101 protein-coding genes (2 of these 101 running past the window's edge) are annotated in these 115,343 nt (G+C 48.9%); 63 read left to right on the top strand and 38 right to left on the bottom strand.

Annotated elements, in window-relative coordinates; all coding sequences use genetic code 11:
* Positions 1–2,441: the 3' portion of an isoleucine--tRNA ligase gene (gene ileS, locus EFB08_RS11030; protein ID WP_123126994.1), read on the top strand. Its footprint begins 1,120 nt before the window's first position; the window shows 2,441 of its 3,561 coding nt (coding positions 1,121–3,561); its start codon lies off the left edge, out of view; the stop codon is at positions 2,439–2,441.
* Between the two features lie 97 nt (positions 2,442–2,538).
* Complete coding sequence (locus tag EFB08_RS11025; protein WP_123126993.1) at positions 2,539–3,156, top strand: lipoprotein signal peptidase; 618 nt, start codon at positions 2,539–2,541, stop codon at positions 3,154–3,156.
* 58 nt (positions 3,157–3,214) lie between these two features.
* On the opposite strand, the gene EFB08_RS11020 is transcribed toward EFB08_RS11025, so the two are convergent.
* Positions 3,215–3,829, bottom strand: a complete 615-nt coding sequence (locus tag EFB08_RS11020) for a hypothetical protein (RefSeq protein WP_123126992.1) — start codon at positions 3,827–3,829, stop codon at positions 3,215–3,217.
* Positions 3,830–4,031: 202 nt separating this feature from the next.
* Between EFB08_RS11020 and EFB08_RS11015 the strand changes: the two genes are divergently transcribed.
* From EFB08_RS11015 to EFB08_RS10995, 5 genes are all read left to right on the top strand, one after another.
* Positions 4,032–5,855 (top strand): ABC transporter ATP-binding protein, encoded by a 1,824-nt coding sequence (locus tag EFB08_RS11015; RefSeq protein WP_123126991.1) that lies wholly within the window; start codon positions 4,032–4,034, stop codon positions 5,853–5,855.
* Between the two features lie 188 nt (positions 5,856–6,043).
* A complete protein-coding gene (gene rnr, locus EFB08_RS11010) occupies positions 6,044–8,389 on the top strand; it encodes a ribonuclease R (protein ID WP_123126990.1) in 2,346 nt (781 codons plus the stop codon).
* Positions 8,390–8,577: 188 nt separating this feature from the next.
* Entirely contained in the window at positions 8,578–9,552 is a 975-nt protein-coding gene (locus tag EFB08_RS11005; protein WP_123126989.1) for a polyprenyl synthetase family protein, read from the top strand.
* A gap of 251 nt (positions 9,553–9,803) precedes the next feature.
* A complete protein-coding gene (locus EFB08_RS11000; RefSeq protein WP_317125596.1) occupies positions 9,804–10,436 on the top strand; it encodes a rhomboid family intramembrane serine protease in 633 nt (210 codons plus the stop codon).
* A 102-nt stretch (positions 10,437–10,538) separates the two neighbouring features.
* On the top strand, positions 10,539–11,039 hold the full coding sequence (locus tag EFB08_RS10995; protein ID WP_123126988.1) for a fasciclin domain-containing protein: 501 nt from the start codon (positions 10,539–10,541) through the stop codon (positions 11,037–11,039).
* Positions 11,040–11,159: 120 nt separating this feature from the next.
* Here EFB08_RS10995 and EFB08_RS10990 read toward each other — a convergent pair whose 3' ends face one another.
* Positions 11,160–11,966, bottom strand: coding sequence for a DUF4249 domain-containing protein (locus EFB08_RS10990; RefSeq protein WP_123126987.1), 807 nt, complete (start codon positions 11,964–11,966; stop codon positions 11,160–11,162).
* Between the two features lie 20 nt (positions 11,967–11,986).
* Positions 11,987–14,359, bottom strand: a complete 2,373-nt coding sequence (locus EFB08_RS10985) for a TonB-dependent receptor (protein WP_123126986.1) — start codon at positions 14,357–14,359, stop codon at positions 11,987–11,989.
* Positions 14,360–14,715: 356 nt separating this feature from the next.
* On the opposite strand from EFB08_RS10985, the gene EFB08_RS10980 reads away from it, so the two are divergent.
* Together EFB08_RS10980 and EFB08_RS10975 are read left to right on the top strand one after the other, a co-directional pair.
* A complete protein-coding gene (locus EFB08_RS10980; RefSeq protein WP_165864863.1) occupies positions 14,716–15,444 on the top strand; it encodes a head GIN domain-containing protein in 729 nt (242 codons plus the stop codon).
* Positions 15,445–15,826: 382 nt separating this feature from the next.
* Positions 15,827–16,822 carry a hypothetical protein gene (locus EFB08_RS10975; protein WP_123126984.1) on the top strand — a complete coding sequence of 332 codons (996 nt, stop codon included), beginning with the start codon at positions 15,827–15,829 and terminating at the stop codon, positions 16,820–16,822.
* A gap of 67 nt (positions 16,823–16,889) precedes the next feature.
* On the opposite strand, the gene EFB08_RS10970 is transcribed toward EFB08_RS10975, so the two are convergent.
* Entirely contained in the window at positions 16,890–19,205 is a 2,316-nt protein-coding gene (locus tag EFB08_RS10970; protein ID WP_123126983.1) for a patatin-like phospholipase family protein, read from the bottom strand.
* Between the two features lie 309 nt (positions 19,206–19,514).
* Positions 19,515–20,888, bottom strand: coding sequence for an HTTM domain-containing protein (locus tag EFB08_RS10965; RefSeq protein WP_227006301.1), 1,374 nt, complete (start codon positions 20,886–20,888; stop codon positions 19,515–19,517).
* 793 nt (positions 20,889–21,681) lie between these two features.
* On the opposite strand from EFB08_RS10965, the gene EFB08_RS10960 reads away from it, so the two are divergent.
* Positions 21,682–23,493 carry a CotH kinase family protein gene (locus EFB08_RS10960; protein WP_123126982.1) on the top strand — a complete coding sequence of 604 codons (1,812 nt, stop codon included), beginning with the start codon at positions 21,682–21,684 and terminating at the stop codon, positions 23,491–23,493.
* 302 nt (positions 23,494–23,795) lie between these two features.
* Here the strand turns inward: EFB08_RS10960 and EFB08_RS10955 are convergent, their stop codons facing one another.
* Together EFB08_RS10955 and EFB08_RS10950 are read right to left on the bottom strand one after the other, a co-directional pair.
* Positions 23,796–24,773, bottom strand: coding sequence for a sulfatase-like hydrolase/transferase (locus EFB08_RS10955; RefSeq protein ID WP_123126981.1), 978 nt, complete (start codon positions 24,771–24,773; stop codon positions 23,796–23,798).
* 261 nt (positions 24,774–25,034) lie between these two features.
* Positions 25,035–26,411 (bottom strand): M20/M25/M40 family metallo-hydrolase, encoded by a 1,377-nt coding sequence (locus tag EFB08_RS10950; protein ID WP_227006300.1) that lies wholly within the window; start codon positions 26,409–26,411, stop codon positions 25,035–25,037.
* A 228-nt stretch (positions 26,412–26,639) separates the two neighbouring features.
* Between EFB08_RS10950 and EFB08_RS10945 the strand changes: the two genes are divergently transcribed.
* The 7 genes from EFB08_RS10945 to cls all read left to right on the top strand — a co-directional run bounded on the left by EFB08_RS10945 (position 26,640) and on the right by cls (position 35,256).
* The gene (locus tag EFB08_RS10945) at positions 26,640–28,088 is read left to right on the top strand and encodes a Glu/Leu/Phe/Val family dehydrogenase (RefSeq protein ID WP_394342967.1); all 1,449 of its coding nucleotides are present in this window, start codon (positions 26,640–26,642) and stop codon (positions 28,086–28,088) included.
* A 199-nt stretch (positions 28,089–28,287) separates the two neighbouring features.
* The gene (locus tag EFB08_RS10940) at positions 28,288–28,776 is read left to right on the top strand and encodes an RNA polymerase sigma factor (RefSeq protein WP_262707478.1); all 489 of its coding nucleotides are present in this window, start codon (positions 28,288–28,290) and stop codon (positions 28,774–28,776) included.
* On the top strand, positions 28,760–29,398 hold the full coding sequence (locus EFB08_RS10935) for a hypothetical protein (RefSeq protein ID WP_125077711.1): 639 nt from the start codon (positions 28,760–28,762) through the stop codon (positions 29,396–29,398). Before EFB08_RS10940 ends, EFB08_RS10935 begins: the two co-directional genes overlap by 17 nt.
* A gap of 735 nt (positions 29,399–30,133) precedes the next feature.
* Entirely contained in the window at positions 30,134–31,621 is a 1,488-nt protein-coding gene (locus EFB08_RS10930) for a DUF5687 family protein (RefSeq protein WP_123126977.1), read from the top strand.
* A gap of 38 nt (positions 31,622–31,659) precedes the next feature.
* Positions 31,660–32,352, top strand: a complete 693-nt coding sequence (locus EFB08_RS10925) for an ABC transporter ATP-binding protein (RefSeq protein ID WP_123126976.1) — start codon at positions 31,660–31,662, stop codon at positions 32,350–32,352.
* A 291-nt stretch (positions 32,353–32,643) separates the two neighbouring features.
* Positions 32,644–33,690 carry a metal-dependent hydrolase gene (locus tag EFB08_RS10920; RefSeq protein WP_123126975.1) on the top strand — a complete coding sequence of 349 codons (1,047 nt, stop codon included), beginning with the start codon at positions 32,644–32,646 and terminating at the stop codon, positions 33,688–33,690.
* A 90-nt stretch (positions 33,691–33,780) separates the two neighbouring features.
* Complete coding sequence (cls, locus tag EFB08_RS10915; RefSeq protein ID WP_123126974.1) at positions 33,781–35,256, top strand: cardiolipin synthase; 1,476 nt, start codon at positions 33,781–33,783, stop codon at positions 35,254–35,256.
* A 58-nt stretch (positions 35,257–35,314) separates the two neighbouring features.
* On the opposite strand, the gene EFB08_RS10910 is transcribed toward cls, so the two are convergent.
* The 3 genes from EFB08_RS10910 to recF form a co-directional block, all read right to left on the bottom strand.
* Positions 35,315–35,890: an acyl-CoA thioesterase gene (locus tag EFB08_RS10910; protein ID WP_123127063.1), complete on the bottom strand. Its 576-nt coding sequence runs from the start codon at positions 35,888–35,890 to the stop codon at positions 35,315–35,317.
* A 110-nt stretch (positions 35,891–36,000) separates the two neighbouring features.
* Entirely contained in the window at positions 36,001–36,327 is a 327-nt protein-coding gene (locus EFB08_RS10905) for a DUF721 domain-containing protein (protein WP_123126973.1), read from the bottom strand.
* Positions 36,328–36,646: 319 nt separating this feature from the next.
* Complete coding sequence (recF, locus tag EFB08_RS10900) at positions 36,647–37,765, bottom strand: DNA replication/repair protein RecF (protein WP_123126972.1); 1,119 nt, start codon at positions 37,763–37,765, stop codon at positions 36,647–36,649.
* 137 nt (positions 37,766–37,902) lie between these two features.
* On the opposite strand from recF, the gene pdhA reads away from it, so the two are divergent.
* The 3 genes from pdhA (at position 37,903) to ribH (ending at position 40,397) form a co-directional block, all read left to right on the top strand.
* Entirely contained in the window at positions 37,903–38,949 is a 1,047-nt protein-coding gene (gene pdhA, locus EFB08_RS10895; RefSeq protein WP_123126971.1) for a pyruvate dehydrogenase (acetyl-transferring) E1 component subunit alpha, read from the top strand.
* Positions 38,950–39,046: 97 nt separating this feature from the next.
* Positions 39,047–39,751, top strand: coding sequence for a tetratricopeptide repeat protein (locus EFB08_RS10890; RefSeq protein WP_123126970.1), 705 nt, complete (start codon positions 39,047–39,049; stop codon positions 39,749–39,751).
* A 163-nt stretch (positions 39,752–39,914) separates the two neighbouring features.
* Complete coding sequence (gene ribH, locus EFB08_RS10885; RefSeq protein WP_123127062.1) at positions 39,915–40,397, top strand: 6,7-dimethyl-8-ribityllumazine synthase; 483 nt, start codon at positions 39,915–39,917, stop codon at positions 40,395–40,397.
* Between the two features lie 276 nt (positions 40,398–40,673).
* On the opposite strand, the gene EFB08_RS10880 is transcribed toward ribH, so the two are convergent.
* Positions 40,674–41,207, bottom strand: coding sequence for a DUF3575 domain-containing protein (locus EFB08_RS10880; RefSeq protein ID WP_123126969.1), 534 nt, complete (start codon positions 41,205–41,207; stop codon positions 40,674–40,676).
* A gap of 309 nt (positions 41,208–41,516) precedes the next feature.
* Here EFB08_RS10880 and EFB08_RS10875 point away from each other — a divergent pair, with 309 nt between their 5' ends.
* The 10 genes from EFB08_RS10875 to EFB08_RS10835 all read left to right on the top strand — a co-directional run bounded on the left by EFB08_RS10875 (position 41,517) and on the right by EFB08_RS10835 (position 52,706).
* Positions 41,517–41,900, top strand: coding sequence for a TraR/DksA family transcriptional regulator (locus tag EFB08_RS10875; protein ID WP_123126968.1), 384 nt, complete (start codon positions 41,517–41,519; stop codon positions 41,898–41,900).
* A 16-nt stretch (positions 41,901–41,916) separates the two neighbouring features.
* The gene (gene scpB / locus EFB08_RS10870; protein ID WP_123126967.1) at positions 41,917–42,480 is read left to right on the top strand and encodes an SMC-Scp complex subunit ScpB; all 564 of its coding nucleotides are present in this window, start codon (positions 41,917–41,919) and stop codon (positions 42,478–42,480) included.
* A 53-nt stretch (positions 42,481–42,533) separates the two neighbouring features.
* Complete coding sequence (locus tag EFB08_RS10865) at positions 42,534–44,360, top strand: pseudouridine synthase (RefSeq protein ID WP_123126966.1); 1,827 nt, start codon at positions 42,534–42,536, stop codon at positions 44,358–44,360.
* Positions 44,361–44,375: 15 nt separating this feature from the next.
* Complete coding sequence (locus EFB08_RS10860) at positions 44,376–45,092, top strand: type III pantothenate kinase (RefSeq protein ID WP_123126965.1); 717 nt, start codon at positions 44,376–44,378, stop codon at positions 45,090–45,092.
* Entirely contained in the window at positions 45,085–46,425 is a 1,341-nt protein-coding gene (locus tag EFB08_RS10855) for a PorV/PorQ family protein (protein WP_123126964.1), read from the top strand. The genes EFB08_RS10860 and EFB08_RS10855 overlap by 8 nt, the downstream gene beginning before the upstream one ends.
* A gap of 100 nt (positions 46,426–46,525) precedes the next feature.
* On the top strand, positions 46,526–47,092 hold the full coding sequence (gene lptC, locus EFB08_RS10850) for an LPS export ABC transporter periplasmic protein LptC (protein ID WP_123126963.1): 567 nt from the start codon (positions 46,526–46,528) through the stop codon (positions 47,090–47,092).
* Positions 47,089–47,247, top strand: a complete 159-nt coding sequence (locus EFB08_RS23485) for a hypothetical protein (protein WP_165864862.1) — start codon at positions 47,089–47,091, stop codon at positions 47,245–47,247. The genes lptC and EFB08_RS23485 overlap by 4 nt, the downstream gene beginning before the upstream one ends.
* A gap of 13 nt (positions 47,248–47,260) precedes the next feature.
* Positions 47,261–48,526, top strand: coding sequence for a hemolysin family protein (locus EFB08_RS10845; RefSeq protein ID WP_123126962.1), 1,266 nt, complete (start codon positions 47,261–47,263; stop codon positions 48,524–48,526).
* A gap of 83 nt (positions 48,527–48,609) precedes the next feature.
* Positions 48,610–50,715: a peptidylprolyl isomerase gene (locus EFB08_RS10840; RefSeq protein ID WP_123126961.1), complete on the top strand. Its 2,106-nt coding sequence runs from the start codon at positions 48,610–48,612 to the stop codon at positions 50,713–50,715.
* Positions 50,716–50,882: 167 nt separating this feature from the next.
* A complete protein-coding gene (locus EFB08_RS10835; protein WP_123126960.1) occupies positions 50,883–52,706 on the top strand; it encodes a tetratricopeptide repeat protein in 1,824 nt (607 codons plus the stop codon).
* 92 nt (positions 52,707–52,798) lie between these two features.
* Here EFB08_RS10835 and EFB08_RS10830 read toward each other — a convergent pair whose 3' ends face one another.
* Positions 52,799–53,236, bottom strand: a complete 438-nt coding sequence (locus EFB08_RS10830) for a PH domain-containing protein (protein WP_123126959.1) — start codon at positions 53,234–53,236, stop codon at positions 52,799–52,801.
* A 335-nt stretch (positions 53,237–53,571) separates the two neighbouring features.
* Between EFB08_RS10830 and recJ the strand changes: the two genes are divergently transcribed.
* From recJ to EFB08_RS10810, 3 genes are all read left to right on the top strand, one after another.
* Positions 53,572–55,281, top strand: a complete 1,710-nt coding sequence (recJ, locus tag EFB08_RS10820; protein WP_123126957.1) for a single-stranded-DNA-specific exonuclease RecJ — start codon at positions 53,572–53,574, stop codon at positions 55,279–55,281.
* 520 nt (positions 55,282–55,801) lie between these two features.
* A complete protein-coding gene (locus tag EFB08_RS10815) occupies positions 55,802–58,723 on the top strand; it encodes a S9 family peptidase (RefSeq protein WP_123126956.1) in 2,922 nt (973 codons plus the stop codon).
* 158 nt (positions 58,724–58,881) lie between these two features.
* Entirely contained in the window at positions 58,882–59,244 is a 363-nt protein-coding gene (locus EFB08_RS10810; protein WP_123126955.1) for a spore germination protein GerW family protein, read from the top strand.
* Positions 59,245–59,321: 77 nt separating this feature from the next.
* Here EFB08_RS10810 and EFB08_RS10805 read toward each other — a convergent pair whose 3' ends face one another.
* Complete coding sequence (locus EFB08_RS10805; protein WP_123126954.1) at positions 59,322–60,080, bottom strand: glycoside hydrolase family 25 protein; 759 nt, start codon at positions 60,078–60,080, stop codon at positions 59,322–59,324.
* Positions 60,081–60,262: 182 nt separating this feature from the next.
* Here EFB08_RS10805 and lptB point away from each other — a divergent pair, with 182 nt between their 5' ends.
* From lptB to EFB08_RS10790, 4 genes are all read left to right on the top strand, one after another.
* Positions 60,263–60,994, top strand: coding sequence for an LPS export ABC transporter ATP-binding protein (gene lptB / locus EFB08_RS10800; RefSeq protein ID WP_123126953.1), 732 nt, complete (start codon positions 60,263–60,265; stop codon positions 60,992–60,994).
* A gap of 185 nt (positions 60,995–61,179) precedes the next feature.
* Positions 61,180–61,347 carry a hypothetical protein gene (locus tag EFB08_RS23480; protein ID WP_165864861.1) on the top strand — a complete coding sequence of 56 codons (168 nt, stop codon included), beginning with the start codon at positions 61,180–61,182 and terminating at the stop codon, positions 61,345–61,347.
* 75 nt (positions 61,348–61,422) lie between these two features.
* Entirely contained in the window at positions 61,423–62,910 is a 1,488-nt protein-coding gene (locus EFB08_RS10795) for a GH3 auxin-responsive promoter family protein (protein WP_123127061.1), read from the top strand.
* Between the two features lie 522 nt (positions 62,911–63,432).
* Positions 63,433–64,056: a c-type cytochrome gene (locus EFB08_RS10790; protein WP_123126952.1), complete on the top strand. Its 624-nt coding sequence runs from the start codon at positions 63,433–63,435 to the stop codon at positions 64,054–64,056.
* 78 nt (positions 64,057–64,134) lie between these two features.
* On the opposite strand, the gene EFB08_RS10785 is transcribed toward EFB08_RS10790, so the two are convergent.
* The 3 genes from EFB08_RS10785 to gltX form a co-directional block, all read right to left on the bottom strand.
* Positions 64,135–64,896, bottom strand: coding sequence for a TIGR00266 family protein (locus EFB08_RS10785; RefSeq protein WP_123126951.1), 762 nt, complete (start codon positions 64,894–64,896; stop codon positions 64,135–64,137).
* A gap of 14 nt (positions 64,897–64,910) precedes the next feature.
* Complete coding sequence (locus tag EFB08_RS23690) at positions 64,911–65,276, bottom strand: hypothetical protein (RefSeq protein WP_193553966.1); 366 nt, start codon at positions 65,274–65,276, stop codon at positions 64,911–64,913.
* A 233-nt stretch (positions 65,277–65,509) separates the two neighbouring features.
* Positions 65,510–67,048 carry a glutamate--tRNA ligase gene (gene gltX / locus EFB08_RS10775; protein WP_123127060.1) on the bottom strand — a complete coding sequence of 513 codons (1,539 nt, stop codon included), beginning with the start codon at positions 67,046–67,048 and terminating at the stop codon, positions 65,510–65,512.
* Positions 67,049–67,256: 208 nt separating this feature from the next.
* Here gltX and EFB08_RS10770 point away from each other — a divergent pair, with 208 nt between their 5' ends.
* The gene (locus EFB08_RS10770; RefSeq protein WP_123127059.1) at positions 67,257–68,225 is read left to right on the top strand and encodes a YihY/virulence factor BrkB family protein; all 969 of its coding nucleotides are present in this window, start codon (positions 67,257–67,259) and stop codon (positions 68,223–68,225) included.
* A 136-nt stretch (positions 68,226–68,361) separates the two neighbouring features.
* On the opposite strand, the gene EFB08_RS10765 is transcribed toward EFB08_RS10770, so the two are convergent.
* Positions 68,362–68,745: a RidA family protein gene (locus tag EFB08_RS10765; protein WP_123126950.1), complete on the bottom strand. Its 384-nt coding sequence runs from the start codon at positions 68,743–68,745 to the stop codon at positions 68,362–68,364.
* 48 nt (positions 68,746–68,793) lie between these two features.
* On the opposite strand from EFB08_RS10765, the gene EFB08_RS10760 reads away from it, so the two are divergent.
* Complete coding sequence (locus tag EFB08_RS10760; RefSeq protein ID WP_123126949.1) at positions 68,794–69,207, top strand: hypothetical protein; 414 nt, start codon at positions 68,794–68,796, stop codon at positions 69,205–69,207.
* 204 nt (positions 69,208–69,411) lie between these two features.
* Here EFB08_RS10760 and EFB08_RS10755 read toward each other — a convergent pair whose 3' ends face one another.
* From EFB08_RS10755 to EFB08_RS10735, 5 genes are all read right to left on the bottom strand, one after another.
* The gene (locus tag EFB08_RS10755; RefSeq protein ID WP_123126948.1) at positions 69,412–70,677 is read right to left on the bottom strand and encodes a DUF1501 domain-containing protein; all 1,266 of its coding nucleotides are present in this window, start codon (positions 70,675–70,677) and stop codon (positions 69,412–69,414) included.
* A 28-nt stretch (positions 70,678–70,705) separates the two neighbouring features.
* The gene (locus tag EFB08_RS10750) at positions 70,706–72,706 is read right to left on the bottom strand and encodes a DUF1800 domain-containing protein (protein WP_123126947.1); all 2,001 of its coding nucleotides are present in this window, start codon (positions 72,704–72,706) and stop codon (positions 70,706–70,708) included.
* A 592-nt stretch (positions 72,707–73,298) separates the two neighbouring features.
* Positions 73,299–75,137, bottom strand: coding sequence for a glutamine--fructose-6-phosphate transaminase (isomerizing) (gene glmS, locus EFB08_RS10745; protein ID WP_123126946.1), 1,839 nt, complete (start codon positions 75,135–75,137; stop codon positions 73,299–73,301).
* A gap of 40 nt (positions 75,138–75,177) precedes the next feature.
* Positions 75,178–76,584, bottom strand: coding sequence for a DUF4270 family protein (locus EFB08_RS10740; RefSeq protein WP_165864860.1), 1,407 nt, complete (start codon positions 76,582–76,584; stop codon positions 75,178–75,180).
* On the bottom strand, positions 76,568–77,380 hold the full coding sequence (locus EFB08_RS10735; protein WP_123126944.1) for a glycogen/starch synthase: 813 nt from the start codon (positions 77,378–77,380) through the stop codon (positions 76,568–76,570). The genes EFB08_RS10740 and EFB08_RS10735 overlap by 17 nt, the downstream gene beginning before the upstream one ends.
* Positions 77,381–77,522: 142 nt before the next feature.
* Here EFB08_RS10735 and panC point away from each other — a divergent pair, with 142 nt between their 5' ends.
* The 7 genes from panC (at position 77,523) to EFB08_RS10700 (ending at position 83,582) form a co-directional block, all read left to right on the top strand.
* Positions 77,523–78,362 (top strand): pantoate--beta-alanine ligase, encoded by an 840-nt coding sequence (panC, locus tag EFB08_RS10730; RefSeq protein WP_123126943.1) that lies wholly within the window; start codon positions 77,523–77,525, stop codon positions 78,360–78,362.
* An 87-nt stretch (positions 78,363–78,449) separates the two neighbouring features.
* Positions 78,450–78,797: an aspartate 1-decarboxylase gene (gene panD, locus EFB08_RS10725; protein ID WP_123126942.1), complete on the top strand. Its 348-nt coding sequence runs from the start codon at positions 78,450–78,452 to the stop codon at positions 78,795–78,797.
* An 11-nt stretch (positions 78,798–78,808) separates the two neighbouring features.
* A complete protein-coding gene (locus EFB08_RS10720) occupies positions 78,809–79,822 on the top strand; it encodes a lysylphosphatidylglycerol synthase transmembrane domain-containing protein (protein ID WP_123126941.1) in 1,014 nt (337 codons plus the stop codon).
* A 117-nt stretch (positions 79,823–79,939) separates the two neighbouring features.
* A complete protein-coding gene (gene rfaE2, locus EFB08_RS10715; protein WP_123126940.1) occupies positions 79,940–80,431 on the top strand; it encodes a D-glycero-beta-D-manno-heptose 1-phosphate adenylyltransferase in 492 nt (163 codons plus the stop codon).
* A 40-nt stretch (positions 80,432–80,471) separates the two neighbouring features.
* Positions 80,472–81,131, top strand: coding sequence for a zinc metallopeptidase (locus EFB08_RS10710; protein ID WP_123126939.1), 660 nt, complete (start codon positions 80,472–80,474; stop codon positions 81,129–81,131).
* Positions 81,132–81,353: 222 nt separating this feature from the next.
* Positions 81,354–82,493, top strand: a complete 1,140-nt coding sequence (locus EFB08_RS10705) for an acyl-CoA dehydrogenase (protein WP_123126938.1) — start codon at positions 81,354–81,356, stop codon at positions 82,491–82,493.
* Between the two features lie 168 nt (positions 82,494–82,661).
* Entirely contained in the window at positions 82,662–83,582 is a 921-nt protein-coding gene (locus tag EFB08_RS10700; RefSeq protein WP_123126937.1) for a helix-turn-helix domain-containing protein, read from the top strand.
* Positions 83,583–83,715: 133 nt separating this feature from the next.
* Here the strand turns inward: EFB08_RS10700 and EFB08_RS10695 are convergent, their stop codons facing one another.
* From EFB08_RS10695 to EFB08_RS10675, 6 genes are all read right to left on the bottom strand, one after another.
* Positions 83,716–84,156 carry a SpoIIAA family protein gene (locus EFB08_RS10695; RefSeq protein ID WP_123126936.1) on the bottom strand — a complete coding sequence of 147 codons (441 nt, stop codon included), beginning with the start codon at positions 84,154–84,156 and terminating at the stop codon, positions 83,716–83,718.
* A gap of 198 nt (positions 84,157–84,354) precedes the next feature.
* Positions 84,355–84,762 (bottom strand): nucleoside diphosphate kinase regulator, encoded by a 408-nt coding sequence (gene rnk, locus EFB08_RS10690; protein WP_123127058.1) that lies wholly within the window; start codon positions 84,760–84,762, stop codon positions 84,355–84,357.
* A gap of 216 nt (positions 84,763–84,978) precedes the next feature.
* Positions 84,979–85,122, bottom strand: coding sequence for a hypothetical protein (locus EFB08_RS23475; RefSeq protein ID WP_165864859.1), 144 nt, complete (start codon positions 85,120–85,122; stop codon positions 84,979–84,981).
* 60 nt (positions 85,123–85,182) lie between these two features.
* Positions 85,183–85,962 (bottom strand): geranylgeranylglyceryl/heptaprenylglyceryl phosphate synthase, encoded by a 780-nt coding sequence (locus tag EFB08_RS10685; protein WP_123126935.1) that lies wholly within the window; start codon positions 85,960–85,962, stop codon positions 85,183–85,185.
* Positions 85,922–86,578 carry a hypothetical protein gene (locus EFB08_RS10680; RefSeq protein ID WP_123126934.1) on the bottom strand — a complete coding sequence of 219 codons (657 nt, stop codon included), beginning with the start codon at positions 86,576–86,578 and terminating at the stop codon, positions 85,922–85,924. The genes EFB08_RS10685 and EFB08_RS10680 overlap by 41 nt, the downstream gene beginning before the upstream one ends.
* 14 nt (positions 86,579–86,592) lie before the next feature.
* Positions 86,593–86,964 carry a phage holin family protein gene (locus EFB08_RS10675; RefSeq protein ID WP_123126933.1) on the bottom strand — a complete coding sequence of 124 codons (372 nt, stop codon included), beginning with the start codon at positions 86,962–86,964 and terminating at the stop codon, positions 86,593–86,595.
* A gap of 220 nt (positions 86,965–87,184) precedes the next feature.
* Between EFB08_RS10675 and EFB08_RS23980 the strand changes: the two genes are divergently transcribed.
* From EFB08_RS23980 to EFB08_RS10655, 4 genes are all read left to right on the top strand, one after another.
* The gene (locus EFB08_RS23980; protein ID WP_123126932.1) at positions 87,185–88,291 is read left to right on the top strand and encodes a DnaJ domain-containing protein; all 1,107 of its coding nucleotides are present in this window, start codon (positions 87,185–87,187) and stop codon (positions 88,289–88,291) included.
* 631 nt (positions 88,292–88,922) lie between these two features.
* The gene (locus EFB08_RS10665; RefSeq protein ID WP_227006298.1) at positions 88,923–89,696 is read left to right on the top strand and encodes a metallophosphoesterase family protein; all 774 of its coding nucleotides are present in this window, start codon (positions 88,923–88,925) and stop codon (positions 89,694–89,696) included.
* Between the two features lie 2 nt (positions 89,697–89,698).
* A complete protein-coding gene (locus EFB08_RS10660) occupies positions 89,699–90,292 on the top strand; it encodes a hypothetical protein (RefSeq protein ID WP_123126931.1) in 594 nt (197 codons plus the stop codon).
* Between the two features lie 425 nt (positions 90,293–90,717).
* Complete coding sequence (locus EFB08_RS10655; RefSeq protein WP_123126930.1) at positions 90,718–90,993, top strand: hypothetical protein; 276 nt, start codon at positions 90,718–90,720, stop codon at positions 90,991–90,993.
* A gap of 1 nt (position 90,994) precedes the next feature.
* Here the strand turns inward: EFB08_RS10655 and EFB08_RS10650 are convergent, their stop codons facing one another.
* Together EFB08_RS10650 and EFB08_RS10645 are read right to left on the bottom strand one after the other, a co-directional pair.
* Positions 90,995–91,387, bottom strand: a complete 393-nt coding sequence (locus EFB08_RS10650; protein ID WP_123126929.1) for a nuclease A inhibitor family protein — start codon at positions 91,385–91,387, stop codon at positions 90,995–90,997.
* 132 nt (positions 91,388–91,519) lie between these two features.
* The gene (locus tag EFB08_RS10645) at positions 91,520–92,392 is read right to left on the bottom strand and encodes a DNA/RNA non-specific endonuclease (RefSeq protein ID WP_227006297.1); all 873 of its coding nucleotides are present in this window, start codon (positions 92,390–92,392) and stop codon (positions 91,520–91,522) included.
* Positions 92,393–92,806: 414 nt separating this feature from the next.
* Between EFB08_RS10645 and EFB08_RS10640 the strand changes: the two genes are divergently transcribed.
* The 4 genes from EFB08_RS10640 (at position 92,807) to EFB08_RS23775 (ending at position 97,560) form a co-directional block, all read left to right on the top strand.
* Positions 92,807–93,949, top strand: coding sequence for a putative sensor domain DACNV-containing protein (locus EFB08_RS10640; RefSeq protein WP_123126928.1), 1,143 nt, complete (start codon positions 92,807–92,809; stop codon positions 93,947–93,949).
* 88 nt (positions 93,950–94,037) lie between these two features.
* Positions 94,038–94,424 (top strand): (deoxy)nucleoside triphosphate pyrophosphohydrolase, encoded by a 387-nt coding sequence (locus tag EFB08_RS10635; protein ID WP_123126927.1) that lies wholly within the window; start codon positions 94,038–94,040, stop codon positions 94,422–94,424.
* Positions 94,421–96,169, top strand: coding sequence for a DEAD/DEAH box helicase family protein (locus EFB08_RS23780; protein WP_227006296.1), 1,749 nt, complete (start codon positions 94,421–94,423; stop codon positions 96,167–96,169). Before EFB08_RS10635 ends, EFB08_RS23780 begins: the two co-directional genes overlap by 4 nt.
* 14 nt (positions 96,170–96,183) lie before the next feature.
* Positions 96,184–97,560: a DUF3427 domain-containing protein gene (locus tag EFB08_RS23775; RefSeq protein ID WP_227006295.1), complete on the top strand. Its 1,377-nt coding sequence runs from the start codon at positions 96,184–96,186 to the stop codon at positions 97,558–97,560.
* Positions 97,561–97,574: 14 nt separating this feature from the next.
* Here the strand turns inward: EFB08_RS23775 and EFB08_RS10625 are convergent, their stop codons facing one another.
* Positions 97,575–98,528: an HNH endonuclease gene (locus EFB08_RS10625; RefSeq protein ID WP_123126926.1), complete on the bottom strand. Its 954-nt coding sequence runs from the start codon at positions 98,526–98,528 to the stop codon at positions 97,575–97,577.
* A gap of 276 nt (positions 98,529–98,804) precedes the next feature.
* Here EFB08_RS10625 and EFB08_RS10620 point away from each other — a divergent pair, with 276 nt between their 5' ends.
* Together EFB08_RS10620 and EFB08_RS10615 are read left to right on the top strand one after the other, a co-directional pair.
* The gene (locus EFB08_RS10620; protein ID WP_165864858.1) at positions 98,805–99,212 is read left to right on the top strand and encodes a cupin domain-containing protein; all 408 of its coding nucleotides are present in this window, start codon (positions 98,805–98,807) and stop codon (positions 99,210–99,212) included.
* A gap of 242 nt (positions 99,213–99,454) precedes the next feature.
* Positions 99,455–100,597 carry a tyrosine-type recombinase/integrase gene (locus EFB08_RS10615; protein ID WP_123126924.1) on the top strand — a complete coding sequence of 381 codons (1,143 nt, stop codon included), beginning with the start codon at positions 99,455–99,457 and terminating at the stop codon, positions 100,595–100,597.
* A 127-nt stretch (positions 100,598–100,724) separates the two neighbouring features.
* On the opposite strand, the gene EFB08_RS10610 is transcribed toward EFB08_RS10615, so the two are convergent.
* Complete coding sequence (locus EFB08_RS10610) at positions 100,725–102,980, bottom strand: cold-shock protein (protein WP_123126923.1); 2,256 nt, start codon at positions 102,978–102,980, stop codon at positions 100,725–100,727.
* A 547-nt stretch (positions 102,981–103,527) separates the two neighbouring features.
* On the opposite strand from EFB08_RS10610, the gene EFB08_RS23890 reads away from it, so the two are divergent.
* From EFB08_RS23890 to EFB08_RS10585, 6 genes are all read left to right on the top strand, one after another.
* Entirely contained in the window at positions 103,528–103,959 is a 432-nt protein-coding gene (locus EFB08_RS23890; RefSeq protein ID WP_262707477.1) for a DNA/RNA non-specific endonuclease, read from the top strand.
* 2 nt (positions 103,960–103,961) lie between these two features.
* The gene (locus tag EFB08_RS23885; RefSeq protein WP_262707476.1) at positions 103,962–104,285 is read left to right on the top strand and encodes a DNA/RNA non-specific endonuclease; all 324 of its coding nucleotides are present in this window, start codon (positions 103,962–103,964) and stop codon (positions 104,283–104,285) included.
* Between the two features lie 28 nt (positions 104,286–104,313).
* Positions 104,314–104,712, top strand: a complete 399-nt coding sequence (locus EFB08_RS10600; RefSeq protein ID WP_123126922.1) for a nuclease A inhibitor family protein — start codon at positions 104,314–104,316, stop codon at positions 104,710–104,712.
* A 222-nt stretch (positions 104,713–104,934) separates the two neighbouring features.
* Positions 104,935–105,438 carry a hypothetical protein gene (locus tag EFB08_RS10595; protein ID WP_125077710.1) on the top strand — a complete coding sequence of 168 codons (504 nt, stop codon included), beginning with the start codon at positions 104,935–104,937 and terminating at the stop codon, positions 105,436–105,438.
* Positions 105,422–105,844: a hypothetical protein gene (locus EFB08_RS10590; RefSeq protein WP_123126920.1), complete on the top strand. Its 423-nt coding sequence runs from the start codon at positions 105,422–105,424 to the stop codon at positions 105,842–105,844. Before EFB08_RS10595 ends, EFB08_RS10590 begins: the two co-directional genes overlap by 17 nt.
* Positions 105,845–106,554: 710 nt before the next feature.
* Positions 106,555–108,039, top strand: coding sequence for an RNA-binding domain-containing protein (locus EFB08_RS10585; protein ID WP_165864857.1), 1,485 nt, complete (start codon positions 106,555–106,557; stop codon positions 108,037–108,039).
* Positions 108,040–108,138: 99 nt separating this feature from the next.
* On the opposite strand, the gene EFB08_RS10580 is transcribed toward EFB08_RS10585, so the two are convergent.
* The 3 genes from EFB08_RS10580 to EFB08_RS10565 all read right to left on the bottom strand — a co-directional run bounded on the left by EFB08_RS10580 (position 108,139) and on the right by EFB08_RS10565 (position 110,313).
* Positions 108,139–109,140: a DUF3871 family protein gene (locus EFB08_RS10580; RefSeq protein ID WP_123126918.1), complete on the bottom strand. Its 1,002-nt coding sequence runs from the start codon at positions 109,138–109,140 to the stop codon at positions 108,139–108,141.
* A gap of 483 nt (positions 109,141–109,623) precedes the next feature.
* Entirely contained in the window at positions 109,624–109,899 is a 276-nt protein-coding gene (locus EFB08_RS10570; RefSeq protein WP_125077709.1) for a hypothetical protein, read from the bottom strand.
* Between the two features lie 78 nt (positions 109,900–109,977).
* Positions 109,978–110,313 (bottom strand): hypothetical protein, encoded by a 336-nt coding sequence (locus tag EFB08_RS10565; protein WP_123126915.1) that lies wholly within the window; start codon positions 110,311–110,313, stop codon positions 109,978–109,980.
* A 344-nt stretch (positions 110,314–110,657) separates the two neighbouring features.
* On the opposite strand from EFB08_RS10565, the gene EFB08_RS10560 reads away from it, so the two are divergent.
* Complete coding sequence (locus EFB08_RS10560; protein WP_123126914.1) at positions 110,658–112,202, top strand: S1C family serine protease; 1,545 nt, start codon at positions 110,658–110,660, stop codon at positions 112,200–112,202.
* A gap of 383 nt (positions 112,203–112,585) precedes the next feature.
* Here EFB08_RS10560 and EFB08_RS10555 read toward each other — a convergent pair whose 3' ends face one another.
* The 3 genes from EFB08_RS10555 to EFB08_RS10545 all read right to left on the bottom strand — a co-directional run.
* Positions 112,586–113,863, bottom strand: coding sequence for a VapE domain-containing protein (locus tag EFB08_RS10555; RefSeq protein WP_123126913.1), 1,278 nt, complete (start codon positions 113,861–113,863; stop codon positions 112,586–112,588).
* 168 nt (positions 113,864–114,031) lie between these two features.
* Complete coding sequence (locus EFB08_RS10550; protein WP_123126912.1) at positions 114,032–114,217, bottom strand: hypothetical protein; 186 nt, start codon at positions 114,215–114,217, stop codon at positions 114,032–114,034.
* A gap of 359 nt (positions 114,218–114,576) precedes the next feature.
* Positions 114,577–115,343, bottom strand: the 3' portion of a protein-coding gene (locus EFB08_RS10545) for a hypothetical protein (RefSeq protein ID WP_123126911.1). 145 nt of this gene lie beyond the right edge of the window; only the last 767 of its 912 coding nucleotides appear in the window; its start codon lies beyond the right edge, outside the window — the gene reads right to left on this strand; it ends in the stop codon at positions 114,577–114,579.

Genomic DNA, 115,343 nt, shown 5'->3' with positions numbered 1-115,343 from the left:
TCCCAGCCCTCACTATCAAAGACGAATTGGGTAATGAACTCCCTACCGTTGACCGGAGAGGAAAGTTCATTGATGAAATAGGCGTAAGGCTGCAGGAAGGCGTTGCGAAGTATAACATCAAAACCCACAAACCGCTTGGGCCCGATGACTTCTATGTAAAGAATTACACCAATGAAGATGAGAGCCATCCGGATTATAAAACCACGGATGTCATCATCTCCATCATCCTGAAGGAAGAAAACAAAGCTTTCAAGGTTGAGAAGTACGAGCACACGTACCCGCACTCCTGGCGCACCGATAAACCGATTCTCTATTATCCGTTGGATGCCTGGTTCATCAAAACCACCGCGGTGAAGCAGCGGTTGATTGACCTGAACAAAACCATCAACTGGAAACCAGAGTCCACCGGCTCGGGCCGTTTCGGGAACTGGTTGGAGAACCTGGTGGACTGGAACCTGTCACGCTCCCGCTACTGGGGAACCCCGCTGCCTATCTGGCGCACCGAAGAAGGTGATGAGGAAATCTGCATCGGCTCAGTGGCTGAGCTTGACCGCGAAATAGAGCGCAGCATCAAGGCTGGGGTAATGACCGAGAACCCGCTACGCTTGGCCAAGAAGACTACCGAAAAACCAACCGGAACTCCGGAGGAACACCAAGCCAACACCCTGCTGGAATTTGCCGGCGAGTTTGCCTTGAGCCCAACCGGAACTGAGGAACCTCGTTCTGAATTAGGCATCACTGATTTCAACTACGAAGGCTTTGACCTGCACCGTCCGTACGTAGACAACATCATCTTGGTGAGCCCAAGCGGCAAACCGATGAAGCGTGAGACCGACCTCATTGACGTTTGGTTTGACTCCGGTGCGATGCCGTACGCGCAGTGGCATTACCCGTTTGAGAACAAAGATAAATTTGACGCCAACTTCCCGGCAGACTTCATCGCCGAAGGCGTGGACCAGACCCGTGGTTGGTTCTTTACCCTGCACGCGCTGGCCGTGATGCTGGAAGACAGCGTGGCGTTCAAAAACGTCATTGCGAACGGCCTGGTGCTGGACAAGAACGGAAACAAGATGAGCAAGCGCCTCGGGAACGCTGTAGACCCGTTTGCGACCATCGGCCGCTTTGGTCCCGATGCCACCCGCTGGTACATGATTGTGAACGCGCCACCTTGGGATAACCTCAAGTTCAACCTGGACGGCGTGACCGAAGTACAGCGCCGTTTCTTCGGTACGCTGCAGAACACGTACTCGTTCTTCGCGCTGTACGCTAACCTGGACGGTTTCACGTTTGAAGGCGCAGAAGTACCCGTAGCCCAGCGTACCGAAAGTGACCGTTGGATTATCTCCCGCCTGAACACGTTGGTGAAAGAGGTAGCCGGCTACTTTGACGACTACGACCCAACCAAAGCCGCCCGCGCCATCCAAGACTTCGTGGCCGATGAGCTGAGCAACTGGTATGTGCGCCTCAACCGCAAACGTTTCTGGAAAGGCGAGCTGAACCAGGACAAACAGGCCGCTTACCAAACGCTGTACACTTGTTTAGAGACTGTAGCTAAGTTGGCTTCACCAATTGCACCATTCTACATGGACCGTCTGTTCCTGGACCTGAACCTGGTGAGCGGAAGAAGCAAAGCTGAGTCTATCCACCTGGAGGCATTCCCGCAGGTACATGAGAACCTGATTGACGTAGACTTGGAGCAGCGCATGCAACTGGCGCAAAGTGTTTCTTCATTAGTACACTCGCTGCGCAAGAAGCACATGATTAAAGTGCGTCAGCCGCTGGGCCGTATCCTGATTCCAATTCTGGATGAGAAGATGAAGATGCAGCTGCAAGCGGTGGAAGACCTGATTCTCTCTGAGGTGAACGTGAAGAGCCTGGAGTACCTGGAAGATACCACCGGCATTCTGGTGAAAAAAATCAAGCCTAACTTCAAACGTCTGGGCCAGGTGTTCGGGCCGAAGCTGAAGTTGGTGGCTGCTCAGATTCAGCAGATGAGCCAGGAAGACATCGCCAAGATGGAGCGCGAAGGTTTCTTCGAGATTCCGGTGGAAGATGACACGACCGTGCTGAGCCGCGAAGACGTGGAGATCATGAGTGAGGACATTCCAGGTTGGTTAGTAGCTTCGGAAGGTGCCTTGACCGTAGCACTGGATATCACCGTGACGGAAGAACTTCGTCTGGAAGGCATGGCCCGTGAACTAGTGAACCGCCTGCAGAACCTGCGCAAAGACAGCGGCTTGGATGTTCAGGATAAAATCAGAGTGTTCCTGCAGGATGGCAATGAAGAAGTGGCCGCTGCCGTTCAAGCTTTTGGAGGCTATATCTCCGAGGAAGTACAGGCGGTGGAACTGACCGTGGTGCCAAGCCTGGCAGACGCCGAAGCTGCCGTGCTGGACATGGAAGGCTTCAGTTTGCCAGTGCGCTTAGAAGTTGCCCGTTAAGCCGTAGTTTAGCAGGAATTGAAAGGAAGATTGAACGCCTGCCGTTTCTGGCCTATTTTCAGAAAAGAAGCCGGAAACGGCAGGTAAAACCATACTCATGAAGTACGCAAAATACTATCTGGTTGCCTTGGTGGTAATCGTCATTGACCAAGCCGTGAAGATGCTGGTGCACAATAACATGCAAATGGGCATGCCCGGCCAGATTCCTGTTTTCGGGGACTGGTTTAAGCTGCATTACACCCTGAACCCCGGCATGGCGTTTGGCGTGGAACTAGGATCGGATTACGGTAAAATCATCCTGACCGTCTTCCGGATGGTGGCAATGGTAGCTATTGGGTATTTGGTGTACTATCTGGTGCAGAACCGGTATCATAAAGGGTTGATCTGGTGTGTGGGCCTGATTCTAGGTGGAGCTATCGGAAACCTGATTGATAGTATTTTTTACGGGGTTTTCCTGGATAATGCGCCTTACGGAGTGTCCACCCCCTGGCTGCACGGCCAAGTGATTGACATGTTCTACATTGATATATGGGAAGGCATTGTTCCCAATTGGGTACCCATCATCGGGGGGACGGCAATGTCTCTGTGGCCCATCTTCAACGTGGCAGATGCCGCCATTTTCCTGGGCGTTCTAATCATCATTTTCAACCAGAACCGGTTCCTGAACCAACCTCCCGCCAAAGAAAAGCACGAAATCAATATAGTGGAGGCATAAAAAGAGGGCTGTCTAGATAGGCAGCCCTCTTTTTATGGGGTGATTTTGAGAAAAGGACCTAAAAAGAATAGCCCATGTTTAAGCCAATCGCGAAAATGGAAGTGCCTTTGTTATAGAAATACCCTGCCGCCCGCATTCCGAAAAACAGACGGGTGTCGTCAAAGAAGTCTGTTTCAAAGACGGCCTTGCCTCCGAAGTCTTTCTCCCGAATGTGTACGAAAACCTCATCTGCACTTCTGCCTGGCGTAGTGACCGCATCATCATCAGTGCCCCCTCTTACCAAATCTAGTTCTGAGCGTCTCCGCACGGCTGGTCCGGCTCCAAATTTTATAGTGTACTTATCTGTTTCATACAGGTCGTAATAAAAGGAGGCATCAAACATCACGAAGGCCTTTCTGGAAGTGAAAAGCTGTATCTGTTTATCGTACCGGGAAGAACTGAGGTATTCCCCTGAAACCGTAAAATGAAAATGGTCGGTGAGTTCGCGGGTATATTGCTGGGAGAAAAGGGCACCGCTGTTGTCACCGTCCAGGATATAGGCAAAATTTACGCCCGTCCTGAAATGGTTTGGATAACGATACTGCGCAGACGCGTTCTGGGCTAGAAAAAGAAGAAAGAACCCCGCTAAAACGCATTTCAGCAAAAGGGTGCCTGGATAGTTTATGTGTTTCATATAACGGCCTTAAGTACGAAAGAAGGGGATGTGGGCTGAATGTATTGTGAATACTTAGGTTTAATTATTTAAGTTGTGCCGATAAATAACTTTTTGCCTATATAGATTACCCAAAAAGCGTCTCTCCATACGCATACATAACCAAAGTGCATCTACATAGCTCTTTTACAGGGTATCAGGCGTACCACAACTTAGATTTCCCATGTCCTCCACTGCACCCTTGCTTCAGGTAAACCAATTGAACGTCACCTTCCAGGCAACGGGAGAGACCGTACCGGCAGTTAAGGGCATTTCCTTTCAGGTCAGAAAAGGCGAAGCCGTAGCAATTGTGGGGGAGTCCGGATCGGGGAAGACGGTAACCGCTTTGTCATTGATGCAGTTGTTGCCCTCTTTGGGCGTACATACCTCCGGATCAGCTTTGTTGAACTCCCCGCAATTAGGATCAGTTGATTTGATATCGCTCTCTGCCCGGCAACTGCAGCAGGTAAGGGGGAAAGAAATCTCCATCATTTTCCAGGATCCAGCCTCTTCTCTGAACCCTGTCATCTCCTGTGGAAAACAGGTCGCAGAGGCCCTCCTGATCCACCTTCCCATATCTAAAAAAGAGGCTTATGCGCGTACCATCGAGCTTTTAAGGCTGGTAAAACTCCCTGAGCCGGAACGGATTTTCAGAAGTTACCCACATGAACTTTCCGGGGGGCAGAAGCAACGGGTCATGATTGCCATGGCCATGGCCTGTGAGCCCTCTCTGATGATCGCCGATGAACCTACTACTTCATTGGACGTGACTGTACAAGCCGGGATTCTACAATTATTGCAGGAACTCCAACTCAAGAAAGAGATGGCCCTGCTATTTATCTCCCATGACTTGGGGGTGGTGGCAGAGATAGCAGACCGTATTCTGGTCATGTACCAGGGCGAGGTGGTGGAAGAAGGTTCGGTCACGCAGATTTTCGGGAACCCGCAGCATCCGTACACCAAAGCCCTGTTAGCCTGCCGTCCTACTTTGAAGACCCAGGAAACCGTTTTACCTACTCTCTCAGACTTCTTACCTAATGAGTTTCAGAGCCGTTTTCAGGAAAACAAGCCTGAAACCGAAAACCGCTTGGAAGCCGTGGAAAAACAGAAGAATCTGGTCTCAGAAAGCAGCGATTTTACTAACGGAAAAGCCTTTCACCAACCTATTCTACAGGTGCAAGATATCCACGTGGAATTTACCAGAGGAAGGCTGTTCTCCTGGCAGAGAAAAGAGCGTTTAAAAGCGGTGAACGGTGTTTCCTTTAACCTTTTCCCCGGAGAGACATTGGGCATTGTGGGCGAATCCGGCTGTGGGAAAACTACGTTGGGGCGTGCCTTGTTGCGGTTGATAGAGCCTACCTCGGGAAAGGTGGTTTTCAACAGGAAAGATTGGGCCGTTTTACCGGAGGAAGAACTAAGGAGAAGCCGGAAAGATTTCCAAATGATCTTCCAGAATCCCTTGGCTTCGCTGAACCCGATGATGAATATTGGGGAGTCTATCATGGAACCCATGCAGGTGCATCGGGTGTTACATAACCAGCAGGAGAGAAGGCAGCGAACCATAGAACTACTAGAAACCGTTAACCTTCTTCCTGAACATTTTCACCGTTATCCCCATGAATTTTCCGGCGGCCAACTACAGCGTATCTGCATTGCCAGAGCGTTGGCGCTGGAACCCACGTGTATCATCTGTGACGAGATCGTCTCGTCTTTAGACGTATCCGTGCAGGCCCAGATCCTGAACCTGCTCAACCGTCTCAAGCGCGAACTCAACCTCACGCTCCTCTTTATTACCCATGATCTGTCTGTGGCCCGGTTTATGTCTGATCGCCTGTTGGTGATGGACAAAGGCCAGGTGGTGGAACAGGGAACCGCGCAGCAAATTTTCTCTTCTCCGCAACAACCCTATACCAAGGCGCTGCTTCAGGCGGTGCCTTCCGGTGAGCTCGAAGATATTTTACTTGCGCAACGGAAACGAAAAGCGTACAAAGCAAGTATAGACGAATAGATATATTTGCACGTGCTCTTTCCTCAAGAGCGTTTTACCCGTGTTTTCCTAAAATCAGACCGAAAACAGCAGATGACAAATGCTTTCTAACGTACAAGGAAGCATGAAAGAAATAGAATAAGCGGTTATAAAAGGCTGCTCCGTAGGTACTGCCCCAGAGGATAGGCCTACTTAATTGAAAAGAATTAATGGAAAGAAAAAGAAGAGGCCCGGGAGCCGGCAGAGATTCAGCCCCGCGGTCTAGTAATACTAGAAAAGACAAAGGCGCCCCAAGGGGCGAAAGAAACAGTACTTCCGGTAGACGCAGCGGCCGTGGCCAAAACGCAGGCCAAGCGTCAAGGGAAGTGTTGTTAAATATTTTCGGGCAGGAGCCCAAGAAGGTTTTCACGTACCGTCAGCTGCATCGCCGATTAGGCATTACAGACAAAGAAGGCCGCGAGGAAGTGTCTGGTCTCCTGAAAAAAATGAGTAAGAACGGCGAGTTGATTTTTCTGCCGGATGATTCCTATATCCTTAACCCAGAGTACCGGGGTAGCACAGAGCGAACCTTTGACCGCCCGGAACGCGGTAGCCGCAGAGACTCTGACCGAGGTGCGACTGTCTCCAGAAGGGGCGGCCCTACCATCATCGGGAAGGTAGACTTGGCCAACGCCCGCCACGCCTATGTGGTAAGCGAAGAAAGCGAGCAAGACATCAGGGTACCGGTAGAAAGACTTCGGTTTGCCATGGACGGCGATACCGTGCGCGTACAGATGCGCAAAGGTCGCCGACCCAATGATCGGCCCGAGGGTGAAGTGGTAGAAGTCATCAAGCGCGAGCGCGAGGAGATCGTAGGTCGTCTGGAGATGTCCAAAGGTTACGGGTTCATCGTGCCCGATCAAAAGAAAATGTACTTCGACGTTTTCGTAGGCGAGCGTGGCCTGGCCGATGCCAACCATGGAGACAAAGTACTGGTGAAGATCACGGAGTGGCCCGAAGATCCGCAGAAAAGCCCGACGGGTGAGATCATCCGGGTGTTCGGCCCGGCTGGAGAGCACAACGCTGAGATCCACGCCATCATGGCCGAATTCGGTTTACCGTTCGAATTCCCGGAATCCGTGGAAAAAGAGGCCAACGCCATTCCGGAGGAAATCACCCGCGAGGAAATTGCCAAACGCCGTGACTTCAGAGATGTGACCACGTTTACCATTGACCCCGCAGATGCCAAGGACTTTGACGATGCCCTGAGCATGCGCCAATTGGAGAACGGCAACTGGGAGATTGGCGTGCACATCGCAGACGTGACGCACTACGTGCAGCCTAACAGCAAACTGGAGAAGGAAGCTTACCGCCGCGCCACCTCGGTGTACCTGGTAGACCGTACCATTCCTATGTTGCCCGAGCGCTTGTCAAATGGCCTGTGCTCTTTGCGGCCCAATGAAGACAAGCTCACGTTCTCGGTGGTGTTTGAGATTGATGAAAACGCCAAAGTCCAGGATTACTGGGTTGGTCGCACCATCATCCACTCAGACCGCAGATTCTCTTATGAAGAAGCCCAGCAGGTGATTGAAACCGGCGAAGGCGACTTTAACCAGGAGATTCTGAAGCTGAATGAGCTGGCCAAGAAATTCAAAGAAAAACGCTTCCAGAACGGAGCCGTGAACTTTGAGACCATTGAGGTGAAATTCAAGCTGGATGAGAACGGCAAGCCGCTGCACCTGTACGTGAAAGAGCGCAAAGACGCGCACAAACTCATTGAGGAGTTCATGCTGCTAGCCAACAAGTACGTGGCCGAGCACGTGTACAAACTCAAGAAAGGCGACAAGAAGCTGACCATGGTGTACCGTACGCACGGCGCGCCAGACCCAGAGAAACTCATGAACTTCTCGCTGTTTGCCCGCAAGTTCGGGTACAAGGTAGACCTGGAGGAAGGCCGTGATATCTCCAAAGAGCTGAATAAACTGGCTGACCAGACCGAGGGCAAACCCGAGCAGAGCGTGCTACAGAACCTGGCCATCAGAACCATGGCCAAGGCGAAATACAGCACCGAGGCCGAGGGTCACTTCGGGTTGGCGTTCGCGCACTACTCGCACTTCACCTCGCCTATCCGGAGGTACCCAGACATGATGGCGCACCGTCTCATTGACCGGTATGCCCAAAAAGACTTCACCGCCGAGAAGGAAGAGTTTGAAGAGCGCAGCCTGCACTCCTCAGACATGGAGAAACGTGCCGCCGATGCGGAACGCGCTTCCATCAAATTCAAGCAGGTGGAGTACATCAGCGGGTTCATCGGGCAGCAGTTCAAAGGTATTGTCTCGGGCTTGACCGATTGGGGCATGTACGTGGAAATTGAGGAGAACAAATGCGAAGGCATGGTTCGCCTGGCAGACCTGCAGGACGATTTCTATGAACTGGACGCCGCCAACTACCGCATCATCGGGCAGAACAACAAACGGATGATCTCGTTTGGCGATGAGGTGATTGTAGAGGTGAAAGCCGCCAATGTGCTGGAACGTACCATTGACTTGATTTTGATTGATACGGTGAAGAAGTAAGTTCTTCTTCTGAGAAGCGTTTACGGCCTCTTTTCACAAAAGGCGGCCGTAAACGCTTTTAAAACCTAGCTATAAAAACTAAAATGCGGTTTCTTTATTTTACTGTAGCTTTGACGGTAAGTAAGGAAACCGCATTTTCATCTACTAAAGTATAAGGACATTTGCCTACTCGCTTAAAAAATATTCCTGTGGATATCTCCCAATTCTCGGAACGTATAAACCAGACGCTGTCCACGCTTGAGTACGGGCAGAACCCCGATGAGCTGTACGCCCCCATCCGGTATATGATGGAACTGGGAGGGAAAAGAGTGCGTCCGCTGCTCACGGTATTAGGCGCTTACCTCTTCCATGACGATGTGGAGAAAGCCATCATGCCCGCCATTGGGGTAGAGGTTTTCCACAACTTCACGCTCATGCACGATGACATCATGGACAACGCCCCCTTGCGCCGGGGCAAGGCCACCGTGCACGAGAAATGGAATACCAGCACGGCCATTCTCAGCGGAGATGTGATGCTAGTGCGCGCATATGAATTCTTTTTAGGAATTGAGCCCCAAAAACTACCCACGGCCCTCAAGCTATTCAGTACCTGCGCCGCCGAAGTATGCGAAGGCCAGCAACTGGACATGAACTTTGAGACCCGGCAGGATGTGCAGATTCAGGAATACCTGAACATGATCCGGCTGAAAACGGCCGTGTTGCTGGGCTTCAGCCTGGAGTTAGGGGCGCTGCTGAACAATGCTCCCGCTGAGGACGCCCGGCACCTGAAAGAGTTCGGGATCAACATGGGCATTGCCTTCCAGCTCCGCGATGACCTGCTGGATGTGTATGGTGATCAGGCCAAATTCGGGAAGCGCGTAGGCGGCGACATCGTCTCTGATAAGAAGACCTATTTGCTTCTGAAAGCCATGGAACGTTCCTCGGCCACGCAGCGCAAAGAGTTGAAGAAGTGGCAGGGCCAGGGAGAAAACGGGCAGGAAAAGCAGAAAGTAGAAGCCGTTAAATCCATCTATGATGAGCTAGACATCCAAGCCACTACCCACAGCCAGATCAACCACTACTTTCAGAAAGCCCTGCACCACCTGAATGAGGTCAACGCCCTGAACAGCAAAAAAGAGCTACTCCGGCAACTGGCCCTTCAATTGATTGAACGAGACAGCTAAGCGTTTTCTGCCTGTTTTAACAGAATTGGGCAGAAAACGAAACCGCAAGAACTTTACAGGTTTAAAGCCGACCAAGCTAAACAGGAAGTCTCTGTTTTCGGTTTAATTTTACGAAAGTACCCTTATAGCAGCGCTTCGTTTCTGACAAGTAAGATTATTTAAAAGATACCTTTCCCGAAATGTGGGATTTATCAGTTGGTACACCACCTTTCTGATTTCCCAACAGCATTTTATTTACCTATTTGACCATTATGCCCATCAGTATCACCCTCATCATCATAGCAGTCACTGTCCTGGTTTCTTTATTCGCTTGGCAAAACCAGAACCTGATGGAGAACTGGGTGCATCACCCACAGTCGGTGGCACGCAATAAGGAATGGTGGCGTCTGCTGACCTCGGGCTTTCTGCACGCAGATTTCATGCACCTCTTCTTTAACATGTTCTCGCTGTACTTCTTCGGGGGGGTGGTGGAGAATCAGTTCATGGCCGTTTTCGGGTTTACCACTGGGGCCGTTTTCTACGTGTTGCTTTATCTGGTGGCCATCATCGTGTCAGATTTGCCTACCTATTTCAAGCACAAAAATGACAGCCGATACTATTCATTGGGTGCCTCGGGTGGGGTGGCGGCCATCATCTTTGCCAGCATTTACTTCAATCCGCTCACTGAGATGATCATTTTCCCAATTCCCATTCCTATCAGAGGCTACATCTTTGGGGCGCTGTATCTTTTCTATTCTTATTACCTGAGTACCAGGGGTAATGACGGAATCAATCACAGTGCCCACTTCTACGGAGCGGCTTTCGGGTTTTTGGTAAGTATCCTTTTAGTGCCCGGTCAAATCCTTATTTTCTTCCAAACCATCATGCAGTCCCTTATTGGATAGTAATTTTTGGTATTTGCCCCAGAAGCTTGGCTTCATCCTTTCTTTAAAAAGAAACGTATACTATTGTAATACAGGGTTTTTAAAGAATAGGAGGGTAGATGCATGTTGAATTTTACAAAGATATGTCTGGTGTTTTGCCTTTGCTTTGGTCTGCTAGCGAATGGCTGGGCACAGTCCATGGTAGCCAAGGTAGCTTCTGCTACCAAGGTAACTAATATGAGTTTAGCCGAAGGTATTGCGCAGAAAGACAGAACCCTCCTGGATCTGGTCACCAAAGCCGGATTGATGCCAGTTTTATCCGGTGCCGGCGAATACACGTTCTTTGCCCCTTCCTCCGCTACCATAGCACAGCACCAGAACGATTCCCCAGATCAACTGAAAACGTTTCTGGAACAGCACATTGTGCAGGGAACCCTTACCAGCGATGATCTGCGGGACGGGGCTGACCTAAAAACCCTGAACGGAAACAACCTGCGCATCTGCCGCAAAAAAGGAAACCTGATGGTAAGCGGAGTGCGCCTTCTGACTACCGACCAACAATACATGAATGGTGTCTGGCACCAGTTGAACGGAACCATCCAATCCAGCACCTCTAACCTATAAATGATACGTGTGAGTGCAAAGAGGGTCTGCCACCAGCGGCAGACCCTCTTTGTTTAGGCTAATCCTAAGGATTGTTTCATACCCGGTTTCCTGAAAATGGTCTTATAACGAAAGTCGTTTCTATTCCCTGATGGTGCCATTCTGAACCTTCTGTTCGATGATAGAAATTGCAGAGGCGCCAAAATACCCAAGGGCTCCGTTGCTTATGTTTCCCGGTGCATTGGCCGGTGGAGAGTCAAAGGGGCCGCCCGTGTAATACTGCATGCGCGAGAGAACCCGGAAGAACTCATAGCCGGGCCGGTCTAGGGAAAGCATCTCCACCTTCATCACATCGCCTTCTTCCAGTTCAATGCCAATTTCAGGGTCTCCGTAGTTGCCATCGTACAGGTCATCGTTGATGGCGATGATCTCTTTGTCGCGCTCGCCGTTCACATAGATGTTGAACTTGTAAAGGTCTCCTTTTCCGGCAGGTTCTCTGAAGTAGAAAGTACCGTAGTAGCCTTCCTCCACCTGGGCATTGCCTTTCTTGAAGCGGTACACCAAAGAATCAATGGTGCTTACGGGTTTCAGGTAGCTGCTGGCGGTGTATTCCTGTCCGTTCAGTTGTACTCTCAGGGAATAGGTGTTGCCGCGCTTGCCTTGCAGTTGGCTTGTCTGGTACAAACCGTTGCCTTTGGCTTGCAGGATTTCTTCAAACCCTTCATTATCTGAGATGCGCACTACGGCATTGTCAAAACCAGAGGAAGGTCCTTGGTTCAGGTAACCTTTAGACGAAGAGAGGCGCACGGAATAGGGACCCGGCTGATCGGTAACTAAGCCCTCGATGACCACTTTGGCGGCATCCTCGGGTAAATCGTATTCTATGACTTCCTCACAACTGCTGAACAGGAGAGCAGAGTAAAGCAGGAGAAACAGATACTTTTTCATGAGCTGTACTTAGGATATTCTTAGAAATTGAAGTTGTAAGTAAGCGCCGGAATAATTCCAAATAGATAGGTTTTCACGGCTTCGGTTTGGTTGGCGTTGTCCTCGTTTTCCCGGAAAGCAATGGAGAAGGCATTCTTGCGATTATAGGCATTGTAGAGCGAGAGGCTCCAACTGCTGTCATGCTTCTTCCCGGTAAGGCTTCTGGGGCGGTCATACGTTACGGCCAAGTCCAGACGGTGGTAAGCGGGCAGGCGGAACCCATTGCGCGAAGAATAGATAGGGTAGGAATGTCCCTCGTACTCAAACCGACCGACAGGCATAGTAGTGGCCCCGCCTGTGGCGTAGGTCCAGTTGGCACCAAAACTCCAGCGTGGGTTCAGTTGGTAGGTGGTCACCACATTCACCGAGTGGCGACGGTCATAACGCACTGGGTAGGCCCTTCCACCATTGATGCCCGGCACTTTGCGGTCGGTTTTAGACCAGGTATAGCCAATCCAGCCGGTGAAGTCGCCTTTCTGTTTACGGACCAGGAATTCTGCGCCGTAAGATGTGCCGGAACCGCGCAGCAAGACCGTGTCAATGCGGTTGTTCAGGAACACATCAGAATTGTCTTTGTAGTCAATCTGATTGTGCATCCATTTATAGTACACCTCCATAGAGGCCTCAAACATATTGTCTTTGAAGTTACGGAAGTACCCGGCAGCCACTTGGTCGGCGATTTGCGGCCGGGTGTACTGGTTGCTGGGAACCCAGACATCAAATGGGAGCGAGGCCGTGGAGTTAGACAGCAGATGCAGGTACTGGCGCATTCGATTGTAGGAAGTTTTCACCGAGCTCTTTTCATCAACCTGATACTTGGCCGAGAAGCGAGGCTCAAAGCCCATGTAGTCTTTGATCACCTCCAAGGAACCGTAGTCTTTGCGCCCGATTTTGGTGAAACCATCCTGAGCGTACTCATACACTGTTCCCTTCCCCACATTGGCGAAGTAGGAGAAGCGCAGGCCATACTCCATGGAGAAGCGCGAGGTGATCTCATACTGGTGGCTCAGGTACGCAGCAGCTTCTATAGCGTTGGAACCATCTAGCCTGATCTCGTTGAAGTAAGACTCGGGCCCTGGTTTCACTACCCCCGGCTGAAACCGGTGGAACGTGCCCACCAGACCAAACTTGAACTGGTGCTTCGGATTCAGGTAGTAGGTATAATCGTTTTTGAGGCTGTAGTCAATGATGTGCGAGGTCCAGGTGAACTCCGATGATTTTTCTTTGGAGCCCAGCGAGTAGTCAAAGTCTGAGAAGATGAGCGTGGTATTGGTGAAGAGTTTGTCATTGAACAAGTGGTTCCAGCGCAGGGTAGCAGTAGCGTTACCCCAGTCAAAAGCGCCGGAGTTGTTACCTGCCACATCACGCCCGAAATAGCCGCTCACGAACAGCCTATCTTTCGGGCCAAGGATGTAGTTGGCTTTCAAATTCAGGTCGTAGAAATACAGCTGATTGTCTTTGATGCCTTCGTCTGAGCTAAGCTTGAAGAACACATCGGCGTAGGTTCTCCGGCCCGAGAGGATGAAAGAGCCTTTGTCTTTCACAAGGGGAGCCTCCACAGTCAGACGGCTGCTCAATGTTCCAATTCCGCCGGAGGCAGCAAAGCGTTTGCTGTTTCCTTCTTTCATTCTGATGTCCAATAGAGAAGATAACCTGCCCCCGTGTTCGGCCGGAATGCCGCCTTTGTAGAGCTGCACGTCCTTGATGGCATCGGAATTGAAGACCGAGAAGAAGCCCATGAGGTGAGAGGCGTTGTAGACGGGAGCCTCATCCAGCAAAATCAGGTTCTGGTCCACGCCGCCGCCCCGTACATAGAAGCCACTGGTACCTTCACCGGCGGTCTGCACACCCGGCGTCATCTGGATGGCCTTGATCACATCCACCTCACCCATCAGGGCGGGCATTTTCTTGAGCTCGGCCACCTGCATCTTCATGGTGCTCATTTCCATGCTGCGCACGTTCTCATCTTTCACATCGGTGCTGGTCACCACTACTTCCTGCAGGGCGGTCTGGTCACCTTTAAGCTCGATGTTCAGTTTCTGTGGAGATGAAAGTGCCACGGTCTGCGTGTACGTGGCAAACCCCAGGTAGCTTACCACCACCGTGTAGGTGCCCTGTGGCAGGGTGAGGGAGAAGAAGCCGTACTCGTTGGTAGCCGCGCCCACGCCCGAGAGTTCGCGCACGCTTACGGTGGCGCCAATGAGACCCTCGCCGGAGGACTGGTCTTTCACGTAGCCGCTAAGCGTGAGTTTCTGTTGAGCATTTCCTGCAAATGGAAGAAGCGAGAAAAGAACGCAGAAAGAGAGCAACAGCAGGCCTCTGCGATAGAAGAAGGTTTGTTCACTGGAATTCATATATAGGTAAACAGGTCTGGTACATTGGGTATATGACCGCAAACCTATCCGTTACCCCTATATATGCCTTTCTATATGTGATGGAGCAGGTGTATTTTTCTCCCAAACAGGATAAATAAAGCTTGAATCAACTTTAGAAGGAAGGCCAACAGCAGAAAAAATGGCCTAAACTGCCCTATTCAATATCGGTACCTCCTATTTAAGTAAGCATCTCCGAAGGAGCTTAGAAAGGATAGCACAAGGGTAGGGTATTGGGTTTTAGGGCTGTTTTAGGGAAAACGACAAATAAATTGAGGTGCCCATGCAACCCTTACGCACGGCTTCTCATCTTTAAGATGAAACGTAACGCTACTCCCATGAAAAAAACCAACATCTTTCCTTTGCTGGCTGTGCTGGCCCTTATCGCTTCTTTGACTTCTTTTAAGGCAGCCAACCTTGCTGCGGTGGCAGATGAGCAAACCCGTAATGTGGGTCCTTTCCAGAAAATAGGGTTAGCATACCCCGCCGATGTGATTCTGCGGCAGGGCAGCACCCAGAGCGTGAAGGTGGAAGGAGATAAAGAGCAGTTGGAGCAATTAGTGACCGAGGTATCAAACGGACGTCTTTCCATCAAGCAAAAAAACCAGAACTGGAACAAAGAGTGGGCTTCAGGCAAAGGCCGCGTGACCATCTACATCACCGTGCCGCAAATCAATGAACTGGCCGTGAGCGGATCTGGCAAGATCAAAGGCGAAGGCATGTTCAAGAGCAATTCCCTGGATCTGGCCGTGAGTGGGTCTGGCAGTATTTTGCTCAGCGCCAATGTAGAAAATGTCTCCAGCCGCATCTCGGGCTCGGGCAGCATTGAGTTGAAAGGACAGGGGCAGCAAAGCACCATCTCGGTGAGCGGCTCCGGCTCCATGAAAGGATATGAATTCAAGACCAGCGACGCCAAAGTAAGTATCAGCGGCTCTGGTTCCTGCGAGGTAAACGCCACCTCCTCCCTGAAAACCAGCATCAGCGGAAGCGGCAAAGTGTTGTATGAAGGCTCCCCCAGCGTAGACAGCCGGGTAAGCGGAAGCGGCTCGGTTAGAAAACGCGGCTAAGCTTCTTATTAAATAGCTGGGTTGTTCGCACAGGCAGACTTCCGGCATATGGTGTTTTAGGTGAGCTTTTGGGAAATGGGCCGGAAAGCGGCAAGTCAAATCACATTTCCCATGTTTAAAGCCAGAGGGTAGGGGAAACCAGACTTCATTTATTCAGGGTGTTTGGAGAGAGACATAGAATAAAGTCCAGGTTTCCCTTTGCCTCGGGTGATACCTTTCTCGGTAGAATCAGATACAACGTAATCCTCTGTCAAGCGCCGCCCCCAGAAACTTGGGAACGGTGCTTTTTTATATTTAAGCCAAGGAAAGAATGAAAATGGAGAAGTAGGGGTAAACGGGAATTCTCCTGTCTGAAGAGAAGATTTCCTGACCCTCGTTCTCTATGAAAACATTTTCCTATGCGCTGTTGCTGGTAGCAGTTGCCCTGCTGAGTACTGCCTGTATGAGTTCTTACCAGTCACTTTCTGATAACCGTTTGTCTTCTATTCCAACGCCGGTGCAGCAACAGGAAGTGGAAGTGTTTTTTCCCGGCGAACGGCCCACAGATACCGCCTATGTGAAGATATCGGTGCTGGAGCAGAAAGTAGAGGGAGAGGTGGCCTATGCGCAACTAGTAGAGCAACTCCGGAAGAAAGCCCAACTAGAAGGCATGGATGCCCTGCTGCTGTTGGGCAAGAACCAGAGCACCCGCCTCAAGAGCGATGCCGGTCTGCTGGAGGTACTGGTGGAGATAGCCTCCGGCGAGGAAATCGAAGACTCGTACTCTTCCGTGACCACCCATGAATTGAGCGGAGTAGGAATCAAATACAAGCGGAACCTCCGGTACCTGCCAGATTTCATCCAGCGAAAGCGCATTTTCATCCTGGAGCAAGGACAAGACTCCCTGTTAGCCACCGTGACATTAGACCATGAAGGGATGGATAAAAAGGTAACGTTACAGCACGAGACCGCCGGACCTACCTACCGGCGGTTTGTGCATGACTATAACCTGAACCATCTGCTCAAAGAACAGGGGCCTACCTGGTACTACACAGCCGTGGCTGGGCAAGTGCAGAAACGGAAGCTAATGAGTGGCGACGGAAGCGGTGCCCTCAAAACCATCAAAATCACCTACAATGCGGCCCAGTTACCCGAGAAACTGGAAATACGCCGTCCGGGCTTGCCCCAGCCTGAGGTGCTCACTATCTCCTACAATGCCCAGAAACAAGTGACCCAGAAGTGCCTGTACCGGGGCAAACAGTTGTTCCTGAAAGAAACCAACACCTTTGATGCATTGGGTAAACTGGAAAGCACCCTGCACGAGAAAGTGCAGGAGGGGCACTCTGTGCCTTTCCTCAAAACCGTGTATGATTACTACTCCTTACTTTCCTTTAACTAGCAAACTTTCCGTTTAAGGGCAGTTTTAGTCAAATCAGCCCTTAAACGCAATTCCTTTATCCTGAAGATCAATTAAGGGTGCGGGACCGGAACAACAAAAAGCCCACGTGCCCGAAGACGGTCCATCGGTTTTCTTCATTGTCATAGTGGATGACATGAAGGGCGGCCGGGCCGATGGGTAACTGCAGGATAATGCCGGTGCTGGCCGTCAGCCGCGGACGGTCAAAGCCGCTGGCCCTGATGGCTTCCTGCAAAGGCCCTTCCTCCAAGGGGCCGTGAATCAGGTGCACAAATGCCTCGGTGCGCCACTCAAATTTGGTAAGCAGGTTCTGGGAGTAACGCAAACCAGCGGCCCCATACCGGGTAGCTCGGTACCGGTCCAGGAACAGGGTGCGGGTGTCTGGCAGGGGAGTGAAGGCCGGGGCGGTGTTAAGTGAGGAGCGGTAGTTAGAGAAGGTGCCCTGCGTACTGACCATCCCTTCCAGGAAATAGCCCCACGAGCTTCTATCCTTATTGAAAGGGAAGTATTCTTCCAGCGTACCCGATACCTGCAGCCATTTGTGGTCTGCGGTGCGGGGATCGGTTATCAGAGAGGTAGTACCCGGCTTATAGGCCTCTTCCCCCATCACCCCGCGTACGCCCATCACGGCACGGCGGCCGCGGGTAGAGTACATTTTGCGGTTCAGGGAATTGCGCTCAAAACGCAGGGCGGCAGTGATTCCGTTGAAGTCAGTTTCGTCCAGAACATCTTCAGAAGACACGTTGCGGAGGTTGGTGTACTCGTCTTCGTTGGAGAAATAGGCGCCCTCCAGTACCACGCGGCTTCTGAAGTTGTGGCTGAAGCCCGTTTGCAGCCCCACCTTGAAATCGCGCTGCCGCACCTGGGTACTGGCCGCATCGCGCTTCAGGAAATCGTTGACGTCGCTGTAATTAAGGGAACTGTACATCACCGAAGGTTCCACGTAGAAAGGCAGCTTGGTAGGTACGTTTACCCTGAACCCAAACTGACCGGCGGCATAGAACCGGCCTATGTTGGCATTGCCCCCTATGGTGTACAAAAGCCGATTGAGGTAACGGTATTCCAGCCCAATGTACAGGTTGTCTACCGGACGGGTACTGAAAACCGCGCCCACCTCAGCGGTGGCGTTGTTGCTCTGCTGGGCATCAATGCTGAGTTCATAGCCTTCGGTGAGGCTGTCAAACCTGATGCGCGGGTAAATGCCCTTGAAAAAGTCATTGGCGGCCAGCCGATAATAGCCTTCCTCTATGTTCCCGATCTCATATTTGTTGTCTTCGCCCCTCCTGAAGAAGTTACGGACGTAATTGTGCTGGTTTTCTTTCAGGCCCTGGATTTTGACACTGGTGAAACGGGCAGGCGGCGCTTTCTTCTGAAACTCCTGCCGCCGCTGCTGCAAACTCACTGAGTCTACCTCGCGCCGGATGCGCTGCTTCATAAGCGGAAGTTTCTCTTCGGCGGCTTTCACGCCCAACTCAATCAGGTCTTGCACGCGGTCAAAGGCCGTAGTGCCATAACCTTCCAGATCGGGTTGGATAAGGATGCCGTTAGGACCCACGGCCAGGGTATCGGCTACGTCAAAGCCCAGGAACACCAGGGAGGAACTCAGCAATTCGTCGTCTTTCTCGTGCGGGTATTTCTTGAAGGAGACATCGCCCACGTTCACGCCTATGATCACATCTGGCTTGAACTCAGAACGCATGACATCGGTAGGGAAGTTGTTGAACAGGCCTCCGTCGAACAGATACCGGCCATCAGCTTGCCGAATGGGACGAAAGGCCAGCGGAACCGCCATGGAATTACGCACGGCATCTGCCAGGGAGCCGCTGCGCTGCACAATCTGCTGGCGGGTGAAAATCTCGGCGGTAAGGCTGCGGTAGGGTACAAACAGCTTGTTGAAGTCGTATTTAGAAATAGCTCCGCCAGCTGCCAGGGTAGACGCCAAGGCGTAGTTCAGGTTCACATCGCTCACCAAGCCGCTGGTGGTCTGTACTTTGATGTTCTTATTCAGGGAAATAGGCAGACGCAAGGCCGCCGGTGAAGGGTCTAAGCTGAAGTAGTTGAAGGCGTGTTCCTCCAACTGCCGCCCAGACACCCAGTACTGAAACTTAGGGGACAACACCAAATCCTCAATATCCTTGGGCGAGTAACCGGCGGCGTACAGCGCACCCACCACGGAGCCCATACTGGTGCCCACAATGTAATCAATAGGGATGTTGTTTTTTTCCAACACCTTCAGGACCCCTACGTGGGCCAATCCCTTGGCTCCGCCGCCACTGAGCACCAATCCAACTTTCTGCCCCTTTGCCTGTAAGGAAACAAGCACCAGCAGGAGCAATGTTACCCTTAAATGGAGTAATCTAAACATATGAATAACACTAGAAATAGAAGCGTAGCTACAAGGCCAGGAGTTTTGCTCTGTTTTCTTCAGGCAGAAGTGAGGGGCATTTCTGGTCAGTGAAGAAGCGTCAATGAAGAACCCTAAAAGCCATTCGTCAAGCCGATTAGGTGCACTTACTACTTGTTCAAAGAAAAGGTTAGTATAAATACCTGAAAAGAAACAGAAGAGTTGCTGCCTTCAAAAAGAAGCAGGAACGAAGGGCCATCCGGCCGATGTCACCTATGTTTTATAGAACTCGGCAGAGCGTTGATTGTTTAAAGCAATAAAATAGGAGTATTACTTTTTCTCCTGTAACGGTACAACCCAGGGCGAAGGTGTGTGGGGCTGCCACGGGACTGCCGCTAGGTTCACGGTGGAGTCTACCAGCAACTGAGCCGGCCGGTTGTTGAGGCTGACGTTGGTATGCGCAAACACCTCTACCTGACGGTACCCCAGCTTTTGGTATTTACGGGCTAAAAACTGGCTATACTGCCATAGAAGATCAGGGCGGGTAGCCACGGTACGGGTTTGCTTTGAAGTAAGATGCGCCTCTGGATTCTCCCAGAACACCTTACCGTCTGCCACTACCTTGAAACGCGCGAACCCCGTTTTAAACCGAAGCATCATGTGCCAGGACATCCGGTGTCCTTCCTCGCTCCAGTTGGTATTGCCGGGGAACCACCACTGCCGCATGGGCAAGGCTACCTGCAGAAGGAGGTGCACGGCCAAAAGCAAAAGAAGGCTACGTTCTGCCAACCCCATTGTCTGGGAGAGAGGCTGCGCCGAATCAAAAACTGGTTTACGGCGCAGGAACTTCCTTCTGATGGTCTCGGGCGGGAAAAAGAAGACGCACAAGGCCAGGGCCAGATACGGGAAAATACCGATGTGAAACACCGCTGAGTTGAACCCGTGGAAGAAGATGGCCATCAGAAAAGCCAGAGGACGGGTGTAGCGCCAGAGCAGCAAGGGCACAATCAAGAGGTCGAAGAAGATGCCGCCGTACACCACTATTTTCTGAAACCAGGCTTGCTGCAGCAATCCACCGATAAGCCAGTAGTGGCTTTTATTCGCAAACCACGTCCGGATTGGAGTGCCGGCCAGCCAATCTACGTTGATCTTGGCAATGGCCGCGTAGGTGTAGACAATCCCCATCTGAACCACGAAGATGGTGAGGCACCAGCGCGGGCAGGAAAGCGACCGTAACGCTGGGTTCCGCCGGGCATCCAGGGAGGCGTATGCGTGGGCAGGCACCAGCAGCATCAGGAAACAGAGTACCAGCAGCAGGTAGTAATGGTTGTTGTAGCTGGATTTCTGCATGAGGTACGCGCCCCACCACAGCAGGGTGAAAGCCGCCATGCTAGCCCGATAATAAAGCCCCACCATCACCAGAAGGCCCAACACCGCCATGGTGCCGTAGTAGAAGTACATCCCGTTGCCCGGCAGCGGCCTTACCCATTCAAACCCGATGAAGGGAAACAGAACGGTAGGTTCTATCATGTTCTTCTTTACCCAGCCCGTGGCAATAGCACCCGCGGTTTCCAGGAACAGGAGCAGCCCAAACATCCACCGGAAAACCACCAGCGGCGCATTGTCTACCGGTTGCCGGAGCCACGTCAGAAGCGAAGGTTTCAGGGCTGATGCCGTGTTGGTGGTGGAGAGCATGGGAGACATTTCTCAAATGAATATGGAAGTTAATTTATACTCGTTTTTAAAAATTATGAAAGTTACCAATGACACTAATTCAGAGTTTTGTCATTACTAATATCAGACTTTTAAATTTAGTGAAGCTGTTAGTCAACTGTGTTGGATGATCTTGAGGCTAAGCTAGACGGAAAGAGCCTAGAAGTGCAGGTTAAACCAATGTTGAGTTTTAATTTTAAAACCAGATGAGTAAAGCCTAAATGTCTAAAGCCGTCACACCTGTTTGAACCTGAATAAGTCAATGTACTGGTCAGTCCATGGGCAACTAAAGGTCAGCATTCGCCTTCTAGGGCCGACTAAAAGCAGACTGTTGTAGCTAATGGCGATAACCGATGCCCTGACTACCGCCATTAAAGGCTATCTATTGATTTCATAAATAAACTTTGCTGTTTAATAGAATTGTATTTAACTCAATCGCTAAATGGTAAGAACCATTCTAAAGTTATATAGTTAAACCTAGTTTTATTAAATGTTTCTCTCAGGATATCATAATGCTATTTCTGTTAGTTAGGTCTATTTTAATAAAATGGTAACATCTATAGAAAGATGTTTATCAAAAGTCCTGTCTATGTGAGTGAAAAAGCATCATAAAAATTTTATGACGTAAAATTTAAAAGAAGGTAAATACCTTATTAATTTAATTTTTTTTTTTAATTAAAATTAGAATTATAGTATTATATACCAAAGTTGAAAATTATTTTTATTTTTGTAATTAATCCTATATATCCAGATTAAAGTCCCTTATATCCATACGTTTATATTAATGAAAAAACAATTATTATTCTTTGTTTACATTTTCTTCCTTATTAGTAGTTGTCAACAAGACCAAGAAAATTCTTTTAACGAGATCATTAAGTTCCAGGCCTTCAACGAACAGAATGCACATTCATTAAAAGAAATCATAGATTTTAAGATCCAAGATCAGCTAATTGAAGCAGTTGTGCCTTATGGAACAAAACTTACCAATATGGTTGCCACTTTCTCTACAACTGGGCACGTTGTGCGGATCAAAGATGTGGTGCAGGAAAGTGGCGTTACGATCAATGATTTTTCCCAACCATTAGAGTATACGGTTGAAGCAGAAGACGGTAGTACAAGAGTTTATCGTGTAGTAGTAAAACAAGAGAGCGGAAGCTCTAACGCAACTTTTACTTCATTTAAGTTTGAAGTAAAAAACAATACTACACAGTTACTAGAGGATGTGGTTTGTCAAATCATTGATGATAAGATCATAGGAATTATACCTTATACAAGCTCAGTTGAATCAATGGTGGCAACTTTTACTACAAATGGTAAAGTAGTGAAAGTAGTAGACGCCTTGCAGTTGAGTGGTGTGACACCTAACAATTTTACCCATGGAGTACAGTACGCAATTGAAGCTGAAGACGGGACCATTAAAAACTATACGGTTGAACTTCATGTATTCACTGGTCTACCTTTAGTGTACATAGATACTGAAAATAGGGCTCCTATCTTAAATAAAGAGAACTACGTTTCAGGGCAAATGAAATTGTCAGGAGTTGGTGCCTCTTTTAAAGGAGACATCCAGATTAAAGGTAGAGGCAACAGTACTTGGAATATGCCTAAAAAGCCCTTCAAGATAAAGTTGAAGGAAAAAGCTTCTCTATTAGGAATGCCTGCTGATAAAGAATGGGCCCTACTAGCCAATTACGCAGATAAATCTTTAATGAGGAACGCTGTTGCTTTTGAACTCAGCAAAAGGTTTGGTTTAGCTTATACTCCCAAAGCCCAATTTGTAGAGGTAATTTTAAATGGAGAGTATTTGGGTAATTATTTGTTGACTGAAACAGTTAAAGTATCTAAAGACAGAGTCAATATCACTGAGATGAAATCAGGTGATGTCTCTGAAGAGGCAATTTCTGGGGGATATCTATTAGAGGTAGATGAAAGACTTGATGAAACTTTCTGGTTTAGATCATCCCGGAATGTTCCAATTACGATTAAATCCCCTGAAGATATTGTGCCTCAACAGCTCAACTATATAAAAGATTACATCGGAAATACTGAGAAGGCTATTTTTTCTGCCACGTTCACGGATCCTGTAACTGGTTACGCAAACTATATTGATGTAGAAAGTTTTATTAACTGGTACTTAGTCAATGAATTACTAAAAAATAGGGATGCAGCCTTTTACTCAAGTGTTTTTTTATATAAAGAGCGGAACAAGAAGTTATTCTTAGGACCAGTTTGGGACTTTGATATAGCTATGGGAAACGTGACTTATGATAACAACGATAAGCCTGAAGGTTGGTGGATTAAAAATTCAATTTGGATGAACCGTTTGTTTGAAGATCCTGCTTTCAGAAAAAAAGTAAAAGACCGCTGGAGCGAGTTAAAGCGGGAAGAAGTAAACACTATTTTTACTTATATTAACAGCACTGCTGGCAAACTGAAATATTCACAAAAAGAGAACTTTGAAAAATGGGATCTTTTAGATAATTATACTTGGCCAAATGCAGTTGTTACAGGTTCGTATGAAAATGAAGTACAATACCTGAAAAGCTGGCTTCAGAGACGAATAAATTGGCTAGATTCTGAAATCAACAGAATGTAAACTGATCTTATTTATGTTGATGTAAACTGCTCAGAGATGTCAACATAATTACAATGCCCCTTGTCAGAATACTTCGGTTTCTGGCAAGGGGCATTCATAATAACAACTTTGTTCCCAAAATGCAACACCCAGCACCCAGTTACCACTGCCTTGCGGAAGGTACATGCAATAATTAGAGAATGGGTGAAATCTCAAAATTAGTCGCTGGCCTACCCTTTTTCCTTTACTTGGTAGGTTAAGTTTCTTTATAATAGATTAAATAGAATATGGAAGAATGATTTAACCTATAGAAATAACTTTCACTATTTCCTAAAAAGTTCTTTCATCATTTCACCTTCAGTTACCATTTCTATGCGCATTAGTTCTGCTACAGTAGCGGCAATGTCCCTTTGCCTGTAATATGTATCTATAGTAGCGTTCTTTTTGAAGTCTGGTCCTGCAGCGAAGAGCGTAATATGCCGGCAACCTTCGCACCCATCACCATGTGATACAAAACCATCTGCCATACCATCTAAGTGACGACCATGATCATTGGTGACCAATAAGGTAACTTTGTCTTTATAAGCTTTATCTTTATTGAGATAAGTCCATAATTCTGCCACCAAGCTATCTGCCCTTTTAATTCCCTGTAAGTATCCAGACCAGTTGTTTGTATGACCACCTACATCCGGATCCTTGAAGTTGATTAGCATTAATTTAGGGTGGTCTGTTTGCAGTACTTTCATGGCAACCTCAAAAGTAGTGAGATCACTCCGGTAGCCTGAACCAGAATTTGTGCCACAATTAGTACTTGGCATGTACTGGTTATGCCATGCACTATCACTAGAGTTAGCAAGTATTTCCAATTTACCCTTACTGGCAATTATCCAGGCACTGTTAGCCGGGCTTTTAGTTTGTTGCCGCCATGCTTGAAAAAAGGAGGGGTTCTTTGGAAGCTCTTTCCCAGAATTTTCAACGTTTTGACGGTAACCTGTGGTAATAGTGCCATGTCCTGGGTTAGTAAAGGTAACCCCGTCATTGTAGAAGTTAGTCAGGGCAATTCCGCCTTCTGTAAGGAATTGTTTAGTAAGAAAAGGAGCATAAGTATGATTACTATCCCCAAGGGTCTCTGTAAAACGGGGTCCATCAATCACAACAATTATGACACTTTCCGTTTTATAAGCTTCCTTTAGTTTTGGAGGTGAAACTTCATCTGTAGAAGTACAACTCTGTTGGCAAAAACAAGCTATTATCAATAGACCTAGTATAAAAGAGAACCTCTTGGGTAAAAGCCTTTTCATAGAAATGTGGTTAGAGCAATTTCTTACGATGGAATCAAATCATTAGTTAATTACAGGTAAGGTTTGACAAAAAAACATTTGATAGTAGAAGTTTTAGAAGGAAGTGTTTTTTTCACCGTTGAATGGTCCTATATGGGCGGTGAACATCTAAGAACTTCTATATAGATTTACGTAAAAAGGATTAAAAAAGCGGACCATTTCCTCCAAAGGTAAATGGTCCGCTTTTTTAATCAGTTATTGGAAAATGAGTCTAAAACGCGCTTACCGCAACGGCTTAGGCATCACCGGTAGGCTCTCGTGGCCCTCAGCGTCTACGGCTTGCACGGCAAAGAAGTAGTTGTCTTTGGAGTAGGGCAGGGTAGTGGTGGTGCCTTCCACGTAGATTTTCTTTTCCCACATAGGCATTGACGTATCACGCATGAGAATGTAGTAACCGGCTGGTCTTTCACCCTTAGATGGAGCCTTCCAGCGCAGTTCGGTCTGGTTGGTGAGGTTGCTGGTGACTACGCCTACTTCCTCAGGAGAGGCAGGGGCCAGGGCTAGGTTAGACAGGGTAGCCAGGTTCATGGCCGTGTTCTTGCGCACGTATTCAAAGTCTACGTGTTCTGGGAAGTCGCCGTAGTTGATGCCGTTCTCGGTACGAACATCCTGGTGCTGGTAGCGGTAGTTCTCGTTCATCTCGCACACCCGGATAGCGGTGAAACCAGCCTGGCTGAAGGGAGTATGGTCGCCCCCACGCAGGAAACGATCAGTGCGGTAATTGAGGACTACTTCCAGTTGGGGAATGTAGCGTGCCGTGATTTCTTTCATGTAGCGGGCCAACTGGCGGCTGCGGCTGTCGTTCTCGCCACCGATGCTTTTGCGCAGGGCTGTCATCTCGGGGGTTTCAAACGCGGGTACGCCCTCGGAGAAAATCCGCACGCGGGTATTGTCTTTCAGGTTGGTTTCGTCTGAGAAGGAGTTGCCAATCATGTCATTGTTGAGCATGGCTACCAGGTTCCAGTTCTCTTTCTTGGCGCGCTCGGCTAAGTGTTTGGCTCCGTAGAGACCTTGTTCCTCGCCCTGCACGCAGACAAAGATGATGGTGGCCGGAAACTGTTGTTTGGCCATAACACGAGCCAGTTCAATCACGGCAGCAGTTCCTGAGCCATCGTCATTGGCGCCAGGGGCTTTGCCTTTGGCGTCCATCACGTCGGTGTTGCGGGTATCAATGTGGCCGCTCACGATGAACACGCGGTCATCAGTCGGATCGGTGCCTTTTAGGGTGGCCATGACGTTGGCGAACTCAGTGTCCTGCGGGATGCGGCGGCCATCGGCTTTTACGATGTATTTGTCCTGGGTCACGATCATGCGACCCCCAGAGGTGGCAGCAGCTTTCTGCAGCTCGGCCTCGGCCCAGTTGCGGGCGGCGCCTATGCCTTTCTTTTTGTCTTTGACGGTGCTGAGGGAGTGGCGGGTCTCAAAGCTTACCAGGCCGCGCACCAATCGTTCCAGTTCCTGGGCAGACACCTGCTCGGTCATGGTTTTGATTACGGGGTCTACTTTGACAATGCTTTGGGCCCAGGTAAGGTTTGGTAAGAGAAGCAAGCCCAGGGCTGCCGCACTGACACGGGCAAACGAGGAAATTGGATAAAACATAAAAGGGGAAATGGCTTTGTTTGTATAATCAGACTTGTAATTTCCGGATTATTCTGCAGAAACCAATGGTGGCAGGCGGGCAGCAAAGGAAAAAACGGTTTTCGGCCTGTTTTGGGTAAACCAAGTGAAAAACACCGGGTTGAAAATGTTCTTCGTGGAACATTTCAGGAGGAAAGCAACGTGGACCCGCCATAGTACGTTTTACTTACACCACCAATTGCAGAAACTATGAGTCAATCCGTGTCATCCATTATGAGCCCCGCAGTGTCACCGGGCAGAGAATTTCTGGACAGCGTCCATTACTACTTTGACCAGGCGGCCCAACATTCTAAACTGCACCCTGGTATCCTGGCGCAGATCAAAATCTGCAACAGCGTGTACAAAGTCAATTTCCCGGTAGAGGTGGACGGCAAGATCCAGGTAATAGAAGGAATCAGGGCGCAGCACAGCCAGCATAAATTGCCTACCAAAGGCGGAATACGGTACAGCATGCACGTAGACGAAGACGAGGTTGTAGCCCTGGCTACCCTCATGACCTTCAAATGCGCCGTGGTAGACGTGCCTTTCGGGGGAGCGAAGGGAGGCGTGAAAATCAATCCCAGAACGTCATCGGTGGAGACCCTGGAGCGGGTTACCCGTCGTTTTGCCTCTGAACTCATCAAGAAAAACCTCATTGGGCCGGCCGTAGACGTGCCCGCGCCAGACTACGGAACCAGCGGCCGCGAGATGGCCTGGATCGCTGATACCTACCATGCGTTCAAATTCGGGGAAACCAACGCCTTGGGCTGCGTGACCGGGAAACCGGTAGGTCAGGGAGGTATCCGGGGCCGGAACGAAGCCACCGGGTTGGGAATCTTCTTCGGTTTGCGGGAAGCGTTGCATGACGAGGCCGTTCTGAAACCACTGGGGCTTTCCAGCGGATTGGCCGGAAAGAGAATCATCATCCAGGGGATAGGAAACGTGGGGTACCATGCCGGTAAGTTCCTGCAGGAAGAAGGGGCCATCATCATTGGCGTGGCCGAGCGCGAAGGCGGAATCTACAACCCAGACGGATTAGACATAGACAGTATCTTCTATTACCGCAAGCAGAACGCCAGCTTTGAGGGGCACCCCGGCGGCACGTTCATCGCCAACTCCGTGGAAATGCTGGAGTATGACTGCGATGTGCTGTTGCCAGCTGCCCTGGAAAACCAGATTCACCACAGCAACGCCGAGCACATCAAGGCCAAGATCATTGCCGAAGGAGCCAATGGACCTATCACTCAGGAAGCCGAACGCATTCTGCATGCCCGCGGCGTGGTCATTCTCCCAGATTTATACCTGAATGCCGGCGGGGTAACCGTCTCCTACTTTGAGTGGCTCAAGAACCTCTCCAACGTACGGTTCGGGCGGATGGGCAAACGAGCCGAGGAAGCCAGCCTCAAGCGTTTGGTGAACACTATTGAGAAAACAACCGGAAAAAGCCTCACCGCCGAGGAAAAGCTGCTGATCATCCACGGGGCCGATGAAAAAGATTTGGTGTACTCGGGCCTAGAAGACACCATGATCACAGCGTACCAGGAAATGCGCGAAGTAACCCACCAAATCAAAGGCATCACTGATCTGCGCACCGCCGGTTTCTACGCCGCCATTGAGAAGATAGGCGTGAGCTACCAGTCACTGGGTATTTTCCCGTGATGGAAAAAAAAGCTTTTCGCTTTCTTAAACCATATACCCCGTTTTCAGGCTGTTTTCAGAAAAACAGCCTGAAAACGGGGTTCTTTTTAAACCTTTCCCGATTTTAACGCCCGGTTTGTAATTTACCCACAGCGGCTGCTACTAATACCCTAAACCTTTACGTACCACGTTGGAGAACCCGGCCTTACGCGCAGAATTTGTGAAGCTCATTGCCCAGGATCAAGCCTTGATCCATAAGGTATGCAGCATGTACTGCCGGGACCCGGAGGAGCGGAAAGATCTGTTCCAGGAAATAGTGCTGCAACTCTGGAGGTCCTATCCTACGTTTAAGCACGAGTCCAAGGTAAGTACCTGGATGTACCGGGTGGCGCTGAACACGGCCGTCTCCAGTTTCCGGAAAGAAAGCCGCCGCCCCCACCACGGCTCCCTCTCTGACATGGACCTGCAGATTCCGGCCGCGCCAGATACCTCCGCCGAATATGAATTAAAGATCAAATACCTCTACGCCGCTATTGACCAGCTCTCGCAGGTGGAGAAGGCCATCGTGATGCTGTACTTAGAAGACCGAAGCTACGATGAAATGGCCGAGATCATAGGAATCACCAAGTCAAACGTAGGCGTGAAGTTGAACCGCATCAAAGCGAAGTTAGAGAAGCTGTTAACCCCGGTGTATGATGAAATTAGATAGCCTCAAAGATACCTGGAAGGTGTACGCGGCCCAAGCCGCTGCTGCGCACCAGGTGACCGAGCACCAGATTGCAGGCTTACTGAAAGTCCGTACAGAGAATGCCTTGACCAAGCTCAAGCGCAACATCTATTTTGAGATGGTGGTGCAGGTCATTACGATTATCTTGTTTGGGGCGTGTGCGGTGCTGATGAAAGAGGACCTGGCGTTTCAGGTGCTGTGTATGGTGGTGATGGTGGTGTGTCTGCCCTTTCTGGGCTATTTCTGGGCAAGATTGTCTTACGTGAAAAGCCTGAACGTAACCACCGAAAATCTCCGGGCCACCCTCCGTAACCTCATTGAGATGCTCACCGGCCTCACCAAGCTTTACTTCTGGACCAACATGCTGCTGGCCCCCATCGGGTTAGCCGCCGGGCAATTGGCTTACCTGAAACTGGCCAAAGGCATCAACATCTCGCACCTTCCCTGGGAACAAATGTACCTGCGCCTGATCATCGGGTTTGTGATTGGGGCAGTATTGGGCTATTTCTTTCTGAAGTGGTACATCAAGCAGATGTTTGGTGGGCATTTGAAAGCGTTGAAAGCGGCGTATTGTGAGTTGGAGAGTGTGGAGGTAGCGGCATAGAGTTGTCTTAGTTCCTTTTGTTTTTTTGTTTCAGCCGTTTTTATTGTCTCCTGGAGTTTTCTTAAAGGTTTGATATGAACTTTTGCGCTAGTTGTGCACGCAATCTGATTTTGCTGGCGTAGCTTCTGCTTGTCTATTGCTTTAAGAGCTTGGTTGTTTCATAATTGAGCTCCGAGCGCTCACGGCCGCGAGGCCCCGTCTTCCGGGTTCGCGCTGTGCCAGCTTCCTTTGCTCCCTTTGGTCGCAATGCCTGTCGGCACCGGAACCTGCCTAGGCGCTCACCAGAAAGACTGGAAAAGGGTTCTTCCAACTGGTGCGTTGTATAGTAAAGCCCGGCTAGGGTTAAAAGCTCTCTCTCTTTCCAAATACCTCTTTCCGAATATTCATGGTTCAAGTCTGTGACTTGGACCTATATTGACCTGCAGTTTGCAAACCAGTTAGGCGAAAGCCTCTAATCCTCGTTTGCTGATCCGCTGGCGCGAGCTTCCATCTCGGCCTTCATCCAACAAGAGAATCCTGTTTCGTTTTCAGCCATGAATGACGTTGTGTTTGTTCCCACAACAACCTAAATACCGCTTCTTCCACAACTATTCGTTTCTAAATCAAACCTGAAAGGCACTGCGCGTCCATGAGGTAAGTTGTAGGGTTCCTGAAAAAAGCGGTCCAACATTGTAATATTTAGGTACATCTGTAGACTAACAGAGAGAAACGCCTTCCTACTAACAACAAACCTTTATGATTAGATTACTACTTTCTCATCAATGGAAAGAAGCTACCCGTTCCAGTGTATGGCAGAAGAACCTTGCTGTGAACCTGGTGCTGGGCTTTTTCATGGTTCTCTTGTTGCTGTATGTAGTGGCGCTCAGCATTTTCCTGGACGAGATCATTGCGTGGGGATGGCCGGGCAATGATCCGGTGGTGGTGGTGAATGAGGCCCTACTGTATTATTTTCTGATTGATCTGGCATTGCGGTTTTTCATGCAAGAACTTCCGGTGCTGGGTATTCAGCCGTACCTGCATTTGCCGGTGGGCAAGGGAAAACTGATCCATTTTGTGCTCTGGAAATCCATTACCAGTCTTTTCAACTTCCTCCCGCTGTTGCTGTTTATTCCGTTCGCACTCAAAATGTTGCCGGGAGTGTACGGGATGACGGGTGCCTGGCTGTGGGTGGTAGGCCTCTTCCTGCTCACTTTGGTCAATAACTTCCTGACCATGTATTTCAAGCGCCAGCTGGTGGAAAAACCTCTGGTGACTGTTGGTTTCCTCTTGGCGGTAGTGATTCTGGCTACGCTGGACTACCTGAACTACATCTCCCTGGGAAAAGCATCGGGGGTGTTCTTTGAGGGGCTTGGCCAAAGCTCTGCCTGGGTACTGGTGCCGTTGGTGCTTCTGGTGGTAGTGTACCTGATCAATTACCGGTTTCTCATGGCGCACACTTATCCAGAGGAAATGCGCGTTGGGAAGCAGTCTAAAGTGGGTGATTCTACCGAGATCGGGTTTTTACAGCGTTTTGGCGAATTGGGCACCTTAATAGGACTGGAATTGAAACTGATTCTGCGCCACAAACGCCCCAAAACCACGGCTACCATGTCTCTCTTCTTTCTGGCCTACGGGTTTATCTTCTACACCAATAAGATGTACACCGATGGCTTTGCGATGCTCATTTTCCCGGGCATTTTCATGACTGGGTTTATGATGCTGAGCTACGGTCAGTTTGTGCCCGGGTGGCAAAGCGCCCATTTTGATGCCCTGCTCACCAAACGCCTGAGTCCTTACACCTTTTACCTGGCTAAGTTCTGGATGTTTGTGCCCGCCTGTGCCTTTGCGTACCTGGTCACACTACTCTACGGGCTCATGCCCGGCCATGGAGGCAAGATCATGCTCATCAACACCGCCTGCTTTCTCTATAACATAGGCATCAACACGTTTGTGGTGCTGTACCTGAGTACCTACAACAAGAAACGGATAGACCTGAGCAAGAGCGCTTCCTTTAACTGGCAGGGCGTAGGGGCTTCGCAGTTCATCATGATGTTGCCTGCTTTGCTGCTGCCTATCCTCATCTACCTACCATTTAGCTTGATGGGCAATCCTTGGTGGGGCATTGCAGCTATGGGCTTGGTAGGTTTGCTGGGATTCATTTTCCACAAGCAACTTTTGGGTGTGGTGGTGAAGCGCTTCCAGCAGGAGAAATACGCCATCGCAGCCGGTTTTCGGCAAGCCTAGTTTTACTCTTGATTTCTGATAAATAGCCTCAAAACGATATGATAGAAGTACGCGACCTTCAAAAGAACTACAACGGGGTGACGGTGGTGAACATCCCCGGGCTTACCGTGCAGAAAGGCGAAACCATTGGCCTGGTAGGAAACAATGGGGCCGGCAAGACCACTTTCTTCCGGATGATCCTGGACCTGATCAGACCTAGCAAAGGCGAGGTGTTCAGCAAAGGCGAGAACGTGCGCGCCACCGAAGACTGGAAACAGTACACCGGCTCGCATCTGGACGAAGGCTTCCTCATTGATTTCCTCACGCCCGAAGAATACTTCGCCTTCATCGGGAAACTGAACGGCCTGACTCCCGGCGATGTACAGGCGTTCCTGGACCGTTTCCGGGACTTCTTCAACGGCGAGATTCTGGAGCAGCGCAAGTACATCCGGGACTTCTCCAAAGGGAACCAGAAAAAGGTAGGAGTGGCCGCCGCCGTCATGTCAGACCCTGAGCTGCTGATCCTGGATGAGCCTTTCGCCAACCTTGACCCCAGCTCTCAGATCAGGCTCAAGAACCTGTTGAAAGACCTTAAACGTCAGGGCATGACCCTGCTCATCTCCAGCCACGACCTCAGCCACGTGATTGAAGTTTGCGACCGCATTGTGCTACTGGAAAAAGGCAGAGTCATTGAAGACATGAAAACCGATAATACCACACTACAGCAACTGGAAAGCTACTTTACGGTGTAGTTATCCACAGGAAGAAGCGGTGGGAAAGTGGTGCCTCCTAAGAAAGTAATCCACAGAAAATCTTACAAATATTAGCCCCTGTTTTCAGATCGTTTTAAGCAAAACGATCTGAAAACAGGTTTTTTTTGTGCCATACTGAGAAGAGAATTGGTTATTGCAATAAGCGCAAATATCTGGTTCGAGCTTGGAATAACGAAGATTGTAGGTTTACCGGTTTTAAGGTCCATTTCCTGAAAACTACCTGAAAACGCCTTTTCTGCTTGTGCGTAGAGAGATACCATACCACATGAAATGGATTCACTCACGCACGCTGCTTTAGGTGCCTGTCTTGGCGAGATCATGCTTTCCCGCAAATTGGGGAAACGAGCTTTGCTGTGGGGCGCAGTGGCTCAGAACCTCCCCGACATAGACGTGGTGGCGGCCCTTTGGCTACCTCCCTCAGAAAACGTATTGGTGCACCGTGGAGGCACGCACTCCTTTCTTTTTGCATTGGTAGCAGCTGCCCTGTTGGCTTTTTTAGCAAGGAAGTGGTACAAAGACCGACAAATTCCCTGGGGACAGTTCTTCCTGTTTTTCACGGTGCAACTGTTTGTCCATGACCTGCTGGATACCTGCAATGCCTACGGCACCGGCCTTTTGGAACCCTTCAGCCACGAGCGCTTTTCTTTCCACCTGCTGTACGTAGCCGACCCCTTGTTCACGTTATGGCCGTGCCTTGGCTTGATTGCGCTGCTGATGCAGAAAATAACCAAACCCGCCCGGTGGCGTTGGGCATTGGCAGGATTGATACCAGCGGGACTGTACTTGATATTTGCGATGTACAACCAGTCTAAGGTGAGTAACCAAATTGAGGCTTCACTCACCAGGCAGCAGTTGTCCCACACGCGGTATTTCGTCACACCCACACCGTTTAATACATTGCTTTGGTACGCGGTAGCAGCTACTGATGAAGGCTATTACGTGGGGCACAGGTCGGTTCTCGCACCGAAAGAAATGGCAACAAAGTTTACCTATTTCCCCAGAAATCAGCACTTGCTGACCTCGGCGGTGAGCAAGGAGGAAGTACAGGAACTGATTCGGGTGGCTAAGGGCTACCACACGGTAGAACGCTGGAACGACACGCTGGTCTTCAATGTGCTCAGGTACGGCCAGATACTGGGCTGGCAGAATCCCAGGGGGAAGTTCACGTTCCATTATTTCCTGAGTCCGCCGGGAGTGGATAACAAACAGGTGATGCAGCGCGGCCGCGTGAAAGGCTGGACCCGAGAAACCATAGACAACATGTTCCGGGCAATTTTCGTGAAACCTGAGGAAGAAGCAGGAGCAACATCCAAGTAAAAGCGTCTTCTGGTTTCGGATATGAAGGGAGCGGTTATTTGGCCTTAGCTTCTGAGATCATCAGGGAACAATAATCAAATACTATCAAAAGTGACCTACCTGCTCCATAGCGTAGACTGGCTGCTGATCTGGAACATCGTGTATTTTACGGTGCTGGTTCTGGTGTGCCTGCGCATCATCTATGACACCGGTTCCACGTCTAAAACGCTGGCGTACCTGCTGCTGGCCATCTTTGTGCCATTTGTGGGCATCCTCATTTACTTCTCCTTCGGGATCAATTACAAAAAGCGGAAGATCTACACCAAGAAACTGGTAGAAGACGAGATTTTTCTGCAGGAACTGGAAGAGCGCGTGCAGACGTACTCGGCGCAAACTTTAGCAGCCAGCAATGACACAGTGCAGGGATACAGAGAACTGGTGAACCTGCTGCTCAACGACGGGCTGAGTCCGTTAACCGGTGGCAATCGGGTGAAGCTGCTGCGAAACGGCGAGGAGAAGTTTCCAGAGGTGTTGCAGGCACTCCGTGAGGCCCGGCACTACATCCATCTGGAATACTACATCATTGAGAACGATACCATCGGGAACCAGATCAAAGACATCCTCATCCAGAAAGCCCGGACCGGGGTGGAGGTACGTTTCATTTATGACGATTACGGGAGCCGATCTATCCGGCGCGGATTTGCCGCCGAACTACGGGCTGCCGGGGTGGAGGCGTATCCTTTCCATAAGGTGCATTTCCTGCTGCTAGCCAACCGCCTGAACTACCGGAATCACCGCAAGATCATCATCATTGACACCCAAACAGCCTTTGTAGGCGGGTTGAACATAGCCGACCGTTACATAAACCAACCCCAAGGCGAAAACCGGAGCCTCTACTGGCGTGATACCCACCTGCGCATTGACGGCCCCGGCATTTACTACCTGCAGTACCTGTTCTTCTGTGACTGGAACTTCGCCTCGGGGAAACTGCTGCCCCCGCACCATCGGTACTTTGTGGCCCCGCCGCAGCCGCAGGCCCACACGCCGGTGCAAATTGCCGCCAGCGGACCAGATTCCCCCATGCCCACCATCCTTTTTTCTATGTTGCAGGCCATTTACCTGGCGCAGGAAGAAGTGCTCATCACCACGCCTTACTTTATTCCTGGCGAAAGCATTCTGCAGGCGCTTACGGTGGCAGCTTTAGGCGGAGTCAAGGTGAAACTGCTGGTGCCGGGCATCACAGACTCGGCGCTGGTGAACGCCGCTGCCTGGTCGTATTATGACGATATGCTCCATGCCGGGGTAGAGATTTACTTGTACCAAAAAGGGTTTATCCATGCCAAGACCATGGTCATTGACGGGGCTGTGAGCATGGTGGGCACTGCCAACATGGACAACCGCAGCTTCGAGCTGAATTTTGAGGTGAACGCCGTGGTCTACGACACTGATACCTCACAACAACTGCGGGAAATGTTTTACCAAGACCTCAGGCACGCTGATAAAATCAACCTGGAGGTTTGGCGGCAACGCTCCCACGTGAAACAGTTCTTCGAGAAACTGGCGCGGCTGCTGTCTCCGCTGCTTTAAAAGGGAAGAGGATAGAAACGTTTAGGACCTGGTTTTCTGAAAATGGTCCTAAAATGACTTATAAGTCAAAGCCTAACTGACACCGTTGCCCCATCAAAGCGGAGATGTTCTCCCGAAGCTCCAGATTGGTGGTAATCTCTTTGAACTCCTGCTCAGAACGGGTTTTGATTTGCTTCCGTTGGATGGCTTCAATAAAGCGACGGGCGTCATCAGGGGTTTCCAGTAACAAGCCAGGTACTTTGGCGGGTTTGTCGTCTTCGCCCTTGGCCACCATGGTGAGGTAGGAAGTGTTGGTATGCTTTACAATCCCGGATTTCACATTCTCCGCGATGACCTTGATGCCTACCAGCAGCGAGGTTTTACCCACGTAGTTCACCGATGCCAGCAAACTCACCAACTCGCCTACTTCCACTGGCTGAAGGAAATTCACCCCGTCTACCGTCACTGTCACGCAATAATTTCCCGCGTGCTTGGCCGCGCAGGCATACGCCACCTTGTCCATGAGCGAAAGCAGAATTCCCCCGTGGATTTTCCCCCCGAAGTTGGCGTAACTAGGAATCATCAGCTCGGTGAGCGTGGTGCGGGAATAGGAAACCGGGCGGAATAAATCGGGCTCAAGTCTGGGTAGCTGCATGGCCGTTTTTACGCAGTTTTCAGAAAAAGTGCCGAAAACAGGAGAACCCGGGGCAAACTCAGAAGGCAACGTGTTCTGCCGATACTTTGCCTACGTGAATAGAAAGGACCTTACAGGAAGATAACGTCGTCTACTACCTGTTCGCCCATTTCCAGATTGATCAAGGTCATGACTTTTCCTTTGGCCATGTTTAACTCGTGTTTAAGCGGGGCCGAGGTAAGACGCACGTACAGTTTGCGGTTGCGTACAAACACCTCCTGCGTTTTCATGGAGATGGCCTTGCCCATGATCTTTTCCCAGGAGCTCACCAACTGCACCTCGCTCAGTTTTCCGTTCAGTTTATAGGCTTTGAGCATGGCATCAATACTGTCTTTCAGGGAGATAGTATCGGCTTTGCGCATGAACGGACTTCTGGGATTAAGCGGACGCAGGGACATAGGAGGCTCTTTTAGGTGATGCTACGGCGCTAAGGTACTGCAATTGTACACGGGTTAGTGAGGTTTCGGGCAGATGAATTTACCCACTCGGTTATCCCCATTAAGGTACGCAGTTATGCACCTTTGCTTTTAGCCTGATTATCAGAAAACGAGCTTAAAACATTTTTCCTTCATACGAGACTTCTCTTCTTTTTACGGTGATGTAGAAAATTTTTTTAAGTGGATCGCTAAGGTTTTTTGGTAGAGCATCAGTGAAATCCTTAGCCTTTACTAATGCCTTCGCTGACGCCAGCGGCACAAAAAACTGACAACTAATTAACTATTCTTCGTCTTCTTCAATCGTCACGGCAGTGCCTTCAGAGATTCTGAACCGGCGGATGTTATTAGACAAGGGTTGCAGGATTTTGTCGGTGCGTTCTAGGTGGGTGTCGGTGAGGAAGATCTGGCCGAAGGTGTTATTAGCCACCAGTTGCATGAGCTGGGTGATGCGTTTCTCGTCCAGGCGGTCAAAGATATCATCCAGGAGCAGAAGCGGTTTTTGGCCGTTTTTTGAAGAAAGCACCTCAAACTGCGCCAGCTTGAGCGCGATGACATAACTTTTCTGCTGTCCCTGTGACCCGAAGTTCTTCACGCTCTTGCCGTCCATCAGGAACACGAAATCGTCTTTGTGCGGGCCCACGGTGGTGCGTTGCAGGAGCAGGTCTTTGCGCTGGCTCTGGTCAAGCAGGTAGGCGTAGTTCTGCCGGATCAATTGGCTCTGGTAACTCAGCGTCACCACTTCATGGGAGTCTGAGAGGTGGCGGTAATGGCGCTGGAAAACAGGTTCAAAGGTCTCCAGGAAGGCGGCCCGCCGAATGCTCAACTCTGTTCCCAAGGGCATGATTTGCTCGTCCAGGATCTGCAGGTACTCTTTGTCAACGTAGCTTTTCTCGTAAAACTGCTTCAGAAGCGAGTTGCGCTGCTTGAGAATATAGGTGTATTGAATGAGCAAATCAAGGTAGGAGTGGTCCAGTTGGGCCATGAGGCTATCAAAGAACTTGCGGCGCTCCTCGCTTCCTTCCCTGATCAGATCCGTGTCATACGGCGAGATCAACACTACCGGAAACTTACCCACGTGCTCGCTCACGCGGTCGTAAGGGGCTTTGTTTAAGGTGATAATCTTTTTCTGACCCGTCTTTAAATAACACTGAACAGCGCTTATTTTCTCTTCGGTTTTAAACCGGCCTCGTACAATGAAATAGTCTTCGCCCTCTTTGATGTTCTGCAGGTCTGAGGAGGTAAAAGCACTTTTGGTAAGCGAGAGATAATGGATGGCATCCAGCAGGTTGGTTTTGCCGCTGCCATTGTCACCAATGAAACAGTTGATGTGCGAAGAAAAAGGCAGGGTGGCTTCCTCGTAATTCTTGAAGTGCAGTACGTGTAGATTTTCGAGGAGCATGAACTTGTTTACAGATTTTTACTTAATTTCGCATGATATAATATCTTACAGAACTGAGCCCGGGCTAAATCTACTCTGAAAAAGCCGGTTGCCAAGCTCTGAATTTTTGACTTAACCCTTACGAATACACATACAGTATGGCAGAGACGAAAGCAGCGAAAGCGAATGATGCGAAAAAGGCAAAGGTAAACGCTGCCCCAGCATTTTCAAAAGAGACCTACATGCGCTGGTATGAGATGATGCAGCTCATGCGCAAATTTGAGGAGAAAGCCGGTCAGTTATACGGCCAGCAGAAAATCAAAGGTTTCTGTCACCTTTACATTGGGCAGGAAGCCTGTGCGGCCGGTGCCATCACCGCCCTCACCAAAGACGATAAATGGATTACCGCGTACCGCGACCACGCCCACCCGCTAGGGTTAGGCACCTCGCCAAACGCCGTAATGGCCGAGCTGTACGCCAAAGCCACCGGTTGCTCTAAAGGCAAAGGCGGTTCCATGCACATTTTCGATAAAGAAGTGAATTTCGTAGGAGGTCACGGCATTGTAGGCGCGCAGGTTCCGCTTGGCGCTGGTCTGGCCTTCGCTGAGAAATACAACAAAACCGGTAACGTGGCCATTACTTACATGGGTGACGGAGCCGTTCGCCAGGGTGCCCTGCACGAGGCCTTCAACATGGCCATGCTGTGGAAACTGCCCGTGATCTTTGTGGTAGAAAACAACGGCTACGCCATGGGTACCTCCGTGCAGCGTACCTCAAACGTAACTGAGCTGTACAAACTTGGTTTGTCTTATGACATGCCTTCTGAAGCCGTGAACGCCATGCGTTGCGAAGATGTGCACGACGCTGTATCCCGTGCCGCTGAGCGTGCCCGCGCTGGTGAAGGCCCTACCTTCCTGGAGTTCCGCACTTACCGCTACAAAGGCCACTCTATGTCTGACCCGGCTAAGTACCGCACCAAAGAAGAACTGGAAAGCTACCGCAACCAAGACCCAATTGAGAGCGTGCGTTTTACCATCCTGGAAAACAAATTCGCCACAGAGCAGGAGTTAGAGGAGATCGACAACAAAGTGAAGGCCCAGGTTCAAGAGTCTGTGGAGTTCGCCGAGAAGTCTCCTTACCCAGCCCCAGAGGAATTGTACACCGATATCTACGTAGAGAAAGACTATCCTTACGTGATGGACTAAAAAACCGCGGCCGTGGGAACCTGAGGTAACAATTTGGGGTTCAACGGGCAAGGCTTTTTCTGAGAACAGCATCTAAATCCTTTTTTTATAATTACTGATGTCAAATAACACAATCAAGCGCGAAGGCGAATTCGAGCTATTAGAAAACCCGGATGCGCTGGCTGACCGGCTGTTGAAGTCGGAGAGTTTTGTGGAGCGCCACAAAAACCTGTTCATCGGGATTTTTGTAGCCATTGCTGCCGCCGTAGTAGGAGGGTTCCTGTATTACCAGAACCAGCAGACGAAAAACCAGGAAGCGCTGGCTGCCATGTTCCAGGCCGAATATTACTTAGAAGCTGATTCCCTGAACAAAGCCCTGAACGGCGATGGCCAAAATGATGGTTTCAAAGCGGTAGCCGATGAGTACGGCAGCACCAAAGCCGGTAAACTGGCCAACTTCTACGCGGGTGTTGTTTCTCTAAAGCAAGGCAAATACCAGGAAGCCCTGAACTATCTGGAGGAATTCAAATCTGATGACCTTCTGCTTCAGGCCCGTGCCTACAGTCTGCAAGGCGATGCTAATTTGGAGTTAGGTAAAAAAGAAGAAGCCGCTGCCCTTTACAAGAAAGCCGCTGAGCACAAAGCCAACGATTACTTCTCACCGCAATACCTGATGAAGGCTGCTGTGGCCCATGAGTCGGCTAACCAGTACTCAGAAGCGATAGAAGTGTATGACCGCGTGATCAATGACTACCCATTAAGTCCAGAGGTAAACGAGGCCAAAAAATACAAAGCCCGTGCCGAAGGATTAGCCAAGAAATAAGGCTCATTAGAGCTAAACAAAAACAGAGCGGCCTGCCGGAAATAAAATTCGGCAGCCGCTCTGTTTTTTTATGCAATTTTGCGTACAACCGTTTCCGGGCAGTTTTCCGCAAAATCAGCCGAAAACCCGTACGCTCAACCCCACCTATAAACTCCCTGAAAAGATGGCAAGCGCCCTTAAAAACCTCAGTTCCTATAACTCCGATAACCTCCCGGATATCTCCGGCAAGAAGTTTGGCCTGGTAGTGGCAGAATGGAACAAAGAAATCACCGATACCCTATGCAAAGGTGCCTATGAAACGCTGCTGCAACACGGGGCCAAACCCGAGAACATCCACCGCAACACCGTACCCGGCAGTTTCGAATTAACGCTGGGCGCACAGTTCCTGGCCCAGAGCAACGAGATAGACGCGGTGATCGCCTTAGGCGTAGTAATCAAAGGCGAAACCAAACATGATGACTATATCTGCCACGCTGTCGCGCAGGGACTCACCCAAGTAGGTCTCAAATTCAACAAACCCGTGATCTTCGGGTTGGTGACCACCAATGATGAGCAACAGGCCTGGGACCGCGCCGGAGGCAAACACGGCAACAAAGGCGTAGAAGCTGCTGCCACCGCCATCCAGATGCTTAATTGGGTGAATTAAACGCCATCTTTCCGCTAGAAACAAATCTTGTGCTGCGGAGACGAATTGCTTATTCGCTACAAAGATGAACTTGAAATAAAAATCAAAGACCTCCTTTAGAAGTATAAGTCTTCAGCTTCATCAGCAGAAAGGGCCACCCCAGTAACGGGTGGCCCTTTCTGCTGATGAATTTTTGAGAAGTTCTTTGCTTGAAATCCAAGACATTTTAGGCCTGTTTTCTAAAAAGAAGGCCTAAAAGAGAGGTTAGAATTGGAATGCCCTGCAAGAAAGAAAAGCTTAGAACGCCAAGCCAACCGACAAACCAGCCCTCGGGCTAAATCCACCGAAGGTGCCCAGATCAAAATCCTTTTCTCCACCTCCGCCTTTCACGGTGGCAGCATTGAAGCCTGGCCCGGCAAAAGCATCTAGGACAAAATGCTTGCTGATGATAAGCTGATACCCTACCAAAGCCCCGCCTCCAAAGGAGGTGAGAGTGCCTTTTGCTTCGGTATCTTCGCGGGTGAGGTCAAAGTCCTGGTAGCGCAGGTAACCGGCACCGTAGAACCCAGACGGGGCGTTTCCCATAAAAAAATACCGAACTTCTGGTGTGATTCCGTATCCGTCAAACTTGGTGTCCTTCACTTTCATGCCGCTTTTGAAATACCCGATCTGGGCGCTCATCTGCGGAGAAAAGGCAAACTCGCCAAAAAAGGAACCGGTTTTCACTATCGGGCTGAACACGTTGGCCTTTAGGGTAACGTGCTGGGCCTGCAACATCTGAGGAACTGAGATCAAAAAGAATAAGGAGAACACCACGAAGAGCTTCTTCATAAAGGCAAAAGTTAAGGTTTAGAAGCCCTAGTCAGAAATGATGCCAGCTTTAAATAGAGGGTTGGAGAAAAGTAAAATAGCTTCTAAACGGGGTGAAATTGTAAAATTTGGCTACGATTTTGATCTTCAGTTTAGATTTACAAAATATTAACTGTATTTTTGCGCAAAAAATAATTAGGCAGTTCTTTTATAAATCGGAGGAACGTATAAATTCTGCGTATTTTTACGCAGAATAAACTTTCAGAAAAGAAGACTGTCTAAGATTAAATACTAACAAACTATAGCCTAACCGTTACGAACCCTAAAGCCATGAGTGAAGAAAAACAGCGGTATTCCCAAGAGGAATTGAACGAATTTCAGGAAATCATCATTGAGAAGCTAAATAACGCCCGCAAAGAGGTTGGCTTTATAAAAGAAACCTTGAGCCGTCGTAATGACTCCGGAACTGACAATACTGCCTCAACTTCTAAAGTGCTGGAAGATGGAGCAGATACTCAGGAGAAAGAAAGCTTGAACCAATTGGCCTCGCGTCAGTTGAAGTTTATCCAGCAGTTGGAGAACGCCCTCATCCGCATCAAAAACGGAAGTTACGGCGTGTGCATCAAGTCTGGTAAACTGATCCCGAAGGAGCGTTTGAAGGCGGTGCCGCATACGCAGCACACCATTGAGGCCAAGATGAGCCGCAACGACTAACAAAACCGAATACAATTTGAACCTGTTACTGAATCATCTTCAGGCGCTTATTTTTTGCGCCACTTCGCCGGTGTCAATTGAGGAATTGCAGAAATGCCTTTCTGAGGCGCTGGTCACCGAGGTGAGCGTAAGTGATGTATTGGAGGGAATTGAGCAGTTGAATGCTCAATTCTCTACCGATGCCTTCGCTTTTCAGATCTATGCCATTGGCGGGGGATACCAGTTCCTCACCAAACCTGCTTACCAAGACTCAGTCAGTATTTTATTGAAGCATAAATCCAAGAAGAAGCTCTCTGCTTCGGCTCTGGAGACCTTGGCGATTATCGCCTACAAACAACCCATTACCCGCTCACAGATAGAGCAGATCAGAGGCGTTAGCTGTGACTACGCCATCCAGCGGCTTTTAGAGAAAGGCTTGTTGGAAATCAAGGGCAAAGCCAACACCATTGGCCGCCCGGTGCTGTTTGGCACCAGCCAGAAGTTCATGGAATATTTCGGCATCAACCACCTCAAAGACCTTCCGCAGCTCAGAGACCTGGCCCCGGAAGAGAACACCATCGGCGAAACCGCTGACCTATAATCCAGAATCACATCTTTTGATACAGTAGCGATACTGCAGTTTTTCACAACAACATGGCTAGAAACGAAGACACGCCTCAAGAAGGCAACGACCGCGCACGGGATAATTCCCGCGGCGGCGAAAGAAAAGTATTTGGCAGAGGCACCCGCTTTGACCGTCCGGCACCCGGCGACCGCGAAGGAGGCTTCCGCAACAGAAACAGAGATTCAGACAATTCAGATAGACCTTCGTCAGACCGCGACCGCTCAGAAAGACCCCGCCGCGAAGATGACCGTGACGGAGACATCAACACCCGCCGCGAGGACAGAGAACGCGCACCAAGAAGAGAGAATGACCGCCGTGGCGGCGATTTCCGGCCGGCCCGTGGCTTTGAAAGACCAGACCGTGGCAACAACGACCGTCGTGACGAGAGACCTCGTGGCGAAAATGACCGCTCAGACCGCAGCAGACCAGCCAGAGAAGGCGGCTTCAACCGTTCTGAAGGCAGAGACAGCCGAGGCGGTGGTTCTTTCCAGGACCGCCGTGAAGGTGGCAGAGGCCCGGCTCGGGGCGGTGAGGAAAGAGGCGGCGAGCGCCGTTCTTTCGGGAACCGTGACGAGCGTGGCGGTGACCGTCGCGAAGGTGGCCGTCCGTCTTTTGGCGGTGGTAGAGAAGACAACCGCGGAGCACGTGGGGGTGACCGCCGCGAGGGAGGATTCTCCTCTGACCGCAACGACCGCGGCTTCAATCGTGGTGGTGATGACCGCAGAGAAAGAGGCGGAGACAGAGAAGAACGGGGCTTTAACCGGGGCGGTGAGCGCCGGGATGACAGAGGCTTCAACCGTTCAGACGACAGCCGCAGAGATGCTCCGCGCGAAAACAGGCCGTTTTCCGGAAATCGGGACGAAAATCGTTCTGAGCGCCCGGCTCGCAGAGAAGGCGATCGTCCGTTCGACCGCAATGCTCCACGTGAAAACCGCGGCCGGGATGAGCGTCCTTCTTTCCAGAGACGCGATGACCGTCCTGAGCGTGGTGCTGCCCGCCCAGACCGCAACAGCCGCCCTGAAAGAGACAACAAAGGCTTCAAAGAAGGCCGCTTTGGCCGTTCAGACGAGGAAACCCAGGAGGCTCCGGCTTACAACCTGAAACGCTACGAAGAACGCCAAAAACGCAAAAACCCAGAATACGGCACCGAAGACCTGCGCCTGAACCGCTACATCGCCAATGCGGGTATCTGCTCACGCCGCGAAGCCGACGAACTCATCGCCGCCGGCGAAATCAAGGTAAACGGACAGGTGGTAACGGAGATGGGCTACAAAGTGGCGCCTTCAGACACGGTGCAGTATGGCCGCAAAACGCTTAGTCGCGAGAAAACGGTGTACGTGCTGTTGAACAAACCAAAAGACTTCCTAACCACCACCGATGACCCAGAAGGCCGCAAGACCGTGATGGATCTGGTGAAGAATGCCTCCAAAGAGCGGTTGTTCCCGGTGGGCCGTCTGGACAGAAATACCACTGGTTTGCTGCTGTTCACCAATGACGGTGAACTGGCCCAAAAATTGACGCACCCTTCCAATAAGGTGTCTAAAATCTACCAGGTTGAACTGGATAAGCCGATCACGCAGGAGCATGTGAAGCAGATTCAGGAAGGCCTGGAACTGGAAGATGGCAAAGCCGAAGTAGATGATGTCGCTCTTCTGGGAGATAGCAACAAGTTCCTGGGTATTGAGATCCACATTGGCCGGAACCGCATTGTGCGCCGTATTTTTGAACACTTGGGCTACGAAGTAGTAACGCTGGACCGTGTGCAGTACGCTGGGCTTACCAAAAAAGACCTGCCAAGAGGCAACTGGCGCTTTCTGTCAGAAAAAGAAGTCGTGCGCCTGAAATACTTTATGTAATCTGTCGTTCCTAGAATGCTGAATCTGGCGATAGACCGGGGGAATACCCGCATCAAGGCCGGTCTTTTTAAAGACGGGCTTTTGGTGCAACAGCTCACCTGCCCAGACTTTCCCGCATTGGGGAAAGAACTGGCAGGAGTGTCCCTGCAGAACGCCATCATGTCATCGGTAAGCCAGGAGTCGGCGGAGTTGGTGCAGCACATTACGGTAACGGGGCAGCGGGTCTTGTTTGATTCCCAAACTCCGGTACCTGTGCACAACAACTACGGAACACCGCACACGCTGGGGGTTGATCGGCTGGCTGCCGCGGTGGGGGCGCAGTACCTGTTCAAAGGGCACCATTGCCTGATCATAGACGCGGGAACCTGCATCACCTATGACCTGCTGGAAGCCGATGGCATGTTCCAGGGCGGAAGCATCTCTCCGGGGGTGACCATGCGCTACCAGGCGGTGCACACCTTTACCGGTAAACTGCCCCTTCTGGAAGGCCACGAGTTACCGCCCAGGCCCGGCAAAACCACCGCCGAGGCGATCAAAGGGGGGATTCTCTACGGGGCAGTGGCTGAGGCAGAGGGTATGATTCAACATTATGAACGTCAATACAAACCGTTGACGGTTATTCTGTGCGGCGGTGACGCCCCGTTTTTTGAAAGTACAGTAAAAGCACGCATCTTTGTCATTCCCGAATTGGTTTTAATCGGGTTAAACCGAATACTTGAGTATAATGTATAAGCCTTTCCGCGCACTGTTATTGATCTCTGGTTTAGCAATTGGGTCACAGCAACTACAGGCGCAACAGCTCTCCAACTCTCCTTATTCCCGCTTTGGCGTAGGTGACCTGGTGCACGGCACCGGGTCTATCCGTAGTGCCGCTATGGGGCAGGTAGGGGTGGCCAACGGGAGCGCTGCTCTTGTCAATGATATCAACCCGGCGCTGCTTTACTATAATAACTCTGTGACGTTTGAGGCCACTGTGGCTTCTGAACTGAAGCGCTTGTCAGATAAAAACACCTCGCAGGTAGACGGAACCGCCAACTTGGGCAATCTTTCCCTGGTACTTCCTATTTCCCGCCGTTGGACGACTGGCTTGGGGTTGAGACCTTACAGCCGGGTGAACTACACTACCATCTCCTCTGCTCCCGTAACCGGGGCCGAGAGCACGGTAACCTCTTATAGCGAGTATACCGGTAGCGGTGGTATCAACGAGGTTTATTTTGCCCATGGTGTACGCATTGCCAACGGCTTAACGGTAGGGGCTTCGGGGTCTTTTCTGTTTGGGACTATTGACCGGCAGGAATCTACCATTCTGGTAGACTCAGAGGACTCCACCAGCGCGCTGCAGAAAACCCTCATCCATACCACTTCCAAGTATTCTGGCCTAATGTTCAAAGGAGGGCTGCACTACCGGAAGAAGATCAGCGACAAAGCAAGCCTGGGTTTCGGGGGTACCTATACCACCAAAGCCAACATCGGCACAAACCGTCAGGTGGCTCAGGAGCGCCGCTTCCTGGATGAATCGGTTATCTCCAGCCTGGTGACAGATAGCCTGGAAGGATATACCACCGTACCGCAGATGCTACAGTTGGGACTGTCTTTCGACAATAACCGGAACTGGTCTGTAGGGGCAGATTTCACCCAGGTGAAAGGATCTTCCTTCAGAGGGTTCAGCCTAGAAAAAGAAGGCGGCCGCCAGGAACTAGGTGATGGGTTCCGGGTAGGTATCGGGACGGAGATCACCCCAGACGCGGGATCAGTGAGTTCTTACCTTAAGAGAGTAACTTATCGGTTTGGGGGCTATTTCGGCAGCACAGACATCAATGCCATTTCACCGGGAAATACCACACCCACTACCCATGACCTGAAAGACATGGCCGTTACTTGGGGTTTCTCCCTTCCTCTGGGAAGAGGGGTTCGTCCGCCAGACTATACCCAGGCACTGTTGAATACCAGTTTTACCGTAGGTCAACTGGAAGCCAAAAACACAGGGCTTAAAGAACAGTACTTCAGGGTAAACTTGGGGGTGACCTTCAACAACCGGTGGTTTGTAAAACGTAAGTTTGACTAAGCTGCCGCTTTTCTACCGGTACAGATAAAAGAAAGACAGATACCAGGTCCCTAAATCAGACTTTGATTTTTGGGGTCTGGTATCTGAACCGTTTAAAGGAATGAGTAATTTGTCTCAAGTTCTGCTGCGTAAACAAGGGTGGAGGAATCCACATCTCTTTTGGGTGCTATTTTTGGCGTGTTTTAGCTGGAGTTGCCAGAAAGCAGATGAGAACATCAAACCCATTCAGTACAATGGGCCAACCTCCGAAACCTACAACCAGGTCACCATCTACAGCGACTCCGCCCAGATGAAACTGAAGCTGAGCGCCCCGGTAGAGCAGCAGCTGCAGAACGGTGACATCATTTACACCAAGGGCATGTACATCACCTTCTATGAAGAAAACAAGCCTACCACCATTATTACCGCTAAGTACGGCCGCTATGACAAAGCCAAGGACCAATATGTGGCCCGCAATGATGTGGTAGTGAAGAACATAGTGAAAAATGAACAACTGAACACCGAGGAACTCTTCTGGGAGCGGCAGAAACAATCTATCTTCACAGACAAGTTTGTGCGTATCACCAGTACCGAGGAAGTAGTGACCGGCGTGGGCCTTACCGCCAAACAAGATTTCTCAGACTATACCTTAAAGCAATTCTCCGGTTCTTTCGTTTTGAAGCAATGAACTTAAAGCAAACCATATACATGGCGCTGGCCGTCGCTTTCCTGGTGATAGGCGTGCATCAATCCATTGTGAATGGCGTGGTGGAAAGTTACTGGATCATCATGCTGTCTATCATCTTTCTCATGCTTTTCCGTATGAATAAGGCAAAGCCTTAATTTTACCCGCTGCATGGACCCTGTCATTCTGTATATAATTGCCGCGGCAGGATTTCTGCTCTTTTCGCTGTTTGGCCTAGCCGAAGTGGCCGTGCGGCAGATAGGCCGGTCCTACATCCGGTTGCAGGTTTCAGAGCATCCCCAATCTATTTCAGGCTTTTTACTGAAGCGTGAGAAGCAATCGCTGCTGACTATCTACGTTGGAACGGGGCTGGCCCTTATTCTCCAGGGGTTGGGTGGCTTCGGGAGCCTTTCCTTTCTGCTGCAACGCTTTCTTCAGGAGGGCATAGCAAGCCTTTTGGCGGGCCTGGCCACCTTTTTACTTATCGGCGCGCTGTATGTGGTGACGGGTATGCTGGCCAGCCTGATTTCGCCCATTCGGTTGTTCAGGGGAGTGGCTCCGGTGCTCGCTTTCTTCTTTGTGCTTTTCTATCCGCTTACGTTTCTGGTACAAGGCATTTTTGGCCTGTTTTCTGAAAAAGAAGACGAAAACGAGACCGAGGTAATGGCCAACGCACTGGCTTTTCAGCCCTTTTCCGTCAGGATCCAGACTCCCGATGAACTGGTGTTGACTCCCAACAGCGAGGTAGACAGCAAAATCTTCAACAATGCCCTGGAGTTCAAGAATGTAAAGGTGCGAGAATGCATGGTGCCCCGTACCGAGATTGACGCCATTGAACTGGAAGATGGGGTAGAAGCCTTGCGGCAGGCGTTTATTGACACAGGCCACTCCAAAATCCTCATTTACCAAGACTCCCTGGACCACATTCTGGGCTACTGCCACCAATTCTCTCTGTTCAACAATCCGGCTACGGTAGAGGAAATGCTGACGCCCATGGAAGCCGTGCCTGAGAACATGCTGGCGCGTGAGCTTTTCGTGAAGTTCATCACCGAGCACCGCAGTATTGTGTTGGTGCTGGATGAGTTTGGCGGCACCTCGGGCATTGTGACCCTGGAAGACGTGATGGAAGAAATACTGGGCGATATTAACGATGAGTACGATGAGGAAGATCTCCTGGAGCAAGCTTTGCCCCAACCAAATTCCTATCTGTTCAGCGCCCGGCAGGAGATTGATTACCTAAACGATAAATACAACCTCAACCTGCCCGAGGGCGACTATGAAACTTTAGGCGGTTTTATCTTGTCTGTACTGGAGGAAATACCCACGGCGGGCGATGTGGTGGTGGTTCCGCCCTTTGAGATCAGAATCCTTTCCATGGATGAGCACCGCATCAATACGGTACATCTTTCGGTAAGGTTGGCCTCTCCAGAAGAATAACCTGCTCTATAGACACTTATATTTTGATTTTATCACTTATTGCGATTATTTTGCATAACGCTTAAAATACGTCTAATACTTACATGGCATTAATTAACAAGATTCGGGAGAAGTCAGGGTTCGCCATTGGCGCAATTGCCATTGGCTTGCTCATTTTCATTGTGTTGGGAGACCTGCTGGGGCCAAATTCCCGGTTGTTCGGAAGCAATACAACAGTAGGGGAAGTTGCCGGGCATGAAGTGTCTGTGCAGGAGTTTGAAGCCATGTTTGAGGAGGCGAAAAACAACTACGCCAACCAGTACGGCCGCCAGCCTTCTGAAGCTGAACTGGCTTCAATCCGGGAGCAAACCTGGAACCAGTTAGTATTCAAATATGCCTTTGAAGGTGAGTTTGAGAAGGTAGGTTTAGGCATTTCCGCCGATGAGCAGGTAGACATGGTGCAGGGACGCAACGTGCACCCGGCCCTGAAGCAAATGTTCACCGATCCACAGACCGGTCAGTTCAACGTAGAGCAGGTAAAACAGACCTTGCGCAACCTGGGCAGCATGCCTCCGGAGCAACAAGCCGCCTGGCGTAAATACGAGCAAGACCTGGCCACCGACCGTCTTCGTAACAAATATTACAACCTGTTCACGTTCTCAAACTACGTGACCACTGAGGAAGCCAAGCGTTTCAACGCTGAGCAGAATACCAAAGCCACCATCAAGTCTTTGTTCGTTCCTTATTTCAGCATCGCTGATTCAACGGTGAAAGTAACCGATGACCAACTGAGCGAATACCTGAACAAAAACAAAAAGAAATTTGAAGTAGAAGAAGGCCGTTCCATCACCTACGTAACCGTACCGGTAACTGCTTCTAAAGACGATAGCGCTGCTTACAGCACTGAGACTGCTGAATTGGCTTCGCGTTTCGCTACCGCTGAGAACGACTCTCTGTTTGTGAAAGCAGAATCTGAGACTCCGTTCAACGCGGCTTACTTGCCCGCCAACGAATTGCCTGAGGAACTGAAAACCCAAGCTCTGGAAAAAGGAAAGCTTTATGGCCCTTTTACCCAAAACGGTGCTTTCAGCCTGTACAAGATCATAGACGTGAAGGAAGGTGGCCAAGCCTCTGTACGCGCCAGCCACATCCTGATCAAACCAGAAAACACAACTCCAGAAGGCAAAGCTGCCGCCAAAGCCAAAGCTCAAGGCATCTTAAACCAGATCAAAGGCGGTGCTAACTTTGCCCAATTGGCAAGCCAGCACGGTACCGACGGAACAGCCTCTCAAGGCGGTGACTTAGGTTGGTTCACTGAAGGCCGCATGGTGCCAGCATTCGAGAAAGCGGTATTCGCCGCTCCGGGTGTTGGTCTGTTGCCTAACCTGGTAGAGACCGAATATGGCTACCACATCGTGAAAATCACAGAGCCTAAAACTACTAAGACGTATCAGGTGGCCCAGGTGACCAGAGCGATGACGCCAAGCGATAACTCCCGTGAGTTCGCTTTCAGCCGCGCCGGAGCCATCGCCGCCAACAGCTCTGACCTGGAAAGCTTCAACAAAGCCGTTGCCGCTGAAAAAGGAGTAATCAAAGCCGAAGCCAAAAACATCACTTCCGCAGATCGTTCCATAAACAACCTGCAGAACGCCCGCGAACTGGTACGTTGGGCTTTCTCTGAAGACACCAAAGAAGGTGCCGTATCTCCGGTGATCACCATGGATGACCAATACGTAGTAGCCGTGTTAACCGGCAAACGCGAAAAAGGAACCGCCAAGGTAGCCGATGTACGTGATGAATTGACTGCCGCCGTTCGCAATGAACTGAAAGCCAAGAAAATCAAGGAGAAGTTAGCTTCTGCTACGGGCTCATTAGAGCAAATTGCTGCTAAATATGGTCCAGATGCACTGGTTCGTCCGGCCAATGATGTAACCTTAGGTGCTGCCACTATCCCAGGCTTGGGTCTGGAGCCAGTAGTAGTAGGAAGAACCTTCGGCCTGAAACCTGGTCAGCGCTCCGCACCTATTGATGGCGAAGGTGGTGTTGTCATCACTGAACTGGTAAGCCTGAGCCCTGCTACCCCAGTGGCCGATGTGGCCTCTGTGAAGCAGCAGTTGCAAGGAACCCGTGCCGGACGTGTGCAAGGTGCCCTGTATGAAGCTGTTCGCAAGAACGCCAAGATTGAAGACAACCGCGTTCGGTTCTTCTAAGACCAAGCGTTTTACAGACATACCACAAGAGCCGCGCTACCCAGCGCGGCTCTTGTGGTTTCAGGCAGATCCATCGTTTAGAGAATGTTTTTCAAAAACGAGGCAAAAACGGTATATTGAACAGGCAGAGAATACGTTAAGGGAGAAGAGCTTAGCTGACAGAGATCATGAAGAATAAATTACTGTTGATTTGGCTATTAGTGATAGGGTGTATAGGCTTTTCTGCGCCGCAGGGTTGGGCCCAAAGCACAGCAGAGAAAATGGCCCTGGCCAAGGAGTATCTGCGCCAGAGCGATTACCCCAAAGCCGAAGCCCTTTTCATCCAACTGGCGGAACAGGAAGTACAGTTTGGTCTGGTCTACCCAGATTACCTGAAGACCCTGCTGGCTCTGCGCAATTACAAAGAAGCCGAAAAGCTGGTAAAGCGTGCCCAGAGGAAATATCCCGATGTACCAGCCTATACCATTGACGAAGGACGGGTGCTACAGGCCTCGGGCAACGGGGCCGCCGCCGAGAAGAAATGGGCCCAGGTAATACAAACCACTACCCCAGAGAACGTCTACGGCGTGGCCACTGCGTTTCAGCAGGCAGATATGTTCCCCTTTGCCGAGCAAGCCTATCTGCGCGCCCGGCAGTTAAGCGGAAGTGAAAAGACCTTTGCCGCGCAGTTACTTCAGCTCTATGCCTATCAGCGCAAAACAGACCAGTTGGTTGAGGAAGTACTGCGCCAGGTAAAAAGTGATAACGTGCCGCTTACGTATGCCCAGAACCTGTTGCAGAATGCCCTGCGCGACGAAGAATCGTTGAACATGCTGGAGCAGCGCCTCATGACCGCCGTACAGGCCGAGCCAGACGCCACGCCCGTTCAGGAACTGTTGATCTGGACCTTGCTGCAACGCAAAGACTTCGGGCCGGCACTTATGCAGACCCGTGCCCTGGACCGCCGTACGCAGGGAGGCGGTGCCCGCGTCCTTTCTATGGCCGACATCAGCCTGCGCAACAAAGATTACGCTACCGCCATTGAGGGCTACACCTACGTGATGGAGCAGTACCGCACCGGTGAGTTGTACCCCATCGCGCGGCAGCGCATCATCCAGGCCCGCGAGGAACAGGTGAAGAATACGTTTCCGCTGGACAAAGAGAAGATCAAGCTGCTGGCCCAGGAATATGAAACCCTGTTGCAGGAACTCGGGCGCACTGACCGCACCGCCGAGGTCATCAAAGAACTAGGCGAGTTACAGGCCTTTTATCTGGGAGCGCAGGAGACCGCCATCAAAAACCTACAGGAGGTGATTGCCATGCCTCGGGCCCAGCCCAACGTAGTGGCAGAAGCCAAGCTCATTCTAGCCGATGTGTATTTGCTGCGCGGAGAGCCCTGGGAGAGCACGCTTCTCTACAGCCAGGTAGAGAAAACCCACAAAGAGCAGCCGCTGGGCTACGAAGCCAAGCTCCGCAACGCCCGCTTGAGTTACTACAAAGGAGATTTTGAACTGGCCCAAAGCCACCTGGACATCCTGAAGCTAGCGACGAGCCGGGAGATTGCGAACGATGCCCTGGACCTGAGTCTGCTGATTATTGACAACACCGGCATGGACACCTCGGCGGCGGCGCTCAAAGAATACGCCGCCATTGATTTCCTGGTGTTCCAGCACAAATACCCCGAAGCCCTTGCCGCTCTAGACAAACTGATTACCAAGTATCCCGGCCACAGCCTCACCGACGAAATCTATTTTCAGAAAGCCGAGCTGCAGCAACAGATAGGTCAGTTTCCAGAGGCCGCTAAAAACCTGCAACTCATCATCGAGAACCCCAAATACGACATCCTCTCAGATGATGCCCTGTTCCTGCTAGCCAAACTGAACGAGGAAAACCTGAAGCAGCCCGAGAAAGCCCAGGAACTCTACAACCAATTACTGGTGAAACACCCCGGCAGCGTGTTTGTAGCCGAAGCCCGCAAACGCCTCCGGAAATTGAGGGGAGATAAAGTCTAAAGGAAGGCTTTGCTGTGCTTTGGGGGTCTTTTCTGATAAGTAGCCTTAAAACTAGGATCAGTTAAAAGAGGAGAAAACAGGCTACTAAGAAATTAATTTTTCACCACAATCTCAGGCTTCACCTGTTGCAGCTCCCAGAGAAATTCCTGTTTCTGAGCGGGGGAGAGATAAACCGTATCCCAGCGGTTATAATGAATGATCAGGCCGTTCAGCCCCAGTGCTGGCCGAAAGCCAGACCAGGGCGACTGGTTCTGGTGTATTTCCCTGATCTGTTGGATAAGGATCTTGCCGTGTAGCGGGCCGCACCTAAAATGCAGCATCTCCCCGCAAGTGCGGTAGTAAGTGCCAAACCACATCCAGAGCAGCAAACCGCTGAGCAGCACGCAAAACAAGGCCAGGCCAATCTTTCCGGGCAAAGGCAGGTTGCTTTGCAGTTCCTGAACCATCACCGCACTTAGCAGCGCAATGGTGCCCCAAATCCCTAGGGCACTCACCCAGCTTTTAGAAGAACGGAACGTAAGAGAAACCATGGGCTAATCTGTGGGTTTCCTCCAAGGTAGCAAAGTGCTGGTTGTAGTTCAGCGGCTTTAAGCGTGTTTTCCTTAAAATATGCTTAAAGCTTAGTCCCGGAAGAAAATAAACAAAATAGCCAAGAACAGAAAGAAAGACAAATACATAAGGCCGTCTACCAGGCCGTAATCTTTGTATTTGTGGTAAAACTCTTTTAATCTTTTCACGGGATCAACGCTAGTAAAACAGGTTCTGTCGTTTAAAAACACCAAGGTACCGAAACGAGTGCCGGGTTCTCTCACAGATTTCGTATTTTTGTGACCTCATTTCACAGACCAAGCCGCAGCAACAACCGATGCAGAAACGATGGGTAGTAAAGGACGCGCCGGACGCCGCAAAAGTACAGAATCTTGCCAATAGCCTGAACATGGGCCCCACGCTGGCGGGCATTCTCTGCCAGCGCGGAATATGCACCTTTGACGAGGCCAAAGCTTTTTTCCGTCCTTCGCTGGATAACCTGCATGACCCGTTTCTGCTCAAGGACATGGACAAAGCCGTGGACCGGTTGGTGGAGGCTTTGCACCGCCAGGAACGCATCCTCATCTACGGCGACTATGACGTAGATGGCACTACCTCTGTGGCGCTGGTCTACGGCTTCCTGCAGACCTATTTCGAAGGTCGGATTGACTACTACATTCCGGACCGCTACTCAGAAGGGTATGGGATCTCCTTCCAAGGCATTGACTGGGCCCAGGAGAACGGCTATAGCTTGATCATCTCCTTGGATTGTGGTGTGAAATCCATTGACAAGATCGCGTACGCCAACACCAAAGGCATTGACTTCATCATCTGCGACCACCACTTACCCGATGATGAATTGCCCCAGGCGGTAGCCGTACTGGACGCCAAACGTGCCGATTGCCCGTACCCGTACAAAGAACTGGCCGGCTGCGGCGTAGGCTTCAAGTTCATGCAGGCGTTCTGCCAGCAACAGGGCTTTGACGAGGAACCTCTTTTTCAATTACTGGATCTGGTGGTGGTGAGCATCGCCGCTGATATTGTGCCTATCACGGGCGAAAACCGCATACTCGCCTACCACGGGCTGCAGCGGCTGAACACTGGCGTATTACGTCCGGGTTTGCAGGCATTGAAGGAACTGGCCGAGTTGCGGAGTGAGCTGGATATTACCCAAATCGTTTTCGGGTTTGCGCCGCGCATCAACGCCGCCGGCCGCATGGGCGATGCCAAACGATCGGTGGCCATGCTGCTGGCCAAGACCAAGGAAGAAGCTTTTGACAAGGTGCAGAAGATTAACGTCTCCAACTCTGAGCGCCGCGGTCATGACACCAGCATCACCAAAGAGGCCCTGCAGATGATTGAAGACGATGATTTCCTGCGCAGTGCCCGCTCCACGGTCTTGTTCAAGGAAACCTGGCACAAAGGCGTAGTGGGCATTGTGGCTTCGCGCTGCATTGAGAAATACTATCGACCTACCATCATCCTCACCGAATCGAACGGGAAAGCTACGGGTTCTGCCCGCTCGGTCCATGGCTTTGATGTGCACCAGGCTATCCTGGCGTGTTCTGATCTGCTGGATCAGTTCGGAGGGCACATGTACGCCGCCGGGCTCACCTTGCCGGTGGAAAACGTACCGGCGTTTCGGGAGCGTTTTGAGCAAATCGTGACTGATACTATTCTGGAGGAGCAATTGGTACCCATGGTGGAGATTGACATGCCGTTAGAGCTTTATCAGATCAGACCCGGGTTCTTCAACATCCTCAAACAGATGGAGCCCTTCGGTCCAGGGAACATGGCACCCGTGTTCATGAGCACCTGTGTGTATGACACCGGATCAGCGAGAGTGGTAGGAGATGCCCACCTCAAGCTTCGCCTCACCCAAGACGGAGAAACCTTCTTTGACGCCATCGCCTTCGGGATGGCCGAGTACTATCCGCGGATCCAAAAAGGCATTCCATTCGATGTCTGCTACTGCATTGAGGAGAACGTTTTCCGGGGCAATGTGACCCTGCAACTGCGCATCAAAGACATCCGCTTTGCGGAATAGACAAACCTGTATTCTGTTGTTTTAAGCTTGTTTTCCTACCATCAGGCTTAAAACAAGAATCCTGAAGGGGCAATCCCTTGTGGTTACCCATTGCCGTTCCTCCTGACTTAGGGCGCAAATTTTCAGCCCGACCATTCCAATTTGTAGCTTATTTCACAAGATATCCAGTTGAGCGGGCTGCTGTTTAGGGCCACCACAAGAGATTGCCCCTACATTTCCTTCCATTGGCGCAGAACTCGAAGGACCTCCAGACACTGCGAGGTCTTTTGAGCAAACGGTACTGCCAACGGAGAACCCCGCCGTTGTTGGTGTTTTCACCAACAACCAAAATTGCGGCTCACCTACTTCCCAACGCATTGTGGAAATCTCCCTTCTTGAAGAGGCATGGGTAGGTTATCGTTTCAGGGCTAATTTCTTCTAAATGGGCCTAAACCAGCATTTACCTGTGGATAATTTCGCATGATAGGGGTAGATAGTGTATTTTTAGAGGTACATACACTACCTAACTACTTCCCCTATCATGAAACCCAAATTCCTTTTGGCCGGGCTCTTGTTGAGTGCAGGAGCGTTGACGGTACAAGCGCAGACGCCCGCCAAAAAAGTATTGACCCATGACGTCTATGACCTCTGGAAAAGCGTAGAAGCCGATTCACTTTCCAACGATGGAAATTACCTGTTGTATGCGGTGAATCCGCAGGAAGGCGACGGCGTGCTGCACTTGAGAGACCTCAGCCAGAACTCAGGCAAGACGTTTCCGCGCGGGTACCGCAGCGCCTTTACCTCTGATAGCCGCTTCGCCATTTTCCAGGTTAAACCTACCTACGCCGCTACCCGCCAGGCCAAACTGAAGAAAAAGAAACCGGAGGAAATGCCCAAAGATTCCCTGGTCATCCTGGACCTGGGCAAAGGCAACACGCAGTACGTGGCGCGGGTGAAATCCTACAAACTACCCAAGCAGAACGGCGAGTGGCTGGCCTACCAAATGGAGGCGCCGCTGGCCACCAAAGGAGCTAAAGACACTACTAAAACCTCGGCTCCGGCCGCCGCTAAAACAACTGCAAAAGCCTCTAATGGCGGCACCGGTAAAAAGGAAGACGGCACTGAACTGGTGTTGCGCCACCTGCCAACCGGCCAGGAATATCGCTTCGATCGTGTCACCGATTTCCTGTTCTCAGACAAAGGCAACCGGCTGTTCTTCGTGAAGGCAGCGAAAGATTCACTGAGTAAAGGAGGGGTGTTCTCCTTCAACATGGCAGCCCGCAAAACCATGCCGGTAGACAGCGGTCGGGTTACCTATAAGAACCTGGTCGCAGATAAAGACGGCGATCAGTTGGCCTTCGTGTCCAGCAAAGACAGCGCGGGCAAGGACATCCGCTACTTCCAGTTGCTGCACTGGACCGCCAAAGATAACCAAGCCCGCGTCATCGCCGATACCGCTTTTAAGGGGATGCCGGCCAAGTGGATGGTGAGCGAGCACGCCCAACTAGGTTTTTCAGACAAAGGCGACCGCCTGTTCTTCGGGACGTTCCCGCGGCCTACGCAGTACGAGAAAGACACCACCAAGCTGGAGGAAGAAAAAGTAAGCCTGGATGTCTGGACCTACCGCGATCCGTTGATCCAACCCATGCAGTTGAAACAACTGGAGCGCGAACAGAAACGCTCTTTCCTGGCGGTGTACGACCTCAAAGGCAAGAAAATGGTGCAATTGGCAACGCTGGAGATCCCAGATGTGGCCTTGAACCCCGGGCGTACCGCCGATGTCGCCGTGGGAAGCAGCAGCGTGAACTATCTTCTGAGCATAGGCTATGACACCCCATCACGGCAGGATGCCTGGTTGATTGACCTGAAAGACGGAAGCCGCAAACTTGCCGTGAAAGACACCCGCGGCACGCCACGGTTATCGCCGGGCGGCAAATACCTGTACTGGTACGAGCCAGCAGACAGTTCCTGGAAAGCCATGTCTGTGAAAGGCGGCAATCCGGTGAACCTGACCAAGAAGCTGAAAATTGCCTTCTATGATGAGCAGAACGACATGCCTACTCTCCCCGAGGAATACGGCCTCACCGGCTGGACCAGAGACGACCAGTACCTGCTGGTGAACGACCGCTATGACCTTTGGCGCCTGGACCCATCCGGCAAAGCCGCTGCCGTGAACATCACCGATGGGTACGGCCGACAGAATAATTTGCAGTTCCGGTATGTAAGCCTGAATCCAAGTCAACGCGTGGTGCCCTCAGAAGACAAGTTACTACTGCGTACCCTGAACCTGAAGACCAAAGATGCCGGCTTCTACACCGATTACGTGACGAAAACCGGAGCCCCGCAGAAAGTGTTCATGGAACCGTACAGCTTTACAGGCGTGCGCAAAGCCAGGAACAGCGATCGTCTGATCTTCCGGAGGGCCAATTTCAGGGAGTATTCCGATGTGTGGGTGACCAATACCAGCTTAAACGCGCCGCAGAAGATCAGCAATGCCAATCCGCAGCAGAGCGAGTACCTCTGGGGAAGCGTGGAACTGGTCAACTGGCGCTCAGACGACGGGGTGCCGTTGGAAGGCCTCCTGTTCAAACCAGAGAACTTCGACCCGAAGAAAAAGTACCCGATGCTGGTGTATTTCTATGAGCGCAACGCCGAGACCCTGCACAACTACCGGGCACCCGCTCCAAGTGCTTCTACTATCAATATTCCGCTGTTTGTGAGCCAGGGGTATTTGGTGTTTGTGCCCGATATTATCTACAAAGACGGTTATCCCGGCGAGAGTGCTTACCACAGCATCATTCCGGGTGTGCAGAGCCTGGTAGCCAAAGGATTCGTGAACGAGAAGAACATGGCTTTGCAGGGCCAGAGCTGGGGCGGTTACCAGGTGGCTTACCTGGTGACGCGTACCAATATGTTTAAAGCCGCCATGGCCGGCGCGCCGGTGAGCAACATGACCAGCGCCTACGGCGGAATCAGGTGGGAGACGGGCATGAGCCGTCAGTTCCAGTATGAGCGCACGCAGAGCCGCATCGGCGGAACGCTGTGGGAGAAACCTTTCCAATACATTGAGAACTCGCCGCTGTTCTTCGTTCCCAAAGTAGAGACACCGCTCATGATGATGGCCAACGATAATGACGGTGCCGTTCCTTGGTACCAGGGCATTGAGATGTTCATGGCGCTGCGCCGCCTGAACAAACCGGTTTGGCTTCTGGTGTACAACGGCGAGGCCCACAACTTGGTGCAGCGCAAGAACCGCAAAGACCTCTCAGTGCGCATGTCGCAGTTTTTCGATCATTACCTGAAAGGAGCCCCAGAACCTGCCTGGATGAAGAAAGGCGTACCAACACTGGTGAAAGGCAAAGAATACGGTCTGGAGTTGATTGAGGAGCCTGCTGTTGCTACCCCAACGCCTGGTCAGCAACCAGCTACTTCTGCAACCACCCAGCCTGCTTCCATCAAGTAGCGTTTAGAAGCCAGTTTCTTAAAAATGGCCCCAAAGCCCTACTGCTGAGAAGTGGTAGGGCTTTTTGTTTGTAAGAAGCACAGACCAGACTTAAGCCAGACAGGCAGAGAACCTTTGACGCAACAGACAGTAAACCCAGGAAAACTGATGAAGACAAGATGATACCTGACAGTATTTCAGAAGATAAGACTATTGGGGCAGCTGTTGCAGATAGCCTCGCCCAGAATGCTTCCATCAAAAACCTATTCGGGGAACCCATAGAAACCCAGGGGAAAACCATAATTACCGTTGCTCAAATAGCCATGGGGCTAGGCGGCGGATATGGACAGGGTAGGAAGGCGGAGGACGCAGATGGGGAAGGGGCGGGTGCCGGCGGAGGGGTTTACGCCGTGCCCAAAGGTATCTTTGAAATCACCGAGAAGACTACCCGATTTGTACCGGTGACTTCGCCGCAGACCTTCCTTTTAGGAACTGCCCTTGGTTTAGCGATAGGGTGGTTGTTTTCCCGCCGGCGGAAGTAACCGTTTCGGAGTACGTCCAGATGTTAGGTCGTTAGGGCGGGCCGTTTTAGGCCTGTTTTGAGAAAAGGGGCAGGAAATCAGTTGGATTGGGCCAGGGCTTCGGTAGGGGCGGCCTTGGCAGCCGGTACGCAGTAGGCACTCAGAGCTTCCAGATCGCCGTAGAACCAATTCACGTCTACCGGTGCCTCAATTCCTTTTACGATGCCTTTTTCAGAATACTGCCAGAAAGCCATCTTGTCTTTGGGGTGGGTAGAAGGCTCCTCGTTTTGATAGCGGGCAATCCAGAAATGATATCCCGGGAAGTGGCCCCGTAGCTTGAGGTCGTAAAATTTCTGGTAAGTATAAATGATGGGTTTTACGCCATAATGCTTTTCAATGGAAGTAAGCCACAGGCGGATATCGTTGCGCATTTGAGCATCAGGCACATCCTGGGCAAATGTTTCCACATCCAGAACAGGAGCCAGATCGCCGGGCTGCAGCGTAACAGTTTTCTTGAACAGCTCTATCTGTTGGTCTACGTTTACCCAGGGCAAATAATAATGGTAGGCGCCGCGTTTAATGCCATGCTGGCGGCTGTGTTCCCAGTTGCGGTCAAAATAAGGGTCTTTCAGGAAATCGCCCTCGGTGGCTTTCACAAAGGCGAAGTTGATGTTGGATTCCTTCACATGTTTCCAATCTACTTCCTTCTGGTACCGTGACACATCAATGCCATGCAAAAAGGACGAAGGACCGGAGCCGGCACTCAGCAACGCTACGCAGAAAGTAAACAAGGCAATCGCCACCGCAGAGCGACGAACAGCTTTCTTCACGAAGGAATACATAGAGGATAAACGCATGGGTGAAAGAAGGAGTAAAAGTTACAGCTAAAAGACAGCTTCCGCAAGGAATATCCCTATGTGTCAAGCACTTTGTTTGAAAAGTTATACTCATGTCTATAACCTTCCTTGCAGGATGTACGTAGCCGAAGCTCTTTCACGTTACCGTACCACATCTAAGGTTTATTCCTTAATTTTAGGCAATGATTTTACGTTCCGAAAACCTGTTCAAAAAATACAAGTCTCGCACGGTAGTAAACGATGTGAGCGTTGAGGTAAACCAAGGCGAGATTGTTGGGCTTCTGGGGCCAAACGGCGCCGGGAAAACCACTTCTTTCTACATGATTGTAGGGCTGGTGAAACCCAACTCCGGACGTATTTTCCTGGACCAGGAAGACATCACCGAATTGCCCATGTACCGCCGTGCCAAAAAAGGGGTAGGCTATCTGGCGCAGGAAGCATCGGTGTTCCGGGACCTGACAGTGGAGGAGAACATCATGTCGGTGCTGGAGATGACGGATAAGACGAAGCAGGAGCGCCGTGAGAAGGTAGAAGAATTACTGGAGGAGTTCTCGCTCACGCACGTGCGCAAAAACAAAGGCGTGGTACTCTCCGGGGGAGAACGCCGCCGTACCGAGATTGCCCGTGCCCTGGCCGTAGACCCCTCGTTTGTGTTGCTGGATGAGCCGTTTGCCGGGGTAGACCCTATTGCGGTAGAAGAGATCCAGACCATCGTGGCCAAGCTAAAGACCAAGAACATCGGCATTCTCATCACCGACCACAACGTGAACGAGACGCTTTCCATCGTAGACCGTGCTTACCTGCTTTTTGAGGGCAAAATCCTGAAAGCCGGCTCCGCCGAAGAGTTAGCCGCCGATGAGCAAGTGCGCCGCGTGTATTTGGGCAAGCACTTCGAGCTGAAGCGTAAAGTGTAATTGGTTGTTGGTCTTGGTATAAAGCCAGCGTCTGTGGTCAGTAGGTACTTTGGTCTGTTTATAACACAGGCATCAATTGCCTCTTGTAAACTCCTTCGCTCTTTGTCATCCCGAAAGGAACTTGTGAGCGAACGGTAGCGACGCTTAAGCAAAGCTTTTTAGTCCGGCCACAGGAACCTTTCAGGATGACAGTGAGGGGAAAAGAAGGGATAAGTGGTTTCCTGAGTGAAAGCGCCAAAATCAGAAACCTATTACCCGATGAGCAGTACAAGCACATATTCCAAGGCTTACCGCGGTTGCCTCTATTGATCAATAGCCTCATCGAATTGACTAATGACAACCTGAAAACGTAAGCAGAAGAAAACAATCAACAACTAACAATCAACAATTAGATAGTGGAGATAATCAATTCGCTTGTGACGTGGGTAATGAAGAAGAGGATCCATCAGATAGACCTTTTCCGGAAGTACCCGCACGATGTTCAGAACGAATTGTTCACCAATCTCATCGCTACGGCCAAAAATACCGAGTGGGGTCAGAAATACGGTTACTCAGACAAACTGAGCGTTCGGGAGTTCCAGGAGCGGGTGCCTATCTGCGCCTATGAAGACCTGTACCCGTACATTGAACGCGTGATGCGCGGCGAGCAAAATGTGCTTTGGCCCAGCAAGGTGGAGTGGTTCGCTAAGTCATCGGGTACCACCAACGCCCGCAGCAAGTTCATTCCCGTTACCCCTGAAGCGCTGGAAGAATGTCATTACAAAGGAGGCAAAGACATGCTGTCCATTTACGTGAACAACTACCCAGACACCAAAGTATTCTCCGGCAAAGGTCTCTCCATCGGCGGCAGCCACCACCCCAACGAATTCAACTCAGATACCCGTTGCGGCGACGTCTCGGCGGTGATTATGCAAAATCTGCCTATCTGGGCCGAAGCCATGCGGACGCCTCCCCTAAAAGTGGCGCTCATGGACAAGTGGGAAGAGAAGATTGAGAAGATGGTGGAGATCACCGTCAAAGAAAACGTGACCAGCCTCTCGGGCGTGCCCACCTGGACCTATGTGTTGTTAAACCGTATTTTAGAGGAAACAGGTGCAAAAGACATCATGGAGGTGTGGCCCAACTTGGAACTGTTCACCCATGGCGCCGTTGCTTTTGGGCCGTATCGTGAGTTGTTCCGGCATATTATTCCGTCAGAGAAGATGAATTACCTGGAGGTCTACAATGCCTCAGAAGGGTTCTTCGGGATACAGGATGAGCCCAGCCTCAAAGACGAGATGCTTCTGATGCTGGATTACGGGGTGTTCTACGAGTTCATCCCGATGGAAGAAGCTGATCAGGAGAATCCAAGAGTGCTTACCTTGGATCAGGTGGAACTAGGCAAGAACTACGCCTTAATTATCTCTACCAATGCCGGGCTGTGGCGTTACAAGATTGGCGATACCGTTAAATTCACCTCGTTGGCTCCGTACCGTATCAAGATATCTGGCCGCACGAAGCATTTCATCAATGCCTTCGGTGAAGAGGTGGTGGTAGAGAACGCAGAGACGGCTATTACCAAGGCTTGCGAAGCTACTGGGGCCACTATCACCAACTTTACGGCCGCTCCGGTGTACTTTGAGGGCAAGAGCAAAGGTGGGCACCAATGGGTCATAGAATTCTCTCAGCAACCTTCCAGCATAGAGCAGTTCACCGAGGTTCTGGACCAGACCCTGCGCACCGTGAACTCAGATTACGATGCCAAGCGTCAGAAAGACCTCGCCTTGCAGGCTCCGCTGATTACCGTGGCCCCATCCGGTTCCTTCCTGAACTGGCTCCAGCACAAAGGCAAGCTGGGCGGTCAGCATAAAGTGCCTCGCTTGGCGAATAACCGGGAATACTTGGAAGAGATTCTGGCGGTAAACCATCTTTCGTAATCAGAGGCCAACTTTCTATTCATTTTTTTAAGACCAGCGTTTAGCGCCTGTTTTCCTAAAAGCAGGGCCGAAATGGCACGTCCATGATTCTACCCGCTTAGCTGTTGGATTTTACCTGATTTCAGAAAAACACACCTAAAAAGGAACAATCGATTAGTTCAAAAAAGTAGGTTTCATTTTAAGTCAAGGTAGAAGCTTTTGGCAGATAGTATTTATACATGGTTAATTTGTATAAATACATAAATATCTTACCTTTATTCCACTCAGGTTCATTCAAGAACAATATCGCGCTTCAGTTAAAGGCCGAAATATGCCTTTAAAATCACTTTAGGCTCGCTGCCGAAGAATAGAAGACCCAAAGTCCCGGCATTATTAATGGCCGGAGAGACCATTTCGGTTCATCAGGAAAGTCCCCCATTAACTCCAGTAATTTCTTGCTTAGAAGCTCAGAACATAGTTCCGGCTAAGGAACTTCCATGCGGCTGTACCTATTCGTTTCTCCAACTTTAACCTTTAAAAGCCATGAAAAGACTTCTTATCCTTCTTTGCACAGCCGCTTTTTTCTATAGCTGTGAGAGCAAACCCCAGGAAAACAAAACGGCTGAGGCCGGTCTTGTTAGTGCCGTCACCGAATCATCCACGCAGCCGCAGGTGGCTTTGAGCCAGGAAGCATTGAAAGAGCGGGGCGAGTATTTGGTTACTATTGGGGCCTGCAGTGATTGTCATTCGCCCAAACTGGCACCAACAGATAAAATACCGCCCATGACGCCAGACCCTGATCGGTTTTTGTCTGGGCACCCGGCATCCGAAAAACTTCCGCCTATGCCTGCAGGTGCGGGAAAAAACGGATGGGTGCTTTTCAGTATGAATAATACGGCGGCAGTAGGGCCCTGGGGTACTTCTTTTTCGGCGAACCTAACACCAGACCCCACCGGTATTGGTAACTGGACACTGGATAACTTCAAGAAAGCGCTGCGCGAAGGGAAATACAAAGGCATGGACAACACCAGGCAAATACTTCCGCCCATGCCTTGGCCTCACTACAGTAAGATGAAGGACGAAGACATAGAGGCCATCTTTACGTACCTCAAGTCTATAAAACCCGTGAAGAACGTGGTGCCGGCACCTCTTCCGCCCGCAGCCTAGGTCCCAAGCTGAAAACGAAAAGGGAGAAGACACAAGTGCCTTCTCCCTTTTCGTCTAAAATATTTCTACAAAGAAAATCTACTCCAGGAAGCTGCTCAGCAAACCTCCTTCTTTGTTGGCGTTTCCGCCGTTCGGCATCAAGGCCTGGATCAGCTTCTTCACTGGCATGGACTGGATCCAGACGCGGCCGGTGCCCCTGAGCGTGGCCAGGAACAGACCTTCACCTCCGAAGACCATGGAACGCAGCCCGCCCGCCCGCTGAATATCAAAATCAATTCCGGCTTCATAGGCCACTACGCAGCCCGTGTCAACGCGCAAGGTCTCGTTGTGCAGGTGCCGCTCAATTACGGTACCGCCCGCGTGGATGAAGGCCAGTCCATCGCCGGTGAGGCGTTGCATGATGAAGCCCTCGCCCCCGAAGAAGCCTGCCCCCAGACGTTGGTTAAAGTGCAAAGCAATTCTGGTGCCCAGCGCCGCGGCCAGGAAACCGTCTTTCTGCACAATTAATCCCTGCGGAAACTCGGCCAGGTTGATAGGCATGATGGTACCGGGATAAGGAGCCGAGAAGCCTACTTTGGCTTTGCCATACCCACGATGGGTAAAGTGCGTCATGAACAGCGACTCGCCGGTGATAGCGCGGCTGCCCATCTGCACCAGCTTCCCTAAGAAGCCCGAGGCAGGGTTGGAGCCATCGCCCATTTTGGTTTCAAACTGGATGCCGTCTTCCATGAAGACCATGGCACCGGCCTCGGCAATCACGGTTTCCTGCGGGTCCAGTTCTACTTCCAGCACCTGAATGTCTGAGCCGTGAATGCGGTAATCTACTTCGTGGGATGTCATATGAGGGTTTAGGTTTATTTTTTCTTCGGCTTAGGGTCCGATGGTTTCTCGCCTTTAGGGGCAATGTCGTCATCGGTGTCATCGTCTAACAATGGCCCTTTTTTGAAGAAATCCTCCTCGTTCTCTTCCTCATCCACGGTTTCCTCAATAGGGTACTCCTCGTCTTCCTCCGTCGCGCGTTTCTTGCCCTGGTCACCTACCAGTTTCTTATCTGAGACGTTTCGGTCCAGGAAAGAATTGAGCTGGTCAATGTTGAAGTTAGAGGTAATATCCCCAAGGGGGTTGATCTTGATCTCGAAGCCTTCCAGCTCAGGGTGTACCTTTGCTTTTTTCTCCGGTTTATTCTCTGGTTTGTCCTTGTCTGCTTTCTTCTTTGCCATAGTAGTAAAGTTTACGCCCAGGCAAGCCGCCGGGCCAGTTGCTTTTACTACAAACGGGAAATCTGGCAGAAGGATAAACGAATTAAAAAGAATCCGCCGTCATAAGCAAGCATCTGGGGCTTGTTTATGACGGCGGATTTAACTTGGTTCCTAAAAACGTTTCGGGGCTGTTTTACAGAAAACGGCCCCGAAACCGGATAAATTTATTTCTCTGCCTGGGCAGAAAACCTGTATTAGGCAGCGTACTGGGCAAGCTTGGTCAAAGCGGCGTCAATGCGGCTCTCAGTCTCTTCGCGCCCGATGATCTCAATAATGGCCATTAAGTCTGGGCCAGCCTCTACGCCGGTCAAAGCAATACGCAGCGCCTGCATCACTTGCCCGATCTTCAGGCCATTGCGCTCCAGAACCTGTAGCAACAAGGCTTTCACAGAATCAGCGTTGAACTCTGGCAGAGAAGCAAGTTCGTTTCTGAACTGCTCAAAGGCACCAGCGGCCGCAGCCGACCATTTCTTGGCAGCTACCTGCTCATTGTACTGCGTAGGAGCCACGAAGAAGTAAGACGCCTCTTTCCAGAAATCCTGCGGGAAGGTCACGCGCTCTTTCATGAGGCCAACGATCTTCTCGGCGCGCTCTTCAGAACAGGTAATGCCTTGCTCCGGCAGGGCAGCCAACAGGTACTGGGCTAACTCAGCATCTGGCTTGGCACGCAGGTACTGCTCATTGTACCAACGAGCTTTCTGGATATCGAAACGGGTACCGGATTTCCCGATGCGCTCAATGCTGAAGGCCTCAATGAGTTCTTCCATAGAGAAGATCTCTTGCTGTGTACCTGGGTTCCACCCCAAGAAGGCCAGGAAGTTCACGAAACCATCTGGCAGGTAACCGGCCTCGCGGTAGCCGCTTGACTTCTCGCCGGTTACTGGATCTACCCAGTTCAGTGGGAATACCGGGAAGCCTAGTTTGTCGCCATCACGCTTGCTCAGTTTACCGTTACCATCTGGTTTCAACAGCAGCGGTAAGTGAGCGAATTCCGGCATGGTGTCTTCCCAACCGAAGTAGCGGTACAGCAACACGTGCAGCGGGGCGCTTGGCAACCACTCCTCACCTCTGATTACGTGGGTGATTCCCATGAGGTGGTCATCCACGATGTTAGCCAAGTGATAGGTAGGCATGCCGTCAGACTTCATCAAAACTTTGTCATCAATGGCCGAGGAATGCACCATTACCCAGCCTCTGATCAAGTCTTTAAGACGAACCTCTTCTTTGCGAGGCACTTTCAGACGGATCACGTACGGATCTCCGCTTTCCAAACGGCGCTTTACCTCATCCTCTGGTAGGGTGAGGGAGTTCTTCATGGTGGCGCGGGTGATGGCGTTGTATTGCGGGGTGGCTACCTTGGCAGCCTTGAGGCGCTCACGCATCTCTTCCAGTTCCTCGGCGGTGTCAAAGGCATAGTAAGCGTGGCCGGCGTTTACCAGTTGCAGGGCGTAGTCCATGTACATGGGCTTGCGCTCAGACTGGCGGTAAGGGGCATGCGGACCGCCGTGCACCGGGCTTTCGTCTAGCGTGATGCCGCACCACTCCAGAGAGTCAAAAATGTATTGCTCGGCGCCGGGCACAAAGCGGGTTTGGTCAGTATCTTCAATGCGCAGTATCATTTTACCGCCCATCTTTTTAGCAAAAAGGTAATTATACAGCGCAGTGCGCACCCCGCCAATGTGCAGCGGTCCGGTGGGGCTAGGGGCAAAGCGTACTCGTACTTCTCTTTCCATGTTGTATAGGTATGTCAATCGAGGTGCAAAAGTACGCTATTTCAAATCGTTCTTGAAATTTTGCCCTTAAAACCTCACGTTTGTTCGCATTATTCTTGTACGGCAAAGAAGGGAAAGGGTCCGGCTTCTATGCATGGGTAAACCGCTGGCCCCGAAGAAGTTTGAATACCTGCGCCCGAAATTTCGTATGAAGGGGAAAATCTGGTCTATGTTCAAGAAGATATTCGTTGAAGGCTGGTGCATCATCAAGGAGGTCTGGTTTGATTTCATGGACAACAACTCCTTTCAGAAAGGGGCGGCATTGGCCTATTACACCATCTTCGCGCTACCGCCTATCCTTATTATCATGATCAACACGGCTGGGGCTGTTTTTGGCCGTGAGGCGGTGCAGGGCGAAGTGTATACGCAACTGCGGGAACTCATGGGCAGCAAAGGCGCCTCCGACATCCAGGAAATGGTGGAGAGCATCCATCAGTCCGCAGATTTTACCATGGCCACCGTGATAGGGGTTTTTACGCTGTTGGTGGGGGCTACCGGGGTGTTTGTGTCTTTGCAGGAGTCCTTGAACCAGATCTGGGGCGTAAAGCCGAAGCCCAAGAACGAGTACCTTAAGATTCTGCTGGACCGGTTATTGTCCTTCGCGATGATCCTGGGGATTGTTTTTCTGCTGTTGGTGAGTTTGATTGTGAACGCTATTTTGGTGGTTGTGACCTCTTACCTGGCCAATAAGATAGACCCCTCGCTGCTGCACCTGACGCAGGTCACCAATTTTCTGGTGTCTACTGCCGTAGTCACGTTCCTGTTTGCCCTTATTTACAAATACCTGCCAGATGCTAAAATTAAGTGGAAAGACGTGTGGGTAGGGTCTCTGGTGACAGCTCTTCTTTTTGCCCTGGGTAAATCCTTAATTGGGCTTTACCTGGGCAACAGTGACTTCTCCAGTATTTATGGCGCCGCTGGTTCTGTGATTGTAGTGTTGGTATGGGTATTCTATTCTTCGCAGATTATATTCCTGGGCGCTCAGTTCACCCTGGTGTATGCCCGGCGCTATGGCGCAAATATCTATCCGTCTACTTATGCGGTACGAGTGGAAAACAGGGAAATAGAACTAGGAAAGGCGCCCCTCAACGCAGAGCCCGGGCCTAACGAGGCCAAAGCCAAAGGGGAAGAGGATTGATTGGGAGATTGAATGATTGCTGACGCAATAAAAGGAGAATCTGTTTTTAGCTGGAATTTCTGAAAACTGCCTTGAAATACATCTGCCGAACTCTTCCAATTCCATTCTCTCATCCATTCAATCTCTCCATCACTCATTAGAATTTCACTGCGATGCAGGAGATTTCCACATTCACGTCTTTGGGTAGGCGGCTTACCTCTACGGTTTCGCGGGCCGGTGGACTGCTGGTGAAATAGCTTCCGTATGTCTCGTTAATCGCCCCGAAGTTGCCGAGGTCCTTCACGAAGATGCTGCACTTAACTACGTTGCTGAAGTCCATGCCCGCTTCCTGCAGAATGTACTGGAGGTTCTTCATGACTTGGTGCGTCTCGGTCTGGATATCGCCTTGCACCAGTTGCCCCGAGGCTTGGTCCAGCGCGATCTGCCCGGAGATATACAAGGTGTTGCCTGCCATGACGGCCTGGCTGTACGGCCCGATAGGAGCCGGAGCAGATTTGCTTTCTATGATGTTGGTTGCCATATGCAAAATGGTTAATCTGTATCTTTACAGGCTTAAAGGTACAGAAATATGAACACATTGGTTTTGGCCACCCAGGAGCAAGAGGCAGAGGTAAGCCTGAAATTCTATAACAGAGCCTACCTACACTTACAAGACCCCGCAGAATTGAAGGCGTGGCTTCCGCAAGCGGATCTGGTGATTGATTTGTTGTTGCATGAGCAACCAGAGCGCTTGGCCCAATACAATCAGCAAGGCAAAGGCGAGAAACTTACCGTATTCTTCAACGCCAATAATGTGAATTTGACAGAATTCACTCAAGCGTACACGCCGCTCAACTTCCACTTAGCAGGTTTCATAGGTCAGCCCCTGATCAACCGCGAGGTCCTGGAAGTAGTTACCCTCCGAGAAGATTCTCAACGACCAGTAGACAAGGCTTTCGTGTTCCTGGCCTCGCTATATCAATTGGTAAAGAATCCCAAATAGCAGTTTACAGCCTCTTTCAGCGAAAATAGTCTCAAAACAGAATAGCTTTCAATAGCCTCTCACTGGCGCGAGCTTGCAGCTCGTGTGCGCACGCATTGCCTAGAAGCTTTTTGGCCACTTTCCCAAAAACGAGCTTGAAACAGAAAGGACAGCCGTAAAGCTGTCCTTTCTGTTTTTAACAAGTTGCGGCGTCTGACTTTGAAATCAGCTTTGGCGCATGACGCCTATTTTTTCACCTGTAAAGTCAGGGAACAGAACTTTGTCGTTTTTGATGTTCAGGTGTTTCCCGGCTACTTCGCTGAAAATGCTCCGGAAATCGGTGGTGACGGGCAGGTCGCGGCCGTCTTCCAGGTTTTCTTTGACCAGTGGCGGCACGTATCCGTGCACGAGGCCACCGTTCACGTCATTGCCCAAGACGAACAGGCAGGAACCTCGACCATGGTCGGTGCCGTTGCTGCCGTTCTGGTGCACGGTGCGGCCAAACTCGGTCATCGTCATTACGTTCACGTCATCCTGGTAGGCGTCCAGATCTGTCCAAAAAGCGGTGATGCTTTGGCTCAGGTCATTCACGTTTCGGGCAAATGTACCATTGGACGTACCCTGGTTATAATGCGTGTCCCAACCGCCCGACTCGGCGAAAGCCACTTCCAAACCCACATCCATCTTGATCATCTGCGCAATCTGCTTTAGTGATTTCCCTAAGGCGCTATTTGGGTACACGGCGTTGTTGGCTGGGATGTAGTTCTTGGAATCGATTTTCTGCAGCATCTTCACGGCCTCGAAGCTTTCTTTGCCGGTTTTGTTCAGCAGCGAGGAAGAGGTTTGGTCGTAGAGGTCCTCAAAGTTCTTAGAGGCCACCATCGCAGCTTTCTCGTTCCCGCGCATCTGCACCCCGAAGTCCTGCAGGTTGCTGATGGCAATAGCGGCATGGTCGCCATAGAAGGAGCGCGGTAGCGAGGAGGTGAGGCTGACCGCTTGGAACGGGGTGGCCTCGTGACCCAGTAAGCCAACGGCCCGGTTGAGCCATCCGCTGGCGGTGCCTTTGTCAAAGGGAGTGCCCGTTTCCATGTAATCCTGCGCATCGAAGTGGGAACGGGTAGGGTTGGGCGATCCCATGCCATGTACAATGGCCAGGCGCTTCTCCCGGAACAAAGGCTCAAAAGACCGCATGGCCGGGTGCAGCCCGAAACGCCCGTCTAGGTCCAGCAAGGGATTGGCCGAAGTCTGGGCAGCAGTCATGAACAAACTGGGACGAGCCTCTTTCAGGTGTTCATCGGTGAACGGAGTAACCGCCATTAAGCCGTCCATGGCGCCCCTTTGGAAGATGCAGACCAGAATCTTGTTTTTCTTGTACGGCAACGCCAGTTTGTTGCTACCCGCCGCCTGCGCCAGAAAGTTGGGCACGCCGCCCAACCCCGCTGCGAAAAGCGCCAAAGCCCCTGATTTTAGAAATCCTCTTCTGGTAGTCATCTTGCTCTCATTTGGCTTTAAAACGAATTTATCTACGCTGAAACTCAGGGGAACCAATAATAATGCCTACTACTTGCGCCAGCATGGGCGTATTTCCTCCTTTAAGGGAGGACGCTGGAGTATTGGCGGGGTTCTTTTTCACGTTCCTAGCCTCTTTATTCCCTGACTCCATCATCATCTGGTCTTCCTGTTCCTGGGGTTCTTTTTGGGCGAGGGCAGGCTTCTTGTTAGCGGCGGCATCCACTTTCTTCCCGAAATCAGGGTCATTCAGGGTGGGGGTTAACCGCTTGATGGTGGCTTCCAGGTTCCGCTCGGGCAGCAGAAATTGACTGTAGGTGAGCAGGGCTGCTTGGGCGCTCTCTGGTTCCCGGTTCTGGTTCAGGGACATCAAATCGAAGGAAATGCCTTTTATCTTCTGCGATGCCAAAGCTAGACCAAAGTTCATGCGGTTGAGCAAGGAGCCGGTGTTGATCCAATAGGTGCCTTTGTCTGGAAAACCAGTGGGGGCTTGGTAGTAATACATTTTCTCGCCCATTTTCGTAATCCAGGTGTAAAGCTGCTTAGGCTCCTGCACCTCGGCATTCAGGCTACGCACCGAGCTGATGGCCAACTCAAACGGAGACTTCGTCTTTTCCCGCAGGGCTTCTTTTCCCCAGAACTCGGGCGCAGCCACCATAGTCAGCAGTACTTCCCTGATGTCTCCATCCTTTTCCCGGAAGGTTTTAGCCATCTTGTCAATCAGGGTCTGAGAGGGCCGGTCATTCACGAACCGAATGGCCAGTTTGGTGGAGATGAACTTTGCCGTAGAGGGATGGTGAGCCAGAAGTTTGATGAGTTTCAGGCCTTCTTCATAGCCTCCGCCCGCCGGAAAGCTGGTGCCCAATACTTCTTTAGGTCCCTGATCGTGCTTGTTTGCGGCAAACCAGAAATCACCTTCCTGAACAATGCCTTGCCTGGCCAATACCTCCGCCTGATTTGAATTTTTAGTCTCCGCCCTTTTACGGTTGAAGTAGTTCATCTCCGGGTTGATGGTCCAACCGGTTAAGATGCGCGCTGCCTGGGTTACGTCTTGCTGGGTATAGCCGCCGTCTACCCCCAGAGTGTGGAGTTCCATGATCTCACGGGCATAGTTTTCATTAAGGCCCTGTTTGTTTCTGACGGTCTTTATTTTCTGTGCCTGCTGCATTTTCTGCAGGGTCGTATCCTGTGCATGGAGTGTTGCAAGCATTTGTTCCTGGCGCTGTTGTTTCTGCTTTTGGGAATTCGTAGAAGAGGGAGTGGCAGCAACGCTTTTAAAATTATCCAGGTACGCCAGCATGGCGGGAGACTTAGCCGTAGCCAGAAGTATCGTCTCGAACTTGCCTAATACGTTTGGTCTGATTACGTCCCGCTCATAAGCGACAAGGTACAGGTCGCAGTTTTTATTGGTAAGCGACACGTTGAAATGGTTAAACCAAAAGCTGGTGAGTATCTCCTGTAGCTGGTTTTCTGAATAAGCCGCCCGTATGATTTTCTGATCGATTAGCTCCTGGTACAGGTCTCCCTGGTTTTTAAAGCCTTTCTCCCGCATATAGGCGCCCAGCTTTTCCCGTTGCGCAATACGGCCTTCTTTGGTAAGTTCGCTGTTCTTAAGGGAATCTAAATGGAAAACGCCTTCCTGCATCCCTAGCTTTAGGATCTGCCCTTTCTGCGGATAAGAGTACACAATCTGCTCATTAGACATCTTCAGGGATCGGTAAGGCGCCAATTTCTGCTCCAGAGCAGGGTCAGCTATGTTGGCCTGAAGTTGCAGCGCAAACCACTTTTCCAGTCCCATTTTTACCACCTCCTCAACCTGCCCCGGCTTGGCGCCGAAGGTGAAGCGACTAAGCAAATGGGCGGCCGCTTGCCGTTCTGTTAAACCCGCTTTTTTGTAGGGGAATTTTGCCACTTTGGGGAGAGGCTCTTCCGTGCCAATAAATGAGGAAAGCAGGAAAAAGGATAGTATGAAAACCAGTACCGGAGTGGGATGTCTAAAAATATTTTTCATACAGATAACTTATGTTTACCGCTAACCCAAAACCAATGCCTGATTTTAACCCATTTAAGCTCTTTAAAGCTATTTTTCTTCTTTATCAACAAGCTTGCAAGACGGTGTTTCAACCTCTCCCTACTGTTCTATGTACTTCGTTGTACCTTATTTATTGATTCAACTAAACCGGTTACATACAGTGAATTATGTTCTCGCCCGCTTTCCTTTTTAGATTAAAATTAGCAACAATAGTTTAAACGTGATTGAAAATATTCTATTATACCTTAATAAGGTCATATAGTTTGTTTCGGGTTCTGATGAGATAAAAAAGATTAACTGAGAAGTTAGATGCTAGTAACGATGGGGTTTGTTTTAGGCCACTTTTATAGAAAACAGGCTCAAAATAGAAGAGGATGTTGTGGGTCTCTTTGAACTGAGGACTAAAATGCTTTAAGGCACGTAGTATGGAATTAGTTTGGCGTAGCTAACTGTAAAGTTGTTTTAGGATTATTTTCTAAAAAGGAGCTTAAAGCTGAGAGATACCCTACATAAGGGCAAACAAAAAGGGAAGCCGTTGGGCTTCCCTTTTTCAATATACTGACAGCAAAGTCTATTCAACGGTTACTGATTTCGCTAAGTTGCGGGGTTGGTCTACGTTACAGCCGCGCAGTACGGCAATGTGGTAGCTCAACAACTGCAAAGGAATCACCGAGATCAACGGCATCAGGGCTTCGTGGGTACTAGGCACCTCAATTACAAACTCAGCCATCTGCGGGATCACGGTGTCACCTTCGGTCACGATCGCGATTACTCTACCTTTACGAGCCCTTACTTCCTGTACGTTAGAAACAATCTTCTCGTAAGAACTGTCTTTGGTAGCGATCACCACCACCGGCATGTTCTCATCGATCAACGCAATAGGTCCGTGCTTCATTTCTGCCGCCGGGTATCCTTCTGCGTGGATGTAAGAGATTTCTTTCAGCTTCAAAGCGCCTTCCAGAGCAACCGGGAAGTTAAAGCCACGGCCCAAGTAGATGAAGTTGGTGGCATCTTTGAAGATCTCAGAGATTGCCTGGATTTCTTTGTCTAACTGAAGCGCTTGCTCTACTTTGGCAGGAATTTTCTCCATCTCCAACATCAAGCTACGTAAAGCAGTTAATTCCATGGTGCCGCGCATCTCCGCAATCATCATCGCGATGAGCGAGAGAACCGTAACCTGGGCAGTGAAGGCTTTGGTACTAGCTACCCCAATCTCTGGACCAGCGTGGGTATATGCACCTGCATCGGTTGCCCGCGCAATAGAAGAACCTACCACGTTACATACTCCAAAGATCATGGCTCCTTTAGCTTTGGCCAATTCCAAGGCAGCCAAGGTATCAGCCGTTTCTCCAGACTGGGAAATAGCCACCACGATATCTCCTTCACGGATTACCGGGTTCCGGTAACGGAACTCAGACGCGTATTCCACCTCAACCGGGATACGGGCAAATTCCTCGATCATGTACTCAGCTACTAAGCCAGCGTGCCAGGATGTTCCACAGGCCACAATGATAATGCGGTCAGCGTTTTTAAAACGGGTAGCATATTCTCTGATGCTGGACATGGTCAGTTGCGTATTTTCGGCCACCAAACGGCCACGCATGCTGTCCATGATAGAACGGGGCTGCTCAAAGATCTCTTTCAGCATGAAGTGCGGGTAACCACCTTTTTCAATGGCTTCCAGCTCCAATTCCAGTTTCTGGATGTAAGGCGTCTGTACCACGTCTTCTTTGGTACGAATGTCCAGGACACCGTCTTTGATGACGGCAATCTCGAAGTCATTCAGGTATACTACTTCATTGGTATACTCAATGATGGGAGTTGCGTCTGAAGCCAGGAAGTACTCTCCTTTGCCTACGCCAATCACCAATGGACTTCCTTTACGGGCAGCTACCAGTTGGGTAGGAGAATCGTGTGAAATTACCACAATAGCGTAAGCGCCTACTACTTCGTGCAAGGCCAGGCGTACAGCCTCAGCTAAAGAAACATTGCTGTTTTTCTGTACATCCTCAATCAGGTTAACGAAAACCTCAGAGTCAGTATCACTGTGGAACTCGTAGCCTTTGTTAAGTAAGTGCTTCTTGAGAGAAGCGTAGTTCTCAATGATGCCATTATGGATAATAGCGATCTTCTTGGAGGTTGAGTAATGGGGGTGCGCGTTGGCATCATTCGGCTCTCCGTGGGTTGCCCAACGGGTATGGCCAATACCAATGGTGCTGCTGGTGTCCTGAGAACCAATATGCGCTTCTAAATCGGCAACCTTTCCTTTCTTTTTGAAAACCTTAAGGTCACCATCGTTCAGTAAAGCAACTCCGGCACTATCATAGCCGCGGTACTCCAAACGCTTCAATCCTTTCAAGATAATGGGGCAGGCTTCTCTCTGACCTACATAAGCTACTATTCCACACATAGTGATGTAATCTACTTTTTAGCTAGGGGTATAAAAATAATTATTGAGCAGTTGAATAGAAGAGTCTCAGCTTGATCCGTCGCTCAGCGCTGGGGCTTTGATTGGCTTCAAGAATGGCCCGGTTTACGGTTTGGGCTAAATTGCTGGGCGTAGAAAGAGAACTACTCACGTTAGATGGCAGAAGAATCAGGCCATTGTTCGCTCTCACGTTATAAAGCAGGTTCTGCATGTAGCTGGTAATGTTGACTACATACACATAGCCTCCTTTTTTCCCTCTGTACTGAAGAGTAGCAGGCGTAGTAGAACTTTCTGCCAGCAGAGCACTGGGTATCCCTTGGTTTAATGCGATCCTGTTAGAAGTTGTTGCTTCCACCACTGAAATCACCGGAGGCAGCATAGAGGAGTCTTTTCTGGAGATCACCGTAGACTCTACCACTGGGATAATCAACTCTGCTTTGTTGATGGCAAGGTTCTGCTCTCTCCCTGAAACCGTTTTCCGGAAGTTGGAGATATGCGGAAGTTCTATTTTGGTCACGAGTCCTGTTCCGGCCTGCAGATACGTCCGGTTGCCCGCTTCCTGAGAGGACAGGCTGCTGGCATTGGTGGTCAAAGAAGCCAAAGAAGTACCGGTTCTGTCTCCTTCAATCTGGTTGTAATACCGGTCAGTGAAAAGCAAAGTAGTAGTCTTGGCAATGTTCTTCTTTGACTTGTAGTGCAACGTTAAGGTGGTATTGGTAGACGTTGGCAAGAACCCGATGATGCTTCCTTGTTCGTCAGAACCGGCAGCAGGCACCAGAGCCAGACCGTTCATGACATTAATAAACGCCGCGGTGCCACTTGTCTGCGCTAAAGTCTGCAAAACCTCGTTGGCGAAGCTTCCCGTAAGCTTTATCCTAACCACAACCGGAAGAGTCTGACTGGTGTCAGTAGTGCTTTTATAGGTAGTGTTAGGCTGCGGTTTAAAGGTGACAGAGCCTACAGGGGTGTTATCATACGTTAAAGCTTCAGAGGTGAAGTAGGTTTCATCATCTCTGAAGGCTTGCGTAAGCCGGTGCACGTTCATGGAGATTTCCTTGGTGGTATCTCCGAAAGCATAATTATAATCCAGGTTAATAATCAGAGAGTCGGCACCTCTGGAGACATCAATAGAGTCTGCATTGGTAGGGAAAGAAAGAGGAGCAAATTCAGCGTAGGTTTTGGCCGTTACTGTTCCAAAAGCATTGTCTGAGATTCTGCCTACTTGCACCCGCGTTGCGCCTAAACCAATAATGGAATCTTTCAACAAAACCGTAGAAGCCCTTACAGTAGCCGTGTCTGTGTAGGAAGTCCCAATCTGCGTGCCTGGTTCCTGAAGTTCCAGGCCAATAGCCGTAGGGTCTTCGCAGGCGGTGAAAAAGAAAGAGGATATAAAGAGTACAGCTGCTGCTTTACTAATTCGCAAGTTCATTATACAGGTTAAAGTAAGAATCAAGGGTGTTTTCGTCTGAGCTAATGGTGTTGATCTGCTTGGTGTTGTTGTACTCCTGAAACATTGCATTGAGGTTGTCACTGAAATCCTCATTTGACTTGATCACCATATCAGCGTACTGCATGCCCATTTTGATGAATGCACCAAAATCACCGGCTCTCAGGTTAGTCAGCATTTCATCTTCAATGTCCAGCATTTTGGCTTTCTCCAGCAAATCACCCTCAAATTTGTGGGCGAACTCGCTGTTGTACACAGAGAAAACAGATTTTGCCGTCTTGAAAATAGGATCATTCTTGTAGGTGCTCTTCAGGTACAGCGGAATCAGGCTTGTCATCCAGTCATTGCAGTGTACAATATCCGGCGCCCAGCCTAGTTTCTTCACGGTCTCTAACACACCTTTGCAGAAAAAGATGGCCCGCTCATCATTGTCTGGATAAAATTTATTGTCTTTGTCCACCAAAACGGATTTGCGGTGGAAATAGTCTTCGTTGTCAATGAAATATACCTGTAGCTTGGCATTAGGAATAGAGGCTACCTTGATAATCAGGGGTTTTTCCTCTTCGCCTACGGCAATGTTTATGCCAGAAAGGCGGACAACCTCATGCAAACGGTTCTTGCGTTCGTTGATCAGCCCAAAGCGGGGCACAAAAATCCGAACTTCCATCCCACGCTCTTGCATCGCTTGTGGCAACATCCTCAGGAATTCCGCTACTTTTGTGGTTTGCAGAAAGGGATCAATCTCAGTGGCCGCGTATAAGATTCTCAATTTGGACATAGGTTGGAGTGATTAAAAGTAAATAGGCAACAGTCATTGCGAAATGCAAAATTAAGCAATTATCGGCTGATTCTCAATTTATTTGAATAAAATCCTACCTTTGGCGTTTTTTGTCACTATCTAATTAAATCCGCAGCCCTCCATGTTGCAGCTTACTTCTTTATCTGATATCCGGCGCCACACAGAGCTGCTGCGCCAGCAAGGCAAACGGATCGGTTTTGTGCCTACCATGGGTGCCTTGCACGAGGGGCATCTGTCTCTGCTCAGGGCCGCCAAAAAGCAGAATGATGTGACCGTGTGCAGTGTTTTCGTGAACCCAGTGCAGTTCAACAACGCGGAGGATTACCGCCTGTACCCGCGACTGCTGGAGAAGGATGCCCAGATGCTGGACCAGGAAGGCTGTGATATCCTTTTCGCCCCCACGTCTGAAGAAATGTACCGGCAGAAAGCCATCCTGTCCTTTGATTTTGGGGAACTGGAGCGGGTGATGGAAGGGGCGCACCGCCCGGGGCACTTCAATGGGGTGGCCACGGTAGTCAGCAAACTCTTTCATTTGGTGAAACCGCACCAAGCCTTTTTCGGGCAGAAAGATTTGCAGCAGTTTGCCATCGTGCAGCAATTAGTCCTTGACCTGAGTTTTGACCTAGAGTTGGTGTGTTTCCCTATCATAAGGGAGGAAGATGGTTTGGCCATGTCTTCCAGAAACCGGCGCTTAAGCTCAGGGCAACGGCAAGTGGCGCCCAAGTTATTTGAGGCGCTGCAGCTTCTGCGGGAAAAACTGCGCACCGCTACGGTAGAAGAAGCCCGGAAAGAGGCAGAAGCGTTTTTGGCCTTGTTTCCGGAAATCAGGCTAGAATACCTGGAGGTGGTGCATGCCCAGACGCTACAGCCCCTGGAAGAAGTGAATGAAAACGTGCCGGTAGCCTTGTGCCTGGCTGCTTTTCTGGGTGAGGTGCGGCTCATTGACAACGTTCTGCTGTAAACGCCGGCGCTATCTGGAAAGCAGTGCGCGAACAATCTGCTTGTCTCATAAATAATCTCTAACTTTGCATGTTTTTAGATTATTTTGATGCAGATTGAAGTTCTTAAATCCAAGATACATCGGGCTAAGGTAACGCAGGCCGAGTTGCATTATGTGGGAAGCATTACCATAGACGAAGATCTTTTGGATGCAGCCAACATGGTTCCCCATGAAAAAGTAACAATCGTGAACGTGAACAACGGCGAGCGGTTCGAGACTTATATCATTAAAGGGGAACGGGGCAGTGGTATGATCTGCCTGAATGGACCGGCGGCCCGCAGGGTTCAGGTAGGGGATATCATCATTATCATCTCTTATGCTTTGATCAATTTTGCGGACGCCCGTACGCACGAACCCACGGTTATTTTCCCTGACCAGCACAATCGGCTAGTATAGTTCGCCCTGGCATGAAGAAAACCGTCACCGTACTGAAATACCTGTTGCTGCTGGCAATATCGGTGTTCTTGATGGGGTATGCGTTGCGTAGCATCAATTTTGCGGCGGTAAAGGCAGAACTGGCGCAGGTAAGGTATAGCTGGGTCATTGCCACGGTACTTTTATCGGTGGCGGGGTATGTGAGCCGGGCTATCCGCTGGCGCATGCAGTATGCCCCACTGGGATATAAACCAACCAATTCGCAGACGTACCATTCCCTGATGGTGGGGTACCTGGCCAACATTGTTCTGCCCCGGGCGGGCGAACTGATCAGGTGTACCTTGCTGAGGCGCTCGGCAAATGTGCCGGTGAATGTCTCCATAGGCACCGTGATCACAGAGCGGGTCATTGATCTGGTCATGCTGCTGGTGTGCATGGGCCTTACCTTGTTGCTGGAGTTTGAGCGCCTGAAAGACTTTTTCCTGGAGATTTTCTCTGAACGGTTCAGTAGTTTTCAGCAGAACCTGCAGACGCTCTATATATTAGGAGCTGTTGCCGTCATCGGGGCTGGGATTACCATTGGGTATATCTACCGGAACCTGGAGAAGCTACGCAGAAACCCGGTCTTCAGGAAACTGAGTGACTTTGCGCGCGGACTCTGGGAAGGCATTTTCAGCATCAGTAAGATGGAGCAGAAAGGCGCTTTCATTTTCCACACGCTCTTTATCTGGGTCTCCTATTTCCTGACCACCTACCTTGCTTTCTTTGCATTGCCCAGTACGCAGGACCTCTCCTGGCAAGCCGGCATGGCTATTCTGGTCGTGGGCGGGTTGGGCATGGCGGCGCCGGTGCAGGGCGGTATAGGGGTATACCATATTCTGGTGAGGACGGCCCTTCTGCTGTATGCCGTGCCGCTGGACAAAGGAATGGCCTACGCACTCATCACCCATACCTCGGGAGCCCTTCTAGTGGTGGTCATGGGCGGAATTAGCTTGGTGGTGAGTCTTGCTCAAACCAAAAAACAGCCGGCAAAGCAAGTCGCTTAGGTTGTTTTCAGCCTCTTTTCCTTAAATCAGGTTTAAAACAGAAATCCTGTTTTCCCGTTTTGTTTTCAACGGGGTAGCCCTTTCCTGTTTATTCGTTTTTTCACCAATCCTTAGAATATGCTTCCTTCCGAAGAGAAAATCGTGACGCTTCCTCGGCTATTGTCTAAAGTAGAAGAATGGCGGGCGCAAGGGCAGAAGATTGTGTTCACCAACGGGTGCTTTGACATCGTGCACATGGGCCACGTAGATTATCTGGAGCGGGCACGGCTTTTAGGAGACAAGCTGGTGATAGGCCTGAATACTGACCAATCTGTCAGTAGAATAAAAGGGCCTTCCAGGCCATTACAAGACGAAATGTCACGTATAAGGGTTATGGCATCCTTTTGGTTTACAGATGCTATAGTGTTGTTTGACCAGGAAACCCCGCTGGAATTGATTGAAGCGGTAGGGCCAGACATCTTGGTGAAAGGCGATGATTATGCCCTGGAAAACATAGTAGGGCATGACGTGGTTCTGGCAAGAGGAGGCGCCGTGAAAACCATTCCGCTGGTGAAGGGGTATTCTACTTCACAGGTGGTGCGTAAAATCCTGGGAGACCAACAGTGTTAACCTTAAAAGAGAGAAAGAAATGGGCGGTATTTGGATAATAATGATTGCAATGATGCTGGCCTCGGCGTTGGTCAGCTGGATGTTGAAAAGCAAGTTTGAGAAGTACTCCAAGCTGGGGCTCCGGTCGGGGCTCAGCGGACGCGAGGTCGCGGAAATGATGCTAGCCGATAACGGGATCACCGATGTACGGGTCATCTCTACCCCGGGTAGACTGACCGACCACTACAACCCCGCCGATAAAACCGTGAACCTGAGCGAACCGGTGTACGAGGGTAGAAGCGCCGCCGCGGCTGCCGTAGCAGCCCACGAATGCGGGCATGCCGTGCAGCACGCGAAAGCCTATACCTTCCTGAAGTTCCGTTCAGCCATGGTTCCGGCCCTGAGCGTGGCCAGCCGCTACATGCAGTGGATTCTGTTAATTGGTGTCCTGTTGATCCAGACTACGCCAATTCCATTGGCAATTGGTGTGCTGTTGTTTGCCTTGACTACCCTGTTCAGCTTTATCACACTACCAGTGGAGTTTGACGCCAGCAAGCGCGCCTTAGCCTGGATGGATACTCGGGGTGTGGTGACAACCCAGGAGCACGGCATGGCCAAAGACGCTTTGAAATGGGCCGCCATGACGTATGTGGTAGCCGCCATCGGTTCATTGGCGACGCTTCTTTATTATGCTTCCATGCTTACCGGACGCAGAGACTAGGAACCTTTAGGTCAGTTATATGTAAAAGAGGACAGCGCAGGTTGTCCTCTTTTTTTGTGGGCTGCATCTCCGTTTTCAGGCTGTTTTAAAGAAGTAGCATTGAAACCTAACAATTGTTAGCTTTGTTTTAAGTTTAGTCTAGAGTAGGCTGCTTGCATACTAAATTTTGTTTAATTTTGTTTATCAAACATATCCCCTAAGGAATCATACTTAACGCATTATATGGACTTTAAACTAACCGAAGAACATTTAGCCGTGCAGGAAGCGGCCCGTGACTTCGCCCAGACTGAATTGTTGCCCGGAGTGATTGAGCGTGACGAGCACCAGAAGTTCCCCGCTGAGCAGATCAAGATGATGGGCGAACTGGGTTTCCTGGGCATGATGGTAGACCCTAAGTACGGCGGCGGCGGAATGGATACCGTTTCGTATGTGCTGGCCATGGAAGAAATCTCTAAGGTTGATGCCTCGGCCTCGGTAGTGATGTCGGTGAACAATTCCCTGGTGTGCTGGGGCTTGGAGAAATACGGAAACGAAGAGCAGAAGCAGAAATACCTGACGCGCCTAGCTACCGGTGAGATCATTGGCGCATTCTGTCTATCTGAACCAGAGGCTGGCTCAGACGCCACCATGCAGCGCACCACGGCCGTAGACATGGGTGACCACTACCTGCTCAACGGTACCAAGAACTGGATCACCAACGGCAGCACGGCATCGGTGTACCTGGTCATTGCCCAGACCAACCCAGAACTGCGCCACAGAGGCATCAACGCTTTAATTGTAGAAAAAGGGATGCCGGGCTTTGAAATTGGGCCGAAAGAGAATAAATTAGGAATCAGAGGGTCAGACACGCACTCCCTGATGTTCACTGACGTGAAGGTGCCAAAGGAAAACCGCATCGGGGAAGACGGGTTCGGGTTCAAGTTTGCCATGTCTACGTTGAACGGGGGCCGTATTGGCATTGCCTCGCAGGCACTGGGCATCGCCTCTGGGGCGTACGAGCTGTCGTTGAAGTATTCTAAGGAGCGTAAAGCGTTTGGCGTGCCTATTTCGCAGCACCAGGCCATTCAGTTCAAGCTAGCCGATATGGCCACTAATATTGATGCTGCTCGTCTGCTTTGCCTGCAGGCCGCCGCCGATAAAGATGCCCAGCGCGATTACTCAAAATCTGGCGCAATGGCCAAGCTTTTCGCCTCTAAAATAGCCATGGATACCGCCGTTGAGGCCGTTCAAATACACGGAGGGTACGGGTTTGTGAAAGAATACCACGTAGAGCGCCTCATGCGCGATGCCAAAATCACGCAAATTTACGAGGGAACATCAGAGATTCAGAAAATAGTAATCTCAAGGGAGATATTGAAATAGAAAAGTGGTAAATTAACGTTTAAGGTTGAATTTTAAGTATATAGTATTTGTCTGTTTATAAATATAGAACTTTTTTGTTTGATAACTTAAAAGATAAGTACTAATTTTAAACCGACAGACAACTTAAAAAATCAACATAAGTTAAAACCCTTTAACAAGTTCCCTTACATGGAAGATTACAATAAAATAATTGAGTCGCTGAAAGTGCGCTACATCAAGGCTAAAAACCTGGTGTTGCAGCAGCCGCTCACTGTGCGTAACTACTATGATGTTGGTAACAACCTCTTATTAGTGCACAACGGCATTGTTGCTTTCGGAGACGATAAACAAGTAGCAGAAGAGGGGCAATTGCTCTTCATCCCGGGTGGCCGGAGTACTAAGCTGTATTATGGAGATACCGAGAGCCGGGTTATCTCTAATGATGATTATATTACTACCAAAGACAAGTTTTTCAAAAGCAACAACGATCTTGACCTGATTGGCGAAGCCGATGACAGCCACAGCTTCGTGAGCTTTGAGGCCAAGGTATTTGACTCAGTGAACTTCTTCACTTCCCTGGAGGTGCCGGCGTTCGTGATTACCAGCAACAAGATGGCTACGCTGGTGATTAAGATTGTAGAGGAGAGCATGCAGGACTTGCCGGGCAAGGAGCGCATCATCAGCCTGTACACTGAGCAGATGGTGGTAGAACTGATCCGTTACATCTTAAAGAACAAGATGTTTGTGGAGCAGCTGGCTACCAACAGTACTTACTTTAAAGACCCACGCCTCATTGACCTGTTCAACTACATCAAAGAGAACCTGGGTGGCGACTTGTCTAACAAAGTCCTCAGCAACGTGGCCAACGTTTCTGAAGACTATGTAGGCCAGTACTTCAAAATGCTGACTGGTATCAACCCGCAGGACTACATTGAATACCAGCGTATGGAGCGTGCCGTATTCTTGCTGCGCACTACCAAGAAAAGCATCCGCGAGATCGGGAAAGATGTGGGGTACAAAGACACCGCGTACTTCTGCCGCCGCTTCAAGATGATGTTCGGGATTCCGGCCGGTAAAATGCGCCGTCGTGAGTCATCTATGAACGTGTAAGCATCTTATATTGAACTGGAAAGGCCCGCCACAAGCGGGCCTTTCTGTTTTAAGGGTGTTTTAGGAAAATGAGCCTTAAAACACATTTTATAGTATGTTGTAATGAGGCGTTTTCTTTGGATTTCCAGATCGGTTAGATGCTGAAAGAATAGCTGGTTTCTTTGGGAAGGAGACGGCTCCGGCGCAACCATGCCCGGGCCGTGGCCAGATCTGCAAAAACTTCGGCTTTAAAAGACTGCACATTGGCATAGAAGGCATCGGCGGTAGCCTCGGCAAAGGTCTCGGGGTTGACCACCAAGGCGTAGTGCCGCAAACCAGCTTTGGCGGCTTGCGGAGCCCACTCCTCTAGGGTCCAATCCAGGGAGTGGTTCCAGGAACCCACCATGGTACGGGTGTCTATGAGCATGTCACTGTAATCTGCCTCTTGCAAGGCCTTTGTATAAGCCTCCATCCCTGATCTAACCGTTTCTGGGGTAGAGTAGCCCTGCCAGGTAGCCTGTATCCAGCGGTTTTCATGATCTAAGGAAATAGTGAGATACACGTTCCCAAAGGCATTCACAAGGTCTGATCTCATAACACAGCCGTTTAAATAAAACACATTAAAATAGGAGGCAAGCCGGGCCAGTCTGCCCGCTCGCCTCTGCCAAAGACACGTGCCGCTCGCCTTCAGATATCTGTAAACGCTAGCGCCACCTGTTGTTCTTTGGGGTTCCTTCCCAAAAATTAAGCCAAAAACAGAAACGAGGAACAGGGGTGAGGCAACAGCAGGGTTTCACAGAGACCAATCGCCGGCGGCTTCTGGCTGGTAGATCACTTGTTCAATCTGGTAGCGCAGGGTTCCGCGTGGGGCCGGGCACTCCACTTCCTGGCCCACTTGTCTGCCCAAAATGGCAAAGCCTACCGGAGCCAGCACGGAAATCTTGCGGGTGGCCACGTCAGCGTGTTTGGGGTACACCAGGGTGAGTTCCAGCACGGTGTTGCTCTTCTTCTCGCGCAGGCGCACCTGCGAGTTCATGGTGACCACGTCTTCGGGTACTTGCTCGGCCGGAATAAGGGTAGCGGTGCGTAATTCCTTGCAAAGGCCCTCTACCATGGCGGCAGGGGCCACAGACCGTTGCGCCAGTACTAGCAGATGAAGACGTTCATAGTCTTGTTGGGTTAAATAAGCAGAAGCGTTCATATAGGTAAAAATCAAGGTGGATAGATATGCGAGAAGAGGATCCTTTCCCAGCTCCCAGCGAGGCGGTGAATAAGTACAGGCAAATTGTAGTGCGTGCTCATCACAGGGAAAAACCGGAAAAGAAGAAGCCGTTTCCAGCGGGAGATAAGAGAACATAAGTCCTCCATCTCTCGCTGGAAACGGCAAAAGGGAATGGTGCCGGATTATGCTTCCGGCTTACTTATTAAAGTCTTTGGGCGAGGTGAAAAAGAAAAGGCAATAGCCGTTCAGGACATCACGCAGGGAGGCATGATGAGACGCTGCCACCAAGCCGGAGAAAGGCTGCATAGCGGTGTTGGGTAGGTCTCTGAACGGATACATGTTTTAAAGGGGTATTATCAAATATAGCCCTAAAGGACATCAAAAGCAACAGGGGTACGCCTACTCCTGCGGAAGTGCCACGTTGAAGCGCTGTTTCACTTCACTTACCTCTGAGATAAACTGCGGACTCTTCTCAATGTGGTTGCCTACCACCAGAATATCGGCGCCGGCTTTCCAGGCGGCTTCGGCTTTCTCAGAGGTGTTCACGCCGCCGCCCACAATAATGGGCACCGAGACTGCCTGCCGCACGGCCTGGATCATGGCCGCATTTACGGGGTACATGGCGCCGCTTCCGCCGTCTAAGTACATGTACTGCAACCCCAACATCTGGCCAGCCAGCGCTGTGGCGGCGGCAATAGAAGGCTTGTCATGCGGAATAGGGGTGGTACCGCTCATGTAAGAGGCCGTGGTCTGGCGCCCCGAGTCAATGAGCATATAACCAGTAGGGTAAAGGGGTAGGCCGCTGCTTTGGAGCAAGGGAGCCGCCGCCACGTGCTGACCAATCAGGAAATCAGGGTTTCGGCCCGAGATTAGGGAGAGCAGCAGCATGCCATCGGCCTGGGCGTCTATGTAGAGGCCGCTGCTGGGGAACAGGATTACCGGTATGGAGCTGTGCTGCTTGATGTAGCTCACAAACGAGGCCTGGTCTGGGTTAGAGATCAGGCTGCCGCCCATGAAAAAGAAATCCACCTCGTGCCGATGGCTCAGCGTCAGGATCTCCTGGCAGCGGGCAACGGTGAGGTGGTCAGGGTCCAGGAGCACCGCCAATCGTTTGGGGCGGTTGGCGGTGTCTGGGGTATTAGAAACTGGAAAGAGGGGGTGATGTAAGCGGCTGGGCATTCGTGGTTGGGTCAGGCTGTAATTCGTAATCAACAGTGGTGCCTTCCACCAGCAGCGGCTGCGATAGGTTCGGCTGCGCTTTGGAAGGTTGGGTGTGCAGATGTTCTTCCACCACTTTGGTGAGGTAAACCATCAGCAGGGCCGCCAACTGTTGCTCCAATATCTTAAATAAATCTGACTGGAAGAATGCCTTCAGGCCAGAAGTTTCCTCTTTGTGCTGGAAACGACGGGGCGATGCCGCCACCGTGCCGGTATTGGGGTGGTAAAAAGCAGGATAGGTGCGTTCTATGGCGCTGTAGATAGGCTCATCGTCTTCCACCTCGGGGATAGAGGAAATCCAGGCGCGGTCTTCGGCACCTTTGAAGCGAGCCGGGTTCTCCAGGCGGTTGCTTTTCTTTTTCTTTTTGGGTTTAGCGTCTTTCCCTTTCCCAAAGGCTCTGCTCAAGAAATAGATGCCTCCCACCACGCCAGCGGCAATGGCCAGGTTTTTCCCCACTTTCTGGGACTGGTCTTTGAGGTCAGTGACATCGCTGAGTAAGGCATTTTTATATTCTTCCTTTTGACGCTCCAGAAACTCGCGGGGGTCATCAAAAAGCGGATTGTTTAGTTCGCTCATGGCAGCAGATATAGTTAGATGGTTTGGTCAGATTCATCGGTCTTGTAGATCGTATTCCGGAACGCCTTGTCGGCCATGCCCTGGAACACTTTCTTATCTAGCCCCACAATTAAAATCACGAGCAAGATAAGGTAAAAAAGGGTGATAATCCCGAAGCCCCAGAAACGGCTATCCAGCAAGTCGTTCAACAACAGGGCCAGGAATATGTTGAGGAACAGCAGCACCATGAGACCCACCAGCCCAAGCAACACCCCGTGGACGGTGCTCACAAAGATGCTTTTCAGCTTGGTTTGCAGATCAAGTTTGACCAGGTCAATGCGGGTATCAATGTACCCCATCAGGTTTGCTATGATGCTGTCGGTTTTACTTTTGTCTTCGGTAGCCATGTGTCGTTTTGTTGATGGTGCGTAGGAGATATACGGAACATCGGCGGAAAATATTCCGAAAAAATTCTTCCTCAGAAATCCATACGGATATAGGCTTCTTACGGATAACCCATCGGGTAAGATATCTACTGCCGTTTAAGGGCCCGTTTTCAGAAAATGAGGCAAAAACACAAGGGCACGTAGCCACCCAGGCAGACTATCACGTACTTTTGCTGATGGCATGGCGCCCCCACATTCCTTGAGCAAGAACTACTACCATATTTTAGGAGTCTCGTCTACGGCCACCCCCGCCGAGATCAAGGCGGCATACAAGCGCCTGGCCCTGAAACTGCATCCAGACAAGAATCCGCACAGCCCCCACGCCGAGGAGCGTTTCAAGCTGGTGAATTCTGCGTACCAGGTGCTGTCTAACCCCAAGCGGCGGGCGGCCTTTGACCTGCAGCAGCAATACGAGCAGCAACGGCGGCAGGCCCAGGCCTACACCACGCCCCGCTACCACCATACCCGCAACCCGGCTGGATTCCAGGAACGGCATTACCGGCAGCGGGCCAAACAACACACGCACTTTTCGCGGCGCGATCTCCAGATCATTATTGGGGGAGTGTTGCTCACGGTCTTGCTGATCTTCGGGCTTAAGTTCGGGTGGGAGAAGATCGCCTCGGGTAGGGCCATGAAGCAGGCGCGGCAAGCCGAACAGCAGCGCCACTGGAAGAAAGCAGACCAGGCGTATTCCGATGCCCTGGAATATAAGCCGGCCCTGGAAGAGGCGCGGGTGCGCCGCGGGGCCATTCGGCTGGCCTATCTGAAGAACCCGGCCGGCGCCGTGGAAGACTACACCGTGGCCCTGAAGGAAAACGCAGCCCCACCCGCTGCCTGGTACGCGGCCAGAGGCAAAGGTTACCTGCAAACCAAACAATACCTGAAAGCCCTGCGGGACCTGGACAAAGCCCTCACCCTGGACCAAAACCAGACCGATGCCTACCTGGACCGCGGTCTGGTGCACTTGCAATGGGAAGATGACTGGACCGCCGCCGCCGCTGACCTGAGCACCTACCTGCAGAAGATACCCAATCCCTCGGCCAAAGCCACCGAAGCCCTGCTGTACCGCACCTTCGCGTATTACAGAATGCAGGAACTACAGAAAGCCTGGCAAGACACCGAGCAGGCCCTTCGGCAATCGCCTTCCAACGCCAAAGCCTTCTACCTGCAAGCCAAGATAAAGCAAGCGCAGGGCGACTCTCTGCGGGGCTGCGCCTTGCTGACGAAAGCTGCCCAACTGGGCTTTAAAGTAGCCGCCCAGGAAGCTTCTTTTCAGTGTGAGCCGTAAACCCTAAAACAGCAAAGCGGCTGTCCCTGACTGTTTTTCCTGCGGATGTGATGGGTTCAGCACTGGGCTGTTTCCACGTTGTTTTCAGTAAAAGACCCTCAAAACAGAAGTTGCCCTGTCGTTTCAAATCCAGGGAAGTGCTTTCCTGAAAGATACCTGCTATGATTGGACGCCAAGCTGATTTTTTATAGCTAAAAAGTGAAGACTCCTTTTACCTTTGCTTCAGCGCGCAGGCTCCGGCCTTCTGAGAGCAGAATCTTCAGGAGAATGGGGGTAGCCTGCGGTTAGGTTGTCTTTATTAAATGTAGTCTCTGCAGACAGAGGCCTTGCATAAGGTAGAAAAGCTGCTTTTGCCGTTGATTGCCATCTCAGGCCAGGCCCGAAATGGATTCTGAACCAAGGGCTCGTACCCTGGTTTTAACCTGCCGTTCTTCAGGGTTCAAGAATTGCTTGGCATATCCCGGAGAACACCTGTAAACTGATCTTGCCATTTCCTGTGGGTGGCATCCTTCTACGCCGCGGAAAGAGGTAACCCAATCTCCGCAAACCACACCGCTAAGAAGTTGTTGATGGCTTTTTAGTTTTTCCGCTTACTATGATGAAACGCTTACCCTTCCTATTGCCCTTTCTAATGCTTCTGGTTTCCTGCGAGGAGCTTTTTGAGTATCACCCCAACCAAATCCGGCTGAAAAGCGACGAGAAGAACCTCACGGCTTTGAACCTTCAAAGAATAGCCCGCCAGCCGGCCGGGGATACGTTGCGCCTCCTGGTGATGGGAGACACCCAGCGCTTTTATGACGAGACTGTAGACTTTGTGCGCGCCGCGAATTCCTTTTCTGACATTGACTTTGTGATTCACCTGGGCGATATCTCTGATTTTGGCATGTCAAAGGAGTTCCAGTGGGTGCATGATATCATGAAAGACCTCAGATGGCCTTACCTCACCGTGATCGGGAACCATGACTTGTTGGGCAATGCCCGCAAGGTGTACCAGCAGATGTTCGGGGCCCTGAACTACACGTTCGTCTACGGGCACACCAAGTTTGTCTTCCTGGATACCAACGGCCGCGAGTATGGGTTCAACGGCCACATTCCTGACCTGGATTGGCTAGCGGAAGAGCTTCGGCCCGAAGCAGACGAAACCTGGAGCCAGGCCATTGTGGTGTCCCACATCCCACCTTTTGACTCCGATTTTGACGCTGCCCTGGAAATGCCCTTTCACGAGGTGCTTTCCAACAGCGGCAAGGTGTCTTTGAGTTTGCACGGGCATCGGCATGGCTGGAGCTCAGAAACCACCTATGATGATGACATCCTTTACCATGTGACCACCACCGTGAAGAAACGCGGGTTCACTTACCTCAAGGTGTGGGACAGAGGATATGCGGTAGAACAAATAAGCTACTAGAGATGAGACGCGCCACGTTTATTCTTCTCCTGCTGGGGGTGGTTCTTCTGGGTTCTTTCCCCGCATTTAGCCAGGCTCCGGAAAAAGAACTATCGCCCTACTACGCCAAGCTCCAGTTTGCCGGTGAGATAGGTTTGGTCTCCGGCGGCATCGGGCGGCAGTCGTTCAACCGGAAACTGGAGACGGATCTCTCACTGGGGTATCTGCCTAAGAAGTTCGGGGGAGATCATATCCTCACGGTCGCCCTGAAGTCGTCGTTGCTGCCTTTCAAGCCCATCAGAATCAAAGCCGTGGATTGGTACGCTTTCACGACGGGTATGCAGGTGAGCTACACATTCGGCGGAGATTATTTCGCCTCTGAGCGGTATTTGAGCCGCTACCCCAACAGCTATTATCGGTTTTCCACCGCGCTGCACCTGTACTTCTTTGCCGGCGGGCAAGTGAATTTCACCAGGGTGAGGCCGCTGCATCGGTTCAGTGGGTATTATGAAGTGGGCACCCTGGGAGAGTACCTGGTCTCGTACGTGCAGAACCCGCGTTATCTGGACCCCGGCAAAATCTTCCACCTGGCCTTGGGAACAAAAATGCGCCTTTGAAAGAGGGAATATCACTGAACAGCTTATAGGGGAGTTCTCTGGGAGCTTCTTTGGGCAGTGAGGTTGTTTTAAGGCACTTTCAGGAAAAACAGGCTAAAAATTGAACACTGGCAAGAACTGTATTAGACAATTAAGGCAGATACAAACTCTTGGCGGAATGCTCTCGTTCTAGATTCTGTGTGAATCAGTGGACAGGGAAAGCCTCTCCATGCCGGGATATCTCTCCAGAGCCGGGCAGATGTGCGTTTTCGTGCCGTTTTCAGGAAACAGGTGATAAAGCAGTACGGTCAGACAGAACGGGGCCTTGCTGTGAAAAAGGTGGAGGAATATGCTGCCTTCCCTGCATCCATAAATAAAAAAACGGTATCTTAAGCACTAAAGCAGGGTTATGGAGCGTATGAGAGAACATTAAGGCCAATGCAGCGATGGAAATTAAAGTGAAGGAATTTAGCCAATTGCCCCTACCTGATCAGATTAGATGCGTGCAAAGTACCGGGCGGTACCTGCACGCGCGCATAAAGGGCTGGTGCCACATCAGTTTATATTTTATGGGTACTTTTTACGCCGAAGTCTGGCTTCTGGAACACTGCGACAGCATTGGCATGATCAGGACCTTCACCTCCCAGGAACAACTGGATCCTTACCTCAAAACCACCTCTATGGAGAAACTGGTACACGAGCTGTTACAGGAAGAAAAATAACTTACGTTTCTACTAGGGTCATTTTCAGGCCCAGCCACGTTCCGTCAGGCGCCTTGCCCATCACATAGGCCTGCACCTGTATTTGCCCCACTCTGTACACCCGCACCTCCTGTAAATTGGTTTCCAGCCACTGCAACAACGCTATAAATCGTTGAGCAATGGCTTGCTGGGCCGGTTCCTGGTCTGGCGACGTGCGCACCATGTTCCGGAAGAAATAAGCAAGCTCCACCTGCTCTACAGGCTGACCGTTCATGCCTAAGGCCTTCAGAAAATCAGCTCCCGAGGAAAGTGAAACCCCGGTGGGCAAAGAGAACGGCTCCAACGGAGACTCGCTCTCACTGATGAATAACAAGCCTTGGGCAGCTTGCGTTAATTGCGGAAGTAGGTAGGACATCTGTTAAAAGGTTAAAACCGCAGCAGAAGGAAATCGCTTCCGCATCAAAGAGAAATAGCATCTATGCGATGGCCTTCCTAATGAAACCAGTACGTGGCATTTTTCTTCCGCTGCGGGTAGTTTGAAGTAGAATTATTGAGTTGGGCCGTTGTCTACGCGGGCTTCAATGGTGCTTTGGATGGTAGAAGGCACGTTGGAAAGAATGTTGTACCCCGTGGCGGCCTCAATAGCATCTACCGTGGTGCGGTAAGAGCCCCAGGTACTGCTGATGCTGGTGGTGTTAGGCGTGTTCACCGCAATGACGCGGGTGCTGGAAGTCACGCGGCTTACGTCACCGGAGCCATTGGGCAGCACCACAATCACTTTCCAGATACGGTTAGGCACGGTTACTTTGCCGGCGGCAATGGTTTCTTTGTATCCGTTGAGGCCGGTTCCGCCTACCCCATAGCTTCCCATGATCACGTACAGTTCGTTGCCCGCATTGATCAACGTACGGCAGTAGTTCTCCAGGTTAGCCCAGGTCTGCTGGTTATTGGGTCCCGCCTGCGGAATCATGTTGGACATCAGAAACGTGGCCGAGTTATCAGCTACAGTAAGCGTGCGGTCAGCCGAAGGGCAATTATGGCCCCGGTCAAAGCCGCTGCCGGTGTAGTCAGAGGTCTGTACTTTATAAAAGGCACTAGGCAAGGAAGTATCGGCCCGGAAATCATCCTGGCGGGGAGCGCTGCCTACCCACGCGCTGCTCAGATGCCAGCTCACCCAGTTGGGCGTGCCCCGGTAGCTGTTGTAGGACATGGCGTACTGCGGTTTGCTCACCAGGTAATTGCTGTAGCTGGTACCGGCAGCACTGGGGTTGCCCATGGCCAGGTGGCTGTCCTGGGTGGCGGTGGCGCTGTCAGTGGAGGTCTGGCTCAAAGGCGCGCTCGGCTCCACATCTTCCACAGAACAAGAGGTACCGAAACCCAGCGCGAGGGCCAGGAGCAGGGGGAGATAACGTTTTTTCACGAAGGTTGGGTTAGTTTGATTATTTGAAGCAAGATACTAGCCTATAAAGTAGATGCAAGCTTTTCAATAGGAATATTAGGTGTTAAATAATTGTGACCGGACCTTCTGGAACAGGATTGGCTGCCTAGCTGATTAGAGGGTGTTTTTAGAAAACCAGGCGAAAAGCAGAGGGTTGCGGGCTGAGGTATCTTGCAGGAAACTGCTCATACGTGAATGAAGGACAGTTCTAAGGCCGGCCGGTGAAACAATTTATTTCAGGGCCTTGTACTCAGCAAAACTAAACGTAAGTTAGATTTTGAAAGCAGCGGGGGCTACCGGTAAATCGGAGACCAAGAGAGGAAAAGGGAGAGAAGCTGAACGAAGGAAAGAGGAAGGCCGCCCATGCCTTTCTGAATAGATCAAGAAATCAGATACATGATTCGTAAATCCACCTACGCGGCGGCTAAATCAGTGGCCGCTACCATAGAAAGCCATTTTGCCCAGCATCAGCACGAGGCTCGGGAAAGCGGAGCCCTCAATGTGGCGCCGGCTCCTTCTATGAAAGTGGTGGAAGCCCTCATTGATGCCGCGTTCTGGGCAAGCCTCCGGAAAGAGGAAGGCCAATCGCCCAGGATCTCCCTGGCTTTCCTGCCGCCTGAGCAAGCCGGGAAACCGCTCTTGTTCGCCCAGCGGCTTCCGCTTACGTCGCACAACCTCACCAAACTGGCGCCCGGCGTAGAACGCCCCGGCATTCACATTGGCGTCTGGAAAGAGCACGGCGAACTGTACATGTGGGGCACTACCCGCGAACTCCTCAGTTTCTGCTTTGTGCTGGATGTTTCTGAACCGGGTCTGCTGGTGGTCAAGCACCGGCGGTCTACCGGTTTCGGAAAGTTTGCGAACGTGGCGGTGCTCAAAGGCGATGTCATCAAGATTATTGACGAGGACAGCGACAGCCTCCCCGATTGCCCCGCTGTGGTTTCTTCTTTGCTGGGCTTCACCGCCCCGGCCTCCTGGAACAACTCAGTTAACGTGCTGGTGCAACTGGCGGTGTCTATGCGGGCGCACGGACGTGGCGGTACGCTGCTGGTGGTGCCTACGGGTTCTGAAAAATGGCATGAATCCATCATTCACCCCTTGCCTTACGCTGTGGCCCCAGCCTTCTCGGCGCTGAAGGAACTGATGCAGGAAGAAAAAGAGAACCGTGACCAGAGTCTCTGGCAGGGAGCCCTGCGCCGCGAGATAGACGGACTGGCCGGACTTACCGCCGTAGACGGAGCCACCATCATCAACGACCAACACGAACTGCTAGCCTTCGGAGCCAAGATCATCCGCTCAGACAGCAACGAACTAGCCGAGCAGATCGTGCTCACTGAGCCCGTGGTAGGCAACGAGCCCATCATCCTCCATCCCACCCAGAACGGCGGCACCCGTCACCTTTCCGCCGCCCAGTTCGTCCATGACCAACGCGACGCCATTGCCCTGGTCGCCTCCCAAGACGGCCGCTTCACCATCTTCAGCTGGTCTCCCTGCGAGAACATGGTCCATGCGCATCGGGTAGATACGCTGCTGTTGTAAGGTTTAGGGGCTGGTTTCTGGAAATTTAGTTCTAGGACAAGAAAAGTAACGAAGATATAAATTCAAAAGCACTTCAAGTTCAGTAAGCATGATTGACGTTACATGCGCTATAATCTTGTGGGAGGATAAAGTCCTAGTCACCCAGCGGAGTGAGAAGATGAGTCTTTCATTGAAATGGGAGTTCCCTGGCGGTAAGATTGAGCGAGGCGAAACGGCAGAAAGTTGCCTGCACAGAGAATTGATGGAAGAACTGAATATTCAGGTTAAGATCCTGAGAACGTTAAGTCCGTCCTCGTTTGACTATGGCAAATTCAGTATCAACCTCATTCCCTTTTTGGTAAATTATTTATCCGGAGAAATCATTTTAGCGGAACACGAGACATACAAATGGTTATCAAGAAACGAATTGAAAGATATTGATTGGGCTCCCGCCGATGTTCCTATCCTAGAAGAATTCTTAAAATTAAATATATGACCCCAGTAGGGCTGTATGAGCAACTTATCACTAAAATGGTTGCCTCAAAGTTGAATGAATTAGACCGAAACGAATTCCACATTAAAGAAACAACTTTAGATAAAAGTGAAGCAGGAAGAGTTCTTTCCCAATATTTGTCTGGAGTTATCAAACACGCCTTAAATCTGATTTCTGGAGAAGAAAGGATAGAAAAGCAGATAGAGCTTTCTAACAAAGTAATTACTCTGCTGCAAAATGAATTACAAGAAGAAGAGTTTGAAGAAGATTTAATCCACACCGAGGCGAAGATTCTTTCCGCGGTCTTCTCCAAGATTGACGCACAGTTCACTGATTTTGACAGGTACCTCAATGAGATAACTCCCTATACCAGGTTAACCCAGAGTGAACTCTTTACTGGCAGCAACGCAGGTGTTTCCTTAGAAAGCGAGATAAAGAAGGAGATTCTTTCATCTGATAAAATCTGTTTTCTGGTCTCTTTTATCAAATGGACGGGTATACGAATCTTTGAAAGGGAGTTGGCAGAATTTACCAAGAGAGGCGGTCTGCTTAAAGTGATTACTACCTCCTATATGGGCGCTACGGACCTGAAAGCGGTAGAGTACCTTTCTTCTTTACCTAATACCGAGATCAAGGTCTCGTACAACACAGACAATGAGAGGCTGCATGCAAAAGCTTACCTTTTCCTCAGAGAGACCGGATTCCATACTGGTTACATCGGCTCTTCTAACCTCTCACGTTCTGCGTTGACCAACGGACTAGAGTGGAACCTAAAAGTTACCACCAAAGAGGTAGGGCACATTATTGATAAATTCCAGAAAACCTTTGACACGTATTGGCAGGACAAAGAGTTTGAGCTCTTTGACAAGGCACGGGACGTGGAAAAGTTGAAAGGTGCTCTCAAAAAAGAAAAGCACACGGAGAGAAGTAACCCGGTCGCCTACTTTGATTTAAAGCCATTTCCGTTTCAGGAAGAGATTCTAGAAAAGTTAGAGGTAGAGAGAACGATTCATAACCGGCACAAGAACCTAATAGTAGCTGCCACCGGAACTGGTAAAACTGTTATCTCCGCATTTGATTTTAAGAACTTCAAGAGAAATCATCCCAATGCAAAGCTTTTATTTGTAGCGCACAGGAAAGAGATTCTGCAACAAGCCCAAGCCACGTTCCAGGGAATTCTAAGAGAGAACAACTTCGGAGACTTGTGGGTGGACGGAATTGAGCCAGAAAGCTATGATGTTGTTTTCGCGTCCGTGCAGACGCTAAATAATCGGCTAGAATCTTTAAGCCTTTCCGCCGGTTTTTATGATTTCATCATTATAGATGAAGTGCACCACATTGCTGCTTCAAGTTACCGACCCATTCTAAACTACTTCAACCCGAAGGTTCTGTTGGGGTTAACTGCTACCCCAGAAAGAATGGATGGGGAAGATATTTTAGAAGACTTCTGCAACACCATTGCTGCCGAGATAAGATTACCTGAAGCGTTAAACAGAAAGCTGCTTTGCCCTTTCCAATATTTCGGTGTTTCTGATAGTGTTGACCTATCAGGTGCAGAATGGAGGAATGGTCGGTACCTACCTGGTGAACTGTCTAGAATCTATACCCAAAATGACAGAAGGGTAGGAGAGATACTTGTCAACCTAGAGAAATATCTGAAGGATATTCATGAAGTAAGAGCGCTTGGCTTCTGTATCACTCAAGACCACGCCCAATACATGGCTGAAAAATTTACCCTTGCGGGCTAAAGGCAGACTACCTGGTGAGTTCTAGAAATGGAGAGCGTGAGGCGCTTAGGGCCAAATTTGCTAAGAAGGAAATTAATTACCTTTTTGTGGTAGACATCTTCAATGAGGGGGTAGATATTCCGGAGATTGACACAGTTCTGTTTCTGCGACCCACTGAAAGTCTAACGGTTTTCTTACAACAACTAGGTAGAGGATTGCGACTAGCAGAAAACAAAGACTGTTTGACCGTTCTAGACTTTGTAGGAAATGCACGCCCAGAGTATGATTTTGAAGGGAAGTTCAGGGCCTTGGTAGGCAAAACGAATACCTCTACTCAGAAAGAGATAGAAGATGATTTTCCGCACCTACCGCTAGGTTGCACCATCATTTTAGAAAAGAAGGCGAAAAACGTGATTCTTGAGAACATCAAGAAAGCAACGTCTGTGAACAGAAATCAACTGATTACTAAAATCAGGAATTATAAACACCAGACAAGCCTGCCGCTTACCTTGAAGAACTTTTCAGAGTTCTACCATATTCCGCTTTCTGCTATTTACAAAAGCACTAATTGGAAAAGGCTTTGCGCACTGGCAGAGCAGATCGAAGATTACTCTGCCACCAATGAAGCTGAGGTGTATAGAGCCATAAGTAAGAAATGGCTTGCCTGTAGCTCAAGTTCCTACTTCCAATTCATCTTAGCCTTAGCAAGGAAGGGGTTTGATGTAGAAATGAAGAACCTATCAGAAACCGAAAAGGCAATGTGCCTAATGCTGCATTATGATGTGTGGCAAAATGCTGGAGGGTTTAATTCCTTGGAAGAAAGTATCAGGTCTATTGGTCAGAATAAAATTTTAGTGGAGGAAATAGTTGAAGTAATTGAGTTGCTGGAAGACAGAGTTGATTTCCTTGAAAGGAATATTCGTCTTCCTTATGATCAGCCTCTAAAGGTGCATAGTCGCTATACAAAGGACCAGATTCTTGCCGGATTCGGCTTTCATACTTTTGGGAAGAGATGCCCTTCTAGAGAAGGGGTGTTGGTTTCTCCTGAGAAAAACACAGAATTACTTTTCATCACGCTTAACAAGTCTGAAAAGGATTTTTCACCTACCACCTTGTATGAAGATTTTGCCATTAGTGAGAACCTCTTTCACTGGCAGTCTCAGAACGCAGTGAGCCCCAACAGAGGGAAAGGCTTGAGTTACATTCACCATAAAGAGCAAGGGAAAAGGATTCTGCTCTTTGTAAGGGAAAAGAACGAGGATGGATATGGGAATACGATGGGATTTGTTTTCATTGGAGAAGGCAATCTTTCGGAACATTACGGTTCTAAGCCCATGAGCATCAAGTGGGAGCTAAATGAGCCAATGCCTCCATTCCTTTGGAAAGATTCAGCGAAGATGGCAGTTGGTTAAGATCAAAGTAGTGTTCATCCCTTAAACACCTTCTCCCGGTGCCAAGTCAGATTCTCAGCTGCTGGATAATGAATGGCGCCAAAGGGTAAATTCAATCGCTTGCCCTCAAGCTTCCGCAAGGCATAGGCATTCTCCTCATCTTCGGCAATGGAAGGGGAAACCAGCACTTTGAGTTGAGGATCTACGGTGATCAAACCCCGGTCGAAGGCGCGGTGCAGGTTGGGGCACAAAGCCAAGCCATTTGTCACGCGGTCATCGTTGCTTCGGCTGAAGGGTACAATATGGCAGGCATCAATCATAGAGAAGCCATAATTGGAAATCAGGCGCATGCCGGTGATACAGCAGGTGAAATTATAGACCTGCGGCACCAGTTTCTTGAACAATCCCCCACGTACAAAAAGCTGTTCTTCGTCGGGCGAGGTTTGCGTGATGGTATAGGTGGCCACGCTCTCGTTCAAGAGGTAGCTTTCTAGTTCCTGAAGATACCCACTGGTTCTTTTCGCCTGTTGGTAGGCTTCTGCAGTGCCAGTGAAATAGCGTTTCAGCAGAGCGCTTTTCAGAAGACCTCGGATTTCTGGAGCCAGGAGGAGTGGGTAAAGATCATCGGCTAGATAGGCGTATTCCACCAAGCCATTGAGCACCTGAAAACTTTTGATGGCCGAGTTCAGCTCCTTGCCGGGGCACGTTTTTACAAACCAGAATCCTTCAGAGGTTAAATGGTAAAAGGGAAGGAAGAAATCTGGGTTATGACCCGTAGAAACCAGCAACGCAAAATTTTCCTTGAACGTGCCTACCAGTTCCGGAGTGATGTGAATCTTGTTATCCAGGACTTCTCCTTTCTCAAACATGTCTATAATGCTGAGCAGCAAAACAGGTTTATGCGGCGCCGGACCGTATTTGGTGCCGCCTTGGCGCAAGCGGGTAAATTTCTGGAGGTAAAGTTTTAGACCTTCCGGCGAAACGGGCATAACAGATTCTTTCTTGCCTTGAAAGTAGACAATTTAGGAATATCTCACCCGATATGCTGGTAATTGGCTTTCTGATTTGAGCCTAGTTTCTGGAAAACAGGCCTGAATCAGGAAGGGTTTATGTGTAAATCACCAGTGAAATATTTTGGCTGTGCTTGTAAAGGATTCAACAACAAAAGCTTACCTTGAAGTAGAAACCTCGGCAGGTCTCAAAGACCGGCAAATGAAAAGGAATCAAGACAACACGCTTTGCTACACCTTACAACAAATAGGACTATGGAAACGACAGATACTTTACTGGCGCCAATGCCGGGAGCCGAGCACCGCGAGGTAGGAGGCGTTCTGATGGACTTCGTGCGGACGGGCGATTCACGGGTAAAGCGGGTAGTGTATCCGCCGGGCTTTAAGTGGTCTACCCACATGAAGCAGATTGTGGGCACCGATCTCTGCATGCACGCCCACCTGGGTTTCCTGGCCAAGGGCCACCTCCAGATCATATACGCCGATGGCATCACCGAAGACTTCGTTGCCCCGCAGGTGGTAGCCATAGAACCCGGCCACGATGGCTGGGTGGTAGGTGATGAGCCCGCCGTCCTCATTGAGTTCGATTTCGAGAAAGACACCCTGAGCCGGTTAGGCATGGAAACCTTCCACCACCATCGGCTTTTGCCAAAGGCGGAGTAGTAGCTGTTTTAAGCCTCATTTTCCCAAAACACCCCAAAAACAAGAATCCCGCTCCACTATCTGAAGCGGGATTCTTGTTTTGTCTGCTGCTGATGACTGGGACCGCATAATCGGCATACGGATTTTCAGTCCTTTGCTCTACCAACTGAGCTACATCACCAGCATCTTTTAGAGAGGCTTTTTGCCCCTTGTACCCTATACGTGAGACAACAAGTGAGACAGCAACCTTTAAACGCTGTCTCATGTACACTGACCCACAACTCTATAACCCCAAGGATGGAGCCAAGAGAGGTTTCATCAGTTTCTACTTCAAAGGTAAGCGTTATCGCTTTTATAATGGCAAAGCCATTGGGATTGAGTGCTATCCTAATTGCAACGAAACCCCAAAGGAAAGAGAGAGGCTGTTTAAGCACCTCCTCAGGGAATATACACGTGCCTTGCTGAATGGATGGACACCAGAGAGCAGTGCTTCCATCAATGCTCCAGAGGCCAAAACGCTGCCACTAGGAGTGCTCTTTGACCAACTCAACAAAAATCTGCAGGATAGCTCCTACAGTAAGACCTACAAACGTGACATAATTAGCGTCACAAAGCAGTTCTCTGAATTTCTGTTTAGTGAGAATCGTGAAGGAGTGCTGCCTCATGATATTGCCTCTGCTGATATAGAACGTTTTCTCCAGCAGTTCTCTTCCTCTGGTACATATTACCAGAACAAAAGAAGGAACCTGGTGGCAGTGTTCTCTAAACTGGTCAAACAAGGGTATTGTTCCTCAAACCCAGCTTTGGAGACAAGCAAGCGCAAGTCAAAAGCAGTGCGCCACCAAGCATATACCCCTGCGCAGCTGGCATTGCTTCTGTCATACCTTAAGGAGAATAACCCAAACTTATATCTCTGCGCATTGCTTATGTATGGAACTTTGTTACGCCCCCACCAAGAGATTAGATTGCTTAAGCGTCGTCATTTCAACCAAGATATGACCCAGTTCTATTTAGATGGGTATGAGAACAAGAGTGGCAGGATTAGAAGCCTCACAGTGCCTTTGTATGTAAGAGAAGCGCTTATAGAGAGGAAGGTTAATGAACTTGAACCAGAACAGAATATCTTCACTGGCTCTAAGGTGGCTTTCAATGACTGCTACTTCAATACCAAATGGGGGAGGCTAAAACCCAAGTTCTTGCAGTTAGGGTTAATTCAACATAATCAAACCTTATATAGCTTTCGACATGCAGCATCAATTAATGTGTTTAATAAGACGCAGAACTTGAAACTGCTCCAACAGCTGTTTGACCACTCCAGCTTAAATACAAGTCTCATCTATCTTAGAAGTATTGGAGTAGTGCAGGTAAGCGATTCAGAAATGCCTGAACTGGGATTTGAAATCTAATGTATCCCTTCCACTATCATTATTAGATGGGCTATATTCGCTTTTCTTGTTCTGCTGATTAGTCTATTAGAACCTTTAATGTTAGAATCTGTTTGCTTCAAGTTTATAATGTTATACAGAAATATAGTTAAACTACTGCAAATAGATATTGCTTATGATACTTCTTCATAACGTTAAACTTGTCAATCTCTTTGCTTAAACTTATTTCATGACTGCATGAGGTACATTTCAGGTTCCTTGCCCCTTCGTAACCCAATTTAGCAGTTGAACCTTCCACCAATAGCTGCAAATCTTTCTCTTTATCCAAGTCTGGTATGTAAAACCCACAACTGCTATAGGAGGCTAGCTTTTCCTTGAACTCATCATAAGTGTATTTACCTCTTTCAAGAAGAAACCACCATTTTCCAGAGTTGTTTTGACCACTCTTTCTAATGGATTTACTCACCTCTCTATTTTGAATGAACCATTCCAGTCTCGTTGCATATAGAGAAGATTGGTCATTTCCCTCCATTTTATGGCCACACTTGTTGCAAGAAATTTGTATTCCCCTATGGCCTACATCATGACACGAATAGCTCTGTCCTGTCTTCTGTAATATATGTTTTCTTTGGTCTATTTTGTCAGTTGCACAACATGCGTTGCAGTTATTACAGATATACCACCCACATGAACCTTGTGCCTTGCCTTCAGGGACACACCTAACAGAGTCCCTACTATCAATTACATCATTGCAGTCTTTATTGATACACCTGCTTATATAGACTGTCTTATTCTCGTCTTTTCCTTTGACTGGAAGATACTGAACACATGCTTCATTGTTGCATCTAAATTTGGTGATTCTATTTACAGCAAAATTGGACTGTTCAGCAGGGCGCATGATTGATTTACATGCCCTACAATTGAGATGCTTGAGGAACTTGTTTGCCTTGTTTATGTAACCAAGGAAAATCTCATAGTCATTGCTGTCAAACTTAATATTAAGTATACTAAGAAAATCAAGCAATGTATACCTTTCCCACTCTTCTGGCTTTCGAAGTGCTAAGGAGTTTTGATAGCACTTCTGATTATTGCACCACCAAAAGGCAGCATTTGTTCGCTCACATAATGCCTCCTCTTTGGTAGCTACGTTTACTGCCTTTCTTCCCTCGCAAAATTCAAATGGTTTCTGCTTATCATTTCTTTGATAGCTGATGGTTACCATTTCTTTCAGCGTTTCCTCATCTACGACTTTGCTTATCTTGGGGTAATACCTTCCAGCGCATTCATTGAAGAATCCTGTCACTTGAAGAACATCTGATGACTCAACGAACTGGTTAACAATAATGTCATATATTTTGCCCATTTCAGGCTTAGCATGATTCGAGAGGTCTTCTAAAGTCTGCAGTATGATGCTGACAGAGAAGTCTAATTTGCTCCCATCTATGCCCTGAACTGCTTGTGCAATACCATAATCTATGACATTATCTTTTATAGAAAGGATATCTTGGAGTGTATAAGCTTGTTCTTTCCTATGGATTAAAGATAGAATTTTTTTAACATAGATCTTCTGTTTAGAAGGCTCCAATAAGCTTACATAGGGTTTGAATTCATGGAAGTCAAAGTAATCATCAAAGCCCTCCAGCCAGTAGATTATTTTAAAATGGGAAGACGACCAATCTCTTATCAATGTTTTTAGTTCATTGATAAAGGCTGATGACTTATGCAGTTGAGATAATTTATTAAACAAGCTAAATACTTGCCCCTTCTTTCCTTCAGTATCTATACGACCAACATGGCTTAACTCACTTAAAAAGTAAGCTTTATTGACAGTCTCGTTGCCTACCTTAAGCACTTTGTCTAAAGTCGTGGTATCAAGAAGACCAAGGCTATTAATTACATATTCCTCATTAAATGAGTTACTAAGGTTGTCCAACCATAACCTGAATTGGAAATCTGGAGAACAGATAGAGTGGATATAAGCAGTAAAATCTTGGTAAGGTTGATTAATAACCTTTAAGCCAGACAAGAATTCTACTACTATCTCATAGGACCCAAGAGAATCTATTTTATGGATTCTTGAAGTAATTTTATTGAAAAGTTTCTTTAACTCTGTGAATGTAAGATTAGATAACAGTTTCTGTCTAAATCCCTTATCACATCCATTTATGTAAGCAAGAAGTTGGTCAAAGTCTTCAGCTAGGGTGAGCAAACTAACATCAACAGCTTCCTTCTTTCCAACGTGCTTCTTAGAATCAATTAATTGAAAGTGGACTACTTTAGAAATAAGGGTAGCAGTGGCGCTCTGTGCATTCTTCTGATGAAAGAAGTAGTCTTGCCCATTATGTCCAATAAACCCATATCCTTTCTCTATATTAAAGTCTTTTACGAATCCAAAGTGCTTCATGAATATTAAGGATGATAACTATATATATATAATATTTAATGTATTCTCAATATGTAATACTTAACAATGTGCAAATTTAACTACTTTATTTAAATGTAGTTCTTTAAATAGAAGAATTTAGTTGTTTTTGGTTTTGTATTAGTTATTGTAGTAAAATAGGGCATTTGTTTAACCTTTTCATTGAGCCTATTATGATACTATACATTATTGTTAATACTTATAACAGGTGTCCTTTTATTTATAAAAGAAAATACTCAAACTTAAAGAACTCTGTATTGAGCTTTGGGCTTTCATTTGCTGAGGTAAGCCCCTTTAGTGAGGTTATTTAGGGAAAGCTCTAAAGCATATGCGTAGTACTAGCAAAGGATTTGTTCATTAATTCAATACTGAGCTGATTTCCCAACAAAGAGTGCGCACCATAAGTAAAGAGTTGTTTAGTTGAACTATTACGTCTATGAGAAAACACTTATTCCTCATCACCCTTCTGTGCATTTTTGTAGTAGGCTGTAAGGAAACAGAAGTAATCCCAAAGCAAACTCCTGACTTGATGCTTAGTGAGCATCTAACCTTAGGGAATCCAAGCAACGCTACAGCAGACCTCAACAACCCTAATAACTTCTTGATGGAGAAACCCCAGTATGCATTGTCCTACAGCAGGGACAGAGGTACTCCAAATTGGGTTAGCTGGTACCTTAGCAAAGATTGGATTGGTGGTGCTCCTCGTCAGGATGATTTTAGGTCTGACCTTTCCCTACCTACGAATTGGTATAAGGTGACTGCGAGTAGCTATACAGGAAGTGGTTTCGACAGAGGACATAATACTCCATCAGCTGATAGGTCCAAAACCATAGAAGATAGCTCTGCTACTTTCCTTATGACGAACATGATCCCCCAAGCTCCAAACAACAATCAGCAAACCTGGGCCAACCTAGAGAACTACACGCGTGATCTGGTGCAAGCTGGTAATGAGGTTACGTAGTAATGGGAAGCTATGGAGTTGGGGGTATAGGGAGCAGTGGTGCGAAAAACTCTCTTGATAATGGCAGGGTAACAGTTCCAAGCCAGATTTGGAAGGTAGTTGTTGTGTTGTCAGAAGGTGAGGACGATGTAAACAGGGTTGCAACCAATACGCGCATAATAGCTGTCAATACCCCAAACATCAACTCCATCAACTCCTATTGGGGTACTTACAGGACAACAGTAGATGCTATAGAGGCTGCCACTGGTTATGACCTCCTGTCCCAACTTCCAGACCAAATAGAAGCTGTGTTGGAAGCAAACATTGATAATGGTCCTACTCAGTAGTTAACAACTCATTAATTGATTACTTCAAATGGAAGATATCTTAAGCAAATTGGAAGAGGCAGCTCAGGGGCTCTGGGTAATGAGTGAAACTGATGCAGCCCTGGAAGTAGTAAACATTGGTGCTGTTTACCAGAATGGGTTTAGTGCAGAAATACTGGTCCAACTCTTAGAGCTGCCCTCATCTAAACCAGTCGAAATCCAGGAAGTAACTTACTTCTTTCGAAACATGACCTCTGTTCGTGAAGGAGCCAGTGAGGAAAAGGTGCTAGAGGCTAAACGTTTCCAAGAACTGGTAGAACTGTTGTCCAGTCAATTAAAAGATGTAAAGGCATACAGAGTTGGTCAAACCAGAATCGACGCATATTTATTAGGTTGGACTAGTGATGGTCAATTAGCAGGACTTAAAACGCAGCTTGTAGAAACTTGATAGAATAGTTATAGGCAATTCTCTATATTGTCAATGGGTTGAATCACATCATTCACCTTACTTAACAAGATGCCCTGCAATCATAGATTTATTAACGACTTATACCCTGATTACCCTCTCAAATATCTCTTCGTAGGCACTTTTAATCCTGCTTGGAATCAACCTGGTAACAACAATGCCAACTGGTTTTATGGGAGGAGAACAAACCATTTCTGGTACATCATGCCACAAGCATTGGGTATGCCAAGTTTAGCTGAGTACAGGGCTAACAGAGGGCACTTGATGAATTGGTGCCAGCAAAACAGTATTGGGATTACTGACTTGATTGAGTGCATAGATGATGCAGATGAAAACAATCCTCAGCATGTTGCAAGAATAAATAGTTTCTTGGACGTAGACTTAGAAGCTTTCAATCAAATCACCCCTACCAATATCCTATCTATTATTGAGAAGAATAAGGAAACTCTATGTGGTGTTTATCTGACCAGATATGAGCACACTTTACACAATGGACAACCTATTCATACATTTTGGAATATTGTTAAAAACAGGTGTCAGGAACTGAATATTCAAACTCATGGATTGGTAACACCTTCTGGTGGTTATTTTGTGATGACCAGAGAGCAGAAGATTAGCTTATGGAGAAGGGCAATCAATCTTAATTGTGTAAAGTCCTTCATGCCAGAACTCCAAACACCACAGCAATCAGATGGAAGTAAAAGTTAGGGTCCCTCTTAAGGCAGATATTATTTATCAAGGCTTTACTGTTACAGTTGCACCTAATGGACAGACTTGGTCTATAAACCAACTGGGAGCCTATGCTAACAAGTCAGGAGTCTATATTCACCATTGCAATGGCGAGATTCTGTATGTAGGGAAAGCGACAGTAGGTAAATGGGGAAACTTTGGAGAAAGGCTTCGACGTGAATTTCAAGAGACATCATCGAGCAATAGCAACTTGTATCGCCTGTTAGCATCGCAACTTCAACCTATTAAGACAGTAATGTTTGATTTGTTTGACCTTGACATGATGGTAGGAAGTGATTCAATCCATCTTTCTCAGGAGAGAAAGGCTCTAATGATGGAGCAAATTTTGATAGGTGTGTTTGAGCCTAAGGGTAATATAATCTAAGAACCCCTTTTAGTTATTAATTGCTCCTACAAGTTAATCTTCCCAAAGTATGTACTACTTACTGTCTTTACTAAGCCTTCTAGCGTAAGGAGTATAACAGAATCGATACTTCTTTGTAATAACAAGTAAAAGGTTTGCTGGTAATTTCAAAGGACCCTAAATAATTGCCCAATAAACCTCTTTAGACTTTTCTTCATGTTTCACCTACCAAGATTGGTCGCAATCTAATTTAGGTGCTACAATATGTTCTTGTTATACTTAAGAGGTTATCTATGATGAATATCTTGTTCCTAAGCTTATACCTACTTACTGTACCAAATAGGTTAGATTCTATCTAGTTATAAGGGTAGTGGTTAGTTATGATAACTAAAGTCTCTTAATATATGTTAGTATAGCTAACTTCGTGTTTCGCTAATCTTACAGAGGTTATCCACATAATGTGTGTAACTGGGAAAGCATGGTGTTTAATGTTTTATGTATAACTAATTGATATTAAGCTATTTATGTTATAATATGTGTGTAACAACAATATTAGCTGTAATATATATAGGATGACTTAAAAAGACTTGGAGAATGTCGATGTGTGTGATAGGTAAAGCATTTTATTATACATTTTAATTGCAACTAGCTTATAATCAATGAGTTGTATTAAAAATTGTGTGTAATGGATGTGTAACAATAATCCACAATTAATTAACACAGTTATTAACATGCCTATTTGGAGAGAAATGGCACTAAGCTTCTTGGAGAAGTCTTTGAGGCCAATACCAAATGAATCAAATAAAATCGATTGGAAAGAAAACCTGTCCCAAAACAAGGAAAGGCTTGCAGAGCATATATCTGCATTCGCTAATGAACAAGGAGGAGGATGGCTCGTTTTTGGTATAGATGATTCAGGGAATGTAAAAGGGATTAACACTGATGATTCAAAGTTAATAATTGACAAGTTGGGAAACATTGCGAGAAATAAAGTTTCGCCCCCTGTTTCCTTAGACCATACAATAGTAAAGTATGAAGATGAACACCTTTTGATAATCTATATTCCTGAATCTAATCATAAACCAGTTTACATTAGAGGTGAAGGCTTAGAAGCTTCATTCATAAGAACTGCTGGGCAGACAAGAAGAGTTTCTGACTTTGAGTTGAGAGAATTGGTTAAAATTGGTGATAACAATTTCTTTGAAGATAGGTTTGCTACCAAGGGGCTAAAGATTGAAGAGGCCATAGACTTATTAGAAGTGGATGTGTATTATCGTCTTCTAAGGAAGAAGAAGCCTCAGGATTTGGAATTGATTAAAGAGGAGCTAATAGACGACAACATCTTGGTTGATTTGCAGGATGGTATTGCAATAACAAATTTGGGGGCTTTAGTATTAGCAAAGGACAAGAAACGCTTTGGTGAGATAAAGAAGAAGCAAGTTAGAGTAATAGTTTACGATGGAACGAATCGTGTCTCAGCTATAAAGGAGACAGGTGGAATAAGAGGGTATGCAGTTGGTTTTGAAGGGCTAATTAGATACATCTTAGAAAACATACCTTCAAAAGAGGTTATTAAAACACTGAGAGAAGTTGAGCGTGAATATCCAGAGGATGCATTAAGAGAACTTGCTGCAAATGCTTTAATACATCAGGATTTCACAGTTAGGGGTGCAAGCCCAATGATAGAGATATTTGATGATAGAATTGAGATTACCAATCCAGGGTCACCACTAATTGACCCACTAAGGTTCTTGGATTATCCACCTAAGTCTAGAAATGAGAAGCTGGCTGCTCTTATGAAGAAATTTTCAATATGTGAAGAGAGAGGCAGTGGCATTGATAGGGTAGTACAAGCAACAGAAAACTTTAGATTGCCTGGTCCATTGATTAAGAGGGGTGAAGATTATACGAGAGTGACATTGTTTGCCCATAAGGAACTCAATCAAATGACACGAGAAGAAAAAATTAGAAGTTGTTATTGGCATGCATGTTTAAGGCATGAATCAAACATGATGACAGATAATGCCTCTATTAGAGAGAGGTTTGATATCAAGAGAACAAACCATGCAATAGCTTCTAGGATTATTTCAGATACACTTAATGAGGGCTTAATTAAAGTTGCTGATTTAACAAGTAACTCTAAAAGGGATATAAAGTACGTCCCTTATTGGGCTGTCAATGAGCACGTAGAAGAAGGTAGCAAACAGCTTGGATAATAAGTTATTCACCAAAGCCTAAACATAAGCTCTAAGAAAGCCAATGTTAACCAGTTATTGGTTAAATAACTCTTTTAGAGCTTATGTTTCATAAAGGATTTAGCTAATGTACCACATATTAGTGTCTCCATTTAGTCCTTTCTTAATTTGAGAAGCAAAGTTTATGGCATTAACTGACCTGTCTAAGAACTGGTCAATGTAGGTTGACTTGTTGGCCCCAGTGAATAGATTGTAGAGCCTCCACAGGTTTATCCTTCCATCTTCCTGCCTACAGAAGTTAACATCCTTGTAGTAGTCCCTACAAACTGAGGTTAGTTGTGAATCGCCATATAGTAATTCAGGGATATGCTTCTTTTGAGCAGATGGTAGGTGTGGGTACATTCTACAGCGCCCCAAAAGCTGGGCGAACTGTTGCTCTGAGATGGAATGCTCTGAAAGGGATTGCATCTGGCTTAGATGAAGATGTTGGTCATAAGAACCTAACAGCTGGTATATAGCAGAGTGTAGCTGCTCTGAGGAGCTTACCCTTAAGTCTCCCATAAAACCATCAGTCTTCACACAAAGGTTGGTGCAAACTGTGTTCTGGAAACCAATAAACACCTTGAAGTGCTCAGCAGCACCCTTCTTGTTGTAGAGGTTATCCAGATTGTAAGCTTTTACCCCTCCAATGGTTAGGTTTAGTGTATTGCCCTCAATTGTATCATAGATGGAGGGTATCTCAACCACAAACATCATTCGCTCATAGTAGAGGGTCTTCTCCCAATCCTCTAGTTGGCTAGCTGGTTTGTCCTTCGCGTCTGGAATCCTTCCCTTGATAGGATGACTACAGCGAATGGAAGGGCTAAGAATTTGCTCCCCTCTGAAGATAGTTGATATTATCTCTTTGGTAGTTTCGATAAACTCATACTGGCTTACCAATGGCTCATTGTCCTTTACATAAACAGGAATGATATGGTCTCGCTGGAGTTCAGATAGAGAAACAGGTACAGTATTAGCCTCTATAAAAGCAGAAGAGGTAGATTGTTTGTCTACCTCTCTGTTACTTATGACTTTGAATCTTGACTCTGGCTGAGTGCTCAGCCTCATTAATGCGTTTTCCATGTGGTTTTTCGTTAGGTTATATTTGAACTTTTAAATGTGGTTACCACTTTACTTCCTCAGCTTCTGATACTGGGTTGCTTTTATATACACTCATCAGGTCTTCTACTATCTCAATGATATGTATGAACCTGGTGTTGAGCTCAGCAAACTTCTCTTCCTCCTGATACTTGGTATGGTGTATCAAGAGACAAAGGGCAGAGGTAATCTCTGAGAGCTGGTTAAGTGGGACATATGCCAAGCAGTTGCTGAATCGCTGGCTAGTGGTATCTAATTGTGCTATTAAGTCCATTGAGAATGATTTATTGGTGAGTTAAATACAGACATAAAAGGGTAGCCACCTGCTAATACAGATAGGCTACCCTTGCATCATCCAGTTGCAACTTATGATTCTGGCTACGTTCCTTTCAGTGGTTTGATTTCAAGGAGTAACCATCTCAAAGAACCCAGCGAAGAAATACAGCATAACTCCTTTCAGCCTAGCAACTAACTTCTTTTAAGTCTGGTAATCACCAGATTGGTAGGGGGCTTATACTCAAAATAATGGTGGGGATAGTACCTGTCATTGATGCAGTAAACTAAAGTATTTGGGCTGCCTTTCAGGACCTCTACCACTTCCACCCTTTCACCTGCTTCCATCCCATTCACAGGTTTCACGCAGATCACATAGAATGGACAGTGAGCCCTTACGACCTTGTATTTGTAAATGAACAGGCAGCTTCCCTCATCATCATCGTCCCTAAAGGTTAGTGTTTCCTGCATGTTCGTTGTCATCATATGAGTCCAAAACAAAAAGGGTACCCTTTGAAGGTACCCTCTCGAAACTAATGAAAACAAACCTCAGGCAGCCTTCATGCTGAAGACCTCCTGCTCCATGGTGCGCTCATTGGGGTTGTAGTAGTAAGTGTGGGTCAAGGTGATGACCTCCCCAGTGGATGGAAGGGCATATTCATAAGGATCACACTGCATCTTCTCGATGCTTCCTGGAATCTTCTTGCCAATAAGGCTCTGGCAGATCACATCGTTGAAGGTGCAGGAAATCGTGCAGGTCCTGGCAGTGGCGTAGTACCTGCCTGTGGAACCTGACTGAACCATTTCCACCTCCCCTTGCAGCACCAGCACATTGAATTTCTGATTTTCTTTCTCTCTGGTCTTGAAATCTGCGATAGTTACCATAACATATATTATTTGAGTTTAACGAAGACGAAGGCCCCATGCCAACGCCAAGGTCAGGCTAGGGGGGCGACTTATATGTTATCTCACGAGGGGGTGGGGCAAAAAATTATAGAAAAATTTTTCAGAGGGGGTTTGAGCACCCACGAAACTCATCAAAAGATAGAGTAAGTGGCTTGATTTGAAGAGGTAGATTGATGGGGTAATTTGCTTTCGTTTTTACTTCATGCTTGTGATAATAAACATGTGGAAAAACTATAGTAGCTTTGTTGAGGCTGGATTATAATTACAGTTAAATCAAGTAAGAATCAAAGGAATCAAATATAAAAGAGTTTATTACCTGTATTATGAAAGTGTTGTTGAAAGTTTTATTAGGTCTATTTATTGTAATCAAATGTTCAGTTTGTCATGCTCAAAGTGTAACCCCAACATCTCAAAGCAATCCAGCATTCGACTTTAACACCTTCTTATCAGGCATTAAATCTGTTGAAGTTTTTACTACACCTGAACAGGAGCATTTGATGTTACGTGACCCTAAATCTGCTCAAGTCTATATGGGGGTTGTAAAATACTTGAATGCTATTGGGTTTGAAGAAGTAGGGTTTTCTAATAAGTTCAGGAATGCTTTACCATCAACTCTTTGTGATCACGCACGAGTCTTCATTACCTATGATGTAGTTAAATCAGTTGTCAATAACTTCAAAGTTACATTCTATAGCTGTTCAGATGACTTTTGGGCCTTCCAAAGGAACTTGCCATTTGAAAATATTGGGTACACAGATGCTGACAAGTCTTTTGATGCTATGAGAAGAATGTACAACATGAAAAAGCCAAGTTACAAACCAGAAAACAGAATAAAACTTAGAACAGAAGCAACTGCATGGACTGAGGAAAAGTTGAGAACTCACTTCAAATCTAATGGTGCTGATCCAATAGAAGGAATTTATGAGAGTACTACAGCTACCTCATCCATGCCAAAATATAAGGTTGGAGTGGTTAAAGGAGATTCAGGTTACAAGGTTATATATTTATCAGGAGCCATCAACCATCTTGATTGGAGTGAAGGAGATCTAAAGGCTGGTTTTATACCAACTGCGACCCCTACAATGTTTAAAGCTGACTGGTACTTAGCTAATAAGACCAAGAACTCTGATTTTTATGCATCCTTTGAGCCTGGGGCAATGAACGTTATTGATCCTGCGAAGGAAAAGCAATTTTATTTAAAGCTTTTTCCATCAGCCTCAGATAATGTCATTGTTTCTAGTAACACCCCTGGATCAGGAACAGGTTTTGCGCTAAGCTCTAATGGTTTGATTGCTACAAACAGCCATGTGATCAATGGTGCATCAAAGATTAAAGTAAGAGGTATAAAAGGCGATTTTGTAAAAACATACAATGCAAGAGTTGTTGTTGAGGACAAGAACAATGACTTGGCTATAATAAAAATAGAGGACCCATCCTTTTCCTCTTTGGGTGAGGTTCCTTACAAGATAAACCCAAGGACAACTGATGTTGGGAATTCTATCTTTGTTCTAGGCTACCCCTTGCGAGCAACGATGGGGGATGAGATCAAACTGACGAATGGAATAGTTAGCTCTAAGTCTGGATTTCAAGGGGATATAACTTCCTATCAAATATCAGCACCTATTCAGCCAGGTAATAGTGGAGGTCCCTTGTTTGACTTAAATGGGAATGTTGTTGGAGTTATAAATGCAAAGCATACAGGTGCTGAGAACGCTTCTTATGCTGTTAAATCTAGTTACTTGCTGAACTTAATTGACCTTATGCCTACCCCTCCCGCTTTGTCATCATCAAGTTTATTGACTGGTAAGTCCCTTGCTGATCAAGTGAAGATTGTCAAAGAGTTTAGTTATATCATAGAGGTTAACTAAACGTCCATACGAGCTTTCTGGCTATCTAAATTACTTATCCCTCTGCAACTGAGACTTCACAAGAAGTGTGTTTCTATGTGTATAATTATATAAAGTTTGAAAAGCGAAATGTTGCTTAAATTAAGCGATTAGGAAAGAAAGCTATATTAATACAATGTGTGTACTTGTAAGAAGTATGAATATATGCAAATTTCTTGTTATCAGCATACTCGTACATTCATACTCACCTGAATTCTTTTAACAGAAAGCTGAAAACAAAGTCTAAGCTAATAGGGTAGGTAGGGTAACTACTTTTACAATAATCTATTTAAAAATGTAATATATAGAGCCCACCAATATGGTGAGCTCTATGTTCTTAACAACCAATCAGAGATTTAGCAAAGTTAGGCTGCCTTGCCTACCCCAGTATCTGCGTCACCTTTTGTTTCTACTTGTTTAAGGAGCACAGCATACTTCTGGATTCCATCCCTTTTGTATGGCTTGAATCCATTCTTCCTTAGGGCTTTACCTAATTTCTGTGTTGATGAGTTGTTCACTGAGAAACTGCTTACCTTGGAGGCTATATGGTCAGCCAATTGAGTAGTGGAGTAGAACATGCATCCATCATCCTCTGCCTTTGCTGGTTCGAAAAAGTCCAGCAACAAATCTTCTTCTACTGTTGTGCGCTGAAACTTACTGTTGTTGGCTTCGAGCTCTGCAATTTCTTCCTGATCAAGCCAATGTTTATATCCTTGTAGATACAATGCATATGCCTGTGCAAACACCAGTTCCATGTTAACCTTGTGCTTGTAGTCTATGGCTTTTGCTTCGAAGCACAGAAACCTACGAGACCCAGTGCTATCGTTCAGGAACTGGTTAGAGTTTACAGAGCCAGCAAAGGATGCTCTTCTTGGCATGTCCTCTGCGTTTCTACCATAAGGACGACGAAGCTTGATCTGAGGCTTGGTAATGGTCTCCTTCAGTGCTCCTATTTCAGTATTGTTCATGTTCTCTAGTTCGTCTAAGTTGATTAGCAGACAAGTGGATAGATAAACCAATGTGTCCTTGTTGTTGGGGTTGATGGTGCCACTGAAAACGTAGTCTCTCAGCTTCTTTGGCACCAGGTTAAGGATCCAACTGGTCTTACCAATACCCTGCTTTCCTGAGAAGACCAGCACTGTTTGGTTAACTGTTTTTTCCTCAAGGACTGAAGCGACCATTGCTACCAGCCACTTCTCCAAGAAGCGATGGAACAGCTTGTCATTGTCAGTTTCGACAGTACTGGCCAAAGCTGCGATATGGTCTCTTTTCTGATCCCATTGGGGTAGCTCCATGAAGTACTCTTTCAATGGGTCATACTCTTTGCTGAAACCAGATTGGAGAATGGTTCTCAGGAAAGTTGAGCTATTTGGGACTTTGGCTTCCTGAAGCTTTCTGTCTTTTTGAATCTCCCTCCAAAGTTCGTTCTCATCACGATCTCTGAGGGGTATAAACATTTTACTTCCATACCTGCTTCTGAACTCCAATTGGCCAGACACTAAGTTGTGTCTGAACTCATACCTCAAGCTGAGGAACTGTTCAACCAACTCTACAGGGTTTTCAAAGTCAGCACTGCCTTTACTGTAAAGGTTGCTGTAATATGAAGTATCATCTAAACCTTCATTGTGTTTAATGCTTCTCATTTTGTTTCCTGTGTTTAGTGAAGATTAGGCCACGCGAGGAGTGAATGATGACCATTCCTTTCACTGCCTTGGCCAACCTTATGCTAGTTAGTTTGAAAGAAGCCTCCTGCTCAATGCTGTGGTAAGCACCTTATGTGCAGGGAGGTCTCTTTCTAAATGTTTTTAGGTTTAGAGTATATTTCTTGGCTTCTTCTTTTTGATAATTAGCCTATACCCAAGTCTATTAGGCTGCTCCTCAGCGATGGCAACTAAGGATTTGAACTTCCTTCCAGATTCCATTTCGAGTTGGTTTAACTCCCTGTCCAGCCTCTTCATTATGTCGCTTACTTCGGACCAATATTCTCTCTTTGTCATTTTGTTTACACTTATAGTTTAACAACATATTTGCCTTTCCCAGCATGCGATTGCAGTGCAAGGCGTGTTGTTCACATTTAGCTATCAATGGTTTGGAGGCGCGTCCATCTGTGGTAAGATGGGGTTGCATGCCTGCACGCATCAGCTCTCCTACAGCGCTATAGAAGCTTGTCGCCTGGTGTGAACAATGCAAATATGTAGTCTTGAAAAGGGGGAAATGGGAGTATTTGTAAAACGCAGTGCAAAGCGCAGTGCTGTGCGTAATGCGAAAATGGATTTGGAGATTAGGTGGGGTGTTTTCCCTAGGAGTTGTCTGGCAGGAAAAATTATTGAAATAAACTGAAGGTGCAGTGGAAAACTCAGGATGGGTTGTAGAGTAATTGTTCTATTGCCTGCTGAACTCCTTTAGGGTCTTTTGGAGCATGTGCTCCTCTCAAAAAGGCCTCCTTAAAACGACTACCATCAAGTTGAATAAAGCAGGACGCAGCAATCTTCCATTGGCACGGGGTTTTGGCAATCAGCTTCTGTCCTTTTAACTGCTTGATAAGAAAAGATAGCTCTTCCTGGGTGCCAGACCAGATAACTGAACTTTTAAGCTTTTTGCCTTGGAAAATCTTTATTATACTATCAATCACTGACCTGGAACTCACTTTGTTGGTTTTTACAGCGAGGTCTGAAATAAGCTTTTGTTTAATAAGTGAATGCGCGAAATCCTTCAGCTTTTCTTTTGCCTCTTCTTCTGACATTGTTCCAAAACCTGTGTAGGTAAAGGTTTCTGGGACAAGGGCAGGTCCACGCTTACTTTTAGAAGAGATGTATTGTTCAGATGGTGTTTCAAGAGAGTTCTCGCCAAGGAGTCTGCCATACGTAGTCGCAAGATCCTGAGTCAAATATTCTAGCGATTCAGATACAGAGGAATATGCTTGAAAGATGCTATCCTGGGATACTCCCTCTTTCAGGTGGTTTAGTAGAGATATAACATCCTGCAAATACTCCTTCTGCTCTGCCCTAGGTTGGTTGAGAACATGCCTGCTTATTGCCTGAAGCGTTTTCTTTTGCTCTTCCTTCACCTTTTGCTCCATCATCCCAATAAGGGGGTACAAAATGGTGGTAAGCTGTCCATGCT

The sequence above is a fragment of the Rufibacter latericius genome (assembly GCF_003721515.1).
Lineage (GTDB): Bacteria > Bacteroidota > Bacteroidia > Cytophagales > Hymenobacteraceae > Nibribacter > Nibribacter latericius.
This window is presented reverse-complemented; position numbering and strand designations above follow the sequence as displayed.

Excerpts from the sequence above, each read along its gene's own strand:
- EFB08_RS10975 (WP_123126984.1), top strand. The coding sequence starts at position 15,827 with ATGAAAACATTTTCCTATGCGCTGTTGCTGGTAGCAGTTGCCCTGCTG.
- EFB08_RS10550 (WP_123126912.1), bottom strand. The coding sequence starts at position 114,217 with ATGACAAAGAGAGAATATTGGTCCGAAGTAAGCGACATAATGAAGAGG.
- EFB08_RS10890 (WP_123126970.1), top strand. The coding sequence starts at position 39,047 with ATGTCAAATAACACAATCAAGCGCGAAGGCGAATTCGAGCTATTAGAA.
- EFB08_RS10610 (WP_123126923.1), bottom strand. The coding sequence starts at position 102,980 with ATGAAGCACTTTGGATTCGTAAAAGACTTTAATATAGAGAAAGGATAT.
- EFB08_RS11025 (WP_123126993.1), top strand. The coding sequence starts at position 2,539 with ATGAAGTACGCAAAATACTATCTGGTTGCCTTGGTGGTAATCGTCATT.
- EFB08_RS23690 (WP_193553966.1), bottom strand. The coding sequence starts at position 65,276 with ATGGCAAAGAAGAAAGCAGACAAGGACAAACCAGAGAATAAACCGGAG.
- EFB08_RS10755 (WP_123126948.1), bottom strand. The coding sequence starts at position 70,677 with ATGACTACCAGAAGAGGATTTCTAAAATCAGGGGCTTTGGCGCTTTTC.
- EFB08_RS10790 (WP_123126952.1), top strand. The coding sequence starts at position 63,433 with ATGAAAAGACTTCTTATCCTTCTTTGCACAGCCGCTTTTTTCTATAGC.
- EFB08_RS10600 (WP_123126922.1), top strand. The coding sequence starts at position 104,314 with ATGGAAGATATCTTAAGCAAATTGGAAGAGGCAGCTCAGGGGCTCTGG.
- EFB08_RS10760 (WP_123126949.1), top strand. The coding sequence starts at position 68,794 with ATGAACACATTGGTTTTGGCCACCCAGGAGCAAGAGGCAGAGGTAAGC.
- recJ (WP_123126957.1), top strand. The coding sequence starts at position 53,572 with ATGCAGAAACGATGGGTAGTAAAGGACGCGCCGGACGCCGCAAAAGTA.
- EFB08_RS23980 (WP_123126932.1), top strand. The coding sequence starts at position 87,185 with ATGGCGCCCCCACATTCCTTGAGCAAGAACTACTACCATATTTTAGGA.
- EFB08_RS10710 (WP_123126939.1), top strand. The coding sequence starts at position 80,472 with ATGATTGCAATGATGCTGGCCTCGGCGTTGGTCAGCTGGATGTTGAAA.
- EFB08_RS10785 (WP_123126951.1), bottom strand. The coding sequence starts at position 64,896 with ATGACATCCCACGAAGTAGATTACCGCATTCACGGCTCAGACATTCAG.
- EFB08_RS10615 (WP_123126924.1), top strand. The coding sequence starts at position 99,455 with ATGTACACTGACCCACAACTCTATAACCCCAAGGATGGAGCCAAGAGA.
- EFB08_RS23780 (WP_227006296.1), top strand. The coding sequence starts at position 94,421 with ATGACCCCAGTAGGGCTGTATGAGCAACTTATCACTAAAATGGTTGCC.
- EFB08_RS10995 (WP_123126988.1), top strand. The coding sequence starts at position 10,539 with ATGTTGAATTTTACAAAGATATGTCTGGTGTTTTGCCTTTGCTTTGGT.
- EFB08_RS10705 (WP_123126938.1), top strand. The coding sequence starts at position 81,354 with ATGGACTTTAAACTAACCGAAGAACATTTAGCCGTGCAGGAAGCGGCC.
- EFB08_RS23475 (WP_165864859.1), bottom strand. The coding sequence starts at position 85,122 with ATGTATCCGTTCAGAGACCTACCCAACACCGCTATGCAGCCTTTCTCC.
- EFB08_RS23480 (WP_165864861.1), top strand. The coding sequence starts at position 61,180 with ATGACAGTGAGGGGAAAAGAAGGGATAAGTGGTTTCCTGAGTGAAAGC.
- EFB08_RS10795 (WP_123127061.1), top strand. The coding sequence starts at position 61,423 with ATGAAGAAGAGGATCCATCAGATAGACCTTTTCCGGAAGTACCCGCAC.
- lptB (WP_123126953.1), top strand. The coding sequence starts at position 60,263 with ATGATTTTACGTTCCGAAAACCTGTTCAAAAAATACAAGTCTCGCACG.
- EFB08_RS23885 (WP_262707476.1), top strand. The coding sequence starts at position 103,962 with ATGGGAAGCTATGGAGTTGGGGGTATAGGGAGCAGTGGTGCGAAAAAC.
- EFB08_RS10590 (WP_123126920.1), top strand. The coding sequence starts at position 105,422 with ATGGAAGTAAAAGTTAGGGTCCCTCTTAAGGCAGATATTATTTATCAA.
- EFB08_RS10840 (WP_123126961.1), top strand. The coding sequence starts at position 48,610 with ATGGCATTAATTAACAAGATTCGGGAGAAGTCAGGGTTCGCCATTGGC.
- EFB08_RS10815 (WP_123126956.1), top strand. The coding sequence starts at position 55,802 with ATGAAACCCAAATTCCTTTTGGCCGGGCTCTTGTTGAGTGCAGGAGCG.
- EFB08_RS10955 (WP_123126981.1), bottom strand. The coding sequence starts at position 24,773 with ATGAAAAGGCTTTTACCCAAGAGGTTCTCTTTTATACTAGGTCTATTG.
- EFB08_RS10990 (WP_123126987.1), bottom strand. The coding sequence starts at position 11,966 with ATGAAAAAGTATCTGTTTCTCCTGCTTTACTCTGCTCTCCTGTTCAGC.
- rfaE2 (WP_123126940.1), top strand. The coding sequence starts at position 79,940 with ATGCTTCCTTCCGAAGAGAAAATCGTGACGCTTCCTCGGCTATTGTCT.
- EFB08_RS23890 (WP_262707477.1), top strand. The coding sequence starts at position 103,528 with ATGCTTAGTGAGCATCTAACCTTAGGGAATCCAAGCAACGCTACAGCA.
- EFB08_RS10580 (WP_123126918.1), bottom strand. The coding sequence starts at position 109,140 with ATGGAAAACGCATTAATGAGGCTGAGCACTCAGCCAGAGTCAAGATTC.
- EFB08_RS10765 (WP_123126950.1), bottom strand. The coding sequence starts at position 68,745 with ATGGCAACCAACATCATAGAAAGCAAATCTGCTCCGGCTCCTATCGGG.
- panD (WP_123126942.1), top strand. The coding sequence starts at position 78,450 with ATGCAGATTGAAGTTCTTAAATCCAAGATACATCGGGCTAAGGTAACG.
- gltX (WP_123127060.1), bottom strand. The coding sequence starts at position 67,048 with ATGGAAAGAGAAGTACGAGTACGCTTTGCCCCTAGCCCCACCGGACCG.
- EFB08_RS10965 (WP_227006301.1), bottom strand. The coding sequence starts at position 20,888 with ATGTCTCCCATGCTCTCCACCACCAACACGGCATCAGCCCTGAAACCT.
- EFB08_RS10970 (WP_123126983.1), bottom strand. The coding sequence starts at position 19,205 with ATGTTTAGATTACTCCATTTAAGGGTAACATTGCTCCTGCTGGTGCTT.
- recF (WP_123126972.1), bottom strand. The coding sequence starts at position 37,765 with ATGCTCCTCGAAAATCTACACGTACTGCACTTCAAGAATTACGAGGAA.
- EFB08_RS10700 (WP_123126937.1), top strand. The coding sequence starts at position 82,662 with ATGGAAGATTACAATAAAATAATTGAGTCGCTGAAAGTGCGCTACATC.
- EFB08_RS11015 (WP_123126991.1), top strand. The coding sequence starts at position 4,032 with ATGTCCTCCACTGCACCCTTGCTTCAGGTAAACCAATTGAACGTCACC.
- EFB08_RS10935 (WP_125077711.1), top strand. The coding sequence starts at position 28,760 with ATGATGAAATTAGATAGCCTCAAAGATACCTGGAAGGTGTACGCGGCC.
- EFB08_RS10880 (WP_123126969.1), bottom strand. The coding sequence starts at position 41,207 with ATGAAGAAGCTCTTCGTGGTGTTCTCCTTATTCTTTTTGATCTCAGTT.
- EFB08_RS10685 (WP_123126935.1), bottom strand. The coding sequence starts at position 85,962 with ATGCCCAGCCGCTTACATCACCCCCTCTTTCCAGTTTCTAATACCCCA.
- panC (WP_123126943.1), top strand. The coding sequence starts at position 77,523 with ATGTTGCAGCTTACTTCTTTATCTGATATCCGGCGCCACACAGAGCTG.
- EFB08_RS10930 (WP_123126977.1), top strand. The coding sequence starts at position 30,134 with ATGATTAGATTACTACTTTCTCATCAATGGAAAGAAGCTACCCGTTCC.
- EFB08_RS10740 (WP_165864860.1), bottom strand. The coding sequence starts at position 76,584 with ATGAACTTGCGAATTAGTAAAGCAGCAGCTGTACTCTTTATATCCTCT.
- EFB08_RS10650 (WP_123126929.1), bottom strand. The coding sequence starts at position 91,387 with ATGTCCTACCTACTTCCGCAATTAACGCAAGCTGCCCAAGGCTTGTTA.
- EFB08_RS10750 (WP_123126947.1), bottom strand. The coding sequence starts at position 72,706 with ATGAAAAATATTTTTAGACATCCCACTCCGGTACTGGTTTTCATACTA.
- EFB08_RS10565 (WP_123126915.1), bottom strand. The coding sequence starts at position 110,313 with ATGGTAACTATCGCAGATTTCAAGACCAGAGAGAAAGAAAATCAGAAA.
- EFB08_RS10905 (WP_123126973.1), bottom strand. The coding sequence starts at position 36,327 with ATGTCCCTGCGTCCGCTTAATCCCAGAAGTCCGTTCATGCGCAAAGCC.
- EFB08_RS10980 (WP_165864863.1), top strand. The coding sequence starts at position 14,716 with ATGAAAAAAACCAACATCTTTCCTTTGCTGGCTGTGCTGGCCCTTATC.
- EFB08_RS10640 (WP_123126928.1), top strand. The coding sequence starts at position 92,807 with ATGATTCGTAAATCCACCTACGCGGCGGCTAAATCAGTGGCCGCTACC.
- EFB08_RS10805 (WP_123126954.1), bottom strand. The coding sequence starts at position 60,080 with ATGCGTTTATCCTCTATGTATTCCTTCGTGAAGAAAGCTGTTCGTCGC.
- EFB08_RS10950 (WP_227006300.1), bottom strand. The coding sequence starts at position 26,411 with ATGTTTTATCCAATTTCCTCGTTTGCCCGTGTCAGTGCGGCAGCCCTG.
- glmS (WP_123126946.1), bottom strand. The coding sequence starts at position 75,137 with ATGTGTGGAATAGTAGCTTATGTAGGTCAGAGAGAAGCCTGCCCCATT.
- EFB08_RS10695 (WP_123126936.1), bottom strand. The coding sequence starts at position 84,156 with ATGAGATCAGACCTTGTGAATGCCTTTGGGAACGTGTATCTCACTATT.
- EFB08_RS10860 (WP_123126965.1), top strand. The coding sequence starts at position 44,376 with ATGCTGAATCTGGCGATAGACCGGGGGAATACCCGCATCAAGGCCGGT.
- EFB08_RS10770 (WP_123127059.1), top strand. The coding sequence starts at position 67,257 with ATGTTCAAGAAGATATTCGTTGAAGGCTGGTGCATCATCAAGGAGGTC.
- EFB08_RS10720 (WP_123126941.1), top strand. The coding sequence starts at position 78,809 with ATGAAGAAAACCGTCACCGTACTGAAATACCTGTTGCTGCTGGCAATA.
- pdhA (WP_123126971.1), top strand. The coding sequence starts at position 37,903 with ATGGCAGAGACGAAAGCAGCGAAAGCGAATGATGCGAAAAAGGCAAAG.
- EFB08_RS10855 (WP_123126964.1), top strand. The coding sequence starts at position 45,085 with ATGTATAAGCCTTTCCGCGCACTGTTATTGATCTCTGGTTTAGCAATT.
- EFB08_RS10655 (WP_123126930.1), top strand. The coding sequence starts at position 90,718 with ATGGAAATTAAAGTGAAGGAATTTAGCCAATTGCCCCTACCTGATCAG.
- EFB08_RS10555 (WP_123126913.1), bottom strand. The coding sequence starts at position 113,863 with ATGAGAAGCATTAAACACAATGAAGGTTTAGATGATACTTCATATTAC.
- EFB08_RS11000 (WP_317125596.1), top strand. The coding sequence starts at position 9,804 with ATGCCCATCAGTATCACCCTCATCATCATAGCAGTCACTGTCCTGGTT.
- EFB08_RS11020 (WP_123126992.1), bottom strand. The coding sequence starts at position 3,829 with ATGAAACACATAAACTATCCAGGCACCCTTTTGCTGAAATGCGTTTTA.
- rnr (WP_123126990.1), top strand. The coding sequence starts at position 6,044 with ATGGAAAGAAAAAGAAGAGGCCCGGGAGCCGGCAGAGATTCAGCCCCG.
- lptC (WP_123126963.1), top strand. The coding sequence starts at position 46,526 with ATGAGTAATTTGTCTCAAGTTCTGCTGCGTAAACAAGGGTGGAGGAAT.
- EFB08_RS10660 (WP_123126931.1), top strand. The coding sequence starts at position 89,699 with ATGAGACGCGCCACGTTTATTCTTCTCCTGCTGGGGGTGGTTCTTCTG.
- EFB08_RS10620 (WP_165864858.1), top strand. The coding sequence starts at position 98,805 with ATGGAAACGACAGATACTTTACTGGCGCCAATGCCGGGAGCCGAGCAC.
- EFB08_RS10560 (WP_123126914.1), top strand. The coding sequence starts at position 110,658 with ATGAAAGTGTTGTTGAAAGTTTTATTAGGTCTATTTATTGTAATCAAA.
- ribH (WP_123127062.1), top strand. The coding sequence starts at position 39,915 with ATGGCAAGCGCCCTTAAAAACCTCAGTTCCTATAACTCCGATAACCTC.
- EFB08_RS10835 (WP_123126960.1), top strand. The coding sequence starts at position 50,883 with ATGAAGAATAAATTACTGTTGATTTGGCTATTAGTGATAGGGTGTATA.
- EFB08_RS10585 (WP_165864857.1), top strand. The coding sequence starts at position 106,555 with ATGCCTATTTGGAGAGAAATGGCACTAAGCTTCTTGGAGAAGTCTTTG.
- EFB08_RS10875 (WP_123126968.1), top strand. The coding sequence starts at position 41,517 with ATGAGTGAAGAAAAACAGCGGTATTCCCAAGAGGAATTGAACGAATTT.
- rnk (WP_123127058.1), bottom strand. The coding sequence starts at position 84,762 with ATGAACGCTTCTGCTTATTTAACCCAACAAGACTATGAACGTCTTCAT.
- EFB08_RS10920 (WP_123126975.1), top strand. The coding sequence starts at position 32,644 with ATGGATTCACTCACGCACGCTGCTTTAGGTGCCTGTCTTGGCGAGATC.
- EFB08_RS10910 (WP_123127063.1), bottom strand. The coding sequence starts at position 35,890 with ATGCAGCTACCCAGACTTGAGCCCGATTTATTCCGCCCGGTTTCCTAT.
- EFB08_RS23485 (WP_165864862.1), top strand. The coding sequence starts at position 47,089 with ATGAACTTAAAGCAAACCATATACATGGCGCTGGCCGTCGCTTTCCTG.
- EFB08_RS10570 (WP_125077709.1), bottom strand. The coding sequence starts at position 109,899 with ATGCAGGAAACACTAACCTTTAGGGACGATGATGATGAGGGAAGCTGC.
- EFB08_RS10960 (WP_123126982.1), top strand. The coding sequence starts at position 21,682 with ATGAAAAAACAATTATTATTCTTTGTTTACATTTTCTTCCTTATTAGT.
- EFB08_RS10680 (WP_123126934.1), bottom strand. The coding sequence starts at position 86,578 with ATGAGCGAACTAAACAATCCGCTTTTTGATGACCCCCGCGAGTTTCTG.
- EFB08_RS10985 (WP_123126986.1), bottom strand. The coding sequence starts at position 14,359 with ATGAATTCCAGTGAACAAACCTTCTTCTATCGCAGAGGCCTGCTGTTG.
- EFB08_RS10675 (WP_123126933.1), bottom strand. The coding sequence starts at position 86,964 with ATGGCTACCGAAGACAAAAGTAAAACCGACAGCATCATAGCAAACCTG.
- EFB08_RS10735 (WP_123126944.1), bottom strand. The coding sequence starts at position 77,380 with ATGTCCAAATTGAGAATCTTATACGCGGCCACTGAGATTGATCCCTTT.
- EFB08_RS10925 (WP_123126976.1), top strand. The coding sequence starts at position 31,660 with ATGATAGAAGTACGCGACCTTCAAAAGAACTACAACGGGGTGACGGTG.
- EFB08_RS10865 (WP_123126966.1), top strand. The coding sequence starts at position 42,534 with ATGGCTAGAAACGAAGACACGCCTCAAGAAGGCAACGACCGCGCACGG.
- EFB08_RS10625 (WP_123126926.1), bottom strand. The coding sequence starts at position 98,528 with ATGCCCGTTTCGCCGGAAGGTCTAAAACTTTACCTCCAGAAATTTACC.
- EFB08_RS10665 (WP_227006298.1), top strand. The coding sequence starts at position 88,923 with ATGCTTCTGGTTTCCTGCGAGGAGCTTTTTGAGTATCACCCCAACCAA.
- EFB08_RS10945 (WP_394342967.1), top strand. The coding sequence starts at position 26,640 with ATGAGTCAATCCGTGTCATCCATTATGAGCCCCGCAGTGTCACCGGGC.
- EFB08_RS10810 (WP_123126955.1), top strand. The coding sequence starts at position 58,882 with ATGATACCTGACAGTATTTCAGAAGATAAGACTATTGGGGCAGCTGTT.
- EFB08_RS10845 (WP_123126962.1), top strand. The coding sequence starts at position 47,261 with ATGGACCCTGTCATTCTGTATATAATTGCCGCGGCAGGATTTCTGCTC.
- EFB08_RS10595 (WP_125077710.1), top strand. The coding sequence starts at position 104,935 with ATGCCACAAGCATTGGGTATGCCAAGTTTAGCTGAGTACAGGGCTAAC.
- EFB08_RS10830 (WP_123126959.1), bottom strand. The coding sequence starts at position 53,236 with ATGGTTTCTCTTACGTTCCGTTCTTCTAAAAGCTGGGTGAGTGCCCTA.
- EFB08_RS10635 (WP_123126927.1), top strand. The coding sequence starts at position 94,038 with ATGATTGACGTTACATGCGCTATAATCTTGTGGGAGGATAAAGTCCTA.